This window comes from Pseudomonas sp. PB105 (genome assembly GCF_009764655.1).
GTDB lineage: Bacteria > Pseudomonadota > Gammaproteobacteria > Pseudomonadales > Pseudomonadaceae > Aquipseudomonas > Aquipseudomonas cyclaminis.
Window position 1 is genome coordinate 114,908 of sequence record NZ_RWIO01000026.1, and the last position, 114,756, is coordinate 229,663.

Consider the following 114,756-nt stretch of genomic DNA (forward strand, 5'->3'; position numbering starts at 1 on the left):
TGGTGGATGCAGAACGCGTCAATCTCATCAGCCTTGAGGTCCGACTCGTTGAGCAGCTCATGCAGATGCGCCGGCACCTTGAGCAAAGCGAAGTTGAACACTTGGCGGCCGTTCATGAAGAACACGCCATCGCTGACCTTCAAGTGCGGCGCGCCGGAACCGTCGGTGCCGAACTTGGACTTGCCCAGCAACCACGGCGCGTCCTCGCCCATCCAGGTGGCGGTGGCGGCATCGCCGAACAGCATGGTGGTGTTGCGGTCTTCCGGGTCGACGATCTTCGAATACGGGTCGGCGGTGATGAGCAGGCCGTTTTTCAGGCCGGTGGCTTCCATGAAGCCCTTCATCGCGTAGATGCCGTAGACGTAGCCGGAGCAGCCCAGGGAAATATCAAAGGCCGCCACATGCGTCGGCAGGCCCAGCTTGTCCTGGACGATGGCGGCGGTGTGGGGCAAACCCTCTTCATCACCGTTCTGGGTGACGACAATCAGCGCGTCAATCGATTCGCGCTTCAGGTCCGGGTTGTTGGCAAACAAAGCGTTGACCGCCTCGACACACAGATCGGAAGTTTCCTGGGCGGCTTCCTTGCGCGGCAGAAACGCCGAACCGATCTTGCCAATGATGAATTCTTCATCCTTGGCGAATTTGGCACCCTGGGCGTAGTTATCGATCCCGTCTGCCGGCACGTAACTGGCGATGCTTTTTATGCCAATCATTGTGGCTTCCCAATACTAAATAGCTGGAGAACACCCCGAGGACTGCGCCCGGAGTGCTGACAATAAAGGGGATAACCCCATAACAATCTCGCTGAAAGCCGCCCCGCAAGGACCCTGTGACGACTTATCCTTTTCACACGATACAGTGAAGATGCGCTTTATGACTCACAGGTCACTCAATTTTGTGTGCTTTATGCAAAACGTTTCAACAATTTAGCCCCAGAAACGACAACGGCCCGCTCTGTTTCCAGAGCGGGCCGCTTGACTTGAAGCCACTTACATCTTGTTGAACAGACTCAACTGCGAGACTTTCACGAAGGCCAGCTGCGAGGCTTCGAGCATGGTTTGCTGCAGCGTCAGGTTAATCGCCGCCTCGCCCATGTCGACGTTGGCCAAGGCGCTCATGGTGGTGGTGTTGGCCAAACTGATGCTGGCGTTTGCGCTGGCCTGCACCGTCAACGCATTCTCCCGCGCACCGATGGAGCCACGCACGTTGTCCACCTGGTCGGCCGAGCTGGTGAGGTTACTGACCGCAGCGTTCAGCGCGTTCTGAAGCTTGACCCGCGCCCCCGGAATACCGTCCGCCGGTTGTTCCAGCGCCTTGCGCAGTTGGCCCAGGGTATCGAGGGCGTTCTGGGTTTTCTGGGTGGTGTTGCCTACCGAAAACTGATCGCCGACGTTCGGCGTACCGCTCAGTTCGAAGGTGACGCCCGCCGCCGTGATGGTGCTCGGGCCCGGCGGGGTGCCGGTGCCAGGGGTGACCACGCCATTGTCCACAATCGGCTTGCTGCCAGCGGTGTACGGCTGGGCATAGACCTTGTAGGCGTTCGGGTCGGTGTCGTCGAACTTGATCAATACGCCGCTGTTGGGAAAGGTGCTCGAATAGCTGGTCGCACTGCTGACGCTGGCGTTGGTCAATTGCGCACTGGACGTGTTGCTCGCGGTCCGCGCGATGTTGAACCCATCAGGCTTGGCGCTGAGGCTGAACTCACGCCCCTTGACCAGCGCATCGGCATCAGGCCCGGTGGCGCGGTCGGTGAGGTCTACCGTGATATCGAACTTGACGCCGCGCAGGTTGACGCTAGCGCTGCCTTCCTTGGTGGAGTCGAACGTGCCGTTACCGTCAACCTGCGACGTAATGTCGTTGTTGTCTTTGTCGGTAATGACGTACTGGGTGCTGCTGGTGAAGGTCAGCTTGTACGGCTGGCCGTCGGCAAACTGCCGGGTGTAGTCGGAGCCCGACGTGACCAGGCCGCTCGATATAGCGACCTTGTGGTCGTCGACCAGCGGCGGCGAAATCGCCGGCGCCACCGGCGCAGCAGCCGGCGCGAGGTAATTGGCCTGGGTGCGACTGGTGTTGACCGCCCCTTCCAGGATCGTCTTGCCGGTATCGCCGGTGCGCACCGTCAGCGTCTCGGAAACCTGCAGGCTCAGCTCGTTCTCATCACCCTGATAGCTGTAAGTGCCATCGTTGTTGCGCGAGTACGGCGGCGTGTCGGTCTTGGAGCCGGAGAAAAGGTAGTTGCCGGCCGAATCCTTGCTGTTGAGCAAGCCCAACAGTTGATCCTCAAGCGCGCCCACTTCGACCGAAATGGACTTGCGGTCAGCATCGCTGGTCACGCCGCCGGCACGCAGCGCCAGTTGGCTGCCGGCCTGGATCGTGGTGTTGATCGCATCCAGGATGCTTTCTTCGTTGGTCAGCTTGTTCTGGATACTGGTGATATTGCCGCTGTACTGCGACAGCATGTCTTTCTGCTGTTGCAGCATCAGCAAGCGCTGGGCAGCTACCGGATCGTCCGAAGCGGTCTGCACACGCACGCCGGAACTCGCTTGCTGCTGGGCCTGCACCACACCCGAATAGTTGTTCTGATACTTGCTGGCACTGGTGTCGAAATACTGCTGTGTAGAAATGCGCATCGTCCCAGACTCCCTTAAAGACTATTGATCAGCGTGCTGAAGGTTTCTTGCGCAGCCTTGATAATCTGCGACGACGCTGTGTAGTACTGCTGGAACTTGATCATGTCGCCCGCTTCTTCATCCAGGTTGACCTGGGAGACGGAGTTGCGCGCGTTCTTGTTGGCCGTCAACAGCGCGTTGGTGGCCGTGGTGTCCGTGGTGGCCGCTGCGGCCTTGGCGCCAACGGTCGAGACCAACTTACTGTTGGCCCCCACCAGGCTGGTGCCGCCACTGCCATCGGCCGCCAGGCCGACCGTTGCCTTGGTCTGCAGGTTGAGCAGGGCCTGGGCGTTGCGGTTGTCGGACTTGCCGGTGGCATTGAACGAGAAGGAGGTGCTGTCGCCGTTGGCCGGCGAACCGCCCACCGTGGTGTCGAAGCTGAAGTTCTTGGCCGGCGACAACAAGGTTCCGCTGGCATCACGCATCGGTACGCTGATGCTGATCTTGTTGGTCTGCCCCGGCACGATGCTGCCGGAACCGATCGGATCACCCTGGGCGTTGCTGAGGGTGTAGGCCTGCGTGCCATCGGCTGCCGGTTTGGCGAAGACCATCGTCACCGGCATCGAGTGTTCGATGCCGGTGCGCAGTTGTGCGGTGTCGGCGCCGCCCTGGATGTCCAAGGGCACGGTGAGCGTCGGCGGCGTAAAAGTGCCGGTGCCCTGGTTGGTTTTACCCGCCTCGCCCTGCAACGGCGCGGCAAACGCAATCTTGCTCGGGTCGGTCAGGATGGTGCCGATTTCCTTGGCGCCGTTGGCCGTCGGGCTGACCTTGAAGCTGTCGCCCGCCTGCACGTTTGTTCCCGTCTTGACCGCCAGGGTGAACCCATCGATAACCGGCGGCGGCGTGGCACTCAGGTCATACGTGCCCATGGCCTTGCCGTCGGAACGCAGCACCGTGACCTTATTGAGGTTGGCACCATCGTTGAAGCTGACCTTGTAATCGAAGTTGGTCAGTTGGCTGCTGTCCTTGATCGTCACGCCCAGCGCGCCGTCGCCCAGGTTGCCTTGGGCTGCCTGGCTGCGCAGGGCAACGGAGGCGGCGTTGTTGATGTCGGTGAACATCGAGGCGCCGAACTCGCCATTGAGGTCCAGGCCCTGGCCCAATTGGCTGTTGAGGGCATCGGCAGTGACAAGCGCGATACGCCCCAGGTCATTGATGGCTGGCATCAGCGCATCGCTGCGATAACGCAGCAGGCCACCGATGCTGCCGCCACTGATCACATTGCCCAGGTCCAGGGTCGTACCGCCCGGCGCATTGAGCTGGATCGTGTACTGGCTGGTGTCGCTGTTGCTCGGCACGGCGGAAATGCTGCTGGACTGATCGCCCAGCACCAGGGACTGGCCGCTGCCGGTGCTGACGCTGAACACGCCGTTCTTTTCCGTGGCGGTCACGCCGATCAACTCATTCAGCGAACGCACGGCCTCAGCCCGGGAATCGAGCAGGTTGGCCGGAGTGGTGTTGGACGACCCCTGGACCTGGGCGATCTGCTTGTTGAGGGACGCAATCGACGACGTTAGTTGGTTGACCTGATCGCTCATCGAGGTCAACTGGCTGTTGATGGTCTCTTTCTGCTGGCTCAACTGGCTGGAGATTGCATTGAACCGGTTGGTCAGCGTCTGGGCGTTAGTGAGCAGGATCTGGCGGGCCGACGTATCGTTCGGGCTGGCCGAGGCGGTCTGCACCGCAGCAAAGAACGAGCTGAGTACGGCGGACATGCCGGTGGTCTTGTCCGACAGCGTCTTGTCGACCGCACTGACCTGGTCCAGATACGCCTTGGCGTCGCTGTTGAGCGAGGTGCTGTTCTGGTAGGCGGTGTCCAGGTATTCGTTATAGACCCGGCGCACGTCGGCCAGGGTGGTGCCGCTGCCGATGAACACGCCGCCGTACTGGTTGTTCGCGTTCGCACTCTGGGTGGTCTGCTGACGCGAATAGCCCGCGGTATTGGCGTTGGCGATGTTGTTACTCAGAACCGACAACGATCCTTGAGCGGCGTTTAGCCCCGACATCCCGATATTGAGCAAACTCATGGTTCAGACCTTATAAATGAGTGGTCGCGCCCGCGGCAGCGTAATCCTGATAACTGTTCATCGTTTTTGCGATCTGCGAAATCTTGCTGGCGTAGGCCGGATCGGTGGCGTAACCGGCTTTTTGCAACTCACGCACAAACTGTTCCGGGTTGTCGGCCGACTTCACAACTTCTTTATAGCGATCATTGCTTTGCAGCAAGGTCACGAGGTCGTGGAAGCTGTCTTGGTATGAGTCGTAGGAACGGAACTGCGCCGTTTCCTTGACCATCGCGCCATCGCGAAACTCGCTGGTGATTGCACGGGCCTGACCGCCCTGCCAACTCTGGCCGGCCTTGATACCGAACAAGTTGTGGCTGCTGCTGCCATCTTCGGCGCGCATCACCGATTTGCCCCAACCGGTTTCCAGGGCGGCCTGGGCCACCAGGTACTTCGGATCGACACCAATACGCGCTGCCGCGGCCTTGGCCATCGGCAACATGGTGGCGACGAATTCATCCTGCGAACTGAACGCCTTTTTCGCCGGTGCCAATGGCGGCTGGGCCACGGCGCGGCTGTAGATCTGCATACGGTCATTGGGCACGGCAAAACTGCGTGCGGTGCTGTTGATGACGTTGTCGTCGGCGGCACTGTTACGCAGCGGCGCGGTCTTGGCCTCGGCCGCCACTTGGGTGCTCGGCACAATACCGGCGAGCAGGCGATCGGCCAGCTTGCTTGGCAAGGCAATGCGGCGCTGGTTCATCAGTTCCATGTCGTTGCTGTGGGCAGCGGCGGCACCGGCCTGGGGCTCGGCCACACGGTAGGCCCACAGCGGACGCTGGCCATTGGAGCGACCCAGCGGACCTTCGGCCTGGGTGCCGGCGGCAATTTCCGTCGGCACGTCGACTTTCTTGACGGGTTCTGCGGCTGCCGGACCTTGCAAGGTGGCCGCAGCAGCGTCCACCGGCTTGTTCTTCTGCATCTGGCGCATGAGCACGTCGGCCAGGCCGATACCACCGCCCTCGCGCGACATCGACACCGCCAGTTGCTGGTCGTACATCTCCTGGTACTGCTTGGCCGCCGGGGTGTTCATCGGGTTGTCTTTGCCCAGGGCCTCGGTGGCCGAGCGCATCGACTTGAGCATCTCGCTCACGAACAGCGACTCGAACTCCTGCGCCACTTTGCGCATGTTGCCTTCGCTGTTCTTGTCGCCGCCGACCTTGAGCTGGTTAAGCCGGTTCAGGTCGGAGTAAGACCCCGAATCCGCCGTGCTGCTGATCCCGCTCTTGCGCATATCCATGGCCATGGCCTCAGATCACAATCAGGTCGGCTTGCAAGGCGCCGGCCTGTTTCAAAGCTTCAAGGATTGCCATCAGGTCGCCAGGCGCCGCGCCCACTTGGTTCACCGCGCGGACAATCTCATCCAGCGTGGTGCCGGGGCCGAACTTGAACATCGGCTTGGCTTCCTGTTGGGCATTGACCCGCGAGCGCGGCACGACCGCCGTCTGGCCATTGGACAACGGCCCAGGCTGGCTGACGATCGGGTCTTCGGTGATGGTCACGGTCAGACTGCCGTGGGTCACCGCAGCCGGCGATACCTTGACGTTCTGGCCGATCACGATGGTGCCGGTGCGCGAGTTGATGATGACTTTGGCCACTGCCTGGCCTGGGTCGACTTCAAGGTTTTCCAGGATCGACAGGTAATCCACACGCTGGCTTGGGTCCAGCGGCGCGGTCACGCGGATCGAACCGCCGTCGATGGCCTGGGCCACGCCAGGGCCGAGCATGTCGTTGATCTTGTCGACCACGCGCTTGGCGGTGGTGAAGTCGGAACGGTTGAGGTTCAGGGTCAGGCTGTTGCCCTGGTTGAAACCGCTGGGCACGGTACGTTCCACCGTGGCGCCGCCAGGAATCCGACCGGCCGAGGGCACGTTGACGGTGATCTTCGAACCGTCGCGACCTTCGGCGTCAAACCCGCCCACCACCAGGTTGCCCTGGGCGATGGCGTAGACGTTGCCGTCGATACCTTTGAGCGGCGTCATCAGCAAGGTGCCGCCGCGCAGGCTTTTGGAGTTACCGATGGAAGCCACGGTGATGTCCACCACCTGGCCCGGCTTGGAGAACGCCGGCAAGTCGGCACTGATGGACACGGCCGCGACGTTCTTGAGCTGCACATTGCCCGAGCCCGCCGGCACCTTGATGCCGAACTGCGAGAGCATGTTGTTGAAGGTCTGCAAGGTAAACGGGGTTTGGGTGGTTTGGTCGCCCGTACCATTGAGCCCCACCACCAGGCCGTAGCCGATCAACTGGTTGGAACGCACGCCGGAGATGCTTGCGATGTCTTTCAGGCGTTCGGCCTGGGCGACAGCGCTCAACGAAAGCAGGAGTGCGGCCGCCATCAGCTGTTTGAATTTCAAAGTGGCCACCTAGAAAGGGAACAGCGGGCTAAGGAAGAAACGGTCGAACCAGCCCGGCTGGCTCGCATCGGCAAAGGCGCCAGTGCCGGAATAAGTGATGCGCGCATCGGCAATCCGCGTGGACGGTACGGTGTTGTCGGTGGAGATGTCATCGGCGCGCACCATGCCGGCGATGCGTACCAGCTCGTCACCGGTATTGAGGGTCATCCACTTCTCACCGCGCACGGCGATGATGCCGTTGGGCAATACATCGGCCACGGTCACGGTGATCGAACCGGTCAGGCTGTTGCCCTGCCCTGCCGCGCTCTTGCCGTTGGTGGCACGGTCGCCGCTGTAGCCGGCGCTCAGGCTCAGGTCGCCATCGCCCAACGGGTTATTGACGTTGGGCACCGCACCGAACAACGAGGTCAGGCCAATGCCTGCCTTGCTGGTTTTACCCACCTGGGAGTTGGCGTTCTTGCTGGCCTGGGTGCGCTCGTTGAGGGTGATGGTGATGATGTCACCCACCCGGAACGCCTTGCGGTCGCTGTACAGGTTCTGTTCAAAACCGGCCTGGTAGATCGAGCCATTGTTGGCAGCCGCCGGCAACGGCGTGCGCGGCAACACCGGCGCGTAGTACGGGTCATTGGGTTTGGGCGTCGGGGCGACACAGCCCGCGAGCACGGCAATCCCACTCAATGCCAAAACGGAAACAAAGCGATTCATGACCCATACCTCACGGTGTAGCAGGCGCCCTCAAGAGCGCCCCATAGACTTGATTACAGATTCTGCGTTACGAACGAGAGCATCTGGTCGGCGGTGGAAATCACCTTGGAGTTCATTTCGTAGGCGCGCTGAGTGGTGATCATGTTGACCATCTCTTCCACGGTGCTCACGTTCGAGGTTTCCAGGGTGCTTTGCAGCGTGGTGCCGAAACCGTTCAGGCCAGGGGTGCCGATTTGCGGCGCGCCGCTGGAGGCGGTTTCCAGGAACAGGTTGTTACCCATGGCCTGCAGGCCGGCCGGGTTGATGAAGTCGGCGGTTTGCAGGTTGCCGATCACTTGCGATGCCGGGTTGCCGGCCACGGTGATGGACACGGTGCCGTCGTTGCCGACGGTGAAAGTCTTGGCATCGGCTGGCACGATCACGGCCGGCTCCAGGGCGAAACCGTTGGCGGTGACGATCTGGCCATTGGAATCCAGGTGGAAAGTACCGTCGCGGGTGTAGGACGTAGTCCCATCCGGTTGCAGGATCTGGAAGAAACCACGGCCGTTGATGGCCATGTCCAGCGGCTGACCGGTCTGTTGCAGGTTACCGGCGCTGAAGTTCTTCTGGGTGCCGACGATTGCCACACCGGTACCCAATTGCAGGCCCGACGGCAGTTCGCTGTCCTGGGTCGACTGGGCACCCGGCTGCTTCTTGATCTGATAGAGCAAGTCCTGGAACTCGGCGCGGTCACGTTTGAAGCCCGTGGTCGATACGTTCGCCAGGTTGTTGGAAATGGTCGTCAGGTTGGTGTCCTGGGCGGACAGACCTGTTTTGGCAACCCATAGAGCCGGAAGCATGGTGTTCTCCTTCGTGCGCCTGTTTGTTGGCGCCGTTTAGCAAATTAGTGAGTGAGCGCTGATCAGCTCATCTGCATGACGCGAGTCATGGCCTGGTCGTCTTCCTTGGCGCTGTTCATCATCTTGATGTGCAGCTCGAACTGCTTGGAAAGCGCCAGCACTGCCGTCATCTCTTCCACGGCATTGACGTTGCTTGCCTGCAGGAAACCCGAGGTCAGCTTGACAGTCGCATCGGCTACGGCAGGCTGGCCATCATTGGTGTGGATGGTGCCGTCGAGGCCTTTATTCATATTCTTGAGGTCGGGCTGGACCAGCTTGATCCGGTCCACTTCCGCCATCACCCGCGGGCCTTCGCCCATGGCGCGGATGCTGATGGTGCCGTCGGAGCCGACTTCGATCTTCTGCTGGGGCGGCACGGCAATCGGGCCACCGTTGCCCATGATCGGCATGCCGTTGCCGGCGCGCAGCACGCCCAATGCATCGACGTTCATGCTGGCGCTGCGCACGTAGGCTTCGCTGCCGTCCGGGGTCTGCACCGCCATCCAGCCGTCGCCGCTGACGGCCACGTCCAGGTCACGGCCGGTCTCGATCATCGCGCCAGGGGTGAAGTCAGTGGCTGGACGCTCGGTCAAGGCAAACGCCCGCGCCGGAAAGCTGTCGCCGAACACCGGCATCGAACGCGCCTGCTCCAGGTCACGTTGAAAACCGTTGGTGGAAATGTTCGCCAAGTTGTTGGCATGGGCCTTCTGCGCCAGTGCATTCTGGCTGGCGCCGGTCATTGCCACATAAAGGTACTTGTCCACACTCTTTCCTCTTTCTGACGCAGGCTTGCCGCCCACCGCTGTACTGATGAGGCTTAAGCAATTTGCGAACCAACTTTGTGAAAGTGGCTAAAGTGCAGGCAGGGCAAGGGTTTTCACGGACGCGCAAGTATTTCGAGGTTGTACCAGAGTCGAAAAAACGGCGGACTACTGCCGCTTCCGGCAACTACCGGTCAGGAAAACGACGAAGATCAATTGTGGGAGGGGGCTTGCCCCCGATGACGGTGGTTCAGTTGCTGATGTATGAGTGACACACGGCTATCGGGGGCAAGCCCCCTCCCACATTTTGCCCCCACAGCGTCAGTTGATTATTTTTCGACCTTGAGAATTTCGTGATCGCGCAGTTTGTTGGCGATGGTGGTGTGCGACACCCCCAAGCGCTTCCCCAACTGGCGGCTGCTCGGATGCTCGGCATACAAACTTTCCAGCACCGCCTTCTCAAAGCGTCCGACAATCGCCTCCAACCCACCCTCCAGGGAAAAATCGCCAAGTGGCTGACGCACGCCGTAATCCGGCAAGCGAATATGCTCGACCTTCACCGTCCCGCCCTCGCACAGCGACACCGCCTGGAACAGCACGTTTTCCAACTGCCGCACATTGCCCGGCCAGTGGTAGTGGCTGAGTCGCTCCATCGCCGCCGGCGCGAGCTTGGGCAGCGGGCAACCGATCTGGCGGCTGGCCTGATCGAGAAAGTGTTCAACCAAAGGCCCCAGCCCATCCAGGCATTCGCGCAGCGGCGGGATGTGCAGCGACAGCACGTTAAGGCGGTGATAGAGATCCTGACGGAATTCGCCACGGGCGCAGAGTTCGGACAAATCCACCTGGGTCGCACAGATCACTCGCACATCCAGATACACCTCTTCATCACTGCCCACCCGACGAAAGCAACCGTCCTGCAGAAAGCGCAGCAGTTTCACCTGCAGGCGCGCACTCATTTCCCCCACACCATCGAGAAACAACGTACCGCCCGCCGTCAACTCCAGCAGCCCCAGCTTGCCTTCGGCCCGCGCGCCTTCGAACGCGCCGGGGCCGTAGCCGAACAACTCGGTCTCGGCCATCGACTCCGGCAGACCGGCACAATTGAGCGCCATCAGCGGCGATTGCCCACGGGGGCTGGCCAGGTGACAGGCGCGGGCCAGCAGTTCCTTGCCAGTGCCGGTTTCGCCTTCTATTAATAGCGGCGCATCCAACGGTGCCATGCGCCGGGCTTCACGCACTACCGCCGCCATGACTTTGGAGCTTTGGAAGATGCTGTCAAAGCCGCGCAACTCCTGCTTGCGCACGTTATAGATGCGCTCGCCTACGCGGTCGGCGCGGTGCAAGGTCAGCACGGCGCCGGCCATGGCTTCGCTGTCATCGTGCTCGGAGGATTGCAGCGGCGCGATGTCCGCCAGGAACACGTCACCCTTGACCTTGACCCGCAGTCCATTGATCCGCGACTTGCTCGCACGCACCAGTTCCGGCAAGTCAAAGTCCTCGGCGTAGCGCGACAGTGGAATGCCCGGCACCTCGTCCACCCGCACCCCGAGCAACTGCGCCGCCGCACGGTTGGCAGCGACGATGGAGCCGCCCATGTCGATGGACAGCACTGGAAATTCCAAGGCGCCGAGCAAGGCATTGAGCTCCATGTGCCTACGCTCACTGGGCATCAGCCCTACCCTTTTCACGCCAAACACCCCGGCAATCGCCTCGAACTGCGGGCGCAGCGCCTGGAACTGCATGTTCACCAGGTTCGGGCAAAACAGGTAAATGGCATTGCCATGCTCGCCGCCGACTTCGCCCTTGGCGACGTTGACGCCGTACTCCACCAGCAGGTTGAGGATGTCCCGCAGGATGCCGATGCGGTTTTGGCAGTGCACTTTGATACGCATGAAAGGGCCCGAACAATGGGTAGGCGCCGGGTCTTTTTGACGCTGGGCGCAGATAGTCGTCAAGATTATGTGACAGTTTGTGTGCCTTTCCCAGCCCAATGCCGCGACGAACCGCACATGCGTAACGATTACTTTACGAAAATCCGCGTTATTTCCTACAAATCCACTTTACCGGCGGATGGAATCTCGCCTTGCAACGGTTATCAATAGGTTCATCGCAGGACATAACAAGAACGAATGCCTAGCAGGAGAGCCGTATGAAACAGACGCACTACGTGGCCCGCGAGCCAGATGCGCAAGGTTTTATCCATTACCCGCCGGAAGAACACGCGGTGTGGAACACCCTGATCACGCGCCAGTTGAAAGTGATTGAAGGCCGCGCCTGCCAGGAATACCTGGACGGCATCGACAAACTCGGCCTGCCCCTGGATCGCATCCCACAATTGGGCGAAATCAATAAAGTCCTGGCCGAGACCACCGGCTGGCAAGTCGCCCGCGTCCCCGCGCTGATCCCCTTCCAGACCTTTTTCGAACTGCTCGCCAGCAAGCAATTTCCGGTGGCGACGTTTATTCGTACCCGCGAAGAACTGGATTACCTGCAAGAGCCGGATATTTTCCACGAGATCTTCGGCCACTGCCCGCTGCTGACAAACCCCTGGTTCGCCGAATTCACCCACACCTACGGCAAGCTCGGCCTGGCGGCCACCAAAGAGCAACGGGTGTACCTGGCGCGCCTGTACTGGATGACCATCGAGTTTGGCCTGGTGGACACGCCCGCAGGTCGACGCATCTATGGTGGCGGTATTCTGTCGTCGCCCAAGGAAAGCGTGTACTGCCTGTCGGACGAGCCCGAGCATCAAGCCTTCGACCCGCTGGAAGCGATGCGCACGCCGTATCGCATCGACATCCTGCAACCGCTCTACTTCGTACTGCCCGAACTCAAGCGCCTGTTCGACGTGGCGCAGGAAGACATCATGGGCATGGTCGAGCACGGCATGCAGCTTGGCTTGCACGCCCCCAAGTTCCCGCCCAAACCAAAGGCTGCTTGAACTGCGTCTTTTAAGGCCAGGTGAGTCTGTTCCCTGGCCCCGCGTTGCTTTAGGGTAACGCCCACTGATCTTCACTCATTCGAATTCAGGACATCCCACATGACCACCTTGAACCAAGCCCACTGCGAAGCCTGCCGCGCCGATGCCCCGCAAGTCAGCGATGAAGAGTTGCCGGTGCTGATCAAGCAGATCCCCGACTGGAACATCGAAGTCCGCGACGGCGTCATGCAGTTGGAAAAGGTTTTCCTGTTCAAGAACTTCAAGTTCGCCCTCGCCTTCACCAATGCCATGGGTGCCATCTCCGAAGCCGAAGGCCATCACCCTGGCCTGCTCACCGAATGGGGCAAGGTCACCGTGACCTGGTGGAGCCACTCCATCAAGGGCCTGCACCGCAATGACTTCATCATGGCCGCGCGCACCGACGAAGTGGCCAAGGACGCCGAGGGCCGCAAGTAATGCACTTCGATGCCATTGGCCGCGTGCCCGGCGACCCGATCCTCGGGTTGATGGACCTGTATGCCCAGGACACCAACCCAGACAAGTTCGACCTCGGCGTAGGCGTCTATAAAGACGACCAGGGCCTGACGCCGATTCTGCACTCGGTGAAGCTCGCCGAGCAGCGTCTGGTCGACACCCAAACCACCAAGACCTACATCGGCGGCCATGGCGATGCCCGCTTCGGCACGCTGATCCGCGAACTGGTGCTGGGCGCCGACTCCACACTGATCCGCGACCGCCGCGCCGGCGCCACCCAGACCCCAGGCGGCACCGGCGCGCTGCGCCTGAGCGCCGACTTCATCGCCCATAGCCTGCCAGGCCGTGGCGTGTGGCTGAGCAACCCGACCTGGCCGATCCACGAAAGCATTTTCGCCAAGGCCGGGCTCAAGGTCAGTCACTATCCGTATGTAGGCGCCGACAATCGCCTGGATGTGGCGGCGATGCTGGCCACCCTTTCCACGGTGCCCCAGGGCGACGTGGTCCTGCTGCATGCCTGCTGCCACAACCCGACCGGTTTCGACCTGTCCCAGGACGACTGGCGCCAGGTGCTGCAGATCGTGCGCGAGCGCCAGTTGCTGCCGCTGATCGACTTCGCCTACCAGGGTTTTGGCGACGGCCTGGCGCAGGACGCCTGGGCAGTGCGGCTGTTTGCTGCAGAATTGCCGGAAGTGCTGGTCACCAGTTCCTGTTCGAAGAACTTCGGCCTGTACAGCGACCGGGTCGGCGCACTGATCGTGTGTGCGGCAGATGCCGAGAAGCTCACGGATGTGCGCAGCCAACTGGCGAATATCGCGCGTAACTTGTGGTCCACGCCGCCGGATCATGGTGCTGCGGTGGTCGCGACCATCCTCGGTGATGCGGAGCTGAAAAAACTCTGGAGTGAAGAAGTCGAAACCATGCGTGCGCGGATCGCCCAGTTGCGATCCGGACTGGTCGAGGCGCTGGCACCCCATGGTCTGGCCGAACGGTTTGCGCACATTGGCGCGCAGCGCGGGATGTTTTCCTATACCGGCTTGAGTGCCGAACAGGTCAAGCAACTGCGTGAGAAGCACAGCGTGTATATGGTCAGTTCAGGGCGGGCAAATGTGGCCGGGGCGGACGCGACGCGATTGGCTCAGCTGGCCCAGGCCATCGCCGACGTCTCCAACTGAAAAAACCGGGACTTAATGTGGGAGGGGGCTTGCCTCCTCCCACATTTAGACTGCGTTGACCGCTAGCCCGCGACCATTTCTGCCTTGAGCAGCGCTTCCTTGGCCTGTGCATCCGCCAAGCGATACAACTCGATGCTCCCATCCCAGTGTTCGATCAACGCCGTGCACGACTCCACCCAATCACCGCAATTGAGGTAGTCCACCTCGCCGACCTTGCGAATCTCCGCATGGTGAATATGCCCGCACACCACGCCATGTAATTCGCGCTTGGTCACTTCATGGGCGATGGCTTCTTCGAAATCACTGATAAAGCTCACGGCGGTTTTGACCTTGTGCTTCAGGTACGCCGACAGCGACCAATAGCCATAGCCGTACCGCGCACGCCAGTGGTTCAACCAGCGGTTCAACGTGAGGGTAAATTCGTAGGCCGAGTCGCCGAGGAAGGCGAGCCAGCGGTGATAGCGGGTGATGACATCGAACTGATCACCGTGGATCACCAGTAAATGCCGGCCATCGGCGGTTACGTGCACCGCCTCATCCACCAACTGGATATTGCCCAGGATCAGTTTGGAATAGCGGCGCAGGAACTCATCATGGTTGCCGGTGACGTAGATCACCTCAGTGCCACGCTTGGCCATGGTCAGCAAGCGGCGGATCACGTTGGTGTGGGCCTGGGGCCAGTACATGCCGCCGCGCATTTTCCAGCCGTCGATGATATCGCCCACCAAATACACCTTGTCGGCGTGGTAGCCCTTGAGGAAGTGCGACAAATGTTCGGCCTGGCAATCCCGGGTGCCCAAGTGCACGTCGGAAATCCACAGGGTGCGTACGCGCTGCTTGCGGCTGGGTTTGGTGAACTCGGCACTGGTCATGGGCATCCCTCGACGCTGTTTTCGCGAGCTTGCGCCCTGGCGATTAATAGCCCATGACAGCTGTGCGTCAGTCTGATGACAGCGCCCATCGCCCACAGCCATGACCATGCGCAGTTGGTGTTCGGGCTGTCCGGTCATCTGGACCTGGAAGTCGATGGCCGTGGCAGCCAGGTGCGCGAAAGCAGCGTGATGGTGCTGCCCTTTTCTGCCCACCACGTTGCGCGAGTTTGGCGCCTCTCCCGGCGCGTTGCGGCGCTCGGCATAAGGCGAGTCTTACGCTAAAAATCGCGAGCTGCGCGACAGACGTCCGCACCCGTACCCTCTAGACTGCGATTCTGTTACCCCGTTGGTTCAAGGATCGCAATGACTCCCCGTTCAGCCCTCGGCGCCTTGCATATCGGCGCATTGATGTTTGGCCTTACCGGTGTATTCGGCAAGCTGGCGGCCGCCTCGCCGGCCATTATCGTCTTCGGTCGCGCCGCGTTCGCCGTCATTGCCCTGGCCGTGTTTGCGCGCTTCGCCAGCAACGCCCCGTGGAAAACCCTGGAACTGCGCGACTGGAAACGCCTGCTGGTCAGCGGCGTATTACTGGCCGCGCATTGGGTAACCTTCTTTATCGCAGTCAAGGTGGCGGGCGTGGCCGTCGCCACCCTTGGCTTCACCGCGTTCCCGGCGTTTACCGTGATCCTTGAAGGGCTGATCTTCCGCGAGCGCATTCGCGCCAATGAAGTCGTGCTGGTGGCGCTCGTCACCGTCGGCCTGGTGCTGGTGACGCCGGACTTCAACCTGGCCAGCGAAGCCACCGGCGGTTTGCTCTGGGGCATCGCCTCGGGGCTGTTGTTCTCGTTGTTGTCGCTGAATAACCGCGCCAGCTCCGGGCGGATTCCTGCCGTACAGGCTGCACTGTGTCAGAACGTGGTAGTCGCGGTGTGCCTGCTGCCCGTAGCCGCACCGGGACTTGCGGATGTGCGTGCGCTGGACTGGTTGTGGATCGGCCTGCTCGGCGTGTTCTGCACCGGCCTGGCCCACAGCCTGTTTGTCGCCAGCCTCGCGGTGATCAAGGCGCGCACCGCCTCCGTGGTTTTTGCCATGGAGCCGGTCTACGGCATCACAGTGGCCTGGCTGCTGTTCGCCGAAACCCCGACACTGCGCATGCTGTTGGGAGGCGCGCTGATCATCGTCGCCATCGTGCTTTCAGGGCTGATGGGTAGTGCCAGCCAGGCCAAACAGCCGACAGCAACGGCCTGATCTATACTTTAAACATCCGCAACAGTCTGTAGTCGTTCAACGGATAACTGACCGCCCGACAACAGCCTTGATGTGCTCTGCAGTTGCTGCAAGCGAGTGGTCACTCCTTAAACGCGATGCAGGGGTTACACCATGGAAATGTTTATCAGCTTGCTGGTTCAAATCATCAGCGGTGTCGTCGGCGGCAATGTGGCCGGCATGACCAAACAAAGCCTGGGCACCGGGCTCAATACGATGCTGGGCGGTATCGGCGGGCTCGTACTGGGCCAGGTCGCTGCGGCACTGACGGGCACTTCGGGCGGCGAGGCGCTGGATGTGGCGGCGGTCGGCAGCAATATTGTCGGCGGCGGCGTCGGCGGCCTGTTGCTGACGTGGCTCGTGGGCTTCATCAAAAGCAAGATGGCCGCCAAGTAGCGGCCTCCATCCGTCACCGCCAGCCGATGGCGGTGACCTTCACGGCGTGCGGTCGTTGTGCCCCAGGTCACGCTGCGGGTCGATCTGATCGCGCACGCGCTGCTTGAGCACCTTGGCCTCAGGGAAACCGCCGTCAGCCTTGCGCTCCCAGATCTGCACGCCATCGCAGGTGATGCGAAACGCACCGCCAGTTGCCGGCTCCAGCGACACTTTGCCCAGGTCATCGGCAAAGGTGCTTAACAGCTCCTGCGCCAGCCACGCGGCGCGCAGCAGCCATTGGCACTGGGTGCAATAGGTGATCACGATCTCGGGTTTGCTGGCGGACATCATTTGACAAGTTCCTGGCATGACGAGGGATGAGGTTCGAGTGGCTATAATACCGGCCTTTATCGCCCAGCCCTGAGATTCCTGATGCGCCGCCTGCTGTCCTGCCTGTTTCTGTGCCTCGTCCCCCTGCTTGCCGATGCCGTAGAGCCGCCCCGCCCGAAAATCGGCCTGGTGCTGTCCGGCGGTGCCGCCCGCGGGCTGGCGCACATTGGCGTGCTCAAGGCCCTGGAGGAACAGGGCATCCATATCGACGCCATCGCCGGCACCAGCATGGGTGCGGTGATTGGTGGGCTGTATGCCTCAGGCTACAAGATCGACGAACTGGAAAAGCTCGCCCTCGGCATCGACTGGCAGCAGGCGTTGTCCGACGCACCGCCGCGTGAAGACGTGCCGTTTCGGCGCAAGCAGGATGACCGGGATTTCCTGGTCAAGCAGAAGCTCAGCTTTCGCGATGACGGCAGCCTCGGCCTTCCGCTCGGCGTGATCCAGGGCCAGAACCTGGCGCTGCTGCTGGAAAGCATGTTCGCCCACAGCAGCAACACGCGCAATTTTGACAAGCTGCCGATCCCCTTCCGCGCCGTGGCCACAGACATCACGACTGGCGAAAAAGTGGTGTTCAGCAAGGGCCATCTGCCCCAGGTGATCCGCGCCAGTATGTCGATTCCGGCAGTGTTCGCCCCGGTCGAGCTGGATGGCCGGCTACTGGTGGATGGCGGCATGACCGATAACATCCCGCTGGATGTGGCGCGGGAGATGGGCGTGGATATCGCCATCGTGGTCGACATCGGCACCCCGCTGCGCTCGCGCAAGCAACTCGCCACCGTGGTGGACGTACTCAACCAGTCCATCACCCTGATGACCCGGCGCAACTCCGAGGAACAACTCAAGGCCCTCAACCCCAAGGACGTGCTGATCCAGCCGCCCCTGGCGGCCTATGGCGTGACCGACTTTGGCCGCGCCAAGGACATGATCGACGCCGGCTACCGCGCCACCCGCGCCCTCGATCTGCGCCTGGCCCATTTACGCCCCGCCGAACCGGTTGACCCCCAACTGGCGGCCGCGCGCACGCCGGGCGAGCGCACCCCGGTGATCACTGCGATCCTGCTGGAAAACGACTCGAAAGTCAGCGACGACGTGATCCGCTATTACATCCGCCAACCGCTGGGCGAACCCTTGAACCTCGGCCGCCTGCAAACCGACATGGGCACCTTGTATGGCCTGGATTACTTCGAGCAGGTGCAATACCGCGTGGTGAAAAAGGGCCAGGACAACACCCTGGTGATCAGTGCACGCGGCAAGCGCAGCGGCACCGACTACCTGCGCCTGGGCTTGAACCTGTCAGACGATATGCGCGGCGACAGCGCCTTCAACCTTGGCGCGAGCTACCGCATGAACGGCATCAACCGACTCGGCGCTGAATGGCTCACGCGGGTACAGATCGGTGATCGGCAAGAACTGTACAGCGAATTCTACCAACCGATGGACGCGGGCTCACGCTACTTCATCGCGCCCTACCTCAGCGCCCAGGCGCAGAACGTCGAGCTGATTCTGGACAACGACCCCATCTCCGAATACCGCCTGGAGCGCTATGGTTTCGGCCTGAACGTGGGGCGCCAGATCGGCAACAGCGGCGAGATCCGCTTCGGCGTCGGCGAGGCCTGGGGCAAGGCGGATGTGCGCATCGGCGACCGCGACCTGCCGAGCGTGAGTTTCAGCGAAGGCTTCTATGAGCTGAAGTACTCCTTCGACTCCCTCGATAACGTGTACTTCCCGCACACCGGCGAAGACATCGGCCTGGCCTACCGCGAGTTCGAACCGGGACTGGGTTCGGACCAGCGCTATCGACAGTGGGAATTCAAACTGGACAAGGCCATGAGCCATGGCCCGGACACGCTGGTGCTGGGCGGTCGCTACGGGCGCACCCTGGATGATTCGGATGTGGTGATTTCCAGCTTCCTGCTGGGCGGTGCGCGGCAGTTGTCGGGCTTCCGCCAGGATGCAATTTCCGGGCAGAACATCAGCCTGATGCGTGCGGTCTACTACCGCCGACTGACGCCGCGTTCCTACTTGCCGTTGGATTTCCCACTGTATATGGGCGCATCCCTGGAGCGGGGCCGGGCATGGAACAACGACAATGAGTTCGACAGCGGATATATCAACGCTGCAAGTATTTTCCTGGGGTTTGATACGCCGTTGGGGCCACTGAATTTCAGCTATGGGTTCAACGACGATAATCAGAAGGCGGTGTACCTGAACCTGGGGCAGACGTTCTGACGCTACGCCGAACCCGTGTTGAAGCGCTTAATTGTGGTTAGCCCGCTCACCACAACAGGCTCGCTAACCACAGCAAGCCAGCCGGGCATAATCAGCGTTTAGATCAGGACTTTTCCAGATTCGCCAGAATGTGCCCATGCACGCGCATGCACACGCTCAAATCCGCTTCATCCACGCCCACGAACAACTCGTGGCGCAGCGCGGTGGCAATGGTTTCAATCTGTTCGATCAACGGCCGTGCGGTGTCACACAGCAGGATGCGTTTGGCGCGTCGGTCTTCCACCACCGCCTGGCGTTGCACCAGGCCCTGGCCTTCAAGGCTGTCGAGCAAGCGCGCCAGGGTCGGCCCTTCTACACCAACGCTTTGCGCCAGCTCGCGCTGGGTGGGGGCCTCTTCGAAACGGGCCAGGTGCAGCAGCACCAGCCAGCGCGCCTGGGACAAGCCCAGCCCCGCCAAACGGCGGTCGAGTTCGGCGCGCCAACCTCGGGACATTTGCGCCAGTTGCATGCCAAAGCGGTGTTGATCGGTTAACGGCATAAAAAACTCATGGGTTAGACTGAAAATAAAGTGTGGCTAATTATTAGCCAGCTAAGCATGAGCCCCGCCACTAGGCAAGAGTTGCTATGTACTGAATCGTTACGTTGTCGTAATTGACACACTAAATTTCGAATTCAGACTGCAAAGCGGCCCGCACGCAGTACAAAACGCCCTCAGGCACACGTCCGGCAAACAGGGGTGCGATCTCAGCAACGGGTGGCAATTCGCCTTCTCCGTCGAGGAATGCGTCCTGGATTTCACCGAGCAAATCTTCCGGTAAATCAAGGGCCTGCTCCAAGGACAGCTGCTGCTTGCCGATCGATTCAGCGAGCAAGGTGTAGACGTTCTTCTCCGAGCATTGCAACTGGCCGGCGATCTGGATCGGGGTCATGCCGGCACGTGCCAGGCTGATGAGTTCGTGGCGGATATCGGCGATTTCCTTCGGCGCTTCGGCCTGGCCGCCGAGCACTTCGAGGAACGCCTGGCCGTAGCGCTCCAGCTTGCGCGCACCAACACCGCTGACCCGCGCCATCTCGGCCATGGTGGTGGGCTGCTCGCGCAGCATTTCCAGCAAGGTGGAATCGGGGAAAATAACGTACGGCGGCACGCTGTGTTCCTGGGCCAGCTTGCGCCGCAGGGTACGCAGGGCTTCCCACTGTTCGCGCTCCTCGCCCCGTACGAGCTGGCTGGCCTGACTGGTGCTGGTCTTGGCGGTGGTTTGCGGCTTGAGGTCGCGACGCAGTTCCAGGCTCACTTCACCCTTGAGCAGCGGGCGGCAGCTGTCGTTAAGACGCAGACCGCCGTAGCCTTCGATATCGATGTCCACCAGGCCGCGTGCGACCATCTGACGGAACAGCGAACGCCACTCGCCCTCGGCGCGGGCTTTGCCGACACCGTAGACCGAGAGTTTCTCGTGGCCGAAACTGCGGACTTTTTCGTTGTCCTTGCCCAGCAACACATCCACCAGATGGCCCACGCCGTAGCGCTGGCCAGTGCGGTAGATAGTCGACAGCGCCTGGCGCGCCGGCTCGGTGGCGTCCCACGTCTGCACGCCATCCATGCAGTTATCACAGTGGCCGCACGGCTGCGGCATGTCTTCGTCGAAATACGCCAGCAGGGTCTGGCGGCGGCAGCGGGTCTCTTCGCACAGCGAGAGCATGGCGTCGAGCTTGTGCTGCTCCAGGCGCTTGTGGCGCTCGTCGCCTTCGGAGTTCTGCAGCATCTGCTTGAGCATCACCACGTCCTGCAGGCCGTAGACCATCCATGCATCCGCCGGCAGGCCATCACGGCCGGCGCGGCCAGTTTCCTGGTAGTACGCCTCAAGGGATTTGGGCAGGTCCATGTGGGCCACGAAGCGCACGTTGGATTTATCGATGCCCATGCCGAACGCGATGGTGGCCACCATGATCAAGCCTTCCTCGTTGAGGAAGCGCTTCTGGTGAGCAGAGCGGGTTTCGTTGGGCAAACCAGCGTGATACGGCAGCGCCGGATAGCCTTGTTCACAGAGAAATGCAGCGACTTCATCGACCTTCTTGCGCGACAGGCAGTAGACGATGCCCGCATCGCTGCGTCGTTCAGAGAGGAACGCGAGCAACTGCTTGCGCGGCTGCTCCTTGGGCACGATGCGGTAGAAAATATTCGGCCGGTCAAAGCTCGACAGGAAACGCTCGGCATTCTGCAGGTGCAGGCGTTCGACGATTTCTTCGCGGGTGCGCTTGTCGGCCGTGGCGGTCAGGGCAATGCGCGGAACGTCGGGAAACAGCTCGGCCAATTGACCCAGCTGCAAATACTCGCGGCGGAAATCATGACCCCACTGGGAGACACAGTGGGCTTCGTCGATGGCGAACAGGGCAATTTCCAGGCTCTGCAAAAACGCCAGCATGCGCGGCTGCACCAGGCGCTCGGGGGCCAGGTAGAGCATTTTGACTTCGCCGCGCTTGATGCGTGCGGCCAGGTCGCGCTGCTGCTCGGCGCTGAGGGTGGAGTTCAGGGCAGCCGCGGCGACGCCGAGCTCTTCCAGGGTCGCGACCTGGTCGTCCATCAGCGCGATCAGCGGCGATACCACCACGGCCAGCCCGTTGCGCAACAACGCCGGCACCTGGAAACACAATGACTTGCCGCCGCCGGTAGGCATCAGTACCAGGGCATCACCACCCTTGGCCACGCGCTCAATGATCGCACCCTGGCGGCCACGAAAACTGTCGTAGCCGAAGATGTCCTTGAGGACGCGTTGAGCCTGATCGAGCATGTATAACTCCAACAAAATAGTGCCGAAATCCCTCTGTACAGGCTGGTCGAAAAAACGCGGGGTCACGAAAAATAATCCGTAAGCGAAGTTTTCTCGACCTGGCGCTTGGCCTGCAGGGGCATCACAAAACGCGGCAGTATACCCGAGCGCCATCCGGCAAAGGGCGCCGCTGACGAATTGCAGCCCGTCTCTAAAACCTGGCAAATGTGCACGCCGACTGGCTTGGGCGCGCAAGAAAGCCTAGAATTCAGCATCGTTTATTCCCAAGGTAATTCTTCAATGTCCTTCGCTGAGCAACTAACCCGCCTGCAAGCCTTCCTCGACGCCGATGAGCTGCATGACGAGGCGCTGGACTACGTGGCCGCCCACGGCTACCTGACCGCCCTGTCGATCTGCGCCGAGGTCGTTCCCGACCGTGAATGGATCGATGCGCTGTTCGCCGAAGAGCCGCATTACGAAAACGACGCCCATCACGAAGAAATCGAATCCACCCTGCTGGCCCTCAAGGCCCACATCGCTCGCCAACTGGCGTCTGATGAAGAGTTCGAGCTGCCTTGCGAACTGGACCTGGGCGACGACCCGGACGACTCCGACCTGCGCGGCTGGTGCATCGGCTTCATGGAAGGCGTATTCCTGCGTGAAGCCGCCTGGTTCGAAACCGCCGAGGAAGAAGTCAGCGAAATGCTCCTGCCGATCATGGTGGGTTCGGGGCTGTTTGAAGAAGAAGCTGAATTTTCGGACATTGCCGCCGACGCCAACCTGATGGACGACATGATCGTCCAGATCCCGGAAGCCCTGACCGCCCTGTACCTGCTGTGCAACGCCCCTGACGAAAAACCGGCGATCCTCAAGCCACGTCACCACTGAGTCCCTTGCCCGTGACACCCATGGGCAATCGCTCGCTGCTCCTGCGCTACGTGCTGCTGGCTATCGGCTGGCTGAGCGTAGCGCTGGGGGTGATCGGCATTTTCCTACCGGTATTGCCGACCACGCCCTTTCTGCTGCTCGCCGCCGCCTGCTTCGCCCGAAGCTCCCCACGTTTCTACCACTGGCTGGTGCAACACCCGCGCCTGGGCCCGTGGATTCGAGATTATCTGGACGGCAACGGCATCCCGCTCAAAGGCAAGGTCTACGCCATCGGCTTGATGTGGCTGAGCATCGGCCTGTCCTGCTACCTGGTGCCACTGCCATGGGCACGCGGGTTCATGCTGACCAGCGCGGTATTGGTGACGATCTACATCCTGCGTCAGAAAACCCTGCCCCCACGCTAAACGCCACCCTGCGACATTAGATCCCACACGACCTTGGTCGACACTGACTAACCCCAGCCATCATGCGAGACTGTCCAACCGGGCCTGGAATGCCTGGGTGTTCCTATGCTCGGAGTTACCATGACGCTGTCCAGCGGGCTGATCGCCGCCGTTGCCCTGGCCTATATGGCCATTATGTTTGCCATCGCCTTCTACGGTGACCGCCGCCGTGCGCCTTTGCCGCCGCGCGTGCGCGCCTGGGTGTACAGCCTGTCGCTCGCGGTGTATTGCACCAGTTGGACCTTCTTCGGCGCCGTAGGCCAGGCCGCCGAGCAGTTGTGGGCGTTTTTACCGATCTACCTCGGACCGGTGTTGTTGCTGGTGTTGGCACCCTGGGTGCTGCAGAAGATGATTCTGATCAGCAAGCAGGAAAACATCACCTCCATCGCAGACTTTATCGCCGCACGCTACGGCAAGTCCCAGTCCCTGGCCGTGGTGGTCGCGTTGATTTGCCTGGTCGGCGTGCTGCCCTACATCGCCCTGCAACTCAAAGGCATCGTGCTGGGGGTGAACCTGCTGATCGGCGCTGGCGCCGACACCACCGGCACGCGGGCCCAGGACACGGCGCTGATCGTGTCGCTGGTGTTGGCGCTGTTCACCATTGTGTTTGGCACGCGCAACCTCGACGCCACGGAGCACCACCGTGGCATGGTGCTGGCGATTGCGTTTGAATCCCTGGTCAAGCTGTTCGCGTTTCTCGCAGTGGGCGCGTTTGTGACCTACGGCCTCTATGACGGTTTCGGCGACCTGTTCAGCCAGGCAATGCTCGCGCCACGCCTGGAGGAATACTGGAAGGAAACCGTCAACTGGCCGTCGATGGTGGTGCAGACCGGCGTGGCGATGATGGCGATCATCTGCTTGCCGCGACAGTTTCATGTGACCGTCGTCGAGAACATCGACCCACAGGACTTGCGCGTCGCCAAATGGGTATTCCCGGCGTATCTGATCCTTGCCGCGCTGTTCGTGATCCCCATCGCCCTCGGCGGCAAAATGCTGCTGCCGGGCTCGGTGTTGCCGGATTCCTATGTGATCAGCCTGCCCATGGCCGAAGCCCATCCGGCGCTGGCGGTGCTGGCATTTATCGGCGGCGCCTCGGCGGCCACCGGCATGGTGATTGTAGCGAGCATTGCCTTGTCGACCATGGTTTCCAACGACATGTTGCTACCGTGGCTGTTGCGCCGCTCCAGCGCCGAGCGGCCGTTCGAGGTGTTCCGCCACTGGATGCTCTCGGTGCGCCGGGTCAGCATTGTGATCATTCTACTGCTGGCTTACGTGAGCTACCGTTTGCTGGGTTCTACGGCGAGCCTGGCGACTATCGGTCAGATCGCGTTTGCCGCCGTGACCCAGCTCGCCCCGGCCATGCTCGGCGCACTGTATTGGAAACAGGCCAACCGGCGCGGGGTGTTTGCCGGGTTGGCGGCGGGCACATTCCTGTGGTTCTACACCTTGGTCCTACCCGTAACGGCGAAAAGCCTGGGCTGGTCCCTCAGCCTTTTCCCCGGCCTTACGTGGATGCATTCCCACCCACTGGGGTTGTCCGTCACGCCCCTCACCCTGGGCACCGTGTTCTCCCTGGCGGGCAACTTCACCTTGTTTGTGTGGGTGTCGATGCTGTCGCGCACGCGGGTGTCGGAGCACTGGCAAGCCGGGCGTTTTATCGGTCAAGAGATCAGCCAGCGTGCCAATGCCCGTTCGATGCTGTCGGTACAGATCAGCGACCTGCTGAGCCTGGCGGCGCGTTTTGTCGGTGAAGAACGGGCACAGCAAAGTTTTATCCGCTTCGCCTATCGCCAGGGCAAAGGCTTTAACCCCAATCAGAATGCCGATAACGACTGGATCGCCCATACCGAGCGCCTGCTGGCCGGTGTGCTCGGTGCCTCTTCGACTCGCGCGGTAGTAAAAGCTGCGATTGAAGGGCGGGAAATGCAACTGGAGGACGTAGTACGCATCGCCGATGAAGCGTCGGAAGTCCTGCAGTTCAACCGTGCGCTGCTGCAGGGCGCCATCGAGAACATCACCCAGGGCATCAGCGTGGTCGACCAATCGCTCAAGCTGGTAGCCTGGAACCGGCGCTACCTGGAACTGTTCAACTACCCTGACGGGTTGATCAGCGTGGGCCGGCCTATCGCCGACATCATCCGCTACAACGCCGAGCGCGGCCTGTGTGGCCCCGGCGAGGCTGAAGTGCATGTGGCGCGACGCCTGCACTGGATGCGCCAGGGCCGCGCGCACACCTCCGAGCGCTTGTTCCCGAATGGACGGGTGATCGAGCTGATCGGCAACCCGATGCCCGGCGGTGGGTTTGTCATGAGTTTCACCGACATCACCGCGTTCCGCGAAGCCGAGCAGGCCCTCACTGAAGCCAACGAAGGCCTGGAGCAGCGGGTGACCGAGCGCACCCATGAACTGTCGCAGCTGAATGTGGCGCTCACCGATGCCAAAGGCGTGGCCGAATCCGCCAGCCAGTCGAAGACACGCTTTCTCGCGGCCGTCAGTCATGACCTGATGCAACCCTTGAACGCCGCACGCCTGTTCTCCGCCGCTCTCTCCCACCAGAACGACGGCCTGTCCACTGAAGCCCGGCAACTGGTGCAACACCTGGACAGCTCGCTGCGCTCGGCTGAAGACCTGATCAGCGACCTGCTGGATATCTCGCGCCTGGAAAACGGCAAGATCAACCCACAGCGCCAGCCCTTTGTGCTCAACGAACTCTTCGACACCCTGGGCGCGGAATTCAAGGCGCTGGCCCAGGAGCAGGGTTTGCGTTTCCGCCTGCGCGGCAGTCGCCTGCGGGTCGACAGCGACATCAAGCTGCTGCGACGGATCCTGCAGAATTTCCTGACCAACGCTTTCCGTTACGCCGATGGCCCGGTGCTGCTTGGCGTACGCCGGCGCAAGGGTGGGTTGTGCCTGGAAGTGTGGGACAGAGGCCCCGGCATTCCGCAGGATAAACAGAAGGTGATCTTTGAAGAATTCAAGCGTCTGGACAGCCACCAGACCCGCGCCGAAAAAGGCCTGGGCCTGGGTCTGGCAATCGCCGACGGCCTGTGCCGCGTGCTGGGCCATCGCCTGAGCGTGCGCTCGTGGCCAGGCAAAGGCAGCGTATTCAGCGTGCGCGTGCCGCTGGCGCGCAACCAGGCCAGCCCGCAGCCCAAGCCGACAGCGGAAAACGGCCAACCCTTGAGCGGCGCGCAGGTGCTGTGCGTGGATAATGAAGAGAGCATCCTGATCGGCATGCGCAGCCTGCTGACGCGCTGGGGCTGCGAGGTGTGGACCGCCACCGACCAGGCGCAATGCGCGGCATTGTTGGCTGAAGGGGTGCGGCCGCAACTGGCGCTGGTGGATTACCACCTGGACCATGGCGAGACCGGTACGCAATTGATGGGTTGGCTGCGCGCGCAATTGGCGGAGCCGATTCCCGGCGTGGTCATCAGTGCCGATGGCCGCCCGGAGATGCTGGCCGAGGTGCATGCGGCGGGGTTGGATTACCTCGCCAAGCCGGTGAAGCCTGCGGCGTTACGGGCGTTGTTGAGTCGGCATTTGCCCTTATAGGCTGTGTGTACTCAATCAAAATGTGGGAGGGGGCTTGCTCCCTCCCATACTTCGATCTGCGTTTACTCGGGGACGTGCGCTACTCCATCTGAATCGGTCATCGCCCGCTCCAACAGATCGGCCGGCAGGCTTTTACTCGCGCGAGCGCCGAGCAACCGCAATTGCTCGGTACGACTGACCAGATTTCCGCGCCCATCTGTCAGCTTGTTTCGCGCCGCGCTGTAAGCCTTATCCAACTGCTGCAGACGGTTGCCCACTTCGTCCAGATCCTGAATAAACAGCACAAACTTGTCATACAGCCAACCCGCACGCTCGGCGATTTCACGGGCGTTCTGGCTTTGGCGTTCCTGCTTCCACAAGCTGTCGATCACCCGCAGCGTAGCGAGCAATGTGGTGGGGCTGACGATCACGATATGGCGGTCGAAGGCCTCCTGAAACAGATTCGGCTCGGCCTGCAACGCGGCGGAAAATGCCGCTTCGATCGGCACGAACAGCAACACAAAATCCAGGCTGTGCAAACCTTCCAGGCGTTTGTAATCCTTGCCGGCCAAGCCTTTGACGTGATTGCGCAGCGACAGTACGTGCTGCTTCAGTGCCGCCTGGCCGATCACTTCATCATCGGCCGCGACGTACTGCTGATAAGCCGTCAGGCTGACCTTGGAGTCCACCACCACCTGCTTGTCGCCGGGCAACATGATCAGCACATCCGGCTGGAAGCGCTCGCCGTCCGGCCCTTTGAGGCTGACCTGGGTCTGGTATTCGCGGCCCTTTTCGAGACCTGCATGTTCCAACACCCGCTCAAGGATCAGTTCGCCCCAGTTGCCCTGGGTTTTCTGGCCCTTGAGGGCGCGGGTGAGGTTGGTGGCTTCGTCTGACAGGCGCAGGTTCAGTTGCTGTAGGCGCTCAAGCTCCTTCGCCAAGGAAAAACGCTCACGGGCCTCGTTCTGATAGCTCTCTTCCACGCGCTTTTCAAACGACTGGATGCGCTCTTTCAACGGGTCGAGCAGCTGGCCCAGGCGTTCCTGACTGGTTTCGGCAAAACGCTGTTCACGTTCGTCGAAGATTTTGCCGGCCAACTCGGCGAACTGTGCGCGCAGCTCATCCCGCGAGCCTTGCAGGTCAGTGAGGCGCTGTTGATGGCTGTCCTGCTGCTCGCGCAGCTCAGCGCGCAAGCCGGCCGCCAGGGCGTCGAGGCGGCGCAATTCGGTGTCCTTCGCGCTGCGGTCGAGGTTCCAGGCGTGGGCGGCGTCGCGGGCGTTGTCACGGTCGATCTGCAACAGCTCGACTTCACGGCGCACGGCGGCAAGGTCGGCTTGCTTGGCGGCGTTGGCTTGGCTCAGGTCGCTGATTTCATCGCGACTGGCATCCAGTTGGGCGGCGAGCCCCTCCTGCGCCAGTTGCGCGTTGGCCAAGCGCTCTTCGAGCAGTTCCCAGCCGGTGGTGCGCGCGCTCAACCGCCGCTGGATCTGCCAGCACACGGCCAATAAAGGCACTGCAGCGCCAGCAACGCCCAAGGCGATACTGGTCCAGTCAAAAGCCATAGCCATTTCTGCCATCACCGAAAAAGAGCAAGGTTAACCAAGCATAGGGCGCGAAGACAGCTCAGTCTTCGACCTGGCCCAGTTCGCGTTGGGCGCGACGGTCACCGGCACGGGCTGCCAGGCGCAGCAGGTCGTGGCCGATGCGGCGGTCGCGGGCGTTGCCGCACTCACGGCACATCAATTGGCCGAGGCGGCTCTGCGCGGCGACCACGCCTTCACGGGCCGGCTGCTTGAGCAAGCGCCCGGCGAAATGTTTGACGTTGTTGCTGTGTCCCAGGCGCGGGCTGTCGAGCAACCACAGGGCAACCTTCAAGGAGAAGCGCTTGGGTGCGGTAACAGTCTGTGGGGTATCGGTAACAGGAGTTGATACTGAGCGAAACTTCATAAAGCACTGTGGGGCAGAACAGAAGGCGCGCCACTCTACTCTTTTTTTCGTACAGGTAAAGCTGAAAAAACCGTGCACGCCCGTTCTAGAGCAAGCGCTCGGGACAATCCACAGAAGCTGTGGATAACTCAGTGGACAACCCACCTTTAACTCGCGCAAAGGCCCATGGAACGGGGCTCGCAGTCAAACTGACGATTTTTTCACCAATAAAAAAAAGCCAGATTTTTCATTGACTTAAATTTCCATTGCAGGCAAATGCCGGCCCGGCGACGCAGTTGACAGCTAGGTTACACACCTCGCAACTAATGTGCACAAGTACCGATCCGATGGTTATATCCCCGGCTTTTTTTGAAGCGACTGACTTCAAAAATGTTACCGCCGCCGCAAAACGGGGACTTTTCAAATCCATACCGGCTCGCCACACTGCCCGACGGGCAACGCAACGCTGGGTAGGTCGATGAAAGGAATTCTGTTATTCGCCGTGTGGTTACTGGCCATCTGCGCCATCTCATTGGGGATCAATGTCGCGCTGCCATCCCCGGATGGGGCGCTGTTTGCCATCGCTATCCTGCTGTCGGCCGCTTTCACGGCCGTAAGCCTGTGCATCGAGTTGGGTGAAGGCCGCATCAACGATATGGCCGATGTGATGAAGGCGGTCGAGACCGGCCAATCACTGCGTCTGACCCTTGCCGCGTACGGGCTGGGCTGCTCGATGGCGGCGGCCGTCACCGTATTGGTCTACCGCAGCCTACTGGGCAGCTGATTGAAGTTTTTTGGCTAACACACTTCCCTTACCTGTTTCAATCCGTTACTATTCGCGGCGTTAGTACCAAGCTGAAAGTCAATTCTGGTCGAACAACTCCCCTGAACAACACGGGATCGACCACCTCGATGGTTTCCAGGTATCACTTGCGACGACACTGCCTTTGAACAAGCAAAGGGTGTTGCGAAGTTTCCATACTCTGACCGAACCAACCTGCAAATTGATCAGGATCTTCACCCTGGGCCCAGAACCTTTGCCCCTGTTGTGTTGCCTGCCCTCCTAAGTACCTACCTGCCAGCCCAAGCGCGCCTAACTTATTAGCGCTTCAAACTGGCTGCTTTGTTCCAGTCGGGTTCTTCGTTTGATCAATGGTGATCAACGTTACTGGAACGTTTTAACGTTGCACGGTTCTTAATCCGTGTCATTTGTAGGAACACCAATAATATGAACGCTCAAATCCATACTCAGGATGCCATTCGCACCCTCACCAATGCTTTTGCTCCAATGAACTGCCTGATCATGGCCGCTCGCAAAGGCTGCTTCAGCTTCACCCTGGTCAACGAACACGGCATCGCTCGTCACAGCGAACGCCTGTACCCCGATCAATACTCCAGCGCAGAACCGCTGCAGGCCGTGATCGAGCGTACCCGTCAGGCACTGGTTGCCTGATCGACCCGAGTCGCTGAAACACAAAAAACCCTGTTTAAAACACAGGGTTTTTTATTGCCCGCGATTTGAGTTTTGCGGAGATTCACTAAGTTCAAATCGATATAAACGTTATAACTGGATGAATAAGATGTTTTAAAAACAGTCCTTTACATCACGAATATGACACTACACTTCAACTCAAGCGGCATGATCCGCTTGCGGCGAGCCTGAGATCCGATCCACTGCTGCCAAGCCCCCTCCTTCTCAGGCCTCGCCCACCACTTTCACGGATTGAGGCTTGTATGGGTATCGCTGCCAGTGAATTGTGTCGTTATGTAATCCGGCCGACGTTGATGTACCTCGGCCGGGAAAGTCCTACGGCTGAGTCCCTGTTGCTGGGTATTGCGGCCAGCCAGTCGGAATTGGGTTCAGCCTTGCACGATCGACGCGGCCACGGCCTGTACAGCATCACCGAACCCCGCCATCGCGCCTTGTGGGACACCTATCTGGCGCTCGATCCGGAACGTGCCAGCCTGGTACGCGGTTTGGCCAGCCAACATGCCTTCCTCAGCGCGCCCCAGTTGGAGCTCACCGTCAACCTGCGTTATGCCACGGCAATCGCCTGGCTCCTGGTCGAACAACACAGCCCCGCACTGCCGGCGGCCGGTGATGTTTTAGCCATGGCACGTATCTGGAAAGAAATATTTCATCCGCAGGGAAGGCTGCGCGATTTCACTCAAACCTGGCAAACCTGTGTTTCACCCATGAATCACGCGGTTTGCTGACCGGGCAATTTGCAAGATTCGCCAAAAACGCTGAATTTTGGTCGGATTGTCCTACAAAACCGCTCTATCTCCTACATTACAGCCTATAGCGCGATGTTAATTTTATTGGTACTTTCCGCAGCGGTGATCACCACGGAGTTCTAATAATGAAAAAAGTAATGCTCAAGACCACACTTAGCCTCGCCGTTGCCATGGCATCCTCCCAACTGTTCGCGAGCGGTTTCGCACTGAACGAACAGAGCGTCAGCGGGATGGGTACGGGTTTCGCAGGTCGCTCATCTTCTGCCGATGATGCAAGCACTGTTTACGGTAACCCTGCCGGTATGTCTCGCCTTAATGGCCAGCAGATTACGGGCGGTGTTGCGGCGATTGATGCCTCGACCAACATCAAGGATACGGGCGGCGCCTCCAGCGGCTCGAACAAAGGTGACATGGTACCGTTCACCGCCGTGCCATTCGGTTTCTACACCAACAAACTTGACGACCAGTGGGCCATCGGCTTCGGTGTGTACGCACCGTTCGGCCTGGTGACCGACTATGAAAGCGGCTTCCAGGGCCGTGGCTTCGGCAGCAAGAGCGAAGTGAAGGTCATGACCTTCCAGCCAACTGTCAGCTACGCGTTCAACGACCGGGTGTCGATTGGCTTTGGTCCGACCATCAACCGGATTTCCGGCGTGCTGGAATCTGACAAGACTTTGTCCCCTGCATTCTCCGATACCAATGTCAAAATCAAGGGCGACGATACCGCGCTGGGCTTCAACGTCGGCGTGCTGGTCCAAGCCACCGATACCACCCGCGTCGGCCTGACCTACCACTCCAAGGTGAAGTACAAGCTCGAAGGTCACACGACCGTCAGCGGCCCGGCTGCCACCCAAGGCTTCCTGCGAAACAACCGTTACGACGCCTCGTTGAAAATCGAAACGCCGGAATCCTACGATCTGTCGGTCACTCAAGACCTGACCGATGCCTGGAAACTCTACGGCGGTGCAACCTGGACCCGTTGGAGCCGCCTGAAAGAAATCACCGTCAACAACGAAGGCGTGACGGGTGCCAACGGCGGCATCCTGGCCCCGAGCCGAATCAGCAGCATCACTGAAGAGCAGAACTGGCACGACACCTGGGCCTACGCCGTGGGTACGTCGTATCAGTTGACCAAGCAGGTCGTGCTGCGTACCGGCCTGACCTTCGACCAGTCACCAACCAACAACACCGACCGTTCGCCACGTATTCCTACTGGCGACCGTACTATCTTCAGTGTTGGCCTGGGCTACAAAGTGATGGATAACATGACGGTAGACCTGGCTTATTCCTACCTCAAGGAAGAAGACGTCAAGATCAACAACACGGCTGCCCCGTCCAGCTACCGCGCCAAATACGAAAACAGTGCCAACGGTTTCGGCCTGGGCATGACCTACACCTTCTAATTCAGACAGGTGTAAAAAAGCCCCGCTCTCCTGCACAGGAGGCGGGGCTTTTTAGTGACCGACGTTCAGGGTTTGGACGCTATCGCCGCCTCAACGGCCTTGATCAGCTCCGGGCTGTCCGGCTTGGTCAGGCTGGAAAAATCGCCGATCACCTTACCCTGGCGATCCACCACATACTTGTAGAAATTCCACTTCGGCGCATTGCTTTGCTGCGCCAACACCTTGAACAGATTCACCGCGTCCGGCCCCTTGACCTTCTGCGGTTCCGTCATGGTGAAGGTTACCCCGTAGTTCACGTAGCAGACCTTAGCGGTCTCCTCGCCGGTCTTGGCTTCCTGCTTGAAGTCATCGGACGGCACGCCGATCACTTCCAACCCTTGATCCTTGTAGCGCTGATACAAGGCTTCGAGACCTTTGAACTGCGGCGCGAACCCACAGAAACTCGCGGTATTGACGATGACCAGAGGTTTACCAGCAAAACGCTGACACAGGTCGATGGACTCCTTGGCGCGCAGTTTTGGCAATTGGCCTTCAAGCAAAGGTGGGCAATCGGCAGCCAACGCCACACCACCAAAAGCCGCCATCAGCACAGGTACAGCCAGCCAGCGCATCTGCATGTCGAAACGTCCTTTCTAGAGTTCAGGGATCGAACTTAACAGATCGACATACCCAGTTGCATCAATGCCAGCCCACCGCGTTGCCAGCCCCACCATGCCAGTATCAGCAGGATCAGCCCCCCAGTGATCAATAAACCCCGTGCTGTCAGGCTCATGCCGCCTCCATTTGCGCCTGTAAACGCGCCACCGGCCGCTCGCGAACCGGCCAATTGAGGGCGGCGGCAAGCAGGCTCAACACAATGGCACCCTGCCAGATCACATCGTAGTTACCGGTTCGATCATAGACCACCCCGCCCAACCAGCCGCCGAGGAACGAACCGATCTGATGGAACAGGAACACGATCCCACCGAGCATCGAAAGATTTCGCACACCAAACAAGGTGGCTACGGTGCCGTTGGTCAGCGGCACGGTGGACAACCACAATAAGCCCATCGCCATGCCGAACAGATAGGCGCTGATTTGCGTCACCGGCGCCCACAGGAACAGCACAATCACCAACGCGCGCAGCAGGTACAACCCGGTCAGCAAGCGCGGCTTGGACATGCGCCCACCCAACCAACCGGCGGTGTAGGTGCCGACGATATTGAACAGGCCAATCAACGCCAGCACCGTGGTGCCCGTGCTGGCCGGCAAGTGCTGATCGACCAGATAGGCCGGCAGGTGCACACCGATAAACACCACCTGGAAACCACAGACGAAAAAGCCAAAGGCCAGCAACCAGAATCCGGAATGTCCGCAGGCTTCGTGCAAGGCCTCGCGCAGGGTTTGCTGCCCGGCCAGCACTGGCAGCGGCCGATCCTTGAGCATGCTGACCAGCGGCAGGATCAACGCGACCATCAGGCCCAGGGCCAGCAGCGCTGCCGACCAGCCCAGCCAACTGATCAAGCCCAAGGTGCCAGGCACCATCGCGAACTGGCCGAACGAACCGGCGGCACTGGCGATGCCCATGGCCATGCTGCGTTTTTCCGGCGCCACGGCACGCCCGACGACGCCCAGAATCACCGAAAACGAGGTGCCGGACAGACCGATACCAATCAGCAGGCCAGCGCTCAGCGAAAGCGACCACGCGGAATCGGACAAGCCCATCAACACGAGGCCCACGGCGTACAGTACCCCGCCGACAAAGACCACTTTGGTCGCGCCGAAACGGTCGGCCAACGCGCCGGCAAATGGCTGCGCCAGGCCCCAGATCAGGTTTTGCAGCGCGATTGCCAAGGCGAAGGTGCCTCGGCCCCAACCGAATTCGCTGCTCATCGGCGCCAGGAACAGGCCGAACCCGTGTCGAACGCCCAGCGACAACGCCAGGATCAGCGCACTCCCTACAAGGATCCAACCACTGGTGCGCCACATCGAGGTCATTTCTTATTCTCCGCTCGCGGGTATATACCCGCTTGTGTTCGAACAAACTCACCTTCAGGCGAGTTCATCCAGCAAGGCCAACAAGGTTTCGCGTTTATCCGCGCCGAGTTGATCGATCAATTTCTGTTGCGCCGCTTCCCAGGCCGGCAAGGCGGCGGCCAGTCGTTCTGCACCGGCGTCGGTCAGCAACACCAAGCGATTGCGCAAATCATTGCCCTCGACCAACTGCACCAGCCCTTCGCACTCCAACACCCGCAAATTACGCCCCAAGGTGCTGCGATCCAGGCCCATGGCATCCGCCAGGCTTGAGATGCTCGGCTGATCGAGACGCTGCAAGTTGCACAGTAAAGAATACTGGGCAACGTTGATCCCGAAGCCGTCGAGGGCGCCGTCGTAATGCCTGCTGACGCCACGGGCGGCACGTCGCAGGTTGGTGCATAAACATTGGGAGGCAAGCATGGAACGTGTATATACCCGCGATTATGGAAATGCAAGAAAGTGTTACAGCGCCAGGCCGACCAGTACGACGACTTCCAGCAGCTCTAACAAGGCCCCAGCAGTGTCACCGGTGGTGCCGCCGAGGCGATTGACCATCAACTGGCGCAGGCCCATGAAGCAGATAGCCGCGAGCAGCACGGCAATCCCACCGCTGAAACCTGCGATAAGAATGCAGGCCAGGCCACTGAGGATCAGCACCTGTTGGCCGACAAGCCGAGGTAAGTGATCCGACAATGCCTGACCCAATCCACCTGCACGTACGTAACGTGTGGTCAGAAACAACGCCAGCATCGACGCCCTCCCGATCAGCGGCGCCAGAATCAGTGCAGCGCCGTTGTGCTGCTCGATCAAGGCTACCAGTGCCGTGAACTTGAGCAGCAACACCAAGCCCAGGGTGACCACCGCAATCGGCCCGCTGCGCGGGTCTTTCATGATGGTAAGGGTGCGCTCACGGTCGCCGAAACCACCGAGCCAGGCGTCCGCGCTGTCCGCGAGGCCGTCCAAGTGCAAGCCGCCGCTGAGCAGCACCCAGGCCGTCAGCAGCAGTGCGGCATGCAGCAACAGCGGCGCGCCCGTCAGCACCGTATTCAGCCCCCACAGCAACAGCCCGAACAGCAACCCGACCACCGGATAAAACAGCAACGAGCGCCCCAGCTCCTGAGGTTGCGGCATACCCGGCAAACGAATCGGCAAACTGCTGAGAAATTGCAGCGCGATCCAGAACGGCAGCATCGTCAGATTCCTTCCTTCAACACGCCATCGGCGCAGACCTGCAAGCTGAACAGGCCACCATGGCCAACTTCGACATTCAGCAATTGCTCGCGAGGCAAACCTCGGGCCTGGGCCAGCAGCAAACGCATCACCCCGCCATGACTGATCAACAGCACCCGCTCACCGGCATAAGCCTGATGCAAGCGTGAGACGGCGCCTAAAACCCGTTCGGAAAAATCCCTGACCGGCTCGCCTTCGGGTGGTGTGAAGCTGTAGGGGTCGGCCCAGAACAGGCCTAGACCTTCGGCGTCGGTTTCCATCAACGCCGCCGCGCTCTGCCCTTCCCAGGCGCCGAAGTGCAACTCTTGCAGGTCCTTTTCCAGACTTACCGGCACCTTCAGCCGCGCCCCCAACTCATCAGCGAACTGCGCGCAGCGTTGCAGCGGCGAACTGACCAGCCGGTCCCAAGGCCCCTGCGCAACCACGGCGGCGCGCATCTGCTCCCAGCCCTTGGCGGTCAGCGCATCGTCCAGGCTACCGCGCAGGCCGCCGCCCAGCTCGGTTTCGCCGTGGCGCAGCAGGTCCAGGTGCAAGGTCATGCCGGACGATCTGCCACGGCCGCCTCGGCAAACGTCGCCATCTGCCCGTGCAGCGCACACGCCAGGCGCAACAACGGCACAGACAATGCGGCGCCGCTGCCTTCGCCCAGCCGCAGGCCCAGTTCCAGCAAAGGCTGTGCATCAAGGCTTTGCAACACATGACGATGGCCGGGCTCGGCGCCACGATGGCCGAACAGCAGCCAGTCGCGGCAGCCCGGATTAAGGCGCGTAGCCACCAGCGCGGCGACCGTGCAGATAAACCCGTCCACCAACACCACCACGCCTTCCTGGGCACACGCCAGATAAGCCCCTACCAACGCGGCAATCTCAAAGCCGCCCAGGTTGAACAGCGTGTCCAGCGCATCACCGCGCTGCGTGGCATGCAACGCCAATGCACGCTCGATCACGGCAACTTTGTGGCTGACACCTGCGGCGTCAAGCCCGGTACCGGGGCCCGTCAGGTCACTGACCTGGCAGTTGAGCAACGCACACGCCAACGCACTGGCGGCGGTGGTGTTGCCGATGCCCATCTCGCCGCCGATAAACAACTGCGCACCGCTTTCACGGGCGCGCAAAACGCTGTCGCGACCCGCTTGCAGCGCCAGTCGGCCTTGGGCACTGGTCATGGCCGGGCCATTGACGAAGTTGGCAGTGCCCGCGCCGAGATTCAAATGACGCACGCCCGGCAGGCTCAGCGACGGGTTGACCGTACCGAGGTCGACCACTTCCAACTGCGCCTCCAACTGCCGCGCCAAGACACTGATCGCCGCGCCACCGGCGACAAAGTTATGCAGCATCTGCCCGGTCACTTCCTGGGGAAACGCCGACACACCTTCGGCAACCACACCATGGTCGCCGGCAAAAATGGCAATCCACAGCTGCTCAACCGCCGGCTTGACCTGCCCCTGCAAGCCGGCCAATTGCACCGCCAGCGCTTCCAACTGGCCTAGGGAACCGGCCGGCTTGGTCAACTGCTGCTGGCGCACCAGGGCCTGTTCGTACGCCGAGGCGTCAATCGTCTTACAAGGGTTGAGCCACCAGGTGTCAGTCATAACGCAGTACCTTTCAAAGTCAGGGGCAGGCCGGCAACGGTCAGGACAACACGCTGACACCGCTCGGCCAAGGCTTGATGCAGCCAACCGGCTTCATCCACATAGCGGCGAGTCAATTCGCCCAGCGGCACGACACCCATTCCGGTCTCGTTGCTGACAAAAATGATTTCCCCCGGCAGCGAAGCCAGGGTTTGCAACAGCTCATCGCGCTCGAACGCCAGGCGCACCGCGTCGTCAAGCATCAGCAGGTTGGTCAGCCACAGGGTCAGGCAATCCACCAACAGGCAGCGGTCGGCGGCGGCATTCTCACGCAGCACGCGCGCCAGCTCGACGGGCTCTTCGATCAAGCCCCAGTCATCAGGACGACGCTCGCGATGCAAGGCAACGCGGGCATTCATCTCGCCATCAAGCGGTTGGCTGGTGGCGATATAAATAACCCGCAACGCACTATCAACTGCAAGCCTCTCAGCCAGTCGGCTCTTACCCGAGCGAGCACCGCCCAAAATCAGCTGAAGCATGAGACACCCCCAATCCACCCACCAAACCACCCACCAACCCACGATGCGAAGCGAGTCGCTCTTGATCTGGCTTTTGATCTGAGATCGCCCCGTAAACCACGCTGGCCGAACGCGGGCTTGAATCCGTGGGTAACCCGGCAGGACGCCGGGTTAGCCGCGCTGGGCCATGGATGGCCCATCGCGGCGGCCCACGGATTCAAGCCTGCGTTCGGGCACACCGAGCCTGAGCGAGGTGCCGAGTGGTGGGGCGAAGGCCTTTTGCTTACTTTTGGCTGGGCCGGCTTCCGGCCTTTCCAAAAGTGAGCCGCTGTAAGAGCGGAACCATAAGCGGCCGTTACCGCAGCAATGGATATGTACACCGAAAGACCGCTATCGGGGGCAAGCCCCCTCCCACATTTGAACCGTGTGTACACCATTAAACCCCACACAGTTTGCGCAACAAATCGGTGTCCAAGTGGTTCTCCACCAGATCCGCCAGGCGCTCGATATCGCGCTCGCGCAGGGCGTGGTAGTCCACCTCCTGCACATCCGGCAACCCGGCCCAACGCAGCAACGCACTGCAGGCCGCCGGGGTCTCGAACAAGCCGTGCAGATACGTGCCGAGAATCTGCCCGTCAGCACTCAAAGCTCCATCACTGCGCCCATCGTCCAGCCTCACTGCCGCATGAGACAACGCATCGCCCGACGTCACCCCCGCATGAATCTCATACCCACTGACCTCTGCATCCTCCAGCACCAAGCGCCCACGCACATTGCGCAGCTGCTTCTCCTCTTCCAGGGTCGTGCTGAACGCCAGTAACCCCAGCCCATCACTAGACCCGGCGCCCCCCTCCAACCCCAGCGGGTCATGCACCTGCTCACCCAACATCTGCAACCCGCCGCAAATCCCCAGCACCTTGCCGCCATAGCGCAAGTGCCGCGCCACGGCCGTATCCCAGCCATTGGCACGCAGATACGCCAAGTCACTGCGCACACTTTTGGAGCCCGGCAAGATAATCAGGTCGGCAGCAGGGATCGCCTGACCCGGCCCGACAAACTGCAAATCCACCTGGGGATGCAGGCGCAACGGGTCAAAGTCGGTGTGATTGCTGATGCGCGGCAATACCGGCACCACCACCTTGAGCACCTGCGCCACTTTGTCGATCTGGCGTTGGTCAATACCGTCTTCGGCTTCCAGGTGCAGGTCCATCACGTAAGGCAACACACCCACCACCGGCTTGCCGGTGCGCGCTTCCAGCCAATCAAGACCCGGTTGCAGCAGCGCGATATCGCCACGAAAGCGGTTGATGATGAAGCCCTTGACCCGTGCCTGTTCACTGGGGGAAAGCAACTCCAGGGTGCCGACCAGATGGGCAAACACACCGCCGCGATTGATGTCGGCGATCAGCAGCACCGGGCAGTCCACCGCTTCGGCGAAGCCCATGTTGGCGATGTCGTTGGCGCGCAGATTGATCTCTGCCGGGGAGCCCGCGCCTTCCACCATCACCACCGGGTAGGCTTGGCTCAAACGTGCGTGGGAGGCGAGCACCGCCTGCATGGCGATGGCTTTGTAGTCGTGATAGGCCACGGCGTTCATGGTGGTCACGGCGCGGCCATGGATGATCACTTGGGAGCCAGTGTCGCTGTTGGGCTTGAGCAGCACCGGGTTCATGTCGGTGTGGGGCGCCAGGTTGGCCGCTTGCGCCTGCACCGCCTGGGCGCGGCCGATCTCGCCGCCTTCGGCCGTCACGGCACTGTTGAGCGCCATGTTCTGGGGTTTGAAGGGCGCCACGGCGATGCCTTGGCGCACCAGCCAGCGGCACAGCGCAGTCACCAGGGTACTTTTACCGGCGTCGGACGTGGTGCCCTGCACCATCAGCGTACTCATGAAGCGTCCTTATAGGCGGCCAGGGCGGCGTCGAGGCGCAACCAATCGGCTTCGGTGTCGGGCAGGCCGAAGCGCAGGCTGCTGTCGTGGACGAACAGCCGCAGCAGGATGCCGCGCTGGGCCATGAATTCGTGCATGCGTTCAGCGTGGGGTGTGATCAGCCATTGGAATAACGCGCAGCCGCCTTGGGGCTGAAAGCTGTGGTGCTCAAGCAGTGTGAACAAACGCTGGCCAGCCTCGACGCAACGCGCCCGCTGGCGTGCATGCCCGGCGGTGTCGCGCAAACACACCTGCCCCAGCACCCGCGTCGGCCCGCTGACGGCCCACGGGCCGACCTGTTCAGCAAGTAACTTGAGCAACTTGCGTTCGGCCAGCACAAAGCCCAGACGCACACCGGCCAGGCCGAAGAACTTGCCGAACGAACGCAACACAATCAGGCCGACCTGATGGGCCTGGCCCGCCAGGCTCAACTCCGGCGTCACGTCCATAAACGCTTCGTCCACCACCAGCCAGCCGCCACGCTGGGCCAGCCGCGTGTGCCAGTCCAGCAGGCGCTGGGGCGTCAGGCTCTGGCCCGTGGGATTGTTGGGGTTGACCACCACCAGAACGTCGAGGCCATCGAGGAAGAAATCGACTTCCTGCTCCTGCACCTCGCGCACCACATACCCGGCGCGGCGCCAGGCTTCGGCATGCTCGGCGTAGCACGGCGACAGCACGCCGACCTTGCCGGACCGGCGCAGGCGCGGCAGCAACTGGATCGCCGCCTGGGAACCGGCCACCGGCAATAAATGCGCGGCACCATAGTATTCGCTGGCGGCCTGCTCCAAGCCGTCGTCCGTCTCTGGCAACCGCGCCCAGGCCCGCAGGGGAATCTCCGGGATCGGCCAGGGCCAGGGCGCGAGGCCGCTGGACAGGTCGAGCCAATCGGCCTCGGGGATCCCGTATTGAATGGACGCCTTGCGCAGTCGGCCACCGTGTTCAAGCATAGAATTGCGCCCCCGCACATAGGATCAGCAGCCATAACCATACGCCGCGCTGCACCAGTTGCCAGCCTCGGTCGATGGAATCGGCATCCGCCGCCGGGCCTTCGCCCAGTTGCGGGCGTTGGTGCACTTCGCCGTGATAGATGGCAGCGCCGCCCAATTCAACACCCAAGGCGCCTGCGCCGGCAGCCATCACAGGCCCGGCGTTGGGGCTGTCCCAGGTCGGACCCTGGGTGCGCCAGCATTTGAGGGCCAGGCGGGTGTTGCCAAGTACGGCGTAGGTCAACGCCACCAGGCGTGCAGGAATGTAGTTGAGCGCGTCGTCGATTTTCGCTGCGGCCCAGCCGAAGCGCTCGAAGCGTTCATTGCGATAGCCCCACATGGCGTCGAGGGTGTTGCTTAGGCGGTAGAGCACCACGCCCGGCACGCCCGCGACGACAAACCAGAAAATCGCGGCGAACACCGCGTCGCTGCCGTTTTCCAGCACCGACTCGGTGGCGGCGCGGGCGACTTCGGTGCGGTCCAACTCGCTGGTCTGGCGGCTCACCAGGTAGCTGACCCGTGTGCGCGCTTCATCCAGGTCATCGCTGCGCAACGCCTGGGCCACCGGGATTACATGTTCGCCGAGGCTGCGCATGCCGAGGGCGCAGTACAGCGCCAGGATCTCCAGCACCCAACCGATATAGGGCGCCCACGAAAACGCGGTGGCCAGCAGGGTCAACGGCACCACGGCGATAAACCACGCGGTCACGCCGTGGCTGCGCCAGCCACGACCACCACTGTTGAAACGCTGCTCGATGCGCCCGGCGAAATTGCCGAACGCCACCAGCGGATGCCAGCGCCTGGGCTCGCCCAACAGCGCATCCAGCGCCACTGCAGCGACACACAGCAAGGCCACACTCATTGACTCACTCCCCACGTATTCTCATACAACATGTCACTCAGCGGACGCGGTTCGGTCCAGCCTTCGAGCTGCAACATCGGTGCCGGATAGAACTCGGCGACCGGCCCCAGGCACAACACGGCCAGGGGTTTGGCGCCGGGCGGCAGGCCCAGCAGATTGGCCAGGGCCTGGGGTTCGAACAACGACACCCAGCCCATGCCCAGGCCTTCCACACGGGCCGCCAGCCACAGGTTCTGGATCGCACAGGACAGCGAAGCCATGTCCATTTCCGGTAAGGTGCGCCGGCCGAAGATATGCCGCTCGCGATCATCCATCAACGCCGCCACCAGTACTTCGGCACAGTCATTGATGCCCTCGACCTTGAGTTTCATAAACTCGTCGGAGCGCTCGCCGAGGGCCTCGGCGGTGCGCACACGTTCTTCTTCGACCAGTTGCTGGATCTCCCCGCGCAGGTGACGGTTGCTGATGCGGATAAAACGCCACGGCTGCATCAGGCCCACACTTGGGGCCTGGTGCGCGGCCTGGAGCAGGCGGTGGAGCAACTCTGGGGCGACGGTGCCGCCGCTGAAATGGCGCATGTCGCGACGCTCGGCGATAGCGCGGTAGACGGCATCGCGGTCGGACTCGGGGAAGGCGTTGTCGGTCATGGCTTCATCGGGTGCAAGTCGAATCGTCGCACCGCCCCTCCCACATTTCGGATGCATTCCCGTGTGAGAGGTGAAAACAATGCGGCCACCGCAAGCGGGTTCGACGGAAAGTAAAAGTGCACGTAGGAAGCCGTCATGCGCCCTTGCCGGTAAACCGCTTCGGCGCCGCGTCCTCCATTGGGGCTCAGGCCGCGAGCAATCGGTTCCCACGCGGTCGTGGTCAACGAATGGTGATAGGTATGCCCGCGCAATGTGCCTTCCGGCAAGTCGACACTTTGCAGGGCCAGTGCCGCCAATTTTTTCTGCATCACCGCATCACCCTGCAACAAGCCAAGCAGTTCGGCGCGGTGGCCATCGACGTCGGTGAGCGAGTCCAGCAGGTAGAGCATGCCGCCGCACTCAGCAAGCAACGGCTTGCCCGCCGCGTGGTGCGCGCGAATGGCGTCGAGCATCGGGGTATTTTCAGACAGCGCCTGGTGGTGCAATTCAGGGTAGCCGCCGGGCAGATAGAGACTGTCGGCGTCAGGCAACGCGCTGTCATGGATCGGCGAGAAAAACGTCAGTTCAGCGCCCATCGCCCGCAACAGGTCGAGGCTGGCGCCGTAGGTAAAGGCGAAGGCTTCGTCGCGGGCCACGGCAATGCGGACACCGGCCAACAGCGGCTCGGCGTCGATCACTTCAGGCGCAGCGAAGGTAACGGGCGGCGGCAAGGCGACTTCGCAACTGCTGCCCAAGGCTTGGGCGGCGGCATCCAGGCGTGCATCGAGGTCATTCAGTTCGCTGGCTTGCACCAGACCCAGATGACGGCTCGGCAGCTCGATTCCGGTCTCGCGGGACAGTGCGCCATACCAGCGCAGGCCTTCGGTGAGACTGCCTTCAAGCAACTGCGCATGGCGCAACGTGCCGACGCGGTTGGCCAGCACGCCGGCGAATGGCAGATCCGGCTGGTAGCGCGCCAGGCCCAGTGCCAGGGCGCCAAAGGTCTGGGCCATGGCGGTGCCATCAATCACGCCCAGCACCGGCACGCCGAAGTGGCGCGCCAGGTCGGCGCTGGAGGGCGTGCCGTCGAACAGGCCCATCACGCCTTCGATCAGGATCAGGTCGGCCTCCCCCGCTGCTTCCCACAGCAGGCGGCGACTTTCCTGTTCACCCACCATCCACATGTCCAATTGATACACCGGTGCACCGCTGGCGCGCTCATGGATCATCGGATCGAGGAAGTCCGGGCCGCATTTGAACACACGCACCTTGCGCCCCAGGTTGCGGTGCAAACGCGCCAGCGCAGCGGTGACGGTGGTTTTGCCCTGGCCGGACGCCGGTGCGGCGATCAATACGGCTGGGCAATGACGGGGCTGATTCAAAGTTCGACGCCCTTCTGTGCCTTGATACCGGCCTGGAATGCGTGCTTGAGCATGCCCATTTCGGTGACGGTGTCGCCCATCTCGATCAGTTCCGGCTTGGCGCCACGGCCGGTGACCACCACGTGTTGCATCGGCGGGCGGGCTTGCAGGTCGCTGAGCACTTGGTCCAGGTCGAGGTAGCCGTGCTTGAGGGCGATGTTCAGTTCGTCCAGCACCACCAGGCCGATGGATGGGTCTTGCAGCAGCTCGCGGGACACCGCCCAGGCTGCTTCGGCGGCGGCGATATCGCGCTGGCGGTCCTGGGTTTCCCAGGTAAAACCTTCGCCCATGACATGGAAGCGCACTTGCTCGGGGAAGCGGCGGAAGAACAACTCCTCACCTGTGCTGTTGCGCCCCTTGATGAACTGCACCACGCCGCACTGCATGCCATGGCCCATGGCGCGGGCGAGCATGCCAAACGCCGAGCTGCTCTTGCCTTTGCCGTTGCCGGTAAGTACCAGCAGCAAGCCGCATTCGTTGGGGGAATTGGCAATGCGCTCGTCGATCACGGCTTTTTTGCGCAGCATGCGCGCCAGGTGGCGTTCGTCGCGGTCGGGGGTATCGGTCATGGCAGCTCTCCGTTGGGGCTGGACAAAAACGGCGGGCAGGAAAAAGAAAAAACAGACAGCCAAGCATCGCCCACCGTGATGCTGTTGAATGATCCAGGCCGGTCTCCGGGCTCATGAGTGGCGCTGCTCTTATAGAGAGCACACAGGCCAACGCTGCGCCTTCCCATATCGCGAGCGATACAGTGGCAAAAGCAGCGTCTTGACTCATTTACCGTTGCGGGGGCAGCGCCGGAATTGCGGCGGCGCTGTGTACAAGCGCGCTCACTCACCGGCTTCCCTGTTTCACTCCGTCGACCCATGGGTCACAGAGCACCTGGAACAAGCGGCGAAGGTTAGTGGGTTGAGGGGCTAGCTGCAAGCTTCAAGCTTGCAGCTGTTTTTAAGGATTGCGCGCCAGATTCCCCGGCAACACACGCTTGGCGCTCAGGTAGGCATTCTGCCAATACGCCTTGGACAAGGTATCCAGCTTCACCGTACCGCCGGTTTGCGGCGCATGGACAAAACGGCCTTCGCCCACGTAGATCCCGGCATGACTGACCTGCGAACCACCGCCGGTGGCGAAGAACAGCAGGTCGCCGGTTTGCAGGTTCTGCTCGCTCACGTCCTGGGCGCGCATCACGATCAGTTCGCGGGTGGTGCGCGGCAGGGAAATCCCGGCGGCGTCGCGAAACACAAAGCCGATCAGGCCGCTGCAATCAAAGCCCGAGTCCGGCGTGTTGCCGCCCCAGCGATAAGGCGTGCCGACCAGGCCCAGCGCACGGAAGAGCACGTCTTCGGCAGCAGGTGAGAAATTCTGGGTGGAGTAGTTGAACACCGGCTTGGGCTTGACCGCGACAGGAGCAGGCGGTGGACGGCTGGCGCAAGCGCTGAGCAGCGCGGCGCACACGAGGAGAACAAGGCGGGCTGACGTCGACATGTGCAAAACAATCCTGGTCTGGATGCGGCTTTCGCTGCCGAACGCTGAAAACCAGAACGCGCAAGCAAGGCTCGCGCGAACGGATTACAACAATGTCCAGGGATTCTAGCGCTTACACGTCAAACTTCAAGTATCACTTTAAGTTTACTTGCTAGCGGTAACTGTCGTCGGGGCCATGGCGAGTGCACGCTTGGCTTCGATGAAGGTTTTGCTCCAGTAGCTGTCGCCCAGGCTGTCGACTCGAACACCGCCACTGCGACGGCTGCTGGAGTGGATGAACTGGTTATCGCCCAGGTAGATACCGGCGTGGCTGACACGACCACGACCTGCAGTACTGAAGAAAAGCAGATCACCGGGCTTGAGGTTGTTGCGCGCGACCAACGGTGCTTTCACGTTGATCATTTCGCGAGTGGAGCGTGGCAGGTTCATGCCAGCCTCTTCACGAAACAGATAACCGATGAAACCGCTGCAATCGAAACCGGCTTCAGAGGTACCGCCGAAACGGTAACGGGTACCGATCAGGGACATGCCACGTTCGAGGATGCTGTCGGCCAGAACTGGAAGCTGATAAGGCTTGTTGCCGGAGAAGTCGGCCAGTTCTTTCTCGGTTGCCTGCTCTTCTTTATAAAGAGCTTCCTGATAGACAGTGGAAGACTGCGCTGCAACGAATTTTGCCTGGGCATGTTGTTGAGGCTTTTGCTGCTCAACCACCTGTTGAGGGTGGGAGGCGCAACCAAACAACAGGGTAACGAGTGCGAGAGGCACGAGGGGTGCGAAGCGATTTAGCATGGGCACGACCGTGGCTGATGTGTAAAGAAGCCGAGACTATGCCCTCTATCACATCGATTTGCAAATTCAATCGTGATCTATGTGACTTCTTGTTTGGACTATGACATCTAAGCCCTTAACACCCTATAGACGCCTTTCGCGTGGCCAAACCGGCCCAAACGCGGGTTTTCTGACGCCTGGAATTTGCCAAAACCCTTGAAAACAAAGGGCTGGCTACCAGCCTAGGGTTTCCTTGAGGAACGGGATGGTCAGCTTGCGCTGGGCCTGCAAGGAGGCCTGATCGAGCTGTTCGAGCAAGTCGAACAGCGCACTCATGCTGCGAGTGCCGCGGGTGAGGATAAAGTGCCCGACTTCGTCGGTGAGGTGCAGGCCGCGACGGGAGGCACGCAATTGCAGGGCGCGCAATTTATCTTCGTCGGACAGCGGGCGCATCTGGAAGATCAGCGCCAGGGTCAGGCGCGACTTGAGGTCAGCCAGCTTGACGGGCAACTCGCGCGGCGAGGTGGAGGCAGCGATCAACAAACGCCGACCGCTGTCACGCAAGCGGTTGAACAGATGAAACAGCGCCTCTTCCCAATCGGCCTTGCCGGCAATCGCCTGAAGGTCATCCAGGCACACCAGTTCGTATTGCTCAAGGTTATCGAAGATGCCGATGCCGCGATCCATCAACTCAGCCAAGGGCAGGTACACCGCCGGCTCGCCGATCTGCTCGAAGCGCAGGCAAGCGGCCTGCAACAGGTGAGTACGCCCCACGCCGTGCTTGCCCCACAGATAGATCAGGCTTTCAGTCCACCCGGCGTCGGCTTCGCAGAGCCGCTCGACATAGCCGAGTGCAGCGGCATTGGCGCCTGGGTAGTAATTGATAAAGGTGGCGTCATCACGCAGACGCACACCTAAGGGCAGCTGAATCGGTTTCATGCTGACTGAACGGCTCCCATCGAACCGCTAGTGGCCTCTGTGTAAAGTTTGCAAAGTTTATACCCGTGACGCCGGGTGCACAATGCAGCAGACCACAAGCAAAATCAAAGGTTTGCGTTAACTTGCCGGTTTTACGCGGATTGTTTGACGCCACCACCCCATAAACAACAAACCCGGCCGGAGCCGGGTTTGTGACGCAGCGGTTACAGGTCGGGGTCTTCGACGCCCGTGTACACATCCGAATCCTTGTACAGATCGTGCATATGGCGCACCAGCACCATGATCACCGCGGCCACCGGCAATGCCAGCAAGATGCCAGTAAAGCCAAACAGCTCGCCGCCCGCCAGGATCGCAAAGATCACCGCGACCGGGTGCAGCCCGATCCGATCCCCCACCAGCAACGGCGTCAGCACCATGCCTTCAAGGGCCTGGCCGACCATGAACACCGCAACAATCCCGAGCATCGGGTACAGGTCGCCGCCAAATTGGAACAGACCAGCTACCAGCGCCGCACCGATACCAATCACAAAGCCCATATAGGGAACAATGGCGGCCAGACCAGCGATCAAGCCAATCAACAGGCCCAGCTCCAGGCCGATGGCCATCAGGCCGGCGGCGTAGATAACCCCCAGGGCCAACATCACCAACAACTGGCCACGCACGAATGCACCCAGTACTTCATGGCATTCACCGGCCAGGGATACGATGCGCTCCTCACGATCACGCGGCAGCAGGCTACGAATCTTGGCCATCATGATGTCCCAGTCGCGCAGCAGGTAGAACGCAACCACCGGAATCAGCACCAGGTTGGTCAACCAGCCGATCAATGCCAGGCTCGACGCCGTGGCCTGACTGAGGATCACACCGACGATATCGGTGGTTTGCCCCATATGCTCGCTGATCGCCGCCTTGACCTTGTCGAACTTCCAGAAACCGTCCGACAGCCCCAACTTGGCCTGGGCCCACGGCATTGCCGTGTGCTGCAACCAGTCGAGCATCTGCGGCGCCAGCTCATAGAGGCGAAACAGTTGTTTGGCCAGCATCGGCACCAGCACCAGCACCAGCGCGGTGATGATCAAGGTGAACAGCGCAAACACTGCCACTACGCCCAAGGTCCGCGACAGGCCGGCTTTTTCCAGGCGATCCACCACCGGATCGAACAGATAGGCCAGCAACAAGGCAACCAGGAACGGCGTCAGGATCGAATGCAGCAAGAACACAAAAACGCACAGCAGGACGATCCCGCCAAGCCACACCCAACGACGCGTATCCGCCATAAACCACTCCATTGCTTCTATATAAGGAAGAACTGTTACCAACGAAAACGCAGTTGTGCCTGAGGCTCAGGGGCGCCAGCCGGTTGCGCGCCTTCAACGACCGGCTGCGCGGCCTGCGCCTCACCCGCAGGAATCTCCTGCAACTTGGCCAGGCTCAACTGGGTACGCAACTGATCGGCGCTGCCATTGACCCGGTACACAATGCGGTTGCCATCCACCCACTGCGGCTGGCCACCAAACGGCTCCAGCAAATGACCCAGCGCGGCATAACGCTCCAGGGTCATCCCCTGCACCTCCAGCAATTGTTCGGTGCTCACGCCCGGCTTGACCGCAAAACGCGGTGCCAGTTTTTGACTGACCGCCAGCATCACGGCATCGGCGACCGCGCCGGTGTCGGCGCCCTGCACAGTGCCCTGATCGCTCTTCTCACCCAGCCAGAGACGCCATTTGGCCTGCCATTGATTGCCTTCCTGACGCGCGTGCACGGCGAGCAAGGCATCAGCGCCATAGCGCTCGGACGCGGCGCGCAACGGCGTGGCGTCAGCGCTCTCCAGGTTCGGCGCCGTGGCGACGACCTGTTCATCCAGATCCCCCAACGGCAGACGCAACGGCAAGCCACGGTGTTGCGCGGCACGCCGCAGCGCCTGGGCAACGGTCTGGCCATCCCCCACCAGACTACTTCCTTCGGTGGAGTCGTTCAGCCACCAGCCGAGGATCGACGGCCGATTGCTACCCCAGATCGACAGGCCCGCATCACGCAGCGCACGGTCAGTGGTGACGGGGTCGAAGTCCACTTGCAGGCTCTCGGGCGGGCCGGCGTCGTAGCCGTACTGGGTGATGATTTGCTGCGGATCCTTGCGAATCGCCGCCAGGCCTGCGCCATCGGCGGCCTTGGCGTCGCCGGTCAGGCGGATCACCAGGGTCTGCACAGCGCGCTGGGTCGCCTGATCGCGCTCTTGGGGCGATTGGCTGGTGACGGGTTCAAGTACTTGATACAGGCCATTGAGGGTTTCGGCATGACTCGCCAGGCTGACCAACGACAAGCAGCCCACAAAGAAGAATTTACACAGACGCATGGAAGATTCCCGAACGACAAATTTAGCGGCTGGAACAGACCGCGTGAACTCGGTTTGCCATGGCTGTGACCACGGCGACCGGCAAAACATTCACAGGGGCCTGGTAAGTTTTCATGCTGTCATAACGATAGCGGGTTCAAGGCTATACCTTAATACGCGCCACGGCTGAGGCGATTAGCATTTTTTTAACCTATATGGCCCTGCCCGTCGGCCCGAGGATGGCCGCTGCCCCTCAAGCCTGATAAAATCGCGCGCCTTCGCAGACCGTCCCCGGCCGGGCCTTTTACCAAAAGCGCCTGCCCGCTCGGTCGTTACCCCTGAATCCCCCCTAAAGGCCTGGATCATGAGCAAGCAACCCTCCCTGAGCTACAAGGACGCCGGTGTAGACATCGACGCCGGTGAAGCATTGGTCGAACGCATCAAGAGCGTCGCCAAGCGCACTGCGCGCCCCGAAGTCATGGGCGGCCTGGGCGGTTTTGGCGCCCTCTGCGAAATCCCGGCCGGCTACAAGCAGCCTGTTCTGGTGTCCGGCACCGACGGCGTGGGCACCAAGCTGCGCCTGGCGCTGAACCTGAACAAGCACGACAGCATCGGCATCGACCTGGTTGCCATGTGCGTCAACGACCTGGTGGTATGCGGCGCCGAGCCGTTGTTCTTCCTGGACTACTACGCCACCGGCAAGCTCAACGTCGAGACCGCTACCCAAGTGGTTACCGGCATTGGCGCGGGTTGCGAACTGTCGGGTTGCTCCCTGGTCGGCGGTGAAACCGCTGAGATGCCAGGCATGTACGAAGGCGAAGACTACGACCTGGCCGGTTTCTGCGTTGGCGTTGTCGAGAAAGCCGACATCATCGACGGCTCCAAAGTGGCTGCCGGCGACGCCCTGCTCGCCCTGCCGTCCTCCGGCCCGCACTCCAACGGCTACTCGCTGATCCGCAAGATCATCGAAGTGTCCGGCGCCGACATCGAGAACATCCAACTCGACGGCAAGCCGCTGACCGACCTTCTGATGGCCCCGACCCGCATCTACGTCAAGCCACTGCTCAAGCTGATCAAGGACACCGGCGCGGTGAAGGCCATGGCCCACATCACCGGCGGCGGCCTGCTGGACAACATCCCGCGCGTGCTGCCAAAAGGCGCCCAGGCGATTGTCGACGTGGCCAGTTGGCAGCGTCCTGCGGTCTTCGACTGGCTGCAAGAGAAAGGCAACGTCAACGAAACCGAAATGCACCGCGTGCTCAACTGCGGCGTGGGCATGGTGATCTGCGTGGCGCAAGAGCACGTGGAAACCGCGCTGAACGTCCTGCGTGAAGCCGGCGAGCAGCCTTGGGTCATCGGTCAGATCGCCACCGCTGCCGAAGGCGCGGCCCAGGTTGAACTGAAGAACCTCAAGGCTCATTAATGTCCCAGACCTGTGATGTCGTGGTGCTGCTCTCCGGCACCGGCAGTAACTTGCAGGCCCTGATCGACAGCACGCGCACCGGCGACAGCCCGGTGCGCATCGCGGCGGTGATCTCCAACCGCAGCGACGCCTACGGCCTGCAACGCGCCAGGGACGCGGGTATCGATACCCGCTCGCTGGATCACAAGGCTTTCGAGGGACGCGAGGCCTTCGACAGCGCCTTGATCGAACTCATCGACGCCTTCAACCCCAAACTCGTGGTACTGGCCGGTTTCATGCGCATCCTCAGCGCTGATTTCGTACGGCATTACGACGGGCGCCTGCTCAATATCCACCCTTCCCTGCTGCCCAAATACAAAGGCATGCACACCCATCAGCGCGCCCTCGACGCCGGTGACAGCGAGCATGGTTGCAGCGTGCACTTTGTGACCGAGGAACTCGATGGCGGGCCTCTGGTCGTACAGGCAGTGGTTCCGGTAGAGTCTGACGACTCGGCGCAGACACTTGCGCAACGGGTTCATACCCAGGAACACAGGATTTACCCGCTGGCTGTGCGCTGGTTTGCCGAAGGGCGGTTGATTCTCGGCGACCAGGGTGCATTATTGGACGGTCAGTTACTTGCGGCCAGCGGCCACTTGATTCGAACCTAGGAGATTTTATGCGTCGCGCCTTGCTCTTCGCTTTTGCGCTGTTCGCCTTGCCTGCCGTGCAAGCGGCAGACCTTCACCCCTTCTCCGTCAGCTACACCGCCGACTGGAAACAGTTGCCCATGAGTGGTTCGGCTGAACGCAGCCTGACCAAGAATGACAACGGCGCATGGACCTTGAATTTCAAGGCATCCATGATGATCGCCAGCCTGACCGAAACCAGCGTGATCCGTTTCGACAAGGACACCCTGCAACCCGTGAGCTACAGCTTCGAGCGTGGCGGCCTGGGCAAGGCGAAGAAGATCAACCTGGACTTCGACCAGACCGCCAAGAAAGTCACCGGCTTTGAAAACAAAGACCCGATCAACGTGCCCCTGCAAAGCGGCATGCTCGACAAGTCGACCTACCAGCTGGCATTGCAACGCGATGTGGCGGCCGGCAAAAAGAGCATGAGCTACAACGTGGTGGAAGGCACCGACGTCGACACCTACGACTTCCGCGTGATCGGCCCGGAAAAGGTCCAGACCAAAGTAGGCTCCATCGACGCAATCAAGGTCGAGCGCGTGCGTGACCCGACCCAAAGCAAGCGCATCACCCAGATGTGGTTTGCCAAGGACCAGGGCGGCATCCTGGTTGCCCTGCGCCAGGTTGAGACTGACGGCAAGGAGTACAACATCATGCTGCAGGACGGTACCGTTGACGGCAAGGCTGTCAAAGGCAACTGATTGCGCGGATGAGCTGAACGGGAGCCTCGCTGAATGCGGGGCTTTTTTTCGCCTGGTGGTTTTGCCTTGAAGCTTCTGGCGCTATCGGGGGCAAGCCCCCTCCCACCTTCGACCGCATTCTCAAGTGTGGGAGGGGCTAGTACATTTCTTCAAAGCCTGACATCAACATGAAACTTCTGTCATAAACCGCTAAAGCGGTTTACTTAGCAAGCTAACAAATCGTATAAAAAAGGCCTGCGACGACTTGCCGCAGACCCACCAGAGATTGGAGCAAGCAGATGACTGTAAAAGTAACTGAACGCGACGACGAACATATGTCCCACGAAGCCTTGGGCCATGGGATTCACATCTGGGATGTACACCAACAAGACCTGCTGGTCGGCATGTTTCACAACGAGAGCGATGCTCATAATTATAAAAACGAGCTTGAATCGCTTGAGATGAAACGCCAGGCACAAAGCTCCTGAAACACTGAAATCCCGCAGGCACCCGGCCCCACACAGCAGCTGGAGTGCCTGCAAACAAAAACCCCGCCTGTTAAGTGCGGGGTTTGTTGTTTTACAGCCTTACCACATCAGATCATCCGGGATCTGGTAGGCCGCGTATGGATCGTCTTCATCCGGCACCTGGCTTTCGGTGAGGATGTTGAGCTGCACGATACGCTCCGGTGCGCGCTCCTGGATCTTCAGCGCCGCTTCGCGCGGGATCACCTCGTAGCCGCCACCGTGGTGCACGATCGCCAGGGAGCCGTTGCTCAGCTTGTTGCGCATCAGCGTGTTGACCGACAGGCGCTTGACCTTCTTGTCATCCACGAAGTTGTAGTAGTCCTCGGTGGTCAGCTTGGGCAGGCGCGAGGTTTCGATCAATTGCTTGACCTGGGCCGTGCGGGCCTTGGCCTCGGCTTTCTCCTGCTGCTGGCGGTTCAGTTCCTGGTCGCGCTTGACCTTCTCGGCGTGCGCCGCAATGGCCAGGCGAGCCTGGGTGTCATCCGCCTCGATCTGGCCTTTGTGGACCAGGCGCTGCTGCTTCTGTTTCTCTTTGCCGACCTGTTTGGCCTGCTTTTGGTTGACCAGACCTGCTTTGAGCAACTGGTCGCGAAGGGAAAGGCTCATGGTGCTTACTCACTTAGGCAACTGCTCAACCGCAGCTGGACACATTCTTTTCCTGACGTTTGGCTTCGCCCCACAGGGCGTCCAACTCTTCGAGGGTGCAATCTTCTATGGGACGACGGGTGTCGCGCAATGCCTGTTCGATAAATCGGAAACGTCGTTCGAACTTGGCATTGGCGCCACGCAGCGCGGTTTCCGGGTCGACCTTGAGGTGACGGGCCAGGTTGACCGCCGCAAACAGCAGGTCACCGACTTCATCGGCAATGGCCACCGAGTCGTTATCGGCCATGGCTTCGAGCACTTCATCCAGCTCTTCGCGCACGTTGTCCACCACCGGCAACGCCGATGGCCAGTCGAAACCAACCTGGCTGGCGCGCTTTTGCAACTTGGCGGCACGGGATAAGGACGGCAGCGCGGTGGGCACATCATCGAGCAGGGACAGTTGCTCCGGCGCGTCGGATTTTTCCGCGCGCTCCTCGGCTTTGATCTGCTCCCAGCGTTCCTTGACCTGCTCTTCGCTCAACTGCGGGGTATCCAGCGGCGCGTACAGATCGCCGCTGGGAAACACGTGAGGATGGCGTCGGATCAGCTTGCGCGTGATGCTGTCGATCACTCCGGCAAATTCGAAACGCCCTTCTTCCCGCGCCAGCTGGCTGTAATACACCACCTGGAACAACAAGTCGCCCAGCTCACCTTGCAGGTGATCGAAGTCGCCGCGCTCGATGGCGTCAGCCACTTCATACGCTTCTTCCAGCGTGTGCGGGACGATGGTCGCGTAGGTTTGCTTGATGTCCCACGGGCACCCGTATTTCGGGTCCCGCAGGCGGCTCATCAAGTGCAGCAGGTCTTCCAGCGAATACATCATGGTGTGCGGTTACGCCGTGTCTCGATGATGTTCGGCAGCTGGGAAATCCGCCCCAGCAACCGGCCCAATGCGTCCAATCCCGGAATCTCGATGGTCAGGGACATCAATGCGGTGTTGTCCTCTTTGTTCGAGCGGGTGTTGACCGCCAGCACGTTGATCCGCTCGTTGAGCAGCACTTGCGACACGTCTCGCAGCAAGCCGGAACGGTCGTAGGCGCGGATGATGATGTCCACCGGGTAGGTGAGCACCGGCACCGGGCCCCAACTGACCTGGATAATCCGCTCCGGCTCGCGCCCGCCCAGTTGCAGCACCGAGGCGCAGTCCTGGCGGTGAATGCTGACGCCACGGCCTTGGGTGATGTAGCCGACGATGGCGTCCCCGGGCAACGGTTGGCAGCAACCGGCGATTTGCGTCAGCAGGTTGCCCACGCCCTGGATCTGGATATCGCCGCGCTTGCCGGGCTTATAGCCGGTGGCTTTGCGCGGGATCAGCTCAAGCTGTTCGTTGCCGCGTTCCGGCTCGACCAGTTGCTGGGCCAGGTTGACCAACTGCGCCAGGCGCAGGTCGCCAGCCCCGAGGGCAGCAAACATGTCTTCGGCGATCTTCATGTTGGCTTTTTCGGCCAGCTTGTCGAAGTCCACCTGAGGCAGGCCCAGGCGGCCCAGTTCGCGTTCGAGCAGGGTCTTGCCGGCAGCGACGTTCTGGTCCCGCGCCTGCAACTTGAACCAATGGACGATCTTCGCCCGCGCCCGCGAGGTGGTGATGTAGCCCAGGTTCGGGTTCAGCCAGTCGCGGCTCGGCGTGCCGTGCTTGCTGGTGATGATCTCGACCTGTTCACCGGTCTGCAGGCTGTAGTTGAGCGGCACGATGCGCCCGTTGATCTTGGCGCCACGGCAGTTGTGGCCGATCTCAGTGTGCACGCGGTAGGCGAAGTCCAGGGGCGTGGAGCCTTTGGGCAAGTCGATGGCGTGGCCGTCGGGGGTGAAGATGTAGACCCGGTCCGGCTCGATATCCACCCGCAGTTGCTCGGCCAGGCCGCCGATGTCGCCGAGTTCTTCGTGCCATTCCAGCACTTGGCGCAGCCAGGAGATTTTCTCTTCGTACTGGTTGGACCCGGCCTTGACGTCGGTGCCCTTGTAGCGCCAGTGCGCGCACACGCCCAGCTCTGCTTCTTCGTGCATGGCATGGGTGCGGATCTGCACTTCGAGCACCTTGCCCTCGGGGCCGATCACCGCTGTGTGCAGCGAGCGATAGCCGTTTTCCTTGGGGTTCGCGATGTAGTCGTCGAACTCCTTGGGAATGTGCCGCCACAGGGTGTGGACGATGCCCAGCGCGGTGTAGCAGTCGCGCATTTCCGGCACCAGCACGCGCACCGCACGCACGTCATAGATCTGGCTGAAGGCCAGGCCCTTGCGCTGCATTTTGCGCCAGATGGAATAGATGTGCTTGGCGCGGCCGCTGATGTCGGCGTCGACACCGGTGGCCTGCAACTCGGCGCGCAGCTGGCCCATCACGTCGCTGATAAAGCGCTCACGGTCGAGCCGCCGCTCATGCAGCAACGTGGCAATCTGTTTGTATTGATCAGGTTCCAGGTAGCGGAAGGACAAGTCCTCCAACTCCCATTTGATATGACCGATGCCCAGGCGGTGGGCCAACGGCGCGTAGATGTCAAAGACTTCGCGGGCGACGCGGTTGCGTTTCTCGTCGTCGGCGGTTTTCACAGCACGGATTGCGCAGGTGCGTTCGGCCAGTTTGATCAGAGCGACGCGCACGTCGTCGACCATGGCGACCAGCATCTTGCGCAGGTTCTCGACCTGGCCCTGGGTGCCCAGCACCATGGACTGGCGCGGGCTGAGGCTGGCGCTGATGGCGGCCATACGCAGCACGCCGTCGATCAGTTTGGCTACCACCGCGCCGAAACGCTGGCTGACGGTCGGCAACTGGATGTGCCCTTCACGCACGCCGCGATAGAGCACGGCGGCGATCAGCGAATCCTGGTCCAGCTTGAGATCGGCAAGGATCTCGGCGATCTCCAACCCGGTGCGAAAGCTGGAAGTGCCTTCGGCCCACAGGTTCTTGGCCGCATTGTCTTGTTGCTCAGACTCGCGAGCGAACTCGCAGGCTGCTTTCAAGGCTTCACGGTCCAGTGCCGGGTCGACACTGATGGCATGATCCAGCCATGCCTCCAGGTTGATACTGCCGTCAGTGTTGATCGGCTGGTGTGCTCTCACCTGTACCATCTTGCTTACCTTCCCTACGACGCACCTTGGATGCGCCAAAAATCATGCCGACCTTTTGCTGCAAACTCCCTGGCAGATCACGGCCTTGGAGAATGCAGGCCAGTCGGATTAAACGGGCATCCTAGCCCGCTTCAAATAACGCCATGGCCTCGACATGCGCTGTCTGCGGAAACATGTCGAGGATCCCGGCACGTTTTAGCCGGTAGCCTTGCTTGACCAACTCAACCGTGTCCCGCGCCAGCGTCGCCGGGTTGCAGGACACATACACCAGGCGCTTGGCCCCCAGGGTGGCGAGCTTGCGCACAACCTCTTGGGCACCATCGCGGGGTGGATCCAAGAGTACCGCAGAAAAGCCCTGTTTGGCCCAATCTGCGTCAGTCAAAGGCTGGGACAAATCGGCCTGAAAAAACTGCGCATTATGCAAATTGTTGCTGATAGCGTTCTGTGCGGCCCGGTCCACCATGGTCTGCACACCTTCCACCGCCACCACTTCTCGCGCCTGTTTTGCCAGTGGCAGGGCAAAGTTGCCCAGCCCACAAAACAGGTCCAGCACCCGTTCATCGGGCTGCGGCGCCAGCCAGTCCAGGGCCTGGGCAACCATCGCCTCGTTGACCCCGGCGTTGACCTGGACAAAATCCCCTGGTCGATACGCCAGCGCCAGGTCCCAGGCGTCCAATCGAAACCCAAGTGACTGATCGGGCTCAACCGGTTCCGGCTGGCCTTCGCCATGCAGCCACAATTGGGCTTCATGGAAACTGCAGAATTCTTTCAGGATCAGCAGGTCCGCTTCCGACAACGGCGCCATGTGCCGCAGCAACACGGCGACGGACGAGCCACTGAACAACTCCACATGCCCCAGTGCCTGAGGCTTGCTCAGACGCCGCAGCATGTTCGGCAGACGCTGCATGATCGGTTGCAAGGCCTGTACCAGCACCGGGCAATCGTCGATGGCGACGATGTCCTGGCTGGCCACTGCGCGGAAACCCACCTCGAGTTTTTTCGCCTTGGCATCCCAGCGCACGGCCACGCGGGCACGGCGTCGGTAACCGAACTCGGGGCCGCTTAACGGCGTGGCCCACTCTTGCGGTTCGACACCGGCCACACGGGACAGTTGCTCGGCGAGCATGCGCTGTTTCAGGGCAAGTTGTTCGTTGTGGGGCAAGTGCTGCACGCTGCAACCGCCGCAGCGGCCAACGTGGGCGCAGGGCGCCGGGCGGCGCAGGGCGCTGGCCTTGAACACCCGCTCGGTGCGGGCCTCGACCACTTTGCCGTGGGCGCCCAGCACCCGCGCTTCGACTTCTTCGCCAGCCAGCGCGCCATTGACGAACCAGGTGCGGCCTTCAAAGAACACGATGCCACGGCCGTCATTGGCCAGGCGCTCGATGGTCAGGCGCTGCTTCTTGCCCACGGGGATCTGTGGGGCCCGGCTGCCGCCCGTCGGTTGGAAGCGCAGGCCTCTCTCGTGCTTGGCCATCAGTTGGGTTCGTCGAAAATGCCGGTCGACAGGTAACGGTCGCCTCGGTCACAGATGATCGCGACGATCACCGCGTTTTCCACTTCCTTGGACAAACGCAACATACCGGCCACGGCGCCGCCGGAGGACACGCCGCAGAAGATGCCTTCTTCACGGGCCAGGCGGCGGGTGGTGTCTTCGGCTTCGCGCTGGGCCATGTCGATGATGCGATCCACGCGCGTGGCGTTGTAGATCTTCGGCAGATACTCTTCGGGCCAGCGACGAATGCCAGGGATAGCCGAGCCTTCCATCGGTTGCAGGCCGACGATCTGGATCGCCGGGTTCTGCTCCTTGAGGTAGCGCGAGTTGCCCATGATGGTGCCGGTGGTGCCCATGGAGCTGACGAAATGGGTAATGGTGCCTTGGGTCTGGCGCCAGATCTCCGGGCCGGTGCTGGTGTAGTGCGCCTCGGGGTTGTCCCCATTGGCGAACTGGTCCAGCACCTGGCCACGGCCTTCGGCGGCCATGCGCTCAGCAAGATCGCGAGCGCCTTCCATGCCTTCTTCCTGGGTCACCAGCACCAGCTCGGCGCCATAGGCGGTCATGGCCGCCTTGCGCTCGGCGCTGCCGTTGTCGGGCATGATCAACACCATCTTGTAACCCTTGATCGCAGCGGCCATGGCCAGGGCGATCCCGGTGTTACCCGAGGTGGCTTCGATCAAGGTGTCGCCAGGCTTGATCTGCCCGCGCAATTCGGCACGGGTGATCATCGACAGCGCCGGGCGGTCCTTGACCGAGCCTGCGGGGTTGTTCCCTTCGAGCTTGAGCAACAGGGTATTGCTGGTTTCACCCGCCATGCGTTGCAAGCGGACCAGGGGCGTGTTGCCGACGCAATCGGCGATTGTAGGGTACTGCAAGGTCATGGCGTATTCGCAATCCAGACTGCGGGGCGCACATCATACCGGGAAAGGCCGGCGGGCCATATCACGCAAAGTGCGGTGCTTATGGCTTAAAGGAATAAGGTGACTGGGGGGGCCCTATCGGGGGCAAGCCCCCTCCCACCCTTGAATTGTGAATACAGTCAAATGTGGGAGGGGGCTTGCCCCCGATCGCCGCACCTCGATGAACCTGCTAGCCAGGCCGACCGTCGCCATGATTTTTATGGAAGACCTCATCCCCCATCGCCGCAATCTGCCCTTCGATCAACGCTTCAAAGGGTTTGAGCAACGGCTCGAATGACAATGGTGCTTCCAATACCTGCAACGCCTGCACGATGGCTTCAATGGTCGACAAGGCCCCCGGCCCGGGTGCCTTGCGCAGCCGATAGCGCGATACACCGCCGTCGGCCAAGGTCACCCGTGGCAACGCCGCCAGTAACGGATTGAGGTGCAGCAACTTGCGCGCCTTGCGCCAGGTGCCATCGGGTACCACCAACAACAGAGGCTGCTCCCCGGGCACATAGGCCTGCAGCGGCTGCGCGTCGTCGGCGGGGAACAGCAGGCGCGCCTGATAACCCGGCGGGTTCAATAATGTCGCCAAATCATCAAACACCTCACCCACCACCAACTGTGCATTGTTCAAGCCCAACGCCGCCAACCGCGCCGTGTTGAGCGCATGGTTGACCTCGCTCGGGTGCTGCAGCAGCAACACGCGGGTGCGGCTGTCGAGGCTGGGGATCAGCGGGCACAGGCAATGGGTGACGGGCCTGAGGCAACGGGAACATTGGGGTCTGGACATGGTTTATCAGGCCTGGTTGAGCTGGGCTTTGAGCAAATCGCGGAAGGTCTGGATCAGCGGCTCGCGGCTGCGGCCACGGCGCATGATCATCGAGAACGGCGCCTGGTAACCAAAGGTGGCCGGTAGCAGCACGCGCAGATCGCCCTTGTCGGCCCAGGCCTGGGCGTAATGCTCCGGCAGGTAGCCGATATAGGCGCCGGAGAGCACGAGGATCAGTTGCGCCTCCATACTTTCCACCGTGGCGGCACTGTGCTTGAAACCGTGGCGCGCCAGTTCCGCCTGGCTCCAGTAGCCGCGTCCGACCATGCGTTGCTGGGTGATCACTTGTTCCGGGATGCGCCGTTCATTGAACAACGGGTGCCGCGTGCTGCAATACAACCAGTGCTGCTCGCGGTACAGCGGCATGTAGATCAGCCCGCTCATGCGATTGGAGAAGGCGCCGATGGCCAGGTCCAGGCGATTGTCCTGCACACCTAGCTGCAGCTCGTAAGGGCTCATCACCGATAAATGAAGGTGCACCGCCGGGTGTTCCAGGCTGTAGGCGCCAATCACTTCGGCGAACGGCAAGGCCTTGTCGCTGACGGTGGAGTCGAGCACGCCGAGCTTGAGGGTGCCGCGCAGCTCGCCTTTGAGTGCGGCGGCGTATTGCTCGAAGCCTTCCAGCTCGGCTAATAGACGCAGGGTTTCCTGATGGAACAACTCGCCCTTGCTGGTGAGACTGAAGCCACCACGCCCGCGATGGCACAGCACCAGGCCCAACGCCGACTCCAACTGACTCATATACGTGCTGATGGCCGACGTGGACAGGTTGAGTTCGTGCTGCGCATTGGCAAACCCCTGGTGCCGCACGACGCTGACGAAGATGCGCAGGAGTTTCAGGTCGGGCAAGGCGTTGGCCATGAGGTCTCCAGAGGCATACACAAAATCCTGTGGGAGGGGGCTTGCCCCCTCCCACATTTGAACGCAGTTTACCCCAGGCATTAGTTTAGAAAAATCTGAACTAAGTATTTGCCCCTGCCGATTCTTCCCGCCACGGGCTTTTCGCAGAATCGGCCTCTAATAAACAAAACAACGATGAGGCAATCCCGTGGACAAGATTTTCCACCAACCACTGGGCGGCAACGAAATGCCGCGCTTCGCCGGCATCGCCACCATGATGCGTCTTCCCCACCTGCAATCGGCCAAGGGCCTGGACGCCGCCTTTGTCGGCGTGCCCCTGGACATCGGCACCTCGCTGCGCGCCGGCACCCGCTTCGGGCCGCGTGAGATCCGCGCTGAGTCGGTGATGATCCGCCCGTACAACATGGCCACCGGCGCCGCACCGTTCGACTCGCTGTCGGTGGCCGACATCGGCGACGTGGCGATCAATACCTTCAACCTGCTCGACGCCGTGCGCATCATCGAAGAAGCCTACGACGAGATCCTCGAACACAACGTGGTCCCCATGACCTTGGGCGGTGACCACACCATCACCCTGCCGATCCTGCGGGCGATCCACAAGAAACACGGCAAAGTCGGGCTCGTGCACATCGATGCCCACGCTGACGTCAACGACCATATGTTCGGCGAGAAAATCGCCCACGGCACCACCTTCCGCCGCGCCGTGGAAGAAGGCCTGCTCGATTGCGACCGCGTGGTGCAGATTGGCCTGCGCGCTCAGGGCTACACCGCCGAAGACTTCAACTGGAGCCGCAAACAGGGTTTCCGTGTGGTCCAGGCTGAAGAATGCTGGCATCACTCCCTCGCGCCATTGATGGCCGAAGTGCGTGAGAAAGTTGGCGGCGGCCCGGTTTACCTGAGCTTCGACATCGACGGCATCGACCCGGCTTGGGCACCCGGCACCGGTACCCCGGAAATCGGCGGGCTGACCACCATCCAGGCGATCGAGATCATCCGGGGCTGCCAGGGCCTCGACCTGATTGGTTGTGATCTGGTAGAAGTTTCACCGCCCTATGACACCACCGGCAACACCTCACTGCTCGGCGCCAACCTGCTGTACGAGATGCTCTGCGTACTGCCCGGCGTGGCGCATCGCTGATGAGCACGCAAGCGGTGTTGCAAGCCGCCGCCGAGCTGGTGGCGGCCTTCGCCCGCAATGATCGCGCCGCCTATTTCGGCGCGTTCACGGCCGACGCCAGCTTTGTGTTCTACACCCTCCCCCAGCCGCTGCTCAGTCGCGATGCCTACCAGGCGTTGTGGGACAGCTGGCGCGCGGACGAGGGATTCGAGGTGCTGTCGTGTACGTCGAGTAATGCCTTTGTCAGCCTGCAGGGTGACGTGGCGATATTTGTGCATGACGTGGCCACCGAGCTGCGCATGAACGGGGAGCAATTCTCTAGCCAGGAACGCGAGACCATTGTCTTCAAAAGGCAAGGGCTACGCACAGAACAACAAGAAGGCCTGTGGCTGGCCTGTCACGAACATTTGTCCGCTGTGCCGGAAGGGCTGCCGCCCCCTTAGCCAATGTGATCGGAGCTGATCATGAATAATAAAAACAACCAAAACAGTATTCGCAAGATTGAAACCAACGGGGTCGAACAGATCCCCGACCACGAGCGTACCGCCAGCCCCAAGGATCTGTTCCGCCTGATCTTCGGCGGTGCCAACACCTTTGCCACTGCCGTACTGGGCTCGTTCCCGGTGCTGTTTGGCTTGTCGTTCCAGGCCGGTGTCTGGGCGATTGTGCTGGGCGTGCTGGTGGGTGCTGTGATCCTGGCGCCCATGGGCCTGTTCGGGCCGATCAATGGCACTAACAACGCGGTGTCTTCCGGGGCGCACTTTGGCGTGCACGGGCGGATTGTCGGTTCGTTTTTGTCATTGCTGACGGCGATTGCCTTCTTCTCACTGTCGGTGTGGAGTTCAGGCGATGCGTTGGTAGGTGGTGCGAAACGTCTGATAGGCCTGCCGGAAACTGACCTGACCCTGGGCTTGGCCTATGGCCTGTTCGCCCTGCTCGTCCTGACGGTGTGCATCTACGGTTTTCGCTTCATGCTGTGGGTCAATCGCATTGCGGTGTGGGCGGCCAGCCTGCTGTTTTTGCTGGGGATCTTCGCGTTCGCGCCAGCCTTCGACAGCCACTTCGCGGGCAGCGTCGCCATGGGCCAGACCGGCTTCTGGGCGGCGTTTATCGGCGCAGCGCTGGTAGCCATGAGCAACCCGATTTCCTTCGGCGCATTCCTCGGCGACTGGTCGCGCTACATTCCACGTGAGACGCCGAAAATGCGCATCATGCTGGCGGTGGTCGCGGCTCAGATCGCCACCCTGATCCCGTTCCTGTTCGGCCTGGCCACCGCGACCATCGTGGCGATCAAGGCGCCGGACTATATCGCGGCCAACAACTACGTCGGCGGCTTGCTGGCGGTGGCGCCGACCTGGTTCTTCCTGCCGGTGTGCCTGATCGCGGTGATCGGCGGCATGTCCACCGGCACGACCTCGCTGTATGGCACGGGGCTGGACATGTCCAGCGTGTTCCCGCGCTTGCTCTCACGGGTAAAGGCGACGTTGCTGATTGGGGTGATGTCGATTGCCTTCATCTTTATCGGACGTTTCGCCGCCAACCTGGTGCAGAGCGTGTCGACCTTCGCCGTGCTGATCATCACCTGCACCACACCGTGGATGGTGATGATGATCATCGGCCTGATCGTGCGTCGCGGTTTCTACTGCCCGGATGACCTGCAAGTGTTCACCCGCGGTGAAACCGGCGGGCGCTACTGGTTCAGCCATGGCTGGAACTGGCGCGGGCTGGGGGCATGGATTCCGAGTGCGCTGGTGGGGCTGTGCTTCGTCAATTTGCCAGGGCAGTTTGTGGGGCCGCTGGGCAATTTGGCGCAGGGCATTGATATCAGCTTGCCGGTGACGTTGGGGTTGGCGTCGGTGGTGTACCTGACGTTGCTGCGGCTGTTTCCGGAACCGGCGGCCGTCTATGGCACCTCGCCACAGCAAGCGCCCTCGCCGCTGCAAGCTCCTTCTGCACTGCAAGTGCCTTCAGCACAATAAAAAATAATCGGAGACTCGCCGTCATGGCTTTGGATTTATTCGTCGTACTCATCTACGCCGCCGGCATGCTCGTGCTCGGCTATTACGGCATGCGCCGCGCCAAGACCCACGAAGACTACCTGGTGGCCGGTCGCAACCTGGGCCCGACGCTGTACATGGGCACCATGGCCGCCACGGTATTGGGCGGTGCGTCCACCGTCGGCACCGTGCGCCTGGGCTACGTGCATGGCATCTCCGGCTTCTGGCTGTGTGCCGCGCTGGGCATGGGGATCATTGCGCTGAACCTGTTCCTGGCCAAGCCGCTGCTCAAGTTGAAGATCTTCACCGTCACCCAGGTCCTGGAAAAACGCTACAACCCCATGGCCCGCCAGGCCAGCGCGGTGATCATGTTGGCCTACGCGCTGATGATTGGCGTGACTTCGATCCTGGCCATCGGCACCGTGCTGCAAGTGCTGTTCGGCCTGCCTTTCTGGATTTCGGTGCTGCTGGGCGGTGGCGTGGTGGTGGTGTATTCGACCATCGGCGGCATGTGGTCGCTGACCCTTACCGATATCGTGCAATTCGTGATCAAGACCGTCGGCCTGATGTTTATCCTGCTGCCGATCTGCCTGTACCGCGTCGGCGGCTGGGATGAACTGGTGGCCAAGTTGCCGGCATCCAGTTTCAGCTTCACCGCGATCGGCTGGGACACCATCATCACCTACTTCATGATCTACTTCTTCGGCATCCTGATCGGCCAGGACATCTGGCAGCGGGTGTTCACCGCCCGTGACGAAAAGGTCGCCAAGTACGCGGGCACCTTCGCCGGTTTCTACTGCATCCTCTATGGCCTGGCCTGTGCGCTGATCGGCATGGCGGCCCATGTGTTGATTCCGGACCTGGACAACGTCAACAACGCATTTGCCGCCATCGTTAAAATGTCGCTGCCGGACGGGATTCGTGGCCTGGTGATTGCCGCAGCACTGGCGGCGATGATGTCCACCGCCAGCGCTGGCTTGCTGGCTGCCTCCACCGTGCTGACCGAAGACCTGCTGCCGCGTTTGCGTGGCGGAAAACAGTCGAGCCTCAACATCAACCGCCTGTTCACGATGCTGACCGGTATCGCAGTGCTGGGTATCGCACTGGTGGTGAGCGATGTGATCAGCGCGCTGACCCTGGCCTACAACCTGTTGGTCGGCGGCATGTTGATCCCGTTGATCGGGGCGATCTTCTGGAAGCGCGCCACCACGGCGGGGGCAATTACCTCCATGACATTGGGTTTTGTGACGGCGTTGGTGTTCATGTTCAAGGATGGGCTGGATGCGAACACACCGATTTACTACAGCCTGGCGGTTGGGTTGGTGAGTTTTGTGCTGGTGAGCTTGCTGTCGCGTCGGCCGGAGGCGGTGGCGACTCGGGTGGCTTGACGTCCAACAGCATTGAAACGGTTTCTTCAGCGGGCGCGACGTCGGATGTCGCGCCCGTTTTTTTATCGCTCAACGGACAGGTTTTGGTTCGCCTGAATGATTTCCTGGACCAGGGAGGCCCAGACCAGTCCTTGGGTTGTACCCGCGGCATAGGTGCCACCGGCGGCGATTTGATGGTGGGCGGCCCAATAAACAATCGATAGTCCATCTGAGGTACCAGGCCTGGCACATTCGACTATGCGCAAATCGCCATTTTCGATTGCGCTGCGGTAAGACATTGGAAAGTGCAGAGAAACAGCGGCCAGACACGCTGCCAGGATTTGCTCCTTGTACTCCGGCGTAGAATCAGGCGGAACCTGACCACCGGAGACAAGAATACAGTCACCGTCCAAGCGGCAGTTCATGACGCCAATTGGCAGATCGTATTGCAGCTTGAGACCACGCATTTCGGCACCTTCATTACCCACAGCGCGCAGCTTGAAAAACCAGCCGATGATCGGAATAACTTCTGGCTCCTCTATGCCCATAGCAGTGATGACGAAGTGTTCTCTGCTCAGCTCAGCAATCTCGACTGAACTCAGATGCTGAATATGGAACTGAACCCCCGAGCGCTGCAGCAGCGCCTCTATTTCATCCATTAGATGGATAAATTCGACATCGTAGCCTGATACCTCAATTGCTCGACTTATTCCTGGGACGCCATAACGCGCCAGAAACTGTTGCTGACTGATTTCTGCGAATTCACCCTTAGTTTTGCCACTAGGCCACGGCCTGTTTTCGATGTCGCGTTGCTCACATATCGCAGCCGCTACGTCACTCGCGTCTTCCCTGTAACAGCGTACAACCCGCGCTCGCGCGAATTGCGCCAGCGACGGGTTGTCAGCCAGGAGTTTTTCAAACAACTCAATGCCGGCGCGGTTGCATTCAACTGCAAGACATTGATTTCCGGAAAGTAGATAGTCGTTATGTAGCGGCTTTGCAGTCGTCTCCGTCGCTGACAGATGGCGCATGTTCACACGCTTATGACTGGCACCATCACTCTCCCGACTTCCCCCATAGACGGTGACCTGATAATTCGCCAAACGACAAATCACAGCCTGGAGCAGACCGTTAATCCCTCTGCCGATAATCGATACATGCGGCGCATCGGTATCCGCATGCAGGGAAGGAATCGCCAATGAGTGTGCAAGTTTACGCCTGACAAGGCCGCGCAAGGCCATCAAACTCAGTTGAACAGAAACAGCATAATCAAGATCGCAATGGCAGTCTTCGCCGGTTGCCGCCTGCACAGTCAGCGTCGCTGGTCTGCGCCAAGTGGTGACACTACAACCGAGCGCATGGGTACGCATGCGAAACGCGTCCAATGTTGTAGGCCCGTAATCCAAGACCAATTGGATGTCTTCAGCCTCTGAGAGGGCCTGTAAAGCATCGTCGCTGAACACGTCTGGTTTGGCGACGCATATTAGACGGGCATCTCTACGCATACACTGAATGAGGGCCTGGTCGATACGATGGGTGGACTCATCGTTCAGGGATAAACAGATGGCGACAGCACTGGCACCCTGCAGCGCCTCGAACCAGTCCGTCACAAATGACACTCGACCATCGGTAGACGCTATTCCGGTAGGATCCGGCGCGCGGCCGCGTGGACTCAACACTTTAATCCGAACATCCGGGTCTCGATCAAGTAACCGCTTGACCAACTCTTTGCCCACATTGCCGTATCCCAGCACACTGATGTCATGGGGGACGGAACCATTGGCCAGTGTCAGCCAGTACAGAATATAAGTTGCAACATGCGGTGCGTTGACCCCGGGCGTATTGACCACTCGGATACCGTTGGATTCGCATAGATCTATCCGTATCTTATCCAGGCTTGTACCTCTTCGGATCAAACAGAGGTCTCCAAATGGGTGGGATACACGCCATTGCTCGATAACATCTCCATCAATGGATTGGTCGCCGACTATGAGGGTTGACGGACGCAGTAATGCGATCTGTATGAGCAGAGCTTGCTTGGTTAATGATGGGGGAATAAAAACAACATTGCTGGGTGCGGTTGCCTTCCAGGCTCTCGATACAGGTGCGATATGCAAAACATGTTCAGCAATGGCGATAAGTGAGGCGGCAACTGGCGGGATGGGCGAGCGCATCATAACTTTGTCTCCAGCGATTTTGAATTAACTCATACATCTGCCCTCTTTAGGAAATTACAGAAACGTAAAAGATACATATCTATTCCTAATAAAATTCAACCTACGCTTAGATTAAAAATAAAATAAGCCAGATAATTCTGACAACACGGTAGTCCGATTCCGATAGCTAATACAAAGACTGATACGCAAGAGGCGATGAGAAGAGAATACAAACGGATATGTCAGCGGGCACGACGCTGGATATCGCAGCCGCTTTTTCGTTTGATGCAAAGCAAATGTGGGAGCGGGCTTGCTCGCGAATGCGGTTTATCAGTCAACTTAACCATCAACTGACACACCGTATTCGCGAGCAAGCCCGCTCCCACATTTAAACCCGCTGCGGTCGGAAGACCGGGCCTTACCTACGACGTGGACGCCGCTGCTCATCATCCGTACGAATCGGCACCGGCTGCAGCGGAGGCTCGATCAAGCCCAGTGCAACACCCAGATCATGGAGCCAGTTTTGAATTTTCTCTTTCATGGTTTGCCCCCTTTGAGGGTAATGCTGGTAGGCGCATGTTCTGTCGCCCTTTCCTACATTGATAGTAGCCCTAAGTCCTACGTATTGCTTGAACGAAACCACAACGAACTATTACCAAATCCATCCAAATGCTGACGAACCGGTCAAGCAATGGCGCGACTGTCTTTCATGACCTCTGGCTGACCGAGCTGCTGCAGATCAATCCACGCATTGAGGTTAGCGCCGAGCATACCCTTTCGCCACATCAGCCAGGTGGTCGCAGTGGCAAATTGCCCGGTCAGCGGATGAACGGACACGCTGTCCTTGCCCGGCAGGCTGTCGAGCATGGATTGGGACATCAATGCCACCCCGGAACCGGCGATCACGCAAGCGAGCATGCCTTGATAGGATTCGATCTCAATCGCCCGTCCCATGGCCACGCGCCCGTGGGAAAACCAGCTTTCCAGGCGTGTGCGATAGGCACAACTGCGTCGGAACGTGAACACCGAGCGGCCGGCAACATCCTGCGGACCACGCACGGGTGGGTGCTCGGCTTCGCAGATCAGCACCAGTTTTTCCTCGCATAACTGCACGCCGTCCAGTGTGGCGATGCTCAGCGGGCCGTCTACAAACGCGGCGTCCAGGCGTCCCGTGATCAGACCTTCCAGCAGTTCACCGCTGGGTGCGGACTGCACCTGCAGATTCACCATCGGATAAGCCTTGTGATAACGCGCCAGCAACTTGGGCAGATGGACCGCGCCGGTGCTGTACATGCTGCCGAGCACAAAATCACCGGCCGGCTGCCCGCCTTGCACCGCGCCGTGGGCTTCGTCGTGCAGTGCCAGCAGGCGAGTGCTGTAGTCCAGCAATATCTTGCCTGCCGGAGACAGCTGCAAGCGCTGGCGTTCACGCACGAACAGCTCTACGCCGAGTTGCTCTTCCATTTGCTTGAGACGGGTCGACAGGTTCGACGGCACGCGGTGCAGGCGCTCTGCCGCACGGGTGATGGAGCCCTCTTGCGCCACGGCCTGGAAAATCCGCAATTGACTGAACTCCATACCTTTCTCCAAAACTGAACAAGTTACTCACTATTATTCAATTTTACAGAAAGTCAATCCACCTTAGGCTGACGGTCATTCGTTTCTCAGCAGGACACCTGACCATGTCACCCCTCATTCGCTTACTCGCCAGCTCCATCGCCCTGATGATGGCCATGGGCATTGGCCGCTTCGCCCTCACCCCGCAAATGCCCCATATGCTCAGCGAAGGGCAGGTCGACCTGACCGACGCCGGTCTGATCGCCGCCGCCAATTACCTGGGCTATTTCGTGGGCGCCGTAGACTCGATTTTCGCCCGCGGCCATCGCCATGTGCGCGGTCGTCTGTACGGCGGGCTGTGGCTATGTGTGTTGCTGACCTTTGCATCGTATTGGGCCCACGCATTCTGGCCGCACCTGCTGTTGCGCTTTGGCACGGGTGTGGCGAGTGCCTGGGCCTTGGTGATGATCACCAGTTTGAGCCAGCCACTGGCACTCGCCGCCGGACGGCCGCGTCTGGGCGCCCTGGTATTTGCCGGGCCGGGCCTGGGGATTCTGTTGACCGGGTTATTGGCGCTCGGCTCAAACCTGCTGGGACAAGACTCCGCCACCTTATGGTTGGTCTATGGCGCGGTGGCACTGGTGATGTTGCTCGCGATCCTGCCGTTTTTGCCGCAGCCCTGCGCCAGCGCCCCTGTCGCCAGCCATAACGACGCGGGCAGTAACGGCAGCATCACGCACCTGTGTTGGATTTATGTCCTGTTCGGACTGGGTTACATCATTCCAGCAACCTTCCTGTCGCAGATGGCCAGCGCCCAATTCAAAGGCGCCTGGCAAGCCGATCTGTTCTGGCCGTGCTTCGGCCTGCTCGCAGCGGTTGGAGTGGGGGTGGCGACCTTGCGTCGCAAAGACCCGGACACGACCCGCCGCTGGCTGATGACCACCCTCTGGCTGCAAACGGCCGGGGTGTTCGCCTGCTTGCTGGGTAATGGTTGGGGGTTGGCGCTGGGGGTTCTGTTGTGCGGCGGACCATTCCTGGCCTGCATGCAGCTCGTAATGGCGCGCATGCGGGAGGTGGCACCCGACGGCTATCAGCGCAGTACCGGGCTGCTGACCGCCAGCTTTGCCATCGGCCAATTGAGCGGGCCCTTGCTGGCGTCGGTGAGCAGCCACCTCAGCGGTGGGCTGCGACCGGCATTGGTCATTGCCGGCACAGGCCTGTTACTGGCGGGAGCAATATTGGTCAGCCGGCAACCAGCGGCGCTTGCGTGCGCACCTGCTCGCGCCGTGCCAGCACCAGGAAAAACAGCCCTCCCAGGAAGCAGCCGGTAAACCAGGCGAAGTTGGCCATGCCCTGCAACGCCGGGGTGAAGGTGATCGCGACGCCCACCAGTGTCGCGGGCACCAGGGCCTTGACCGCTGTCCAGTTCACGCCACCGTCGAAGTAATAGCGGCCACTTGGGCTGTCATCGAACAGTGCATCCACGTCGATCTTCTGTTTTTTGATCAGGTAGAAATCCACCAGCAGGATCCCGAACAGCGGCCCGATAAACGCCGCGAGAATATCCAGGGTGTAGTGGATCATCAGCGGGTTGTTGAACAGGTTCCACGGGGTGATAAAGATCGAGGCGACCGCCGCGATCATGCCACCGGCGCGCCAGCTGATTTTGCTCGGTGCGACGTTGGCGAAGTCAAACGCCGGGGACACGAAGTTGGCGACGATATTGATACCGATGGTCGCGGTCACAAAGGCAAACGCACCCAGCAGCACGGCCATGTTGTTGTCGATACGCGACACCGTGGCAATCGGATCGTGGAGCATCTCGCCAAACACCGGCAACGTGCCCGAGACGATCACTACGGTCACCAGGGAGAACGCCAGGAAATTTACTGGCAGGCCCCAGAAGTTTCCGCGTCGCACATCCTGCATGCTGCGGCAGTAGCGGCTGAAATCGCCGAAATTCAGGGTTGGTCCCGAAAAGTACGACACCACGAGCGCAGTGGCCACGATCACTTGGCCGAACGCTTGCCAGCCCGACAGGGATTTTTCCGCCAGGGTAAAGCTGATGTTCGACCAGCCCGCCTTCCAGACGATCCAACCGGCCAGGGCAAACATCACCGCATAGACGACCGGCCCCGCCCAATCAATAAAGCGGCGGATGGACTCCATGCCGGCCCAGAAAACTGCCGCTTGCAGCACCCATAAGCTGAGGAAACCAAACCAGCCCAGGTAGGACAGCCCGGCGAAATGCGGCTCTGCATACACCGCCATCTGTGGGAAGAATCGTAAAACCACAATGATCAGCGCGCTGGACGCCAGGTAGGTCTGAATCCCATACCAGGCCACGGCGATAAGACCGCGAATCACCGCAGGAATATTCGCGCCAAAGACACCAAAGGCGAGCCGGCAGATCACTGGGTAAGGAACGGCGGCCTGTTGGCTCGGCTTGGCCACCAGATTGGCGATCAGTTGCACGATGCAAATACCGGCGAGCAAGGCGATCAACACCTGCCAACTGGCCAGCCCCAGAGCAAACAGACTGGCGGCGAATACATACCCGCCAACGCTGTGCACGTCACTCATCCAGAAGGCGAAGATGTTGTACCAGTTCCACTTCTGCGGCAGCGGGCCCAGATCCTGGTTATACAGGCGTGGGCTATAGCCTTTGGGCAATTGTTCGGTCATCGCTGGGCTCCTCGTCATACCGGCCTGCGCTTCCGTCGCAGGGGTGCATACGGAAGGCGGCAAGTTTTGTATACGAGACAGTCAGCAGAATACGTGCCAATGGCACACAATCCCTCTACAACGGCGTTTCAAAGGAGATGAAGGTACCTTCGTAGCGGGGACCACGCTCAGCAACGGTGCACATAAATCCTGTACACAATCATCGGTGCACCCGATGTGCACACAGGTGCCCAACCGTGCAGCACACCGCCGTCAAAAAGCTACCCCAGGCCATGTCCATCAGCGCCAATCCAGCAGACCAGCCTTGCAGCGTGGCCCAGTTGCTCAGGTCGTAGGTGCCATAGGCCACAAGCCCCAGCAACGCCCCCATACGCGCCGCGCGCTGCCAACTGATGCTGGGCAAGACCACGAACACCACACAACCGAGGACATACAGGAGATAGAACAGCACTGCGGGCAATAGGCGGGGCTGATCAAGCATCAGCGGACCCAGCAGGGATTTGTAGGTGGGGCCCATAAGGACACCGAGCCACAGGCCGTCGAGCACCAGGAAAGCAAGCAAGGTGGCGAGGTAAGCAAACACAGACTTCTTGGACATCGACGCAACCTCTGTAGGAGCCCATTGCTCCTACAGAAGAGCAAAACCTACTCAGCTAAGTTCAATACGATCCGCATGGATCACAATCTGACCTTGCTTGTAGAGCGCACCAATAGCCTTCTTGAAGTTGCCCTTGCTCACGCCGAACAAATTGCTGATTACGGTCGGGTCGCTTTTATCGCTGACCGGCAATGTGCCGTTGTTTTCGCGCAACTTGGCGAGAATCTTCGAGTTGAGGCTGGAGGCCGCTTCCTGGCCAACCGGTTGCAGGCTCAGGCTGATGTTGCCATCGGCGCGGATCTCTTTGATGAAGCCTTTTTCTTCCTTGCCCGGGCGCAGGAACTTGAACACCTCGTTCTTGTGAATCAGGCCCCAGTGCTTGTTGTTGATGATCGCCTTGAAGCCCATGTCAGTGGCTTCGGCCACCAGCAGGTCGACTTCCTGGCCTACGACGTAGTTGGCCGGGGTCTTGTCCAGGTAGCGATCAAGACGTGCGGTGGCGGTGATGCGCTTGGTGTGCTTGTCGAGGTAGACGTGCACCACGCAATATTCACCGGCAGTCATCTGGCGTTTTTCTTCCGAGTACGGCAACAACAGGTCTTTTGGCAAACCCCAATCGAGGAATACACCAATGCTGTTGACTTCCACCACTTTCAAACTGGCGAATTCGCCGACTTGAACTTTGGGTTTCTCGGTAGTGGCGATAAGTTTGTCATCGCTGTCCAGGTAAATGAAAACGTTAAGCCAGTCTTCATCTTCACTGGGAATATCTTTGGGGATATACCGATTAGGCAAGAGGATTTCGCCATCTTGCGCACCATCCAGGTACAAACCGAAGTTAGTGTGTTTTACCACTTGTAAGCTGTTGTAGCGCCCGACTAGAGCCATTTCCAATACCCTCATTGCGTGGGCGGCATTCTACCCGAGTTGCGTGCGCCACGCGCGCGCGCCTGAAAAATCACAGGCGGGTGAGGCTTCCAAAGGGCATCGCTCCGCTCGTCCGATCATTTGGCTGGATTTTACTCCTGCGCCAGCGCTGCTTCGCCCCAGGGTTTGCAGCCAAAACAGCAAGTTACGGGCTAATTTCAACGATGAACTTCGTTTATTTCCAGCTGCGGCACTTATTCCCAGGGGATATTTGCCAAGCAATTGTCAAGTATTTCCTGTACGATGCCTGGCCAAGTTAATTTTCTACAGGTTAGTGGCCGCCATGCGCGTAAAAGCATCCAACAGCAAAGCAAAGCCAGCTCCCGCCGTTGAAACCAGCGAATCGATCAACAGCCAAATCGCTGCGTTCCTCAAATCCGGTGGTGAAATCCAGCAAATTGCCAAGGGCGTGAGCGGCCAGACTTTCGGCCCGTCCAAGCAGATCAGCCTGGGTAAAAAGTAATACCGCGCAGCACACCTGGTCCCTAAGCGTCTTGCCTTCAAGGCGCTAGGACTAGAGCCCGAAGTACCCTCCCCTAACATTCAATAGTGCGCTAATCGACGAACGGGCCTCATCGCCTGACATTCGCCGGTATCCTTGCACACGTCTAGCGCGGGCATCTGCCCGATGTTCTCCATTACTGCTCCTCGCTTTTCATGGAGTGAAGCATGCTCAAGTCCTGCATTTTTCTGGTCAGCACATTAGTGGCTTGCCCTCTTGCCGAAGCGCAGATCTTCCAGCGCGAATTGGGCGACTTCGACCTGAAATTGGGCACTACCCCCAGCCGCAGCATGGCCCAGGGCCTGGTCAAGCCGACCTCACCGGGTAGCGATTCTTTCCACGGCGGCCTGGACCTCAGCCACGACAGTGGCCTGTACTTCGGCCAATTCTCGCCCAACATGGGTCTGTCCTCGGCAAGCACCCTCGAAGTCGATTCCTACATGGGCTTTAAACACCCCTTCGACCAGACGCTCGGCTATGAAGTCGGCTTGATCCACTACAGCTACCCCAAGCTCAGCCCCCTCGACAGCCAGGAGTTCTATGGCGGCCTGAACCTGTTGGGCAATCGCTTCGGCGCCTCTTTCAGCAACGACCCGGACCGCCAGGACAGCACAATCTTTGCCGATCTCGGCGGCACCCAGCCCTTCGGCATCGGCGTGAGCATGAAGTACACCACTCATCAGTTGGGCACGCCGGCTTCGGTAGACGGCGGCACCATCAGCAGTTTCAGCGACTGGTCGGTGCAATTCTCCCGTGCCTGGAAGGGCATCGACCTGGACCTGATCTACAGCGACTCCAGCCTCAGCGGCGGCGATTGCTCGGCGTACTCCGGACACAATTCGCAATGCGACGGGCTGTTGACCTTGAAGGCCGTGCGGTCGTTTTATTGATGGGCTGAACTGTCGCGCCCGACGCGGGTTCACATGCATTGACTCTCTCTGCCCAAGGACACGCCCATGCTGCATCGGCTCAAACTGCTGGTGGTACTCCTGACCCTGAGCCTGGCACTCGCCGGCTGCAATCGCGTGGGGCTGGCCTATCGCAACCTGGACGTGATCATCCCCTGGACCCTCAATGACTACCTGGACATGAACGCCGGGCAGAAGAGCTGGTTCAACGACAAACTCAAGGAGCACCTGGCCTGGCACTGCACCACACAGTTGCCCGGTTACCTGGATTGGCTCGATCGCTTGCAACAGATGGTCGACGACAACCAGGTCACCGACGCGGCGCTTAAGATGCGTACCGCCGAAGCCGAACAAGCCATTGCTGAAATCGCCCGTGAGATCACCCCCTCGGCCATTGAACTGCTCCAGGGATTGGATGAACAACAGGTCAAGGAAATGAACGACGCCCTGGCCAAGGACCTGCGCAAACGCCAGGACGATTACCTGAAGCCGCCGCTGGCTCAGCAAATCAAGGACCGCGCCGAGCGCATGAATAAACGCCTGGACACCTGGATGGGCCCGCTGAGCACCAGTCAGCAGAATCGTGTCACAGCCTGGTCCATCGCCCTGGGCGAGCAGAATCAGGAATGGATCGGCAACCGCGCCCATTGGCAGGCGCAATTTATCGACGCCGTGCAGCAACGCCACAGCACCGACTTCCCGAAGAAAATGCAGCAATTGCTGGTGGACCGCGAAAGCCTGTGGACCCCGCAATATCGTGCGGCTTACACCCAGACCGAAGCCGCGGCGCGCAGCCTGATTGTCGACGTGATGGCGGAAAGTACGCCGCAGCAACGCTTGAAACTCACGCAGAAAATCGACGGCGTACGCAGCGACTTCAAGGCACTCAAATGCCTCAAGGCCGCTGCGAACTAATGTGTGGGGGGCTTGCCTGTTCAGGCGATCTGCGCCTTGGAGGCCACTTCAGCGAAGGTCGCAGGATCAAGCGCATCGTCCTGCTCATCCAGTACCTGGCGCGGATGATCGTTGCCGGGAATGGAGCTGTCGATCAGCGCCAGCAGTTGGGCACCCAGCGGCGTGAGAATGAAATTCTCGCCATTGCCGCCCTCTTCCTCGGGGCGCGATTCAATAAAGCCGCGTTTGAACAGCAGCGCTTCATAATCTGCCGCAGTCTTTTTCAACGCATCCAGATTGCCAGTGTCCTGGCCCGCCGTGGCCTTCTCGGCCGCTTCCTGTTCGGCGTATTTACGCGGGGCAAAGCTGCCTTCGCCATTCTGCACTTCGTGCAGCAAACGCTCGATCAAATCCCAGTTGTAAGTCGTCATCCTGATTCCTCCTGCGGGCATGCAAAAGTGTCCCGTCAAAAGGTGTGACTCGTATCGTCATCCGCCGTTCAGCCCATCGGACGGGCGTCATTTCTCTGAACTTTCCAGACGTTCGCCCCCTCAACCGCACATCATTGCCAAGGAGGTTCGAACCATGAATACCCTGAGAAATCTGGCCATCGCCGCCACCCTGCTAACCGCCCTGCCCGCCTGGGCCTGCACGCCCGACGAGGCCACGGCCAAACGGGAGCAGTTAGCCACGCAAGTCGCCAAGCTCACCGAACAGAACCCCAGCAAAGCCAAAGAGATGAACGAAGAGCTGCAGAAGATGGACCTGGACACCGAGAGCGCCGAATTCCCTGACAAGTGCCAGTTGATCGACGCCCGTCTTGAAGAGCTGAGAGAAGCTGCCGCAAAAGCGAAAAATTGAAGGCATAAAAAAACCGGACGACGTCCGGTTTTTTCACATCAGCCCCGGCTTATTCGGCGGCCGGTGCTTCTGGTTTGCGGCGCTTGAGCGGGGCCATGCCGTCTTTGCTGACGAGCGACAGGTTGTCGGTCTTCGGACGGTTGGCGATCTTGCGCTTGGTCGGCGACTTGGCGCCGGTTTTCTTCTTGTCGCCCTTGGCGTCGGTCTTTTTCTTCTTCACGCCAACGGCCTTGCCGGACGCCTTGACCTTCTTCGGCCCGGTGTAGGTGCCTTTGACTTCCTTGATGGTGCGGCGCTCGAAAGACTGCTTGAGGTAGCGTTCGATGCTCGACATCAGGTTCCAGTCGCCATGGCAGATCAGCGAGATGGCCAGGCCATCGTTGCCGGCACGCCCGGTACGGCCGATACGGTGCACGTACTCGTCGCCGCTGCGTGGCATGTCGAAGTTGATCACCATGTCCAGGCCATCGACGTCCAGGCCGCGGGCAGCTACATCGGTAGCAACCAGGATTTTCACGCCGCCGGCCTTGAGGCGGTCGATGGCCAGCTTGCGGTCCTTCTGGTCTTTCTCACCGTGCAGGACAAACGCTTTGTAGTCCTGGGCCACCAAGCGACCGTAGATGCGGTCAGCCGCAGCACGGGTGTTGGTGAACACGATGGCCTTCTGGTAGGTCTCGTTGGCCAGCAGCCAGTTCAGGATCTGCTCTTTGTGCACATTGTGGTCAGCCATGACGATCTGCTGGCGCGTAGTCGCGTTCAGGTCGCTGACGTTGTTGACCTGCAGGTGCTCCGGGTTGTTCAGCACCTTGGCGACCATCTCACGAAGGGTCGAACCCCCGGTGGTGGCGGAGAACAGCATGGTCTGCTGACGGTTGACGCATTCGGCGACCAGACGCTGCACATCGTCGGCAAAGCCCATGTCGAGCATGCGGTCGGCTTCGTCGAGCACCAGCACTTCGACTTCCTTGAGGTCGAGGTTGCCGGCGTTGAGTTGCTCGATCATGCGGCCCGGGGTGCCGATCAGGATGTCCGGCACCTTGCGCAGCATGGCGGCCTGGACCTTGAAGTCTTCACCACCCGTGATGATGCCGGACTTGATGAAGGTGAACTGCGAGAAACGCTCCACTTCCTTCAAGGTCTGCTGCGCCAGCTCGCGGGTTGGCAGCAGGATCAGGGTCTTGATACTCACACGGACTTTGGCCGGGCCGATCAGACGATTCAGAACCGGCAGGACGAAAGCGGCGGTCTTGCCGCTACCGGTTTGAGCCGTCACCCGCAGGTCACGCCCTTCGAGCGCGAGCGGGATGGCCGCTGCTTGCACAGGCGTAGGCTCGACAAATTTAAGCTCGGCCACGGCTTTGAGCAGGCGTTCGTGCAGGGCGAATTGGGAAAACACGGGTGCTACCTCGAAGAATTACAAAATATCAGCTGCATAGGGTAACGGTTTCGGGCGCCCAAACCGAGTTTCTTTACGCGAACGGCGCTAATCAGCTGCTTTTTTGTTAGGGCTTTTGTCCGTGACGCCAACTTTGTCGCACTTAGATGCTCTAATCGCCCCGTGTTGTCTTACAGAGGAATCGGTTTCACCCATGGATATCAAACAGCTCTGGCTCAACGTCCAAGACCTCTGGGGCGCCCTCGACGAACACCCGTTGCTGCATGCCAGCCTCGGTTTCCTGGTGTTGCTGGTGGTCGCCCTGCTGCTGGGACGGATAGCGCGATACCTCATCCTGCACGCCGTCAAATTGCTCGGCCGCCAACCGGCGCTGCACTGGCTCAATGACCTGCGGCACAACAAAGTCTTCCATCGCCTGGCGCAGATGACGCCATCCCTGGTGATCCAGTTCGGCCTGTACCTGGTGCCGGCCCTGAGCAAAACCGCGATCCTGTTTATCGGCAACGTGGCACTGGCCATCTCCATCCTGTTCCTGGTCCTGGCCATGAGCGCCCTGCTCAACGCCCTGCTGGACATCTATGCCCGCACCGAACATGCGCGCACCCGCTCGATCAAGGGTTACGTACAGTTGGCGAAGATGGTGCTGTTCGTGTTCGGCGCGATCATCATCGTCGCTACCTTGATCGACCGTTCGCCGCTGTTGCTGCTGTCGGGCCTGGGTGCGATGTCGGCGGTCATCCTGTTGGTGTACAAGGACACGCTGCTGTCGTTCGTCGCCAGTGTGCAACTCACCAGCAACGACATGTTGCGGGTTGGTGACTGGATCGAAATGCCCCAGGTCGGCGCCGACGGCGACGTGGTGGATATCACCCTGCACACGGTCAAGGTGCAAAACTTCGACAAGACCATCGTCTCGATTCCTACCTGGCGCCTGATGTCCGAGTCGTTCAAGAACTGGCGCGGCATGCAGGCTTCCGGTGGGCGTCGGATCAAGCGCAGCCTGTTCATCGACGCCAGCGGCGTGCGCTTCCTGCGCGATGACGAAGAGGTGCGCATGACTCAGGTGCACCTGCTCACCGACTACATCGGGCGCAAGCAGGCCGAACTCAAGGCCTGGAACGAAGCCCAGGGCCATAGCGCGCAACTGCTGGCCAACCGCCGCCGCATGACCAACCTCGGCACCTTCCGTGCCTATGCCCTGGCCTACCTGAAAAGCCATCCGGACATCCAGCCGAACATGACGTGCATGGTGCGCCAGATGCAAACCACCGCCCAAGGCGTGCCGCTGGAGATCTACTGCTTTACCCGCACCACGGCGTGGGCGGATTACGAGCGGATCCAGGGCGACATCTTCGATTACCTGTTGGCAGTGTTGCCGGAATTTGGACTGAGCCTGTATCAGCAGCCTAGTGGCACCGATCTGCGTAACGGGATACTGGCATTGACGCCCACCTCCCAGGTCTCACCAGCCCTGCAGTAGTGAAACCGGCGAGGCGCAAATGAGCGCCTCGCCGGACCAGTATCCCGGTAAAGCCGGCAACTATGTGTAGCCGCTGCCGCCGAATAATCAACTGACAGGACCAATAAAGGAAATTTCTTCCTACGCCTTTAGTGAATTTCACTACTTGCGCGCACTATTTCTAATCTGTTTTAAAAAAAACCAACGCCTTAGCATCTGGCCATCAAACAACGCCAGATAAAGGCCATCCTCATGTTATGGACAACTCAGCTTTCTGATAATGCGGCAGACTTTGTATTAACTTCGAATGCCGAAGCGTTGACCCACTATTGTGGCGCTGCTGCCTTTGCTCAACCTCGCGACTTTTATACCCAAAGTCCCTACCAGCGCCCTTCCAGGCCGCAGGACGTGACCGATGCAATCATCACCACCAGCCTGACCAGCGACCAACTTTCAAACAGTCAACATCTGTTGGCGCAACGCTTGTTATTGAATATCTACGAGCAAGACTTAGTCTTCTTACCCAAGCCGCCCTTGGAACTCGACTTCAAGGCATTCAAACAATTCTATGATCCCCAGCACGCCGCCAGTGGCAAAAAAATCCGCCCCTTACTGGAACACTACTTATACAACTGGCTCAAGGAAGAAGTGCACATCAATGGCCCTTGGTGCCTGGACTCGTTTATCGCCCACACCGATAAAGTCCTGGATGACGTGGCCCAGGCCGAGTCAAAACTGCATGAAGTACTCACCACCAGTCGCCACCCCCAGCGTGCCGCCCGGTTTTTCATGACCCAATGCGCGGGAGACTTCCTCAGCGAAGCCTCGGCCATGGCGCGCAACGTGTTGGGCAACTGCGGCCTGTACACCAGCGAGTTGTTCAAGATCCTGATCGACGAATACGGCTACGGCGTTGACAAGAAGAAGCACAGCACCATCTTTGAAGACATGCTCCAGGACATGGACATGTCGCATCACGTGCACCACTACTGGCAGTTCTACACGCCGGCGTCGCTGTCACTCACCAACTATTTCCACTATGTATCGGCCAACCATGGCGAGCTGTTTCGGTACATCGGCGCCATGTACTACACCGAAGCCACGCTGGCGCTGACGACCAAGCACCAGTCACGCGCGATCAAGACCCTCTTCGACGGCCAGGTCTCCACGGCCTATTTCGATGAGCATGCTCACATCGATGTGCACCACGGCAGAATGGCCCTCCAGCGCCTGATCATTCCCATGATCAAGCAGTTCGGCACCAAGATCATCCCCGACCTCATCCGTGGCTTTGAAGAGTTCAAGCTCCTTCAGGACCTCGCCGACGAAGAAATGTATGCCCATATCAAATGGCATGACGAGATAGATGAACACCGCGCCAAGGCCACGGCCCTGCAGGGTCTCAAGCCGGTGGACCTGACAATCACCGAAGCGGAACACGAACTCTCGGTGCTGCACACCCACCCCAATGACGAGCTGTTCTGGGTCGAATCCGGCGAGTTGGAGTTTGTCGCCAGCCCCGAACTGACCCTGCGCCTGACTGCCGGCGAAGGCGTGGTGATTCCCAAGGGAATGCTCCATGGCACGCGCATCGTCAGCCCGTCCTGCACGTACACCGTCACCGCCATCTGAATGGGCCACCCAATGAAAGCCATCAGCCTGAATATCACCCACGCCCATTACGTGGCCGTGGAGGACAGAACCTACTTTCTGAAGCGTCATGCGTATTCGACGCAATTGCTGCCCACGGCGTGCCCCCATCGTGGCGGGCCGCTGCACATGGGCGAAATGACGGGCGACGGCCAAAGCGTGATCTGCCCCTGGCACGACAACGCCTACAAGGTCTGCAACCTGGAAAAGAAGGCGCTGCCCACCGTGCGCGTCAGAAACCAGATCAGCACCGTGGTCGGCGACACCGAACGGTGCGTGCCGCTGCTTAAACTCTCCCGTTACGACGGATGAAGCCCATGAAGACTAAATCGACATTGACCGCGTTCTATTCAATCGTGACCCTCTTCACCGGCCTCGACATGGCGATTGTGATCGCGATGGTCTGGTTCGGCCTGGAGACCACCGGCTCGACGTTCCTGGTAGGCGCCACCTTGTGCGTGGCGACCGTAGTGCCCTATTTATGCGAACAGTACATCGGCAAGTTCTTCACGATTGAGCTGAGCCTGAAACGGCTGCTGTACATTCGCCTGGCTGCTTTTGCCGCCGTACTGGGGCTGTCGTTTACCCAAGCCGCCATGCTGCCGATCGGCTTTCTGGCGATCGCGTTTGTGGTGGGCGTCACCGACTACTTCACCATCAGCACCCTGGAATCGAAAAACACCAAGCTGGTGCTGGCCGGCCTCACCGACAGCGACACCTGCGCACGGTTGATGCAAACCTCCATCCAGATCGGCGCCTTCGGCGGCGCGCTTCTCGGCGGCTTGATCGTGGATGTGTTCTCGGTCAACCAGACGCTGCAGATCATCAGCCTGGCGGCAATTGTGTCATTGGCCGGCGTCTATCTGGTGGCCGACAGCCCCAGCGCCGGAGCCGCCGACCAGACCGCAGCCGCCACCAGCGCCGCGCCGCTGGACTTGCCGCGCAACCTCTACATTCTGATCATTGTGCTGAGCATGATCGGTTTCCATATCGGCGCGTTCAACAGCCTGGTGCCGATCGTTTTCCAAAAGCTCAATGATTGGAACGCGACCCTGTTTGGCGTCGCCAGTGGCCTGGCGGGCCTGGGGGCTTTCAGTGCCGCCGTGTTGCCGCGCATCAAGCTCAACAGCTACGGGGCCATCGCGCTGGTGATATTGGCGGACGTGGCAATCGTCTACTTCCAGCACCTCTACGTGATGATGGCCGCTGCGTTCCTGCTGGGCTTCTGCATCAACAGCCTGCGGATCCAGCTGCGTAAAACCCTGATCGAATCGGCGCCCAACGCCCGGGTAGCCGACGTGATCGCCGCAAAAAGCTCGCTCTACTACCTGCTGGTCAGTGGCTCGGCGCCAATGATCCTGACGTTCTTTACCACCTCGGGGTTCCTCGGACTCGAAGGCGCACGCCTGTTGATGATCGTTTCCGCCGGCCTGCTGGCCACTGCCGTACTGGCATGGAACCTGACCCCCGCCGCCTCGCCTGCCGCCACCACGGAATAAGGATTGCACAACGTGAAAACCGTACTGATTGTTGACCCATTCTCCACGGGCAAACTCTATGCGCGCCTGCTCAAGGCCCAGGGGGTGAAGTGCTATGCCGTGATATCGACCGACACCTTGCCCAAACACTTCACCGATGACCTGATCAGAGAAGACTTCGAGGACCTTTACCACTGGGAAGAGAGCCTGCTGGTCGACCTGGAAAGCCTGTCACTGCACGCCGTGATCGCAGGCTGCGAAACCGCGATCTACCTCACCGATTACCTCACGAAAGTGCTGCGCATCAAGGGTAACAGCCACGTCACCAGTGATTTGCGCCGTAACAAATTCTCCATGCAACAAGCGCTCAAACACCACGGGCTGGCGAACATAGAGTCACAACTGCTGAGTTCACAGAGCCATATTCGCAAGGTGGTCGACACGCTGGAGGAAACAGCCCCCTACGTCGTCAAACCGCTGAATTCAGCCGCCACCGAAGGCGTGGTGTTTGCCCAGGGCAGAGGCGGAGTTGAGACCGCATTGAACAATGCGGCCTGGAAGCAGAAAAACGACCTGGGGGAAATCAACCTCGGGTTTATCGTACAGCCATTCATTTCTGGCCCGGAGTATGTGGTGGATATGGTCGCTTTCGACGGCGAATACATCATTGCTACGGTGTGCAAGTACACCAAGATCCATAAAAACGGCAGCAAGTTTGTCTACGAAAGTCTGGACACCCTTAACCCCCAGGCAGCGGAGCTGCGACCACTGACCGACTACGCCCGCCAGGCGGCGGCAGCCCTGGGCGTCCAGGTCGGGCCGATTCACATGGAAATCATCTGGTCTGACGCTGGCCCGGTGATGATTGAGGCCGGCGGCCGGCTGCACGGCGGTATTGCCCCCCTGCTGTTTCAACAGGTGTATCACCCCGACCTGCTGTCACTGGCGATTGACAGCTATCTGGACCAACCAAAGCCCCAGGCCGATGCTGTCAGCCAGATCAGCCATGGCCGCATCGGGTTCTTCTGCTCCGACGAACGCCGCACTTTCGCCCCTCCCTCGCCGCAGGTAATCCAAAGCGCGCAAGAGGACGAGGCCTATTGCGGCCATCGTTACTTCATCAGCACCAGCGATACCACGCCGATCACCGTCGACTTCGCTACCTGCCCGGGATTGTTCTGGCTGCAGCATCCTTCCGCGCAGCAACTGGACGTCAGTACCGCGAACCTTCGAAAAAAACTGTGGGGTTAAGGTTATGCACAGTCGCTTGATCATCAAGAAATCGGCCTGTGAGCTGGGTATCAATAATGCGTGCGCCGCCGTTATAGAAGACATCACCGTTTCGGACGACCAGTGTTTCGTCGGCGTGTTGCAAAGTAACCTGAACCACGTGGCATCGCGCCTCAATGAGCTGGACTCGAACATCGTGTATGAAGGGTTTGCCAGGCAGCTCAAAAAGCTCGGCTACGAAAACACCGTCAGCGCCAACGAAAAACTGCTGCGGCGTTTCATCGCCAAGGGCGTGTACCCCATCAACAACATCGTCGACGCCTATAACGCCGTTTCGATCCGCCATGGGGTCAGCATTGGTGTGCACACTTATCATCAGAAGGACGACATCTACGTGATGCGCTCGGAAAAACCGAGGGTGCTACGCCCGCTGTTCGCCAAGAAGGCCATCACGATTCCGGTGGGCGATATCGTCTATACCTGTGGGGATGTGCCGTTGGCGAGCATCGGCAAGGTGGACGCCGATGCTCATGATTTCCGGCTGACGAAGGACTCGTCGAGGTTATTGGTGGTGATCCTGGGGCATGACGACACATCGCTTCAATTCAACCAGGGCGTCATCGAAGAACTGGTGGACACGCTTCGTCAGAAAATGCCGAACCTGAGCCATCACTTTCTTGAAACCGTTCGCGATCATGCCTAGCGCCAGGCCTTCAGCACGGGGTTGACCACGACTTCCTTCACATGCTCGATGTTCAACAGGCTTTCCTTGAAGACCATCAATTCTTCAAAGTTCCTGTAGCGGACATCGAGCATCATGTCGACGTCGCCAAACAGGGAGTAGGCGTGCACCACTTGGCTGAACTGCTGGATCTTCGGAAACACCAGATGGCAATTGCTGCCATTGAGGGTCAGCATCAAAAACGCCGATTGCAGCGTCTCGTCGTCCTCGGCGACGTTGATGGTGAAGCCCAGGATGATGCCCTTCTCAATCAACTTCTGGACACGCGACTCCACCGCCGTTCGCGACTTGTGAACTTGCCGCGCCAATTGCGCCAGGCTGACCCGAGAGTCATCCTTCAAGGCTGCAATGATCAGTTCATCAATCTTGTCCACTCTGCCGCCCCCACACCGTTCTTTTCTATAACAGACTTTCATAGCAGCCGCTCACGCATGCCTTGGGGCCATCACGTCGCAGACTTTACGCCAGGCACGGGTTTTATGCCCAATCGACTGATCCACACCGCCCCCAGAATCACCAACCCGCCCAACGCCAGACGACCCAGCGGCTCGTGCTGGTTCCAGATCAACAGGTTCAGCAACAACCCTACCGGCACGTGCAGGTTGTTCATCACCGCCAGCGTGCCGCCATGCACCAGGCACGCGCCCTTGTTCCACCAGTACATGCCCAGCGCCGTGCTGACCAGCCCGAGGAACACCAGCACACCCCATTGCAGTGGCGCCTGTGGCAGGAAGTCGGCCTTGGCGAACAGCAGGAACGCCGGCAACACCACCAGCAGCGCGCCGAGGTAGAAGTAACCGAAGCGCCGGTAGTGCGGCAGGTCACTCGGATAACGCGCCACCAGATGCTTGTACATCACCTGCCCGGCGGCATAGGTGAAGTTGGCCAGTTGCAGCAGCAAAAAGCCCATCAGGAAGTGCGGGGTGATCTGGTCGAAACGGATCACCGCAGCGCCCGCCACTGCCACCAGGGCGGCAACCAGTGCCCAAGGGTTGAAGCGCCGGTTGAGCGCGTCTTCGATCAAGGTCACATGCAACGGCGTGAGGATGGTGAACAGCAATACCTCCGGCACCGTCAGCACGCGAAAACTCAGGTACAGGCACACGTAGGTCACGCCAAACTGCAATGCGCCGATCACCAGCATGCCCCGCATGAAGGCCGGTTCTACCGAGCGCCAGCGGGTCAGCGGGATAAATACCAGACCGGCCAGCACGACGCGCACCAGCACCGCGAAGTAACTGTCGACATGACCGGCGAGGTATTCGCCGATCAAACTGAAGGAAAATGCCTGAATCAGGGTGACAACCAGTAGATAGCCCATGTACGCCTCGCTTCGAATGGGCGCGACATTAAAGGTTTTCGGGGTTTGAAGAAACTCAGGGCAAAAAAAACCCGACCTCGCTAAAGCGTCAGTCGGGCAGGAGCACTTAGGAGCAACAAGTGCAAAGGGAGGTTCGTACGCGTACTTGAAGGGTTTGCGTGGAGCGATATAAACACCGCGCGATTATCTGACGATTAAAGGATCAAGCGGCTCATGCCACGAGCTGTACCAACTGGGCCTTGGCGTGGTTGACGCCCTTTTCATGGAAGTCACCGCTCAGGTTCACTCCTTCCGCGTGAATGAAAGTGACGTCATGAATCCCGATAAAGGCCATCACCTGGCGCAGGTACGGTTCCTGGTGATCGGAGCTGGCGCCGCTGTGGATGCCGCCGCGTGCGGTCAGGACGATAGCACGCTTGCCGGTCAACAGACCCTGAGGCCCGGTGGGGGTGTACTTGAAGGTCACACCAGCGCGCAACACGTGATCCAGCCAGGCCTTGAGGGTGCTGGGGATGGCGAAGTTGTACATCGGCGCAGCCATCACCAGCACGTCGGCGGCCAGCAATTCGTCGGTCAATTCGTTGGAGCGATCGAGGGATACCTGCTCGCTGTCGTTGCGCTGATCAGCAGGCTTCATCCAGCCGCCCAGGAGGTTGGCGTCCAGGTGCGGAACCGGGTTGAGGGCCACGTCACGCACGGTGATCCGGTCCGCCGGGTGGGCGGCTTGCCATTGACTGATGAACTGCTGGGTCAATAGGCGGGAGATAGAGTCCTGCTGGCGGGCACTGCTTTCGATGATCAGAACGTTGGACATGGCTTCGTAGGCTCCATCTGTAATTGCTGTAAGTCGATGGAGAAAAGATTAACCAGGGCTCATTCGATTAAAAAGCGCAAAAAACTGCTATAACCCATCTAGAAATCTGTTGATAAGCGGAGTATTCCTGTGGACATGCTCCGCTGCCGCTTTATTTAGGCGCGCAGGTCAATGCGATACGCATCTTGATAATGGCGCGGTTGAACTTGACCGTAGTGTTGGTGCTTTTGCCCGCAGGCACGGTGACCGTGCGCCGACGTGGCGACTCCGGGCCGTTGGTGAAGATTACTGAACACACCGCATCAGTGGTGCCGTAGTTATTGAGCTGAATCGAACTGATGTCCTTGTCGACGTCAGTCGCCGTGTAATCAATGCTGACACCGTCAATCTTTTTGGTGACGTCGGTGGGGTAGGCAAACGCGCTCATCGGCAGCAGCGCCAGCAACACACAACAGAATTTTCTCATTCGGCAGTCTCCAATAAGGACTGCCAGCTTAGGACAAGAGGAACCCATCTTGAAAGCGCCCCGCGTTACCCTCGATCAATGGCGCACGCTGCAAGCCGTGGTCGACCATGGCGGCTTCGCCCAGGCGGCCGAAGCCCTGCACCGTTCGCAATCCTCGGTGAGCTACACCGTGGCCCGCATGCAAGACCAGCTGGGCGTGCCGTTGCTGCGCATCGACGGGCGCAAGGCCGTGCTCACCGATGCCGGTGAGGTGCTGTTGCGCCGCTCGCGGCAACTGGTGAAAAACGCCAGCCAGCTGGAAGACCTCGCCCACCATATGGAACAGGGCTGGGAAGCCGAAGTGCGGCTGGTGGTGGACGCTGCCTACCCCAACGCGCGCCTGGTCCGCGCCCTCACCGCCTTTATGCCGCAGAGCCGTGGCTGCCGCGTGCGCCTGCGCGAAGAGGTGTTGTCCGGCGTCGAGGAACTGCTGATGGAAGGCGTGGCCGACCTGGCGATTTGCGGCTTCAGCATCCCCGGTTACCTCGGCACGGAAATGAGCGACGTGGAATTCGTCGCCGTGGCCCACCCCGAACACCCCTTGCACCGCATGAACCGTGAATTGAGCTTCCAGGACCTGGAAAGCCAGATGCAAGTGGTGATCCGCGACTCCGGTCGCCAGCAGCCTCGCGATGTGGGCTGGCTCGGCGCCGAACAGCGCTGGACTGTCGGCAGCCTGGCCACCGCCGCAGCCTTCGTCGGCAGCGGCCTGGGCTTTGCGTGGTTGCCGCGGCACATGATCGTGCGCGAACTCGCCGAAGGCGTGCTCAAGCAGCTACCCTTGGAACAGGGCGGCAGCCGCCACCCCACGTTTTACCTGTACTCGAACAAGGACAAACCCCTGGGGCCGGCAACGCAGATCCTCGTGGAGTTACTGCGCACGTTTGACACGGCGCCCCTGGATGCGCCTTTCGCCGCCCCCCAACAAGCCTGAAACGGAGTTCATCCATGGCCTGGTTCGACCACGAAGGCTGCAGCCTGCACTACGAGGAATACGGCCACGGCACACCGCTGGTACTGATCCATGGCCTGGGCTCCAGCAGCCAGGACTGGGAATTGCAGATTCCGGTACTGGCCAGGCACTACCGCCTGATCGTGGTGGACGTACGCGGGCATGGTCGCTCCGACAAACCCCGCGAGCGCTACAGCATCCAGGGTTTCACCCATGACCTGGTGGCACTGTTCGAACACCTGAGCCTGCCGCCCGCCCATGTGGTGGGCCTGTCCATGGGCGGCATGATCGCCTTCCAACTGGCGGTGGACGAGCCCGACCGGGTCAGGAGCCTCTGTATCGTCAACAGCGCACCCGAAGTCAAGGTGCGCCGCCCCCATGAATACTGGTGGTGGGCCCAGCGTTGGACCCTCGCCCGCGTGCTCAGCCTGGCCACCATCGGCAAGGGCCTGGGCGACCGACTGTTCCCCAAGCCCGAGCAGGCCGACCTGCGCCGCAAGATGGCCGAACGCTGGGCAAAAAACGACAAACGTGCTTATCTCGCCAGCTTCGATGCGATTGTGGGCTGGGGCGTGCAGGAACGACTTTCGCGGATTGCCTGTCCAACCCTGGTCATCAGCGCCGACCACGACTACACCCCCGTGGCGCACAAGGAAAACTATGTAAAACTGCTACCCGATGCGCGACTGGTGGTGATCGAGGATTCCCGCCATGCCACGCCTTTGGATCAACCCGAAGTCTTTAACGCCACCCTGCTCGATTTTCTAAAGACAGTCGAAACCACTACCCAGGATCACTGACCCATGCTGAAAAAAATCGCCTTCTTTGCCGGTTCCGTTCTGTTCGCTGCCAACCTGATGGCGGCTGAACCCGCCAAGGCGCCTCACGTCCTGATCACTACCACCAACGGCGACATCGAGATCGAACTGGACCCGGTCAAGGCGCCGATCAGTACCAAGAACTTCCTGGCCTATGTCGACAAGGGTTTCTACACCAACACGATTTTCCACCGGGTGATCCCGGGCTTTATGGTCCAGGGCGGCGGGTTCACCCAGCAGATGTCGCAAAAGCCGACCGAAGCACCGATCAAGAACGAAGCCAGCAACGGCCTGCATAACGTACGCGGCACGCTGTCGATGGCCCGCACCTCGAACCCGGACTCGGCCACCAGCCAGTTCTTTATCAACGTGGCTGACAATGCCTTCCTCGATCCAGGTCGCGATGCCGGCTACGCCGTGTTCGCCAAAGTGGTCAAGGGCATGGACGTGGTCGACATCATCGTCAACTCCCAGACCACCACCAAGCAGGGCATGCAGAACGTGCCAATCGATCCTGTCCTGATCAAGTCGGCCAAGCGCATCGACTGAGGTCTGCAGGAAACTCCGCACGCGGCCCACAAGGCCGCGGGCGCATTTGAAAGGAGAGCCCGCCCGGCGGGCGTCAACCCTAATGCTCTATCGTCGTTTTGAACAACTGATCGATATTTTCCGCGACGCGCCCAGCGAAGCCCCTCCCGATAAAGTCCTGCCCTTCTACCTCTACTACCTGCGCCAGGTGTGGCCGCATTTTGCCGCGCTGTTGTTGGTGGGCCTGATCGGCGCGTTGATCGAAGTCGCGCTGTTCAGCTACCTGAGCCGCATCATCGACCTGGCCCAGGGCACGCCACCCGCCGACTTCTTCCAGGTGCACAGCACCGAGCTGATCTGGATGGCCGTGGTCGCCCTATTGCTGCGCCCGATCTTCGGCGCCCTGCACGACCTGCTGGTGCACCAGACCATCAGCCCCGGCATGACCAGCCTGATCCGCTGGCAGAACCACAGCTACGTGCTCAAACAGAGCCTGAATTTCTTCCAGAACGACTTCGCCGGGCGCATCGCCCAGCGCATCATGCAGACCGGCAACTCCCTGCGCGACTCCGCCGTGGCGGCGGTGGATGCCATCTGGCACGTGGCGATCTACGCCATCAGCTCGCTGGTGCTGTTCGCCGAAGCCGACTGGCGCCTGATGATCCCGCTGGTGACCTGGATCATCGCCTACAGCCTGGCGCTGCGCTACTTCGTGCCACGGGTGAAGGAGCGCTCGGTGATTTCCTCCGAGGCGCGCTCCAAACTCATGGGCCGCATCGTCGACGGCTATACCAACATCACCACCTTGAAGCTGTTCGCCCATACCCAGTCCGAACAGGAGTACGCCAAGGAAGCGATCATCGAGCAGACCGAAAAAACCCAACTGGCCAGCCGCGTGGTGACCAGCATGGACATCGTGATCACCACCATGAACGGCCTGCTGATTGTCACTACCACGGGCCTGGCCTTGTGGTTGTGGACCCATTCGCTGATTTCCGTGGGCGCGATTGCCCTGGCCACCGGTCTGGTGATCCGCATCGTCAACATGTCCGGCTGGATCATGTGGGTGGTCAACGGGATTTTCGAAAACATCGGCATGGTGCAGGACGGTCTCAAGACCATCGCGCAACCATTGGCGGTGATCGACCGCGCCAACGCCCCACGCCTGACAGTGCCCCGTGGCGAAGTACGCTTTGAACAGGTGGATTTTCACTACGGCAAACAGAGCGGGATCATTGGCGGCCTGAACCTTGAGATCAAGGCCGGTGAAAAGATCGGCCTGATCGGCCCGTCCGGTGCGGGCAAGTCGACCCTCGTCAACCTGCTGCTGCGCCTGTACGACCTGCAGGGCGGGCGGATCCTGATCGACGGCCAGGACATCGCCGAAGTGGCTCAGGAATCCCTGCGCGCACAGATCGGCATGATCACCCAGGACACCTCGCTGTTGCACCGCTCGATCCGTGACAACCTGCTCTACGGCAAGCCCGACGCCACCGACGAAGAACTCTGGGCCGCCATCCACAAGGCCCGCGCCGATGAGTTCATCCCGCTGCTGTCGGACGCCGAAGGCCGTACCGGGCTGGACGCCCACGTGGGCGAACGCGGAGTGAAACTCTCCGGTGGTCAGCGTCAGCGTATCGCCATCGCCCGCGTGCTGCTCAAGGATGCGCCGATCCTGATCATGGACGAGGCGACTTCGGCCCTGGATTCGGAAGTGGAAGCCGCAATCCAGGAAAGCCTGGAAACCCTGATGAAGGGCAAGACGGTGATCGCGATCGCCCACCGGTTATCGACGATTGCGCGGATGGATCGCCTGGTGGTGCTGGAGAAAGGCCAGATTGCCGAAAGCGGCAGCCATGCCGAGTTGCTGGCCCATAAGGGCCTGTATGCGCGGTTGTGGCAGCACCAGACAGGGGGGTTCGTCGGCATCGACTGAGGGCCCCACATTGGTCGCCTGGATTTGTGTAAAAACCCTGCTGTACTCAGTGCAGTGCCCAGACGGGCGCTGAAGTAAATCTGCAGGGAGCATCACTGATTTACGGATTCGGTAGAGCGATCTATCAAGGACGTGCGGCATGTCTTTGTTCAAGCGTTCAGTCACAGAGGGGCTGGGTACGTTTTGGCTGGTGTTGGGCGGTTGCGGGAGTGCGGTGTTGGCCGCCGCGTTTCCTGCTGTCGGGATCGGGTTGTTGGGCGTGTCCCTGGCGTTCGGGCTCACGGTGCTGACCATGGCGTTTGCCATCGGGCATATCAGCGGTTGCCACCTCAACCCGGCGGTGTCGGTGGGGTTGGTGGTCGGTGGGAGGTTTCCCGCCAAGGAGTTGCCGGCGTACATCGTGGCTCAGGTCATCGGTGGCGTCGTCGCGGCCGCCTTGTTGTACTTCATCGCCAGCGGCAAGCCGGGCTTTGAACTGGCCGGCGGGTTGGCCTCCAACGGCTATGGCGAGCATTCGCCAGGGGGTTATTCGATGGTGGCGGGGTTGGTCTGCGAACTGGTGATGACGGCCATGTTCGTGCTGATCATCCTCGGCGCCACCGATCACCGCGCCCCGAAGGGCCTCGCCCCCATCGCCATCGGACTGGCGCTCACCCTGATCCACCTGATCTCCATTCCCGTGACCAACACCTCGGTCAACCCGGCCCGCAGTACCGGCCCGGCGCTGATCGTGGGCGGGTGGGCGATCCAGCAACTGTGGATGTTCTGGCTCGCGCCGATCCTCGGTGCGGTGGTGGGCGGTTTTGTCTATCGATGGGTGGGCCAGGAGGACCCGGCCTGAAACGTCCCGAGTCGTAGCTGCCGAGCGCAAGCGAGGCTGCGTTTACGGTTTGCCTGACACACCGCCACGCAGCCTCGCTTGCGCTCGACAGCTGCTACGACCCGAAACTTGCGGTTGCCCATCAGGCGCTGTTCAGGCTTGTCGATACGGCAGCGCTGCCCTTGCCTCTTCGGCGTACGCCAGGATCCCAACTCGCTCACGTTCCAGGAAATCCTCCACGGCATTCTTCAGCCCCGGATGGCGCAAGTAGTGCCAGGAACGAGTGATCACCGGCTCAAACCCGCGAATCAATTTATGCTCGCCCTGCGCGCCGGCGTCGAAACGTTGCAGGCCTTGGGCGATGGCGTAGTCCATGCCCTGGTAAAAACAGGTTTCGAAATGCAGGCGGTCGAATTCCGCCAGGCAACCCCAGTAGCGACCGTAGAAGCTGTCGCCACCGATCAGGCTAAACGCCATGGCCACCGGCCGCGTGCCTTGCTTGGCCAGCACGACGCGGATCGCCTCGGGCATGCGTTCGGCCAGCAGGCTGAAAAACGCGCGGGTCAAGTAGGGTGATTGGCGGCGTACTGCGTAGGTATTGGCGTAGCAGGCGTAGACGAAATCCCACTGTGCTTCGCTCAGTTCATGGCCTTGCAGCCATTCGAAATCGATGCCCTGCCCCGCCACTTGCTCACGCTCTTTGCGCATCTGCTTGCGCTTGCGTGAACTCAGGGCGTCGAGGAAGTCCTGGAAGTCGCGGTAGCCACGGTTCTGCCAATGAAACTGGCAGCCCAGCCGTTGCATCCAGCCCGGTTGCCGGGCCAAGGCCTCGTCGGCCAAGGTGTCGGTGAAGTTGATATGCGCACTGGAGAGCCCTTCGATTTCCAGGTAGCCCGGCAGGCTGTTGAGCAATTCAAAACCGTCTTCGGCATTGGCCGCCAACAGGCGCGGGCCGCTGACCGGGCTGAACGGTACGGCCGTCAGCAACTTGGGGTAATACTCGATACCCGCCCGCTCGCAGGCATCGGCCCAACCGTGATCGAACACGTACTCGCCGTAGGAATGCCACTTGCGATAACCGGGCAGTGCCGCCACCAGCCGATCACCTTCCCAGTGCAGCAAATGCTCAGGCTGCCAGCCCGAGTGCGGGCCGACGCTGCCACTGTCCTCCAGCGCGCTCAGGAACGCATGGCCCACGAACGGTTGGGCCTGCGGCACCAAGGCGTCCCAGGTCTGCGGGGCTATTTCGGACAAGCTTTGCAGGCGTTGCAACGGCATCGGCATCCTCACTGCATCAGGGCGTAAAAGCCTCGCGAGTATCGCTTATCGCCGCCCCCAGCACACCCTCAAATCGCCAGACAAGGCTCTAAAGCAATAGTTCCGATCCCCACGCATTTGTCATCTAGATGACATCACTTAGCCACTGTTGCGTCATAAACCATCGCGATACTGACGCCTGTTTTTAGAGCGCCTGGTTCTACCAGGTGGCTATTTTTCCGTCCGTCATCGGTCGGTTGTGTCCTGGATGGTTTGCCATCCCTCCTCACTTTCGGAGATTGATATGCGTCTTGCTTCCACTAAAACTGCGGCGGCCCTGTGCGGCGGCCTGTTACTGGCCCTGAGCGTTCCGGCCAGCGCTGCAGTCGACGCTAAATTGCTCGACATGCTCAAGGCCAACGGCCAGATCACCGCTTCGCAGTACACCGAATTGCAAAGCGAGTTGGCCAAAGACCAGAAAGAACAGCAGATCGCCCGGCAAGCTCAACAAGAGACCAACGAACAGATCGCGGCCACCGCGAAGAAAACCAACGAGCTGAGCAGCTTCGACCAGAAGCTGGCGTGGGCCGCCAAGACTCAGTTCAAGGGTGATGTGCGTTTCCGCCACGAGACCGTCAAGATTGATGGCACCCCTAACAATGGCGGCAAGGACAAGGACCGTGAGCGCATCCGTGCGCGTCTGGGCGCCTACACCGAAATCAACCCACAAGTGGACACCGGCATCCGTATTGCGACCGGCAGCAGCGACGACGCCCGCTCCACCAACCAGGACCTGGATGGCTACTTCAACAAGAAGTCGATCTGGCTGGACCTGGGCTACATCGACTACCACCCGGACCAGATCAAAAACCTGCACGTGATCGGCGGCAAGATGCTGCAACCGTGGGTGAGCATGGGCGACGTGATCTGGGATAGCGATATCAACCCGGAAGGCCTGGCCTTGACCTACAAATACCCATTGGGGAGCAGCGCCGAGCTGTTCGGCAGCCTGGGTAACTACAACCTCAAAGACAACGTCAATGGCGACGGCGTGCAATTTCGCAATGACCTGCGCATGACCGCAGGCCAGTTGGGCTCGCGTTTCGCCCTGACCGACAACCTGAAGCTGACCCTGGGCGGCAGTGTGTATGCGTTCCAGAATGACGAAGACAGCCGCTGCCCGACCGCTGGTTCGACCGCTTGCCTGACCCCAGCCGAAACGGTCGCCAACACCACCGCAGGCAATGCCAGCGAGTACCGTCTGTACGAAGGCTTCAGCCAAGTGGATATCGGCGGCCTGGCCGTACCGCTATCGTTCTACGGCCAGTACGTGCAAAACACCAAAGCCACGGATAAAGACCAGGACACCGCCTGGCTGCTGGGTGCCAAGTCCAAGGTATTTGGCCTGAACCTGGACTACAACTACCGCGACGTACAGCGCTACGCAGTGGTCGGTGCCCTCACCGACTCGGACTTCGCCGGCGGCTTCACCGGTGCACGGGGTCACAAGTTCAAGGTCGGTTACGACATCGACAAGAACTTCGCCATCGGCGCGACGTACTTCCTGACCAAGGCGGATTACGCCAGCGTCGCGGGTTACCGCGATGCCAACGCCAATACCCTGCAGTTGGATGCAGAAGCCAAGTTCTGATAGTACGTGTAATACGCCTTGGGCCAGGACGGCCCGAGGTGGCTGCAACAGCCTTGCGTGGCGAGATCGGTCCCCATCATCCGTTCGATCCAGCCACGCGAGCCTGCTTCCACCCCGCCTTTATTGATCCTTGAGCCGCTCGGCAGCCAGCCGCTGCGCCAAGGCATCCACATCCTTCACCGGCTCATCCGGCATGATCTTCAGCGTCGCCTGCATCAGGCGCATCTGACGGATAAACCGGCGGCAGTTCGGGCAGAACATCAAGTGATGACGCACCAGCAGGCGCTCGCGAAAGGTCAATTGCCCATCGAGATAGTCACTGGAACGTGCCACTTGTTCTTTACAGGTCAACATTCGCCCGTTTCCTCAAAATGCTCCACCGTGGCGAAGACTTTAAGCCGTGCTCGATGCAACAGCACACGAACATTGGACAGAGAGAGTGTCAGGAGATTACAAATCTCTTCCAACTCCAGGCCCTGGCGTTCACGCAACACCAGCACGCTGCTTTGCAACTGCGACAAACTCAGCAACGTATGCTCCAGGCATTCGCGCAGCTCATCCTCGGTCAGCAAGGCTTCCGGGGTGTCCTGATGCCAGGCAAACGGGGCGACCGCCCAGTGGCCGTCGTCGGGGGTAAAGCGCTCATCGCCGATGGTGCCGTGGGGCGAAGGCAAATCGTCGAGCAACACCTCGCGACGATTTTGCTTGTAGCGCCCCTTGGCGGCGTTGGCGGTGATGGTCAGTAGCCAGGTCTTGAGGCTGGAGCGCCCTTCAAACCTGGCGACGTTGCGGACCACCGACAGCCAGGCGTCCTGCACCACCTCATCGGCATGGCGCTGGCCGACGATTGCATAGGCCACCGCGCGCATGGCGCTCTGGTAGGTGGTGACCAACTCCTTATAGGCCTGTTGCTCGCCCTTGAGCAGCCGTTCAAGCAGGTGCGTGTCGTCCGCTGCTGCCATTTAGACCTCGATTGTCTTAGCGCTTGCGCAGGATCACGCTGCCGATCGAATAGCCCGCGCCAAACGAACTGAGTACCGCGACGGAGCCCTTGGGCAGATCATCCTGGTACGTGTGAAACGCGATCACCGAGCCTGCGGAGCTGGTATTGGCGTAAGTATCGAGGATCACCGGGGCTTCTTCCACCGTGGCTTCGCGGCCGAGCAGTTTCTTCACGATCAGGTGGTTCATGCTCAGGTTGGCCTGGTGCAGCCAGAAGCGTTTCACATCGGCCACGTTCAACTGGTTTTCTTCCAGGTGCACGCCGATCAGTTCGGCCACCATCGGGCACACGTCGCGAAAGACTTTGCGGCCTTCCTGCACGAACAATTTGTCGGGGGCGCCAATGCCCTCTTCTGCCGCACGGTTGAGGAAGCCGAAGTTATTGCGGATGGTGTTGGAGAACTTGGTCAACAGCTTGGTGCTGACCACGTCGAACTGGTGCTCGGACGTTGCCAGGTCGGCACGCTCCAGGACCACAGCCGTCGCGGCATCACCGAAGATGAAGTGGCTGTCGCGGTCGCGGAAGTTCAGGTGGCCGGTGCAGACCTCCGGGTTGACCATCAGGATCGCCCGCGCCTGGCCCAGTTGGATGCTGTTGGCGGCGTTCTGGATGCCGAAGGTGGCTGAAGAGCACGCCACGTTCATGTCGAAACCAAAGCCTGCGATACCGAGGGCTTCCTGGACTTCGATGGCGATGGCCGGGTAGGCGCGCTGCAGGTTGGAGCAGGCGACGATCACGCCGTCGATGTCGGCGGCGGTCCTCCCGGCGCGCTTCAAGGCTTGTTCAGCGGCGCCGACGGCCATCTGGCAGAGCACCGACCATTCGTCGTTGCTGCGCTCAGGCAGGCGTGGGGCCATGCGCTGCGGGTCGAGAATGCCGTCTTTGTCCATCACGAAGCGGCTCTTGATGCCGGACGCCTTTTCGATAAAGGCCGCGCTGGACTCAGTCAGCGCCTGCACCTCGCCGCGCTCGATGGCAGCGGCGTTGTCAGCGTTGAACTGCTGCACGTAGGTATTGAAAGACTGCACCAGCTCTTCGTTGGAGATGCTGTTGGCAGGGGTGTAAAGGCCAGTGCCGCTGATGACGACGTTATGCACGGTCGTTCCTCTAAATCTGTCAGGCAGAAGATATTGGTACCGTCGTACCAAACTTTAAGTAGTTTTATTCCGTCCAGCGGACATCAAACTGGCATCGCTTTATTCCATCGCGTCGCAGTACTTCACGACAATCCCGGCATTTATGGGCGCGAAGTTTGCCACAAACCCAGGGATTTGGCGCCACTTCCAGACAAACACCGCTTAAATGTGGGACAGGAATCAGGCCTCGACCAGCGTCCACTGCTTACTCAGGCGCTTGTCGGAAATCGGCACCTTGGTGCCCAACTGCTGGGCAAACAACGACACCCGATACTCCTCCAGCCACCAGCGGTAGAGCTCCAGTTGAGGATCGCGCTTGCCTTCCTGGGCGTGTTTGTTCAGGCGGTTCTGGTACTGCGCCCATAGCCCACTCAGCTCGCCGCTCCACACCCGGTCTTTTTGCACCTGGCTCGGCAGTTTTTCAAGACGCAACTCGATGGCCTTGAGGTAACGCGGCAGTTCCTTGAACCACTGCGCCGGGGTTTCCCGTACAAAACCCGGATACACCAGGTTACTCAATTGCTGCTTGATGTCATTCAAGGCCACCGCCTGGGCCAGGTCGATCTTGCCTTTGAAGCGTTTTTGCAAGCCATGCCAGAGCTTCAGTACTTCCAAGGTCAAGCGCGCCTGGCGTTCGGCGTGCTCGGTCCAACTGCCGCGCTTGCGTTCGGCCAAGGCGGCCAAGCCTGCGCCATCACGCGGCAGGCTAGCTTCGCCTTCCAGCACGCAGGTGTCGAGGCTGGCCAGCAGGATGTCTTCCACCAGCGCGTCGATCCGCCCCAATTCGCGGTACATCAGCCCCAACTCGGTGAGACCGGGTAACTTGCCGCGCAGGAATTTCGCCGGTTCCGCCAGTTGCTGCATCAGCAGGCGCTGCAAAGCGCGGCGATGCTGGAACTCAGCCTCGGCGGCGGTAGAGAAACGGCCTTCCTTGACCGTACCGTTTTCTTCCACCAGCGCCGGATACACCGTCATCGACAGCCCGGCGATCTTCTGTTGGGTCTTCTCGGCCACGGCGGCGAACACCTTGGCTTCCACCGGCTGCTGGCTTTTCGCTGTTTGCGGCACGGCCAACGCAGCCTGGCTGGCTTCGGCAAAACGTGCGGTCAGCTCGGCCAGGTCGCGACCTTCACCGAGGAACTTGCCTTGGCCGTCGACCACTTCCAGGTTCATCTTCAGGTGGTTCTCCACCTGTTGCGCCGACTCGGCCCATGCCTCATCGCTGACCCGCGCGCCCGTCATGCGCAACAGTTCGCGCCCCAGCGCCTGGGGCAGCGAGCCCTGGCCAAATTCGATGCGTTGCAGCGCGGCCTTGACGAAGTCCGGCACCGGCACGAAGTTCTTGCGCAGCGCCTTCGGCAGGTTGCGCACCAGGGCGATGCACTTGGCTTCGATCACCCCCGGCACCAGCCATTCCAGGCGCTCCGGCGGCAAGGCCGGTAGCAGCGGCGCGGGTACGCGCAGGGTCACGCCATCACGCGGGTGGTTGGGTTCGAAGTGATAACTCAGGGCCAGTTCCAGGTCGCCCAGGTGCAGGGTGTCCGGGTAATGGGTGGCAGTGACTTCACTGGCCTCGCGGGCGAGCACGTCTTCTTCGCGCATGATCAGCAACTGCGGGTCTTTCTGGCTGTTGACCTTGTACCAACTGTCGAAGGTCGCGGTCTGGTGGATCTCTGCTGGCAGGCGCGCGTCGTAGAAGGCGTACAGGGTTTCTTCGTCGGCCAGGATGTCGCGGCGGCGCGCCTTGGCCTCCAGTTCGTCGAGTTGTTCCAGCAGTTGCTGGTTGGCGGTGAGGCACTTGGCCCGGGACTGGATCTCACCGCGCACCAGGCCCTCGCGGATAAACAGCTCGCGGGACACCACCGGGTCAATCGGCCCGTAATGCACCGGCCGGCGCCCGACCACAATCAGCCCGAACAGGGTGATCTGCTCAAACGCCACCACTTGGCCGCGCTTTTTCTCCCAATGCGGTTCGAAGTGATTTTTCTTGATCAGGTGCCCGGCCAGCGGCTCGATCCAATCAGCGTCGATCTTGGCGACCATGCGCGCATACAGTTTGGTGGTTTCCACCAGCTCGGCCGTCATCAGCCATTGCGGACGCTTCTTGCCGATGCCCGATGACGGGTGAATCCAGAAGCGCCGCTGGCGCGCCCCCAGGTAATCGCCGTCTTCGGTTTTCTGGCCGATCTGGCTGAGCAGCCCGGAGAGCACCGCTTTGTGCAGTTTCGGGAAATCCGCCGGTTCTTTATTGATCGTCAACTGCATGTCGCGACAGATCAGGCTCAACTGGCGATGGGAATCGCGCCACTCGCGCAGGCGCAGGTAGTTGAGGAAGTTCTTGCGGCACCAATTGCGCAGCGGGCTGGCGGTCAGTTCCTGGCGCTGTTCTTCAAAGCCGCGCCACAGATTGACCAGCCCGGCGAAGTCCGAGTCCGGATCTTTCCACTGGGCATGGGCCTGGTCGGCGGCCTGTTGGCGCTCCGGTGGGCGCTCACGCGGATCCTGGATCGACATGGCGCTGGCGACGATGAGCACTTCCTGCAAGCTGCCAAGTTTGGCGGCCTCCAGCAACATGCGGCCCATGCGCGGGTCCACCGGCAGACGCGCCAACTGGCGGCCCAAGGGCGTCAGTTGACTGTTGCGGTCCACTGCCGACAACTCTTGCAGCAGATTGAAGCCGTCGCTGATCGCCTTGCCGTCCGGCGGCTCGATAAACGGGAAGTCGGTGATTTCACCCAGGCGCAGGTGCAGCATCTGCAGGATCACGGCGGCGAGGTTGGTGCGCAGGATTTCCGGATCGGTAAACTCCGGGCGCCCGATAAAGTCCTCTTCGCTGAACAGCCGGATGCATATGCCCGGCTCAACCCGCCCGCACCGGCCTTTACGCTGGTTGGCACTGGCCTGGGAAATAGCCTCGATCGGCAGGCGCTGCACCTTGGCGCGGTAGCTGTAGCGGCTGATGCGCGCGGTGCCGCTGTCGATCACATAACGAATGCCCGGCACGGTCAGCGAGGTTTCCGCGACGTTGGTCGCCAGCACCACGCGCCGGCCCGGATGGGACTGGAAAATCCGTTGTTGCTCGGCCGGCGACAGGCGCGCGTACAGCGGCAGGATTTCGGTGTGCTTGAGCTGGGCCTTGCGCAGCATCTCGGCGGCGTCGCGAATCTCGCGCTCACCCGGCAAAAACACCAGTACATCGCCGGGGCTGCGCCGTTCGCTGCGCTCGTAGGCGGCGATTTCATCAAGGGTGGCGAGGATCGCCTGGTCGACGGTCAGGTCGTCCTCGACGCGATTGCCCTCTTCGTCCTGCTCCAGGGTCAGCGGGCGGTACCAGGTGTCCACCGGGAACGTGCGGCCCGAGACCTCGACAATCGGCGCATCGTCGAAGTGCTTGGAAAAGCGCTCCAGGTCGATGGTCGCCGAGGTAATGATGACTTTGAGGTCGGGGCGACGTGGCAGCAGGGTTTTCAGGTAACCGAGCAGGAAGTCGATGTTCAGGCTGCGTTCGTGGGCTTCGTCGACGATGATCGTGTCGTAGCGTTCCAGGTAACGGTCGTTCTGGGTTTCCGCCAGCAGGATGCCGTCGGTCATCAGCTTGATCAGGGTGTTGGAATCGCTCTGGTCTTCAAACCGCACCTGATAGCCGACCAACGCGCCCAAAGGCGTGGCCAGTTCTTCGGCAACCCGACTGGCCACGCTGCGCGCCGCGATCCGGCGCGGTTGAGTGTGGCCGATCAAACCGTACTGGCCGCGGCCGATTTCCAGGCAGATCTTCGGCAACTGGGTGGTTTTACCCGAGCCGGTTTCGCCGGCAATGATCAGGACCTGATGCTTGTTCAGCGCGTCTTTGATCTCGTCGCGCTTGGCGGCAATCGGCAGGCTGTCGTCGTAGCGAATCACCGGCAGGCTGGCGCGCCGCGCCGTGACCTGGGCGCAGGACGCCTGCATGCGCGTGACCCACTGCGCCAGTTTTTCCTCGTCGGGCTTTTTGCGCAGCTCAAGCAACTGCCGCCGCAAGCGGTGGCGGTCGGCGAGCATGGCGTGATCGAGGTTCTTGAGCAGTTGGTCGATAGCGGGCGCTTGGTCAGTCATCAGGGCGGCAAGGGTCTTTTGGGTGAGGCAGGTGAGGCCTGCGCAGCATGAGTCGATGGAATGGAAGCGATTGTCGCAGATTTCGACACGACTGGAGACGTTGCATCATCGGGTAGCGGCGCTGGCAACCGAATCACAACGACTGCTCCTACAAAAAACAGGCCTCCTTTCCGACTCTTTAAAAGCTGAAGTCCGATGTATTGGGTTAGGTATGTGCAGTTCAAATACACCGTCCAGATTCATCTGGACAGTCAGAATATTCCACCTTGAACTCGGAGCGTTATATGCCCATCGATTCCTCCACTTCCACACCAAGACTTCCGAGCTACACAGATGCCATGAGGGCGCAACCACGCTCAAGCGAATCGCTGCCGCCGCCGCAATACGAATTCCCTCCACCCTATACGCAAAAGTCCTCGTCGACTTCGAACGACCGGACGTCATCGGCGCCTGCAACTAATTTGACGGCCGCTCGGATCTCGAACTACCACACGACGAGCCAGACCAATCGGGGAATGAACTTTATGAGCGGTCTTTGATACTGCCGCTGAACGGGCCAACTCATTTTAGCAGCGCCTATTTTTTAGCGCGCTCCAACATTACCAATCGGAGTTTTTATGCCTATAGATCGTATGTCTTCTTCTCGCGTGGGTGGTTATGGTCATTCCTTTGCGGAAAAGCACCAACGCACTCCAGAACAAGCACCACAGGGTGCATCGGCTTCTTCTAGCTCATGGAAAACAATCGAGACGCTTAAGAAGCTTCCCACAGACTTCCCTACGTCTAGCATCAAGCAAAGCTCCCTGGATAGGCCTATAGGCTTGTTACAAAGAAAACTAGAACTGGAAAGCAAGGGCGGCTCGACCAAAAATATCGATCAATCCTATAAAGATTCCATGAAGGACTTGTACAAGGAAACTTCGAACGCGCAGAGCAAGGCCCCCAACGAGACAGACAGGAACCGAGCGAGCAATTGGAGTGACATTGTATTAAAAAGCATAGTAGATGGTAAGCGGTAAACCAACGTCGACCAGTACTTGCGTCAACGTGTAAATGACTGCCCTTTAAACTACTGATACACGATGAGTTAGCGTTTCAAGAAACTCCGCCCCACCTGCGCCGGCAAGACAATACATCGATGATCTTACCGGCGCGGATCACGTCCTACAGGCCTTTCAACATAAGCGGCCTGGCATCCCGTCTTCGCATTTAAGGGCTATCGCGTACGCTTAAAAACAGGCGGATACCCCCGCCCTTAATTTAGGTGTTCGGTAAGCTCACCGCCAGCTGACACAGCGATGAACTTTCTTACGTCGGAAGACGGCAGAGTCCTCAATTCACTCAGAGCAATCCTTACGGCTGTTCCGGGAGAAATCGCTTTAATGGGGCGTTGATCCTCGCCCCCCTGTGATTCCCAGCACCAAGGATGAGTACTTACGCCTGCGGATGAGGCCTTTCAAAATAGGATTATCCCGATGCTTCTTGGAAAAAATTTGTATGCTTCCCAACCCTTGCAGCAGTCACACAGGCCGATAGGCGCCCAAGCCCTTGGCAACACCGACGCCCCACTGAACCCTCACCGGGTGCGTGATCTGACAGTTGTGGGCGTGGGCAGCAGCGTCGCCTACCTGATCAATGAATTAAACCAGCGGGTTTCCTCAGACGGCCGCACTAATCCCTTGCTGGGAAAAGTCAGCATCATCGGCCAGGAAGATCCCTGGTCGGCCAATGTTCGCGGTCTCGGCTACATCAACCATCAACATGAAATTATCGACCAATGGGGCTCAACGGTACCTGCTTACAATGCGGGTTATGCCGACCGGGGCGAATTTTCAGCAAGTAACCAGATGCAACTGGAACGCGTGAAAGCGTTAGGCGCGGAACATGTGCCGGAGCAGATAACCGGTATAAGCCGCTTGAAAAATGGCCTCTACCGGATCAGCTTAGGCAACGGCCAGGCCATAGAAAGCCGCCAAGTGGTATTGGGCATGGGAGCGGGTCCGCATACAAGCCTGTTGAACACCGACTGCACGCAGACCCAGGCAGAAAAACGCTTGGGTAATATTCGTCTGCATAAGCAGGAGGCCTTGCAGGGCAAAGTCATGGACTTGGATGAGTTCATGCGGGCCACCGACCGCACCCCCGAAAAATTCGCAGGCAAACATGTGGTGGTGCACGGCCCCAACGCGGGCATTGATGCCGTGGAGCGTGCGAAAGAGCTGGGAGCAAAGGTCAATTGGCTGATCCGCAGTACCAAGCCGGTCCTACTGGATGGCCATCAACTGAAATTTGCGCCGCAAGTGGCCCAGAACAATCTGGTCTGCGTGGACGCGCTCGATATCCGTCCGAACCCGAGCCCTGATGGCGCGCCTTTACAATTGAGCTATAGCAAGCCCGGCAGCGACCCGCAGGCCCCTCATAGCGTTCTGGATGCCGACTACTACGTCTATGCCCTTGGCCAGGACATCGACAAGCCGGGAAGCAGCGGCGCCATACTCGGCGATCTGCGGCATCAGCTCGAACCCGTCTACGACTACGATCAAGTCTATGGCGACCAGCCTTTCAAGACTGTCCTGGGCCTGCAAACCCGGGGCAGCAACAGCAGCAGCGGCCTGTTGATTGTCGGTGCCGCCGTGGCGCAGTTGGCCGCCAATGTTCAGCACAGCTACCAGGATCATGCGGCTGATCGTATTTTACAGCAGCTGGAAAAACTACCAGGAGAGGCCGGTGAAGAGCTATCACGCCTGATCATGCAAGGCGCAGAGAGTCCTGCCATCACGGCGCAGTTACAGGCCTGGCCGGCCCAGACCGCGCACGCGCCAGCCCTGCAGGTTTTAAGCAACCACGTGTCGGACTATCTGGCGGCCCGCGAGTATTTCCAGCAACAGAGCACGAAAAAAGGTGTTCGCGGCGTCGTTGGCGAAGTAGAGAACCAGGTCTCGAACCAAGTGCCTTCCGTGGTCGTTTCCCCTCAGTTGGGCACGGTGAAAGGCTCTGCAGCCGCCCTATCAGGCCTGATTCCCGCTTACGTAGCCAACGGCGAAAACAATTACACCACCGACGACCGCACCATGCTGCGCGCAGGTATCGCAGACCGGTACCCCAACATCGACAATGCCCGAGCGGGCCGCTTCATTGATGAGGTCATCAATCTGCGCCATCTTGGCAGCGATGCATTCATCGCCAAGGCAAAGTCGGAAGGCACGACGCCGGTGCATACGCCAGTCGTCGGCATGCCTGCATCCGTCAGGAAAGGTTATGAAGCGTACCTGCAAGCCCTGGACGACGGCGCCGAAAACACCCCGCTCAGCCGCCAGTGGGCGCTCAAATAAGCCGGTTTTCTGGGGCAGCGGTTGTATGTTGCCCCGCTAAGCATCCAGCCCCTTAAGCTGATTTGCGCCGATACGGAAACACATCAATCACCTTCCCCTCCCGAATCGCCTCTTGCAGTCCCTTCCAATAGTCGGCGTTGTACAACTCACCATGCAGCTCATCAAACAACTTGCGCTGGCCGGCATCGGCAAACAGGAACGGCGGGAACTCCTCCGGGAACACGTCCAGCGGGCCGATGGAGTACCAGGGCTCGGAGGCCATCTCATCTTCGGGCGTACGCGGCGCCGGGATATGCCGGAAGTTGGCTTCAGTGAGGTAGCAGATTTCGTCGTAGTCGTAAAACACCACGCGACCATGACGGGTAACACCGAAGTTCTTCAGCAGCATGTCGCCGGGAAAGATATTCGCCGCCGCCAGTTGTTTGATCGCCAGTCCATAGTCTTCCAGGGCTTCGCGCACCTGGGCCGGGTTGGCGTTTTCCAGGTAGAGATTGAGCGGGGTCATGCGCCGTTCGGTCCAGCAGTGGCGAATGAGCACCGTGTCGCCTTCCACTTCGACCGTGCCGGCGGCCACTTCCAGTAACTCGGCCAGGCACTCGGGCTCGAACTTGCTCAAGGGGAAGCGGAAGTCGGCGAACTCCTGGGTATCGGCCATGCGCCCGACGCGGTCGACGCTTTTAACCAGGCGGTATTTCTCGATCACCGTGGCGCGGTTGACGTTTTTCGACGGCGAGAAGCGGTCCTTGATGATCTTGAACACGGTGTTGAAGCCCGGCAGGGTAAACACACTCATGACCATGCCGCGCACGCCGGGGGCCATGATGAACTGGTCGTCGGTGGTGGCCAGGTGATTGATCAGCGCACGGTAGAACTCCGACTTACCGTGCTTGTAGAAACCGATGGAGGTGTACAACTCGGCGATGTGCTTGCCCGGCAGGATGCGCTTGAGAAAACCGATGAATTCCGCCGGCACTGGCACGTCGACCATGAAGTAGGAACGGGTAAACGAAAAGATGATCGACACCTCGGCTTCGTCGGTGATCAGCGCATCGATCTGGATGCCTTGCCCTTCGCGGTGCAGCAACGGGATCACCAGGGGCCATTGTTCGTCGCGGGTATAAAGGCGCCCTACCAGATAGGCGCCTTTGTTGCGGTAGAGCACCGAGGAAAACAGCTCGACCTTGAGGTCCGGGTCCTTGCAGACCCAGTCGGGCAGGCTTTCCCGCAGTTGCGCTTCGAGGCGCTGCAGGTCGGCGTTCAGGTCGGCATAGGGTTCGCTGAAACGGTAGTCGGCAAACATCTGCGCGAGCATCTCACCGATGTTGCCGGCGGGCAGGTAGGTGCGGGTCTGCGCGGCCCGCGCCTTGCGCAGGCTTGGCCGGGTGGTGTGGATAAACATGCAGCCGTCGCTGATCAGGTCGTGGCTGAACAGGCCGCAAAAGATCGAGTTGTACCAGGTCTCGGACAGCTCATCGTCGAAACGCGGGTCGATCAGGCTGATGTAGGCGCTTTTCACCAAAGGCCACAGGTCGATATCCAATAAGTCCACGTCATCGAAGCGGGCGTGCAGGCCTGCGATCACCTCAAACACCTTCTCTTCATAGAGGTTGATCCGCGCCGCCGAGGCGGCCTGGCCTTGCTGCCATTGGGCCTTCTCGAACCGCTCGCGGGCGCCATCGGTGATCTGGCGAAAGTGCTCACGGTAATCGTCGAAGCCGTCGAGGATCTTGCGGGCAATCGCGAGGGCGGGCGTGGGTTGCGACATGCGGGAAACCTCGAACGGGCATCGGGAAGCCCTGAGCTTAGCCAGTGTACGTAAGCAGGAGAAGGGTGATTTTTTGCGCAGCGTTGTACCCCCTCGCTGACTTTGTACATTTGTTTTCAATTTATTTAATTCGACCATACGGTCAATAAAAACACCGTGTTGTCGCCTTGCGTTCGCCCAATAGCCGCTAACGGCGGGGCTTGGCACCCCGGCAGCAAAAATAGCAGACCCGATTCCATTACTGATTCCGCCCCGAGGATTGGATCCAACTAAGGGAAACCCCGATTACCACGGTAGTGGCACTTTGATATATAGCGCGCCCTCTCCCACCCTAACAAGGTCAAAAGACCGATCCGGGAGCAGGTTCTAATCGCACAAGGAGCATTGAGATGTCATTGAGGAACATGAGGATCGGTCTGCGTGCCAGTCTGAGTTTTGGGGTGTTGGCCAGCTTGCTGGTGATTGTCGGGCTGTTCTGCCTGGGGCAGATGGCCAAGCTGCGCGAAAGCGCGCTGGTCATCGAACGGTCGTGGATGCCGAGCATCGAGAATATCCACGACAGCGCCGCCTTCGTGGCCAGCATCCGCCTGGAGGCCTTGCGCCTGGTGACCACCGATGAATCAAGGGTGCGCGACACGAGCAGAAACCTGATCACCCGCCAGCGCAGCGACCTGCAAACCCTGTTGGATCACCATGAAACCCTGCTGACCAACGACGAAGAGCGCGAGATGCTCAAGCAGGTGAAAACCGACGTGGCCGGCTACCTGGCGATCGTCAGCCAGATGGTTGATTTGATCGACAAGGATCAGCAGCAAGACGCCATTGACCTGCTCAACAACCGTCTCGCCCCTCAAGGCACGTTGCTCAGCCAGAGCCTGGAAAAGCTGATCGTCTTCAACCAGAACGGTGTCGAAGCCGCCGCCGATTCCGCTGCACAGATGTATTCGAGCGCGCAATGGGTGGTCGGCCTGATCATTGTGATTGCACTGATCGCCACCTTGCTGCTGGCCTGGCTGCTGACCCGCAGCATCACCGCGCCGCTCAGCCAGGCGCTGACCGTGGCGCGCACCATCGCCGCCGGCGACTTGAGCCAGCCGATCAAGGTGCAAGGCCATGACGAGCCGGCCCAATTGCTCAGTGCCCTGGCCACCATGCAGACACAGTTGCAGACCACTATCCGAGGCATCAGCGAGTCGGCGCAGCAATTGGCGTCGGCCGCCGAAGAAATGAGTTCGGTGATGGAACAAAGCACCCGTGGCCTGCAAGCGCAAAACGATGAAATCGAACAAGCCGCCACCGCTGTCACCGAAATGAGTGCGGCCGTGGACGAAGTGGCGGGCAATGCGGTGTCGAGCGCCGAAGCGTCCCAGGCCTCGGATGAAGACAGCAAGCACGGTCACTACCAGATCAGCGAAACCATCAGCTCGATTCAGAACCTGGTGGACGAAGTGCTCGGCGCCTCGAACAAGGCCGAAGGCCTGGCGGTGCAGGCCCAGGACATCAGCAAGGTGCTGGAAGTGATCCGTGGCATCGCCGGGCAAACCAACCTGCTGGCCCTCAACGCGGCGATTGAAGCCGCGCGTGCGGGTGAAGCCGGGCGCGGTTTTGCGGTGGTCGCCGATGAGGTGCGTTCCCTCGCGCAGCGCACCCAGGACTCCACCGAAGAAATCGAGCAAATGATCAGCGGTATCCAGCAAGGCACCCAAAATACCGTCGAAGCGCTGAACAGCAGCGCCGATCACGCCGGCCAGACCCTGCAACGGGCCAACAGCGCGGGCAACGCCCTGGAGAAAATCACCGCGGCCATTTCACAAATCAGCCAGCGCAACCTGGTAATCGCCAGCGCCGCCGAGCAGCAAGCGCTGGTTGCCCGTGAAGTGGACCGCAGCCTGGTGAATATCCGCGACCTGTCCACCCAGACCGCCGCCGGTGCGACCCAGACCTCGGCCGCCAGCCAGGAACTGTCGCGCCTGGCCGTGGACCTGAATGGGCTGGTGACGCGGTTTGTTCTGTAATCAGTGAAAGCGGCGTGCAACACTCGCCGCCTTATTGATTTAGGAATATTCCGTGAGACCTGTCGACACCCTTTACCTGCTGGGACTGGCTGCCATCTGGGGGGCGAGCTTTCTGTTCATGCGCATCATCGCGCCGGAAATCGGCCCCATCCCGACCGCATTTTTTCGCGTATCCATAGCCGCCGCCGGCTTGCTCGTAATGCTGGCGGTGATGCGAGTGAAGTGGGACTTCCAGGGCAAATTCAAAACCGTCCTGCTACTGGGTGTGATCAACTCCGGCATCCCGGCCACCCTGTATTCAGTGGCCGCCCAAGTGCTGCCGGCCGGTTACTCAGCGATCTTCAACGCCACCACGCCGTTGATGGGGGTGTTGATTGGCGGGCTGTTCTTCAGCGAACGCCTGACCGCGTCGAAAATCGCCGGGGTCAGCCTGGGCCTGCTTGGCGTTGGTGTGCTGACCCGTGCGGGACCGGTGGCGTTTGACCTGGAATTGTTGATGGGCGCCGTGGCCTGCCTGCTGGCCACCACCTGCTATGGCTTTGCCGGTTTCCTCGCACGGCGCTGGCTGGACCAGCGGGGTGGGTTGGACAGTCGCCTGTCGGCCTTGGGCAGCATGCTCGGCGCGACGTTGTTCCTGCTGCCGTTGTTTGCCTACAGTGCGATCAGCCATCCGCCCGCGAGTTGGGGTGGGTGGCAGGTGTGGGTGTCGTTGCTGGGGTTGGGATTGGGGTGTACGGCGTTTGCGTACGTGTTGTATTTCCGCTTGCTTACCGCCATTGGGCCGGTGAGATCGATGACCACGACGTTCCTGATTCCGCCGTTTGGCGTGCTATGGGGCGCGCTGCTGTTGGATGAGCCGTTGTCCATGGCGCATGTGTATGGCGGGGTGCTCATCGCGGGGGCGTTGTGGCTGGTGCTGCGACCGGGGAAGCTGGCTAGGGCGAGCTAGGCAGGTTTCATGTGGGTGCTGGCCAGCTGATTGTTGCAAAAATAAGTTAAATAAACCTCCGTTCCGGCCGATACCCCCTGAAAGCCTTGCGGATTGAACAACCATGCGTAATAACCAACCCGTTACCCAGCGCGAACGTACCTTCCCCGCTCAGCAACGGTTGATCTCAACCACAGATGCCAAAGGCGTGATCACCTACTGCAACGACGCTTTCGTCGAGATCAGTGGGTTCACCCGTGAAGAACTGCTGCGCGCGCCGCACAACCTGGTGCGTCACCCGGATGTGCCGGCGGCGGTGTTCGGGCATATGTGGACCACGCTCAAACAAGGCTTGCCATGGATGGGCATCGTCAAGAACCGCTGCAAGACCGGCGATCACTACTGGGTTAACGCCTATGTGACGCCGGTCTTCGAAGGCAACCAGGTGGTCGGCTACGAATCGGTGCGCATCAAGCCCACCGCCGAGCAGATCCGCCGGGCCGAAGCGCTCTACCAACGCATCAACCAGGGCAAGTCGGCCGTTCCCCAGCGGGACAAGTGGCTGCCGGTGTTGCAGGACTGGCTGCCGTTTATCCTGGTCAGCCAGTTGAGTTTCATGATCGGTGCGTCGCTCAATTCCCACTGGGGCTTTGCCCTGGCGGCAGGGTTGTCGGTGCCGTTGGGCCTGCTGGGCCTGAGCTGGCAACAGCGCGGCCTCAAGCGCCTGCTGCGCCTGGCCGAGCAGACCACCTCCGACCCGTTGATCGCGCAGATGTACACCGACAGCCGTGGCGCACAGGCGCGGTTGGAGATGTCGATCCTCAGCCAGGAAGCACGTCTGAAGACCTGTCTTACGCGCTTGCAGGACACTGCCGAGCATCTGAACGACCAGGCGGCGCAGTCCAACACCCTGGCGCACAACAGCTCCAGCGGTCTGGAGCGCCAGCGTGTGGAAACCGAGCAGGTGGCCACGGCGGTCAACCAGATGGCGGCGACCACCCAGGAAGTCGCCAGCCATGTGCAGCGCACGGCTGATGCCACCCAGGAAGCCAATCGCCTGACCGGTCGCGGCCGCGACATCGCCGGGGAAACCCGCGAGGCGATTCAGCGCCTGTCGGTGGCTGTGGGTGAGACCGGCGTGACCGTCACCCAACTGGCCAAGGACAGTGACGAGATCGGCGGCGTTGTCGACGTGATCAAAGGCATTGCCGACCAGACCAACCTGTTGGCGTTGAACGCCGCCATCGAAGCGGCGCGTGCCGGCGAGATGGGCCGAGGGTTTGCCGTGGTGGCCGACGAAGTGCGCCAGCTGGCGCAGCGTACGGCCGAGTCGACCGGGCAGATTCATGCCCTGATCGCCAAGCTGCAACAAACCGCCGCCGCGGCCGTGCAAACCATGGACGCCGGGCATCGCCAGGCTGAAGAAGGTGTGGCGCGGGTGATGGAAGCGGATCAGGCGTTGGTGGGAATCAGCGAAGCGGTGGCGCACATCACTGACATGACGACGCAGATTGCAGCAGCGACTGAAGAGCAAAGCTCGGTGGCTGAAGAGATCAGCCGCAACATCAGTACGATTGCGTTGTTGGCGGACCAGACGTCGGAGCAGGCGCTCAATTCGGCGCAATTGAGTGAAGAGCTGACGCATACGGCCAATACCCAGTATTCGCTGGTTGAGCGGTTTAACCGGTAGACCGCTATCGGGGGCAAGCCCCCTCCCACATTGGACCGAGTTCCAACTTTGGAATGTGGTCAAAATGTGGGAGGGGGCTTGCCCCCGATAGGGCCCTAAAGCCCACCCAAAAACCCAGCCACTGCCACCGCAGCAGCCTCCAGATGCTGCTCATGACTGAACCCCGATGCCTTCAACGGCTTCAAGTCATGATCTCCCGCCACCAACCAAATCACCTCGATGCTCGGTGACAGCACATACCCCTCCACCGCCGCCCGATTGCCCAACGCATCGCGCTCTCCCTGCACGATCAGCGTCGGCGTTTTCAGCCCCGCCAAATGTTCGACCCGTGGTTTTTCCGGCTTGCCCACGGCATAGAACGGATAGCCCAGGCACACCAGCCCTTCCGCGCCCAGTTCATCGGCCAACAAACTGGCCATGCGCCCGCCCATGGACTTGCCGCCAACGGCCAGTTTCCCAGCGACATGACGTCGCACCTCGGCATGCACCTCGCGCCAGGCTTCCAGCAGTTTCGGCGCCGGGTTCGGCGGGCGTTTGCCGCCGTCCAACCGGCGTTGGGCCATGTAGGGAAATTCGAAGCGCAGCACGTTGACGCCATGCCCGGCAAGGCGTGCAGCCATGTCGTTCATGAAGGATGAGTCCATCGGCGCACCGGCGCCGTGGGCCAGGATCAGCGTCACCGGCGGGCGCGCGATAGACCCTTTCGCCCCATCCCACAACCAGCCGCGTTCCCGCACACACTGCGCCCATTGATCCCCGTCAATACTGGCCTTGTGCTCTTTGCCCATGCTTGCCTCGCTATTTAGTCTGCCTATAACTCCAGCCCAAGTGCCGCACTTGCTTGGGTTGAACCGTGGATGGGGAACCATGAACACTACTTTAAGTACCGCCTATAACTACAAGGTGGTCCGCCAATTCGCCATTATGACGGTGGTGTGGGGCATCGTCGGCATGGGGCTCGGGGTTTTTCTCGCCGCCCAATTGGTTTGGCCCGCGCTCAACTTCGATTTGCCCTGGACCAGCTTTGGCCGTTTGCGCCCACTGCACACCAACGCGGTGATCTTCGCCTTCGGCGGCTGCGCGCTGTTTGCCAGCTCGTTCTATTCGGTGCAACGCACCTGCCAGACTCAGCTGTTCGCGCCGAAAATCGCCGCGTTCTGCTTCTGGGGCTGGCAACTGGTCATCCTGCTGGCCGCGATCACCTTGCCACTGGGCTACACCAGTTCCAAGGAATACGCCGAGCTGGAATGGCCGATCGACATCCTGATCACCATTGTCTGGGTGGCCTACGCCATCGTGTTCTTCGGCACGGTAATGAAGCGCAACACCAAGCATATCTATGTCGGCAACTGGTTCTTCGGTGCGTTCATCATCACCGTGGCGATTCTGCATATCGTCAACAACCTGGAAATCCCGGTCAGCCTGACCAAGTCCTACAGCCTCTACGGCGGTGCGACGGATGCCATGGTGCAGTGGTGGTATGGGCACAACGCGGTAGGCTTTTTCCTCACCGCTGGCTTCTTGGGGATGATGTACTACTTTGTGCCCAAGCAGGCCGAACGTCCGGTGTATTCCTATCGCTTGTCCATCGTGCACTTCTGGGCGCTGATCACACTGTACATCTGGGCCGGCCCGCACCACTTGCACTACACCGCGCTGCCGGACTGGGCACAGTCCCTGGGCATGGTGATGTCGCTGGTACTGCTGGCACCGAGCTGGGGCGGCATGATCAACGGCATGATGACCCTGTCGGGCGCCTGGCATAAGTTGCGCAGCGACCCGATCCTGCGTTTTCTCGTGGTCTCCCTGGCGTTCTACGGCATGTCGACCTTCGAAGGCCCGATGATGGCAATCAAGACCGTCAACGCCCTCTCCCACTACACCGACTGGACCATCGGCCACGTACATGCCGGCGCTCTCGGTTGGGTGGCGATGATTTCCATCGGCGCGCTGTACCACATGATCCCGAAAATCTTCGGTCGCGAGCAGATGTACAGCCTCGGCCTGATCAACGCGCACTTCTGGCTGGCCACCATCGGCACCGTGCTCTACATCGCCTCGATGTGGGTCAACGGCATTGCCCAGGGCCTGATGTGGCGGGCGATCAACGAAGACGGCACCTTGACCTACTCCTTCGTCGAAACCCTGGTGGCCAGTCACCCAGGCTTCATCGTGCGGCTGGTGGGCGGTGCGGTGTTCCTCAGCGGCATGTTCCTGATGGCTTACAACACCTGGCGCACCGTGCGTTCGCCGCAGCCAGTCGAAGCCACTACCACTGCGCAGTTGGCCTGAGGAGTCTGTAGATGAAACACGAAACGATTGAAAAGAACGTCGGCCTGCTGATGCTGCTCATGGTGCTTGCTGTGAGCATCGGCGGCCTGACCCAGATCGTCCCGCTGTTCTTCCAGGATGTGACCAACAAGCCGGTGGAAGGCATGAAACCCTACACCGCGCTGCAACTGGAAGGCCGCGACATCTACATCCGCGAAGGCTGTGTGCAGTGTCACTCGCAGATGATCCGCCCGTTCCGCGCCGAAACCGAACGCTACGGCCACTACTCCGTGGCGGGCGAGAGCGTGTGGGATCACCCGTTCCTGTGGGGCTCCAAGCGCACCGGTCCGGACCTGGCACGCGTCGGCGCCCGCTACTCGGACGACTGGCACCGCGCGCATTTGTACAACCCGCGCAACGTGGTGCCCGAGTCGAAAATGCCGGCCTACCCGTGGCTGGTCACGGCCCAGGTCGACAGCAGCCACACCGAGACCAAGTTGAAGGTGATGCGCACCCTCGGCGTGCCGTACACCGACGACGACATCACTGCCGCGGTCGCCAGCCTCAAGGGCAAGACCGAGATGGACGCGCTGGTTTCATACCTGCAAGTGCTCGGCACTGCCATCAAGAGCAAGAGGTGAGCCATGGGATTTGAATTCGATGCGGGCACCATCCGCGGCCTTGGCACGCTGGTCGTCGCCATTGCCTTTATCGGCCTGTCGCTGTGGGTGTTCAACAACCGGCGCAATGAGGAATTCGAGCAGGCGCGCCTGCTGCCCTTCGCCGATGAACCTTCTCCATCCGACGCTCAAGAAGCGCCTGCAACAAGGAGCAACCGGCCATGACCCTATTCTGGAGTACATGGATCTGCGTACTGACCCTCGGCAGCCTGATCGGCCTGACTTGGCTGTTGATCGGCACCCGCAAGGGCGAGACCAAAGGCAGCGTGGACCAGACCATGGGCCACGCCTTCGATGGCATCGAGGAATACGACAACCCGCTGCCCCAGTGGTGGTTCATGCTGTTCGCCGGCACTCTGGTGTTCGCGGTCGGCTACCTGGTCCTCTACCCCGGCCTGGGCAACTGGAAAGGCGTGCTGCCGGGTTATGAAGACGGCTGGACGTCGGCCAAGGAATGGGACAAGGAAATGGCCAAGGCCGACACCAGGTTCGGGCCGATCTTCGCCAAATTCTCGGCCATGCCTGTGGAAGAAGTAGCCAAGGACCCGCAGGCGCTGAAGATGGGCGGTCGCCTGTTCGCCTCCAACTGCGCGGTGTGCCACGGCTCGGATGCCAAGGGCGCGTTCGGCTTCCCCAACCTGGCGGACAACATCTGGCGCTGGGGCGGTTCGGCTGAGGCGATCAAGACCACCATCCTGAACGGTCGCCACGCGGCGATGCCGGCCTGGGGTGAGATGCTGGGTGATGACGGTGTGAAGAACGTTGCTGCCTATGTCCGCCACGATTTGGCCAAGTTGCCGCTGCCGGCCAACAGCACTGCCGACCTGGATGCGGGCAAAGCCGCGTTCAACACCACTTGCGTAGCGTGCCACGGGCCGGAAGGCCACGGCATGGAAGTCATGGGGGCGCCGAACCTGACGCTGCCAGGCGGCTATATCTACGGCACCAGCCTGGCGCAGTTGCAACAGACCATTCGCCATGGCCGTCAAGGCCAGATGCCGGCGCAGGAAGTGCTGCAAGGCAATGACAAGGTGCATCTGCTGGCCGCCTACGTGTACAGCCTGTCCCACAACGCTGATGGCGCAACGCCAGAAAGCCAACCTCAATAACTGTTACTTGTGGAGAGGGTGCTTGCTCCCTCTCCACAGTGACCGAGCCGTGTGACCGAGTGTCACACCCTTCCAAAGCACAACTTTCCCCCCTCGCCATTCGGGTCTACGCTTGACCCACAGCGGACCGATTCCGGCGTACGCAACGGCTAGCGTTGCGACCCCGTAAATTTCCTGTCCACTCGATCAGCTTTCGATTTCTGATTTTGTCCTTACGCCAAACATGGAAAGGGCGCAGAATCTGGCGTTGAACGCATTGATCCAGGTCAGCCATTGCGTTGCAATGGCCCCTCGCTTTCTACATACTTGCGGCCGATTTTACCTATAAAAAAACCTAAACCGTGGAACCTTAGAATGAGCACAGCAATCAGTCCGACTGCTTATAACTATAAGGTAGTCCGCCAGTTCGCCATCATGACGGTGGTCTGGGGGATCCTTGGCATGGGGCTCGGGGTGTTCATCGCCTCGCAACTGGTTT

The 114,756-nt window shown here is 60.4% G+C and carries 106 protein-coding genes, 3 pseudogenes and 1 riboswitch (2 of these 110 only partly in view); of the genes and pseudogenes, 50 read left to right on the forward strand and 59 right to left on the reverse strand.

Features of this window, described 5'->3' with window-relative positions:
* The 9 genes from EJD88_RS03935 to EJD88_RS03975 all read right to left on the reverse strand — a co-directional run.
* On the reverse strand, positions 1-713 hold the 5' portion of the coding sequence (locus EJD88_RS03935; RefSeq protein ID WP_099584110.1) for a ketoacyl-ACP synthase III. 217 nt of this gene lie to the left of the window's left edge; 713 of the gene's 930 nt are visible here — the first part of the coding sequence; its start codon is at positions 711-713; its stop codon lies beyond the left edge, outside the window.
* Positions 714-989: 276 nt separating this feature from the next.
* Positions 990-2,630, reverse strand: a complete 1,641-nt coding sequence (locus EJD88_RS03940) for a flagellar hook-associated protein 3 (protein WP_158876886.1) — start codon at positions 2,628-2,630, stop codon at positions 990-992.
* A 14-nt stretch (positions 2,631-2,644) separates the two neighbouring features.
* Positions 2,645-4,696, reverse strand: coding sequence for a flagellar hook-associated protein FlgK (flgK, locus tag EJD88_RS03945; RefSeq protein ID WP_099584108.1), 2,052 nt, complete (start codon positions 4,694-4,696; stop codon positions 2,645-2,647).
* Between the two features lie 10 nt (positions 4,697-4,706).
* The gene (gene flgJ, locus EJD88_RS03950) at positions 4,707-5,978 is read right to left on the reverse strand and encodes a flagellar assembly peptidoglycan hydrolase FlgJ (RefSeq protein ID WP_099584107.1); all 1,272 of its coding nucleotides are present in this window, start codon (positions 5,976-5,978) and stop codon (positions 4,707-4,709) included.
* 4 nt (positions 5,979-5,982) lie between these two features.
* On the reverse strand, positions 5,983-7,071 hold the full coding sequence (locus EJD88_RS03955; RefSeq protein ID WP_081797739.1) for a flagellar basal body P-ring protein FlgI: 1,089 nt from the start codon (positions 7,069-7,071) through the stop codon (positions 5,983-5,985).
* Between the two features lie 27 nt (positions 7,072-7,098).
* Entirely contained in the window at positions 7,099-7,794 is a 696-nt protein-coding gene (gene flgH, locus EJD88_RS03960) for a flagellar basal body L-ring protein FlgH (protein WP_158876888.1), read from the reverse strand.
* 53 nt (positions 7,795-7,847) lie between these two features.
* A complete protein-coding gene (gene flgG / locus EJD88_RS03965; RefSeq protein WP_076952969.1) occupies positions 7,848-8,633 on the reverse strand; it encodes a flagellar basal-body rod protein FlgG in 786 nt (261 codons plus the stop codon).
* 62 nt (positions 8,634-8,695) lie between these two features.
* Positions 8,696-9,436 carry a flagellar basal body rod protein FlgF gene (locus EJD88_RS03970; protein ID WP_158876890.1) on the reverse strand — a complete coding sequence of 247 codons (741 nt, stop codon included), beginning with the start codon at positions 9,434-9,436 and terminating at the stop codon, positions 8,696-8,698.
* Positions 9,437-9,762: 326 nt separating this feature from the next.
* Positions 9,763-11,325: a sigma-54-dependent transcriptional regulator gene (locus EJD88_RS03975; protein WP_099584103.1), complete on the reverse strand. Its 1,563-nt coding sequence runs from the start codon at positions 11,323-11,325 to the stop codon at positions 9,763-9,765.
* Positions 11,326-11,582: 257 nt separating this feature from the next.
* Between EJD88_RS03975 and phhA the strand changes: the two genes are divergently transcribed.
* The 3 genes from phhA (at position 11,583) to EJD88_RS03990 (ending at position 14,023) form a co-directional block, all read left to right on the forward strand.
* Entirely contained in the window at positions 11,583-12,374 is a 792-nt protein-coding gene (gene phhA / locus EJD88_RS03980; RefSeq protein WP_099584102.1) for a phenylalanine 4-monooxygenase, read from the forward strand.
* 99 nt (positions 12,375-12,473) lie between these two features.
* A complete protein-coding gene (locus tag EJD88_RS03985; RefSeq protein WP_158876892.1) occupies positions 12,474-12,830 on the forward strand; it encodes a 4a-hydroxytetrahydrobiopterin dehydratase in 357 nt (118 codons plus the stop codon).
* Positions 12,830-14,023: an amino acid aminotransferase gene (locus EJD88_RS03990; RefSeq protein WP_158876894.1), complete on the forward strand. Its 1,194-nt coding sequence runs from the start codon at positions 12,830-12,832 to the stop codon at positions 14,021-14,023. Before EJD88_RS03985 ends, EJD88_RS03990 begins: the two co-directional genes overlap by 1 nt.
* Positions 14,024-14,085: 62 nt before the next feature.
* Here EJD88_RS03990 and EJD88_RS03995 read toward each other — a convergent pair whose 3' ends face one another.
* Entirely contained in the window at positions 14,086-14,895 is an 810-nt protein-coding gene (locus EJD88_RS03995; RefSeq protein ID WP_099584100.1) for a UDP-2,3-diacylglucosamine diphosphatase, read from the reverse strand.
* Between the two features lie 75 nt (positions 14,896-14,970).
* Here EJD88_RS03995 and EJD88_RS04000 point away from each other — a divergent pair.
* The 3 genes and pseudogenes from EJD88_RS04000 to EJD88_RS04010 form a co-directional block, all read left to right on the forward strand.
* A pseudogene (locus tag EJD88_RS04000) lies at positions 14,971-15,111 on the forward strand (AraC family transcriptional regulator); the annotation flags it as partial.
* Positions 15,112-15,258: 147 nt separating this feature from the next.
* Entirely contained in the window at positions 15,259-16,143 is an 885-nt protein-coding gene (locus EJD88_RS04005; RefSeq protein ID WP_099584099.1) for a DMT family transporter, read from the forward strand.
* 132 nt (positions 16,144-16,275) lie between these two features.
* Positions 16,276-16,557: a hypothetical protein gene (locus EJD88_RS04010; protein ID WP_112196380.1), complete on the forward strand. Its 282-nt coding sequence runs from the start codon at positions 16,276-16,278 to the stop codon at positions 16,555-16,557.
* 39 nt (positions 16,558-16,596) lie between these two features.
* Here the strand turns inward: EJD88_RS04010 and EJD88_RS04015 are convergent, their stop codons facing one another.
* Positions 16,597-16,884, reverse strand: a complete 288-nt coding sequence (locus EJD88_RS04015) for a SelT/SelW/SelH family protein (protein WP_099584163.1) — start codon at positions 16,882-16,884, stop codon at positions 16,597-16,599.
* A gap of 84 nt (positions 16,885-16,968) precedes the next feature.
* On the opposite strand from EJD88_RS04015, the gene EJD88_RS04020 reads away from it, so the two are divergent.
* A complete protein-coding gene (locus EJD88_RS04020) occupies positions 16,969-19,158 on the forward strand; it encodes a patatin-like phospholipase family protein (RefSeq protein ID WP_158876896.1) in 2,190 nt (729 codons plus the stop codon).
* Between the two features lie 103 nt (positions 19,159-19,261).
* On the opposite strand, the gene EJD88_RS04025 is transcribed toward EJD88_RS04020, so the two are convergent.
* On the reverse strand, positions 19,262-19,696 hold the full coding sequence (locus EJD88_RS04025; protein ID WP_028617350.1) for a MarR family transcriptional regulator: 435 nt from the start codon (positions 19,694-19,696) through the stop codon (positions 19,262-19,264).
* Between the two features lie 121 nt (positions 19,697-19,817).
* Positions 19,818-21,944 (reverse strand): DNA helicase RecQ, encoded by a 2,127-nt coding sequence (recQ, locus tag EJD88_RS04030; RefSeq protein ID WP_158876898.1) that lies wholly within the window; start codon positions 21,942-21,944, stop codon positions 19,818-19,820.
* A gap of 279 nt (positions 21,945-22,223) precedes the next feature.
* Between recQ and EJD88_RS04035 the strand changes: the two genes are divergently transcribed.
* From EJD88_RS04035 to EJD88_RS04045, 3 genes are all read left to right on the forward strand, one after another.
* Positions 22,224-22,811, forward strand: coding sequence for a UPF0149 family protein (locus tag EJD88_RS04035; RefSeq protein WP_158876900.1), 588 nt, complete (start codon positions 22,224-22,226; stop codon positions 22,809-22,811).
* A 20-nt stretch (positions 22,812-22,831) separates the two neighbouring features.
* On the forward strand, positions 22,832-23,215 hold the full coding sequence (locus tag EJD88_RS04040) for a YbaN family protein (RefSeq protein WP_099584094.1): 384 nt from the start codon (positions 22,832-22,834) through the stop codon (positions 23,213-23,215).
* 120 nt (positions 23,216-23,335) lie between these two features.
* Entirely contained in the window at positions 23,336-26,806 is a 3,471-nt protein-coding gene (locus tag EJD88_RS04045; protein ID WP_099584093.1) for a PAS domain-containing hybrid sensor histidine kinase/response regulator, read from the forward strand.
* Positions 26,807-26,868: 62 nt separating this feature from the next.
* Here the strand turns inward: EJD88_RS04045 and rmuC are convergent, their stop codons facing one another.
* Both rmuC and EJD88_RS04055 read right to left on the reverse strand, forming a co-directional pair.
* On the reverse strand, positions 26,869-28,347 hold the full coding sequence (gene rmuC, locus EJD88_RS04050; RefSeq protein ID WP_099584092.1) for a DNA recombination protein RmuC: 1,479 nt from the start codon (positions 28,345-28,347) through the stop codon (positions 26,869-26,871).
* 61 nt (positions 28,348-28,408) lie between these two features.
* Positions 28,409-28,732, reverse strand: a complete 324-nt coding sequence (locus EJD88_RS04055; RefSeq protein ID WP_099584091.1) for a hypothetical protein — start codon at positions 28,730-28,732, stop codon at positions 28,409-28,411.
* Positions 28,733-29,189: 457 nt separating this feature from the next.
* Between EJD88_RS04055 and EJD88_RS04060 the strand changes: the two genes are divergently transcribed.
* From EJD88_RS04060 to EJD88_RS04075, 4 genes are all read left to right on the forward strand, one after another.
* The gene (locus EJD88_RS04060) at positions 29,190-29,495 is read left to right on the forward strand and encodes a hypothetical protein (RefSeq protein WP_099584090.1); all 306 of its coding nucleotides are present in this window, start codon (positions 29,190-29,192) and stop codon (positions 29,493-29,495) included.
* Between the two features lie 444 nt (positions 29,496-29,939).
* Complete coding sequence (locus EJD88_RS04065; protein ID WP_003175353.1) at positions 29,940-30,164, forward strand: hypothetical protein; 225 nt, start codon at positions 29,940-29,942, stop codon at positions 30,162-30,164.
* Between the two features lie 281 nt (positions 30,165-30,445).
* Positions 30,446-30,928, forward strand: coding sequence for a hypothetical protein (locus tag EJD88_RS04070; protein ID WP_099584089.1), 483 nt, complete (start codon positions 30,446-30,448; stop codon positions 30,926-30,928).
* Positions 30,929-31,074: 146 nt separating this feature from the next.
* Positions 31,075-32,352, forward strand: coding sequence for an OmpP1/FadL family transporter (locus EJD88_RS04075; RefSeq protein ID WP_099584088.1), 1,278 nt, complete (start codon positions 31,075-31,077; stop codon positions 32,350-32,352).
* Between the two features lie 65 nt (positions 32,353-32,417).
* Here EJD88_RS04075 and EJD88_RS04080 read toward each other — a convergent pair whose 3' ends face one another.
* The 18 genes from EJD88_RS04080 to EJD88_RS04165 form a co-directional block, all read right to left on the reverse strand.
* Positions 32,418-32,969 carry a glutathione peroxidase gene (locus EJD88_RS04080; protein ID WP_099584087.1) on the reverse strand — a complete coding sequence of 184 codons (552 nt, stop codon included), beginning with the start codon at positions 32,967-32,969 and terminating at the stop codon, positions 32,418-32,420.
* 151 nt (positions 32,970-33,120) lie between these two features.
* Positions 33,121-34,320, reverse strand: coding sequence for an MFS transporter (locus tag EJD88_RS04085; RefSeq protein ID WP_160385062.1), 1,200 nt, complete (start codon positions 34,318-34,320; stop codon positions 33,121-33,123).
* A gap of 63 nt (positions 34,321-34,383) precedes the next feature.
* Positions 34,384-34,788: a MarR family winged helix-turn-helix transcriptional regulator gene (locus EJD88_RS04090; RefSeq protein ID WP_099584085.1), complete on the reverse strand. Its 405-nt coding sequence runs from the start codon at positions 34,786-34,788 to the stop codon at positions 34,384-34,386.
* 42 nt (positions 34,789-34,830) lie between these two features.
* Positions 34,831-35,559, reverse strand: a complete 729-nt coding sequence (locus EJD88_RS04095) for an adenosylcobinamide-GDP ribazoletransferase (RefSeq protein ID WP_099584084.1) — start codon at positions 35,557-35,559, stop codon at positions 34,831-34,833.
* Positions 35,560-35,561: 2 nt separating this feature from the next.
* Entirely contained in the window at positions 35,562-36,137 is a 576-nt protein-coding gene (gene cobC / locus EJD88_RS04100; RefSeq protein WP_158876902.1) for an alpha-ribazole phosphatase family protein, read from the reverse strand.
* Positions 36,134-37,189, reverse strand: coding sequence for a nicotinate-nucleotide--dimethylbenzimidazole phosphoribosyltransferase (cobT, locus tag EJD88_RS04105; RefSeq protein ID WP_158876904.1), 1,056 nt, complete (start codon positions 37,187-37,189; stop codon positions 36,134-36,136). The genes cobC and cobT overlap by 4 nt, the downstream gene beginning before the upstream one ends.
* Complete coding sequence (gene cobU / locus EJD88_RS04110; protein ID WP_158876906.1) at positions 37,186-37,707, reverse strand: bifunctional adenosylcobinamide kinase/adenosylcobinamide-phosphate guanylyltransferase; 522 nt, start codon at positions 37,705-37,707, stop codon at positions 37,186-37,188. Before cobU ends, cobT begins: the two co-directional genes overlap by 4 nt.
* A 415-nt stretch (positions 37,708-38,122) precedes the next feature.
* A complete protein-coding gene (locus tag EJD88_RS04115; protein WP_099584080.1) occupies positions 38,123-39,574 on the reverse strand; it encodes a cobyric acid synthase in 1,452 nt (483 codons plus the stop codon).
* Entirely contained in the window at positions 39,571-40,560 is a 990-nt protein-coding gene (gene cobD / locus EJD88_RS04120; RefSeq protein ID WP_112196388.1) for a threonine-phosphate decarboxylase CobD, read from the reverse strand. Before cobD ends, EJD88_RS04115 begins: the two co-directional genes overlap by 4 nt.
* Entirely contained in the window at positions 40,553-41,461 is a 909-nt protein-coding gene (cbiB, locus tag EJD88_RS04125) for an adenosylcobinamide-phosphate synthase CbiB (RefSeq protein WP_158876908.1), read from the reverse strand. Before cbiB ends, cobD begins: the two co-directional genes overlap by 8 nt.
* On the reverse strand, positions 41,458-42,108 hold the full coding sequence (gene bluB, locus EJD88_RS04130; RefSeq protein WP_158876910.1) for a 5,6-dimethylbenzimidazole synthase: 651 nt from the start codon (positions 42,106-42,108) through the stop codon (positions 41,458-41,460). The genes cbiB and bluB overlap by 4 nt, the downstream gene beginning before the upstream one ends.
* Complete coding sequence (locus tag EJD88_RS04135; RefSeq protein ID WP_256673702.1) at positions 42,105-43,469, reverse strand: cobyrinate a,c-diamide synthase; 1,365 nt, start codon at positions 43,467-43,469, stop codon at positions 42,105-42,107. Before EJD88_RS04135 ends, bluB begins: the two co-directional genes overlap by 4 nt.
* The gene (gene cobO / locus EJD88_RS04140) at positions 43,466-44,077 is read right to left on the reverse strand and encodes a cob(I)yrinic acid a,c-diamide adenosyltransferase (RefSeq protein ID WP_158876912.1); all 612 of its coding nucleotides are present in this window, start codon (positions 44,075-44,077) and stop codon (positions 43,466-43,468) included. The genes EJD88_RS04135 and cobO overlap by 4 nt, the downstream gene beginning before the upstream one ends.
* A 78-nt stretch (positions 44,078-44,155) precedes the next feature.
* Positions 44,156-44,409, reverse strand: a riboswitch (cobalamin riboswitch).
* 47 nt (positions 44,410-44,456) lie between these two features.
* Complete coding sequence (locus tag EJD88_RS04145; RefSeq protein ID WP_112196391.1) at positions 44,457-44,993, reverse strand: C40 family peptidase; 537 nt, start codon at positions 44,991-44,993, stop codon at positions 44,457-44,459.
* A gap of 144 nt (positions 44,994-45,137) precedes the next feature.
* Entirely contained in the window at positions 45,138-45,782 is a 645-nt protein-coding gene (locus tag EJD88_RS04150; RefSeq protein WP_099584073.1) for a C40 family peptidase, read from the reverse strand.
* Positions 45,783-45,995: 213 nt separating this feature from the next.
* Positions 45,996-46,700, reverse strand: coding sequence for a DnaA regulatory inactivator Hda (hda, locus tag EJD88_RS04155; protein ID WP_099584072.1), 705 nt, complete (start codon positions 46,698-46,700; stop codon positions 45,996-45,998).
* A gap of 203 nt (positions 46,701-46,903) precedes the next feature.
* The gene (locus EJD88_RS04160) at positions 46,904-47,977 is read right to left on the reverse strand and encodes an AI-2E family transporter (protein ID WP_032887781.1); all 1,074 of its coding nucleotides are present in this window, start codon (positions 47,975-47,977) and stop codon (positions 46,904-46,906) included.
* A gap of 35 nt (positions 47,978-48,012) precedes the next feature.
* Positions 48,013-49,053 carry a DUF2066 domain-containing protein gene (locus EJD88_RS04165; protein WP_099584071.1) on the reverse strand — a complete coding sequence of 347 codons (1,041 nt, stop codon included), beginning with the start codon at positions 49,051-49,053 and terminating at the stop codon, positions 48,013-48,015.
* 343 nt (positions 49,054-49,396) lie between these two features.
* Here EJD88_RS04165 and purM point away from each other — a divergent pair, with 343 nt between their 5' ends.
* The 4 genes from purM (at position 49,397) to EJD88_RS04185 (ending at position 52,294) form a co-directional block, all read left to right on the forward strand.
* Entirely contained in the window at positions 49,397-50,455 is a 1,059-nt protein-coding gene (gene purM, locus EJD88_RS04170; RefSeq protein ID WP_017527563.1) for a phosphoribosylformylglycinamidine cyclo-ligase, read from the forward strand.
* On the forward strand, positions 50,455-51,105 hold the full coding sequence (purN, locus tag EJD88_RS04175; protein ID WP_099584070.1) for a phosphoribosylglycinamide formyltransferase: 651 nt from the start codon (positions 50,455-50,457) through the stop codon (positions 51,103-51,105). The genes purM and purN overlap by 1 nt, the downstream gene beginning before the upstream one ends.
* A gap of 8 nt (positions 51,106-51,113) precedes the next feature.
* Complete coding sequence (locus EJD88_RS04180) at positions 51,114-51,827, forward strand: DUF3108 domain-containing protein (protein ID WP_158876914.1); 714 nt, start codon at positions 51,114-51,116, stop codon at positions 51,825-51,827.
* Between the two features lie 278 nt (positions 51,828-52,105).
* Positions 52,106-52,294: a hypothetical protein gene (locus EJD88_RS04185; RefSeq protein ID WP_003175379.1), complete on the forward strand. Its 189-nt coding sequence runs from the start codon at positions 52,106-52,108 to the stop codon at positions 52,292-52,294.
* 99 nt (positions 52,295-52,393) lie between these two features.
* Here EJD88_RS04185 and EJD88_RS04190 read toward each other — a convergent pair whose 3' ends face one another.
* The 7 genes from EJD88_RS04190 to EJD88_RS04220 all read right to left on the reverse strand — a co-directional run bounded on the left by EJD88_RS04190 (position 52,394) and on the right by EJD88_RS04220 (position 60,131).
* Positions 52,394-52,939 carry a DUF2058 domain-containing protein gene (locus EJD88_RS04190; RefSeq protein WP_099584068.1) on the reverse strand — a complete coding sequence of 182 codons (546 nt, stop codon included), beginning with the start codon at positions 52,937-52,939 and terminating at the stop codon, positions 52,394-52,396.
* 25 nt (positions 52,940-52,964) lie between these two features.
* Complete coding sequence (gene mazG, locus EJD88_RS04195; RefSeq protein ID WP_099584067.1) at positions 52,965-53,798, reverse strand: nucleoside triphosphate pyrophosphohydrolase; 834 nt, start codon at positions 53,796-53,798, stop codon at positions 52,965-52,967.
* Positions 53,798-56,041, reverse strand: a complete 2,244-nt coding sequence (gene relA / locus EJD88_RS04200) for a GTP diphosphokinase (RefSeq protein WP_099584066.1) — start codon at positions 56,039-56,041, stop codon at positions 53,798-53,800. The genes mazG and relA overlap by 1 nt, the downstream gene beginning before the upstream one ends.
* Positions 56,042-56,162: 121 nt before the next feature.
* On the reverse strand, positions 56,163-57,515 hold the full coding sequence (gene rlmD / locus EJD88_RS04205) for a 23S rRNA (uracil(1939)-C(5))-methyltransferase RlmD (RefSeq protein ID WP_158876916.1): 1,353 nt from the start codon (positions 57,513-57,515) through the stop codon (positions 56,163-56,165).
* Complete coding sequence (gene cysM / locus EJD88_RS04210; RefSeq protein WP_099584064.1) at positions 57,515-58,417, reverse strand: cysteine synthase CysM; 903 nt, start codon at positions 58,415-58,417, stop codon at positions 57,515-57,517. The genes rlmD and cysM overlap by 1 nt, the downstream gene beginning before the upstream one ends.
* 208 nt (positions 58,418-58,625) lie before the next feature.
* Positions 58,626-59,231: a tRNA-uridine aminocarboxypropyltransferase gene (locus EJD88_RS04215; protein ID WP_112196397.1), complete on the reverse strand. Its 606-nt coding sequence runs from the start codon at positions 59,229-59,231 to the stop codon at positions 58,626-58,628.
* Positions 59,232-59,237: 6 nt separating this feature from the next.
* Positions 59,238-60,131, reverse strand: coding sequence for a LysR family transcriptional regulator (locus EJD88_RS04220; protein ID WP_003175387.1), 894 nt, complete (start codon positions 60,129-60,131; stop codon positions 59,238-59,240).
* 187 nt (positions 60,132-60,318) lie between these two features.
* Here EJD88_RS04220 and speB point away from each other — a divergent pair, with 187 nt between their 5' ends.
* The 4 genes from speB to EJD88_RS04240 are packed head-to-tail and all read left to right on the forward strand — an operon-like array spanning position 60,319 to position 64,633.
* Complete coding sequence (speB, locus tag EJD88_RS04225) at positions 60,319-61,269, forward strand: agmatinase (RefSeq protein WP_083357426.1); 951 nt, start codon at positions 60,319-60,321, stop codon at positions 61,267-61,269.
* Positions 61,269-61,691 carry a nuclear transport factor 2 family protein gene (locus EJD88_RS04230; RefSeq protein ID WP_158876918.1) on the forward strand — a complete coding sequence of 141 codons (423 nt, stop codon included), beginning with the start codon at positions 61,269-61,271 and terminating at the stop codon, positions 61,689-61,691. Before speB ends, EJD88_RS04230 begins: the two co-directional genes overlap by 1 nt.
* 21 nt (positions 61,692-61,712) lie before the next feature.
* Complete coding sequence (locus EJD88_RS04235) at positions 61,713-63,227, forward strand: cytosine permease (RefSeq protein ID WP_158876920.1); 1,515 nt, start codon at positions 61,713-61,715, stop codon at positions 63,225-63,227.
* Positions 63,228-63,250: 23 nt separating this feature from the next.
* Positions 63,251-64,633 carry a sodium:solute symporter gene (locus EJD88_RS04240; RefSeq protein ID WP_112196400.1) on the forward strand — a complete coding sequence of 461 codons (1,383 nt, stop codon included), beginning with the start codon at positions 63,251-63,253 and terminating at the stop codon, positions 64,631-64,633.
* 62 nt (positions 64,634-64,695) lie between these two features.
* Here EJD88_RS04240 and EJD88_RS04245 read toward each other — a convergent pair whose 3' ends face one another.
* From EJD88_RS04245 to EJD88_RS04250, 3 genes are all read right to left on the reverse strand, one after another.
* Complete coding sequence (locus tag EJD88_RS04245) at positions 64,696-66,789, reverse strand: FAD-dependent oxidoreductase (RefSeq protein WP_158876922.1); 2,094 nt, start codon at positions 66,787-66,789, stop codon at positions 64,696-64,698.
* Between the two features lie 397 nt (positions 66,790-67,186).
* Positions 67,187-67,309 carry a PA1414 family protein gene (locus tag EJD88_RS27140; protein WP_003193089.1) on the reverse strand — a complete coding sequence of 41 codons (123 nt, stop codon included), beginning with the start codon at positions 67,307-67,309 and terminating at the stop codon, positions 67,187-67,189.
* A 143-nt stretch (positions 67,310-67,452) separates the two neighbouring features.
* Positions 67,453-68,346 carry a LysR family transcriptional regulator gene (locus tag EJD88_RS04250; RefSeq protein WP_112196402.1) on the reverse strand — a complete coding sequence of 298 codons (894 nt, stop codon included), beginning with the start codon at positions 68,344-68,346 and terminating at the stop codon, positions 67,453-67,455.
* Between the two features lie 104 nt (positions 68,347-68,450).
* Here EJD88_RS04250 and EJD88_RS04255 point away from each other — a divergent pair, with 104 nt between their 5' ends.
* Positions 68,451-69,656 carry an MFS transporter gene (locus EJD88_RS04255; RefSeq protein ID WP_158876924.1) on the forward strand — a complete coding sequence of 402 codons (1,206 nt, stop codon included), beginning with the start codon at positions 68,451-68,453 and terminating at the stop codon, positions 69,654-69,656.
* Here EJD88_RS04255 and EJD88_RS04260 read toward each other — a convergent pair.
* The 3 genes from EJD88_RS04260 to EJD88_RS04270 form a co-directional block, all read right to left on the reverse strand.
* Positions 69,568-71,010, reverse strand: a complete 1,443-nt coding sequence (locus EJD88_RS04260) for an NCS1 family nucleobase:cation symporter-1 (RefSeq protein WP_099584056.1) — start codon at positions 71,008-71,010, stop codon at positions 69,568-69,570. The genes EJD88_RS04255 and EJD88_RS04260 overlap by 89 nt on opposite strands.
* A gap of 199 nt (positions 71,011-71,209) precedes the next feature.
* Positions 71,210-71,608: a DUF2177 family protein gene (locus EJD88_RS04265; protein WP_158876926.1), complete on the reverse strand. Its 399-nt coding sequence runs from the start codon at positions 71,606-71,608 to the stop codon at positions 71,210-71,212.
* 51 nt (positions 71,609-71,659) lie between these two features.
* Entirely contained in the window at positions 71,660-72,496 is an 837-nt protein-coding gene (locus EJD88_RS04270) for a S1 RNA-binding domain-containing protein (protein WP_099584054.1), read from the reverse strand.
* 322 nt (positions 72,497-72,818) lie between these two features.
* On the opposite strand from EJD88_RS04270, the gene EJD88_RS04275 reads away from it, so the two are divergent.
* The 3 genes from EJD88_RS04275 to EJD88_RS04285 all read left to right on the forward strand — a co-directional run bounded on the left by EJD88_RS04275 (position 72,819) and on the right by EJD88_RS04285 (position 74,860).
* Complete coding sequence (locus tag EJD88_RS04275) at positions 72,819-72,998, forward strand: hypothetical protein (RefSeq protein ID WP_003193095.1); 180 nt, start codon at positions 72,819-72,821, stop codon at positions 72,996-72,998.
* 206 nt (positions 72,999-73,204) lie between these two features.
* On the forward strand, positions 73,205-73,927 hold the full coding sequence (locus EJD88_RS04280; RefSeq protein ID WP_099584053.1) for a TorF family putative porin: 723 nt from the start codon (positions 73,205-73,207) through the stop codon (positions 73,925-73,927).
* Positions 73,928-73,993: 66 nt separating this feature from the next.
* Positions 73,994-74,860, forward strand: coding sequence for a DUF6279 family lipoprotein (locus EJD88_RS04285; RefSeq protein WP_158876928.1), 867 nt, complete (start codon positions 73,994-73,996; stop codon positions 74,858-74,860).
* A 20-nt stretch (positions 74,861-74,880) separates the two neighbouring features.
* On the opposite strand, the gene EJD88_RS04290 is transcribed toward EJD88_RS04285, so the two are convergent.
* A complete protein-coding gene (locus EJD88_RS04290; protein WP_158876930.1) occupies positions 74,881-75,270 on the reverse strand; it encodes a transcriptional regulator in 390 nt (129 codons plus the stop codon).
* A gap of 154 nt (positions 75,271-75,424) precedes the next feature.
* On the opposite strand from EJD88_RS04290, the gene EJD88_RS04295 reads away from it, so the two are divergent.
* Entirely contained in the window at positions 75,425-75,700 is a 276-nt protein-coding gene (locus EJD88_RS04295; RefSeq protein WP_158876932.1) for a hypothetical protein, read from the forward strand.
* Between the two features lie 49 nt (positions 75,701-75,749).
* Here the strand turns inward: EJD88_RS04295 and EJD88_RS04300 are convergent, their stop codons facing one another.
* Positions 75,750-77,096, reverse strand: a complete 1,347-nt coding sequence (locus tag EJD88_RS04300) for a DEAD/DEAH box helicase (RefSeq protein WP_099584045.1) — start codon at positions 77,094-77,096, stop codon at positions 75,750-75,752.
* 193 nt (positions 77,097-77,289) lie between these two features.
* Between EJD88_RS04300 and EJD88_RS04305 the strand changes: the two genes are divergently transcribed.
* The 6 genes from EJD88_RS04305 to EJD88_RS04330 all read left to right on the forward strand — a co-directional run bounded on the left by EJD88_RS04305 (position 77,290) and on the right by EJD88_RS04330 (position 83,616).
* Positions 77,290-78,576 (forward strand): mechanosensitive ion channel family protein, encoded by a 1,287-nt coding sequence (locus tag EJD88_RS04305; RefSeq protein ID WP_099584044.1) that lies wholly within the window; start codon positions 77,290-77,292, stop codon positions 78,574-78,576.
* Between the two features lie 387 nt (positions 78,577-78,963).
* Positions 78,964-80,187, forward strand: coding sequence for an iron-containing redox enzyme family protein (locus tag EJD88_RS04310; protein WP_256595375.1), 1,224 nt, complete (start codon positions 78,964-78,966; stop codon positions 80,185-80,187).
* A 12-nt stretch (positions 80,188-80,199) separates the two neighbouring features.
* Positions 80,200-80,517 (forward strand): Rieske 2Fe-2S domain-containing protein, encoded by a 318-nt coding sequence (locus EJD88_RS04315; protein WP_099584043.1) that lies wholly within the window; start codon positions 80,200-80,202, stop codon positions 80,515-80,517.
* A gap of 5 nt (positions 80,518-80,522) precedes the next feature.
* Positions 80,523-81,704 carry a hypothetical protein gene (locus tag EJD88_RS04320; protein ID WP_158876934.1) on the forward strand — a complete coding sequence of 394 codons (1,182 nt, stop codon included), beginning with the start codon at positions 80,523-80,525 and terminating at the stop codon, positions 81,702-81,704.
* Positions 81,705-81,716: 12 nt separating this feature from the next.
* Positions 81,717-82,934: an ATP-grasp domain-containing protein gene (locus tag EJD88_RS04325; RefSeq protein WP_158876936.1), complete on the forward strand. Its 1,218-nt coding sequence runs from the start codon at positions 81,717-81,719 to the stop codon at positions 82,932-82,934.
* A 4-nt stretch (positions 82,935-82,938) separates the two neighbouring features.
* Positions 82,939-83,616 (forward strand): phenylalanine--tRNA ligase beta subunit-related protein, encoded by a 678-nt coding sequence (locus EJD88_RS04330; RefSeq protein WP_158876938.1) that lies wholly within the window; start codon positions 82,939-82,941, stop codon positions 83,614-83,616.
* On the opposite strand, the gene EJD88_RS04335 is transcribed toward EJD88_RS04330, so the two are convergent.
* From EJD88_RS04335 to EJD88_RS04350, 4 genes are all read right to left on the reverse strand, one after another.
* Positions 83,613-84,029, reverse strand: coding sequence for an Lrp/AsnC family transcriptional regulator (locus EJD88_RS04335; protein WP_099584039.1), 417 nt, complete (start codon positions 84,027-84,029; stop codon positions 83,613-83,615). The genes EJD88_RS04330 and EJD88_RS04335 overlap by 4 nt on opposite strands.
* A gap of 71 nt (positions 84,030-84,100) precedes the next feature.
* The gene (locus tag EJD88_RS04340) at positions 84,101-84,976 is read right to left on the reverse strand and encodes a carboxylate/amino acid/amine transporter (RefSeq protein ID WP_099584038.1); all 876 of its coding nucleotides are present in this window, start codon (positions 84,974-84,976) and stop codon (positions 84,101-84,103) included.
* A gap of 211 nt (positions 84,977-85,187) precedes the next feature.
* The gene (locus EJD88_RS04345; RefSeq protein WP_099584037.1) at positions 85,188-85,790 is read right to left on the reverse strand and encodes an FMN-dependent NADH-azoreductase; all 603 of its coding nucleotides are present in this window, start codon (positions 85,788-85,790) and stop codon (positions 85,188-85,190) included.
* Between the two features lie 151 nt (positions 85,791-85,941).
* Positions 85,942-86,256, reverse strand: a complete 315-nt coding sequence (locus EJD88_RS04350; protein WP_099584036.1) for a 3-phosphoglycerate kinase — start codon at positions 86,254-86,256, stop codon at positions 85,942-85,944.
* Positions 86,257-86,305: 49 nt separating this feature from the next.
* On the opposite strand from EJD88_RS04350, the gene EJD88_RS04355 reads away from it, so the two are divergent.
* The 5 genes from EJD88_RS04355 to aqpZ all read left to right on the forward strand — a co-directional run bounded on the left by EJD88_RS04355 (position 86,306) and on the right by aqpZ (position 91,370).
* Entirely contained in the window at positions 86,306-87,229 is a 924-nt protein-coding gene (locus EJD88_RS04355; protein ID WP_099584035.1) for a LysR family transcriptional regulator, read from the forward strand.
* Positions 87,230-87,243: 14 nt separating this feature from the next.
* Entirely contained in the window at positions 87,244-88,047 is an 804-nt protein-coding gene (locus EJD88_RS04360) for an alpha/beta fold hydrolase (RefSeq protein WP_158876940.1), read from the forward strand.
* A 3-nt stretch (positions 88,048-88,050) separates the two neighbouring features.
* On the forward strand, positions 88,051-88,614 hold the full coding sequence (locus EJD88_RS04365) for a peptidylprolyl isomerase (protein WP_112196417.1): 564 nt from the start codon (positions 88,051-88,053) through the stop codon (positions 88,612-88,614).
* An 82-nt stretch (positions 88,615-88,696) separates the two neighbouring features.
* Positions 88,697-90,529 (forward strand): ABC transporter ATP-binding protein, encoded by a 1,833-nt coding sequence (locus EJD88_RS04370; RefSeq protein ID WP_158876942.1) that lies wholly within the window; start codon positions 88,697-88,699, stop codon positions 90,527-90,529.
* Between the two features lie 139 nt (positions 90,530-90,668).
* On the forward strand, positions 90,669-91,370 hold the full coding sequence (gene aqpZ, locus EJD88_RS04375) for an aquaporin Z (RefSeq protein WP_158876944.1): 702 nt from the start codon (positions 90,669-90,671) through the stop codon (positions 91,368-91,370).
* A gap of 132 nt (positions 91,371-91,502) precedes the next feature.
* On the opposite strand, the gene EJD88_RS04380 is transcribed toward aqpZ, so the two are convergent.
* A complete protein-coding gene (locus EJD88_RS04380; protein ID WP_158876946.1) occupies positions 91,503-92,627 on the reverse strand; it encodes a GNAT family N-acetyltransferase in 1,125 nt (374 codons plus the stop codon).
* A gap of 283 nt (positions 92,628-92,910) precedes the next feature.
* Between EJD88_RS04380 and EJD88_RS04385 the strand changes: the two are divergent.
* Positions 92,911-93,786 (forward strand): annotated as a pseudogene (locus tag EJD88_RS04385) (putative porin); the annotation flags it as partial.
* 591 nt (positions 93,787-94,377) lie between these two features.
* On the opposite strand, the gene EJD88_RS04390 reads toward EJD88_RS04385, so the two are convergent.
* The 4 genes from EJD88_RS04390 to hrpA form a co-directional block, all read right to left on the reverse strand.
* The gene (locus EJD88_RS04390) at positions 94,378-94,611 is read right to left on the reverse strand and encodes an anti-sigma factor (RefSeq protein WP_032887702.1); all 234 of its coding nucleotides are present in this window, start codon (positions 94,609-94,611) and stop codon (positions 94,378-94,380) included.
* Positions 94,605-95,219 (reverse strand): RNA polymerase sigma factor, encoded by a 615-nt coding sequence (locus EJD88_RS04395; protein ID WP_112196420.1) that lies wholly within the window; start codon positions 95,217-95,219, stop codon positions 94,605-94,607. Before EJD88_RS04395 ends, EJD88_RS04390 begins: the two co-directional genes overlap by 7 nt.
* Positions 95,220-95,235: 16 nt before the next feature.
* Positions 95,236-96,357, reverse strand: a complete 1,122-nt coding sequence (locus EJD88_RS04400) for a beta-ketoacyl-ACP synthase III (RefSeq protein WP_099584028.1) — start codon at positions 96,355-96,357, stop codon at positions 95,236-95,238.
* A gap of 219 nt (positions 96,358-96,576) precedes the next feature.
* Complete coding sequence (hrpA, locus tag EJD88_RS04405) at positions 96,577-100,488, reverse strand: ATP-dependent RNA helicase HrpA (RefSeq protein WP_158876948.1); 3,912 nt, start codon at positions 100,486-100,488, stop codon at positions 96,577-96,579.
* A 617-nt stretch (positions 100,489-101,105) separates the two neighbouring features.
* Between hrpA and EJD88_RS04410 the strand changes: the two genes are divergently transcribed.
* Both EJD88_RS04410 and EJD88_RS04415 read left to right on the forward strand, forming a co-directional pair.
* Positions 101,106-101,507, forward strand: a complete 402-nt coding sequence (locus EJD88_RS04410; RefSeq protein ID WP_143522407.1) for a hypothetical protein — start codon at positions 101,106-101,108, stop codon at positions 101,505-101,507.
* Positions 101,508-101,963: 456 nt separating this feature from the next.
* The gene (locus tag EJD88_RS04415) at positions 101,964-103,820 is read left to right on the forward strand and encodes a restriction endonuclease (protein ID WP_158876950.1); all 1,857 of its coding nucleotides are present in this window, start codon (positions 101,964-101,966) and stop codon (positions 103,818-103,820) included.
* A 52-nt stretch (positions 103,821-103,872) separates the two neighbouring features.
* Here the strand turns inward: EJD88_RS04415 and aceK are convergent, their stop codons facing one another.
* A complete protein-coding gene (aceK, locus tag EJD88_RS04420) occupies positions 103,873-105,585 on the reverse strand; it encodes a bifunctional isocitrate dehydrogenase kinase/phosphatase (RefSeq protein WP_099584025.1) in 1,713 nt (570 codons plus the stop codon).
* Positions 105,586-105,989: 404 nt separating this feature from the next.
* On the opposite strand from aceK, the pseudogene EJD88_RS27455 reads away from it, so the two are divergent.
* The 4 genes and pseudogenes from EJD88_RS27455 to EJD88_RS04435 form a co-directional block, all read left to right on the forward strand.
* Positions 105,990-106,742 (forward strand): annotated as a pseudogene (locus EJD88_RS27455) (MCP four helix bundle domain-containing protein); the annotation flags it as partial.
* An 81-nt stretch (positions 106,743-106,823) separates the two neighbouring features.
* Complete coding sequence (locus tag EJD88_RS27460) at positions 106,824-107,600, forward strand: methyl-accepting chemotaxis protein (RefSeq protein WP_371926531.1); 777 nt, start codon at positions 106,824-106,826, stop codon at positions 107,598-107,600.
* Positions 107,601-107,652: 52 nt separating this feature from the next.
* Positions 107,653-108,549, forward strand: a complete 897-nt coding sequence (locus EJD88_RS04430) for a DMT family transporter (RefSeq protein WP_158876952.1) — start codon at positions 107,653-107,655, stop codon at positions 108,547-108,549.
* A gap of 103 nt (positions 108,550-108,652) precedes the next feature.
* Positions 108,653-110,218, forward strand: a complete 1,566-nt coding sequence (locus EJD88_RS04435; protein WP_112196426.1) for a PAS domain-containing methyl-accepting chemotaxis protein — start codon at positions 108,653-108,655, stop codon at positions 110,216-110,218.
* Positions 110,219-110,313: 95 nt separating this feature from the next.
* Here EJD88_RS04435 and EJD88_RS04440 read toward each other — a convergent pair whose 3' ends face one another.
* A complete protein-coding gene (locus tag EJD88_RS04440) occupies positions 110,314-111,006 on the reverse strand; it encodes an alpha/beta family hydrolase (RefSeq protein ID WP_158876954.1) in 693 nt (230 codons plus the stop codon).
* A gap of 79 nt (positions 111,007-111,085) precedes the next feature.
* Here EJD88_RS04440 and ccoN (EJD88_RS04445) point away from each other — a divergent pair, with 79 nt between their 5' ends.
* The 5 genes from ccoN (EJD88_RS04445) to ccoN (EJD88_RS04465) all read left to right on the forward strand — a co-directional run.
* Positions 111,086-112,510 carry a cytochrome-c oxidase, cbb3-type subunit I gene (gene ccoN / locus EJD88_RS04445; RefSeq protein ID WP_099582656.1) on the forward strand — a complete coding sequence of 475 codons (1,425 nt, stop codon included), beginning with the start codon at positions 111,086-111,088 and terminating at the stop codon, positions 112,508-112,510.
* Between the two features lie 11 nt (positions 112,511-112,521).
* Positions 112,522-113,130 carry a cytochrome-c oxidase, cbb3-type subunit II gene (gene ccoO, locus EJD88_RS04450; RefSeq protein ID WP_099582657.1) on the forward strand — a complete coding sequence of 203 codons (609 nt, stop codon included), beginning with the start codon at positions 112,522-112,524 and terminating at the stop codon, positions 113,128-113,130.
* Between the two features lie 3 nt (positions 113,131-113,133).
* On the forward strand, positions 113,134-113,334 hold the full coding sequence (locus EJD88_RS04455) for a cbb3-type cytochrome c oxidase subunit 3 (protein WP_099582658.1): 201 nt from the start codon (positions 113,134-113,136) through the stop codon (positions 113,332-113,334).
* The gene (gene ccoP, locus EJD88_RS04460) at positions 113,331-114,278 is read left to right on the forward strand and encodes a cytochrome-c oxidase, cbb3-type subunit III (protein WP_099582659.1); all 948 of its coding nucleotides are present in this window, start codon (positions 113,331-113,333) and stop codon (positions 114,276-114,278) included. Before EJD88_RS04455 ends, ccoP begins: the two co-directional genes overlap by 4 nt.
* 354 nt (positions 114,279-114,632) lie before the next feature.
* A protein-coding gene (ccoN, locus tag EJD88_RS04465; protein WP_112196428.1) for a cytochrome-c oxidase, cbb3-type subunit I crosses the window boundary here: on the forward strand, positions 114,633-114,756 show its beginning. 1,319 nt of this gene lie beyond the right edge of the window; 124 of the gene's 1,443 nt are visible here — the first part of the coding sequence; it begins with the start codon at positions 114,633-114,635; the stop codon falls past the right edge of the window.

Bases quoted from the DNA above. Each gene is read 5' to 3' on its own strand.
- EJD88_RS03940 (WP_158876886.1), bottom strand. From the start codon at position 2,630: ATGCGCATTTCTACACAGCAGTATTTCGACACCAGTGCCAGCAAGTAT.
- flgK (WP_099584108.1), bottom strand. From the start codon at position 4,696: ATGAGTTTGCTCAATATCGGGATGTCGGGGCTAAACGCCGCTCAAGGA.
- flgJ (WP_099584107.1), bottom strand. From the start codon at position 5,978: ATGGCCATGGATATGCGCAAGAGCGGGATCAGCAGCACGGCGGATTCG.
- EJD88_RS03955 (WP_081797739.1), bottom strand. From the start codon at position 7,071: ATGGCGGCCGCACTCCTGCTTTCGTTGAGCGCTGTCGCCCAGGCCGAA.
- flgH (WP_158876888.1), bottom strand. From the start codon at position 7,794: ATGAATCGCTTTGTTTCCGTTTTGGCATTGAGTGGGATTGCCGTGCTC.
- flgG (WP_076952969.1), bottom strand. From the start codon at position 8,633: ATGCTTCCGGCTCTATGGGTTGCCAAAACAGGTCTGTCCGCCCAGGAC.
- EJD88_RS03975 (WP_099584103.1), bottom strand. From the start codon at position 11,325: ATGCGTATCAAAGTGCACTGCCAAAACCGCATCGGCATCCTGCGGGAC.
- phhA (WP_099584102.1), top strand. From the start codon at position 11,583: ATGAAACAGACGCACTACGTGGCCCGCGAGCCAGATGCGCAAGGTTTT.
- EJD88_RS03985 (WP_158876892.1), top strand. From the start codon at position 12,474: ATGACCACCTTGAACCAAGCCCACTGCGAAGCCTGCCGCGCCGATGCC.
- EJD88_RS03990 (WP_158876894.1), top strand. From the start codon at position 12,830: ATGCACTTCGATGCCATTGGCCGCGTGCCCGGCGACCCGATCCTCGGG.
- EJD88_RS03995 (WP_099584100.1), bottom strand. From the start codon at position 14,895: ATGACCAGTGCCGAGTTCACCAAACCCAGCCGCAAGCAGCGCGTACGC.
- EJD88_RS04005 (WP_099584099.1), top strand. From the start codon at position 15,259: ATGACTCCCCGTTCAGCCCTCGGCGCCTTGCATATCGGCGCATTGATG.
- EJD88_RS04010 (WP_112196380.1), top strand. From the start codon at position 16,276: ATGGAAATGTTTATCAGCTTGCTGGTTCAAATCATCAGCGGTGTCGTC.
- EJD88_RS04015 (WP_099584163.1), bottom strand. From the start codon at position 16,884: ATGTCCGCCAGCAAACCCGAGATCGTGATCACCTATTGCACCCAGTGC.
- EJD88_RS04020 (WP_158876896.1), top strand. From the start codon at position 16,969: ATGCGCCGCCTGCTGTCCTGCCTGTTTCTGTGCCTCGTCCCCCTGCTT.
- EJD88_RS04025 (WP_028617350.1), bottom strand. From the start codon at position 19,696: ATGCCGTTAACCGATCAACACCGCTTTGGCATGCAACTGGCGCAAATG.
- recQ (WP_158876898.1), bottom strand. From the start codon at position 21,944: ATGCTCGATCAGGCTCAACGCGTCCTCAAGGACATCTTCGGCTACGAC.
- EJD88_RS04035 (WP_158876900.1), top strand. From the start codon at position 22,224: ATGTCCTTCGCTGAGCAACTAACCCGCCTGCAAGCCTTCCTCGACGCC.
- EJD88_RS04040 (WP_099584094.1), top strand. From the start codon at position 22,832: ATGGGCAATCGCTCGCTGCTCCTGCGCTACGTGCTGCTGGCTATCGGC.
- EJD88_RS04045 (WP_099584093.1), top strand. From the start codon at position 23,336: ATGACGCTGTCCAGCGGGCTGATCGCCGCCGTTGCCCTGGCCTATATG.
- rmuC (WP_099584092.1), bottom strand. From the start codon at position 28,347: ATGGCTTTTGACTGGACCAGTATCGCCTTGGGCGTTGCTGGCGCTGCA.
- EJD88_RS04055 (WP_099584091.1), bottom strand. From the start codon at position 28,732: ATGAAGTTTCGCTCAGTATCAACTCCTGTTACCGATACCCCACAGACT.
- EJD88_RS04060 (WP_099584090.1), top strand. From the start codon at position 29,190: ATGAAAGGAATTCTGTTATTCGCCGTGTGGTTACTGGCCATCTGCGCC.
- EJD88_RS04065 (WP_003175353.1), top strand. From the start codon at position 29,940: ATGAACGCTCAAATCCATACTCAGGATGCCATTCGCACCCTCACCAAT.
- EJD88_RS04070 (WP_099584089.1), top strand. From the start codon at position 30,446: ATGGGTATCGCTGCCAGTGAATTGTGTCGTTATGTAATCCGGCCGACG.
- EJD88_RS04075 (WP_099584088.1), top strand. From the start codon at position 31,075: ATGAAAAAAGTAATGCTCAAGACCACACTTAGCCTCGCCGTTGCCATG.
- EJD88_RS04080 (WP_099584087.1), bottom strand. From the start codon at position 32,969: ATGCAGATGCGCTGGCTGGCTGTACCTGTGCTGATGGCGGCTTTTGGT.
- EJD88_RS04085 (WP_160385062.1), bottom strand. From the start codon at position 34,320: ATGTGGCGCACCAGTGGTTGGATCCTTGTAGGGAGTGCGCTGATCCTG.
- EJD88_RS04090 (WP_099584085.1), bottom strand. From the start codon at position 34,788: ATGCTTGCCTCCCAATGTTTATGCACCAACCTGCGACGTGCCGCCCGT.
- EJD88_RS04095 (WP_099584084.1), bottom strand. From the start codon at position 35,559: ATGCTGCCGTTCTGGATCGCGCTGCAATTTCTCAGCAGTTTGCCGATT.
- cobC (WP_158876902.1), bottom strand. From the start codon at position 36,137: ATGACCTTGCACCTGGACCTGCTGCGCCACGGCGAAACCGAGCTGGGC.
- cobT (WP_158876904.1), bottom strand. From the start codon at position 37,189: ATGACTGACACCTGGTGGCTCAACCCTTGTAAGACGATTGACGCCTCG.
- cobU (WP_158876906.1), bottom strand. From the start codon at position 37,707: ATGCTTCAGCTGATTTTGGGCGGTGCTCGCTCGGGTAAGAGCCGACTG.
- EJD88_RS04115 (WP_099584080.1), bottom strand. From the start codon at position 39,574: ATGAGTACGCTGATGGTGCAGGGCACCACGTCCGACGCCGGTAAAAGT.
- cobD (WP_112196388.1), bottom strand. From the start codon at position 40,560: ATGCTTGAACACGGTGGCCGACTGCGCAAGGCGTCCATTCAATACGGG.
- cbiB (WP_158876908.1), bottom strand. From the start codon at position 41,461: ATGAGTGTGGCCTTGCTGTGTGTCGCTGCAGTGGCGCTGGATGCGCTG.
- bluB (WP_158876910.1), bottom strand. From the start codon at position 42,108: ATGACCGACAACGCCTTCCCCGAGTCCGACCGCGATGCCGTCTACCGC.
- cobO (WP_158876912.1), bottom strand. From the start codon at position 44,077: ATGACCGATACCCCCGACCGCGACGAACGCCACCTGGCGCGCATGCTG.
- EJD88_RS04145 (WP_112196391.1), bottom strand. From the start codon at position 44,993: ATGTCGACGTCAGCCCGCCTTGTTCTCCTCGTGTGCGCCGCGCTGCTC.
- EJD88_RS04150 (WP_099584073.1), bottom strand. From the start codon at position 45,782: ATGCTAAATCGCTTCGCACCCCTCGTGCCTCTCGCACTCGTTACCCTG.
- hda (WP_099584072.1), bottom strand. From the start codon at position 46,700: ATGAAACCGATTCAGCTGCCCTTAGGTGTGCGTCTGCGTGATGACGCC.
- EJD88_RS04160 (WP_032887781.1), bottom strand. From the start codon at position 47,977: ATGGCGGATACGCGTCGTTGGGTGTGGCTTGGCGGGATCGTCCTGCTG.
- EJD88_RS04165 (WP_099584071.1), bottom strand. From the start codon at position 49,053: ATGCGTCTGTGTAAATTCTTCTTTGTGGGCTGCTTGTCGTTGGTCAGC.
- purM (WP_017527563.1), top strand. From the start codon at position 49,397: ATGAGCAAGCAACCCTCCCTGAGCTACAAGGACGCCGGTGTAGACATC.
- purN (WP_099584070.1), top strand. From the start codon at position 50,455: ATGTCCCAGACCTGTGATGTCGTGGTGCTGCTCTCCGGCACCGGCAGT.
- EJD88_RS04180 (WP_158876914.1), top strand. From the start codon at position 51,114: ATGCGTCGCGCCTTGCTCTTCGCTTTTGCGCTGTTCGCCTTGCCTGCC.
- EJD88_RS04185 (WP_003175379.1), top strand. From the start codon at position 52,106: ATGACTGTAAAAGTAACTGAACGCGACGACGAACATATGTCCCACGAA.
- EJD88_RS04190 (WP_099584068.1), bottom strand. From the start codon at position 52,939: ATGAGCCTTTCCCTTCGCGACCAGTTGCTCAAAGCAGGTCTGGTCAAC.
- mazG (WP_099584067.1), bottom strand. From the start codon at position 53,798: ATGTATTCGCTGGAAGACCTGCTGCACTTGATGAGCCGCCTGCGGGAC.
- relA (WP_099584066.1), bottom strand. From the start codon at position 56,041: ATGGTACAGGTGAGAGCACACCAGCCGATCAACACTGACGGCAGTATC.
- rlmD (WP_158876916.1), bottom strand. From the start codon at position 57,515: ATGGCCAAGCACGAGAGAGGCCTGCGCTTCCAACCGACGGGCGGCAGC.
- cysM (WP_099584064.1), bottom strand. From the start codon at position 58,417: ATGACCTTGCAGTACCCTACAATCGCCGATTGCGTCGGCAACACGCCC.
- EJD88_RS04215 (WP_112196397.1), bottom strand. From the start codon at position 59,231: ATGTCCAGACCCCAATGTTCCCGTTGCCTCAGGCCCGTCACCCATTGC.
- EJD88_RS04220 (WP_003175387.1), bottom strand. From the start codon at position 60,131: ATGGCCAACGCCTTGCCCGACCTGAAACTCCTGCGCATCTTCGTCAGC.
- EJD88_RS04230 (WP_158876918.1), top strand. From the start codon at position 61,269: ATGAGCACGCAAGCGGTGTTGCAAGCCGCCGCCGAGCTGGTGGCGGCC.
- EJD88_RS04235 (WP_158876920.1), top strand. From the start codon at position 61,713: ATGAATAATAAAAACAACCAAAACAGTATTCGCAAGATTGAAACCAAC.
- EJD88_RS04240 (WP_112196400.1), top strand. From the start codon at position 63,251: ATGGCTTTGGATTTATTCGTCGTACTCATCTACGCCGCCGGCATGCTC.
- EJD88_RS04245 (WP_158876922.1), bottom strand. From the start codon at position 66,789: ATGATGCGCTCGCCCATCCCGCCAGTTGCCGCCTCACTTATCGCCATT.
- EJD88_RS27140 (WP_003193089.1), bottom strand. From the start codon at position 67,309: ATGAAAGAGAAAATTCAAAACTGGCTCCATGATCTGGGTGTTGCACTG.
- EJD88_RS04250 (WP_112196402.1), bottom strand. From the start codon at position 68,346: ATGGAGTTCAGTCAATTGCGGATTTTCCAGGCCGTGGCGCAAGAGGGC.
- EJD88_RS04255 (WP_158876924.1), top strand. From the start codon at position 68,451: ATGTCACCCCTCATTCGCTTACTCGCCAGCTCCATCGCCCTGATGATG.
- EJD88_RS04260 (WP_099584056.1), bottom strand. From the start codon at position 71,010: ATGACCGAACAATTGCCCAAAGGCTATAGCCCACGCCTGTATAACCAG.
- EJD88_RS04265 (WP_158876926.1), bottom strand. From the start codon at position 71,608: ATGTCCAAGAAGTCTGTGTTTGCTTACCTCGCCACCTTGCTTGCTTTC.
- EJD88_RS04270 (WP_099584054.1), bottom strand. From the start codon at position 72,496: ATGGCTCTAGTCGGGCGCTACAACAGCTTACAAGTGGTAAAACACACT.
- EJD88_RS04275 (WP_003193095.1), top strand. From the start codon at position 72,819: ATGCGCGTAAAAGCATCCAACAGCAAAGCAAAGCCAGCTCCCGCCGTT.
- EJD88_RS04280 (WP_099584053.1), top strand. From the start codon at position 73,205: ATGCTCAAGTCCTGCATTTTTCTGGTCAGCACATTAGTGGCTTGCCCT.
- EJD88_RS04285 (WP_158876928.1), top strand. From the start codon at position 73,994: ATGCTGCATCGGCTCAAACTGCTGGTGGTACTCCTGACCCTGAGCCTG.
- EJD88_RS04290 (WP_158876930.1), bottom strand. From the start codon at position 75,270: ATGACGACTTACAACTGGGATTTGATCGAGCGTTTGCTGCACGAAGTG.
- EJD88_RS04295 (WP_158876932.1), top strand. From the start codon at position 75,425: ATGAATACCCTGAGAAATCTGGCCATCGCCGCCACCCTGCTAACCGCC.
- EJD88_RS04305 (WP_099584044.1), top strand. From the start codon at position 77,290: ATGGATATCAAACAGCTCTGGCTCAACGTCCAAGACCTCTGGGGCGCC.
- EJD88_RS04315 (WP_099584043.1), top strand. From the start codon at position 80,200: ATGAAAGCCATCAGCCTGAATATCACCCACGCCCATTACGTGGCCGTG.
- EJD88_RS04320 (WP_158876934.1), top strand. From the start codon at position 80,523: ATGAAGACTAAATCGACATTGACCGCGTTCTATTCAATCGTGACCCTC.
- EJD88_RS04330 (WP_158876938.1), top strand. From the start codon at position 82,939: ATGCACAGTCGCTTGATCATCAAGAAATCGGCCTGTGAGCTGGGTATC.
- EJD88_RS04340 (WP_099584038.1), bottom strand. From the start codon at position 84,976: ATGGGCTATCTACTGGTTGTCACCCTGATTCAGGCATTTTCCTTCAGT.
- EJD88_RS04345 (WP_099584037.1), bottom strand. From the start codon at position 85,790: ATGTCCAACGTTCTGATCATCGAAAGCAGTGCCCGCCAGCAGGACTCT.
- EJD88_RS04350 (WP_099584036.1), bottom strand. From the start codon at position 86,256: ATGAGAAAATTCTGTTGTGTGTTGCTGGCGCTGCTGCCGATGAGCGCG.
- EJD88_RS04360 (WP_158876940.1), top strand. From the start codon at position 87,244: ATGGCCTGGTTCGACCACGAAGGCTGCAGCCTGCACTACGAGGAATAC.
- EJD88_RS04365 (WP_112196417.1), top strand. From the start codon at position 88,051: ATGCTGAAAAAAATCGCCTTCTTTGCCGGTTCCGTTCTGTTCGCTGCC.
- EJD88_RS04370 (WP_158876942.1), top strand. From the start codon at position 88,697: ATGCTCTATCGTCGTTTTGAACAACTGATCGATATTTTCCGCGACGCG.
- aqpZ (WP_158876944.1), top strand. From the start codon at position 90,669: ATGTCTTTGTTCAAGCGTTCAGTCACAGAGGGGCTGGGTACGTTTTGG.
- EJD88_RS04380 (WP_158876946.1), bottom strand. From the start codon at position 92,627: ATGCCGTTGCAACGCCTGCAAAGCTTGTCCGAAATAGCCCCGCAGACC.
- EJD88_RS04390 (WP_032887702.1), bottom strand. From the start codon at position 94,611: ATGTTGACCTGTAAAGAACAAGTGGCACGTTCCAGTGACTATCTCGAT.
- EJD88_RS04395 (WP_112196420.1), bottom strand. From the start codon at position 95,219: ATGGCAGCAGCGGACGACACGCACCTGCTTGAACGGCTGCTCAAGGGC.
- hrpA (WP_158876948.1), bottom strand. From the start codon at position 100,488: ATGACTGACCAAGCGCCCGCTATCGACCAACTGCTCAAGAACCTCGAT.
- EJD88_RS04410 (WP_143522407.1), top strand. From the start codon at position 101,106: ATGCCTATAGATCGTATGTCTTCTTCTCGCGTGGGTGGTTATGGTCAT.
- EJD88_RS04415 (WP_158876950.1), top strand. From the start codon at position 101,964: ATGCTTCTTGGAAAAAATTTGTATGCTTCCCAACCCTTGCAGCAGTCA.
- aceK (WP_099584025.1), bottom strand. From the start codon at position 105,585: ATGTCGCAACCCACGCCCGCCCTCGCGATTGCCCGCAAGATCCTCGAC.
- EJD88_RS27460 (WP_371926531.1), top strand. From the start codon at position 106,824: ATGGAACAAAGCACCCGTGGCCTGCAAGCGCAAAACGATGAAATCGAA.
- EJD88_RS04435 (WP_112196426.1), top strand. From the start codon at position 108,653: ATGCGTAATAACCAACCCGTTACCCAGCGCGAACGTACCTTCCCCGCT.
- EJD88_RS04440 (WP_158876954.1), bottom strand. From the start codon at position 111,006: ATGGGCAAAGAGCACAAGGCCAGTATTGACGGGGATCAATGGGCGCAG.
- ccoN (WP_099582656.1), top strand. From the start codon at position 111,086: ATGAACACTACTTTAAGTACCGCCTATAACTACAAGGTGGTCCGCCAA.
- ccoO (WP_099582657.1), top strand. From the start codon at position 112,522: ATGAAACACGAAACGATTGAAAAGAACGTCGGCCTGCTGATGCTGCTC.
- EJD88_RS04455 (WP_099582658.1), top strand. From the start codon at position 113,134: ATGGGATTTGAATTCGATGCGGGCACCATCCGCGGCCTTGGCACGCTG.
- ccoP (WP_099582659.1), top strand. From the start codon at position 113,331: ATGACCCTATTCTGGAGTACATGGATCTGCGTACTGACCCTCGGCAGC.